This window comes from Psychrobacter sp. D2, assembly GCF_013608135.1.
Classification (GTDB): domain Bacteria; phylum Pseudomonadota; class Gammaproteobacteria; order Pseudomonadales; family Moraxellaceae; genus Psychrobacter; species Psychrobacter cryohalolentis.
In genome coordinates, this window is the sequence record NZ_JACDXZ010000005.1 from 115343 (window position 1) to 214920 (window position 99578).

General features: G+C 42.5%; 73 protein-coding genes, 1 tRNA gene and 3 pseudogenes (1 of these 77 cut by a window edge). 41 read left to right on the plus strand and 36 right to left on the minus strand.

The genetic code is table 11. The features are described 5' to 3' along the window. From prpF to H0262_RS08375, 5 genes are all read left to right on the plus strand, one after another. A protein-coding gene (gene prpF / locus H0262_RS08355; protein ID WP_181210430.1) for a 2-methylaconitate cis-trans isomerase PrpF crosses the window boundary here: on the plus strand, positions 1-302 show its final stretch. 940 nt of this gene lie to the left of the window's left edge; the window shows 302 of its 1242 coding nt (coding positions 941-1242); its start codon lies beyond the left edge, outside the window; it ends in the stop codon at positions 300-302. A gap of 14 nt (positions 303-316) precedes the next feature. Beyond that, entirely contained in the window at positions 317-1255 is a 939-nt protein-coding gene (locus tag H0262_RS08360) for a 5'-nucleotidase (protein WP_181210431.1), read from the plus strand. 22 nt (positions 1256-1277) lie between these two features. After that, the gene (locus tag H0262_RS08365; protein ID WP_181210432.1) at positions 1278-3131 is read left to right on the plus strand and encodes an ABC transporter ATP-binding protein; all 1854 of its coding nucleotides are present in this window, start codon (positions 1278-1280) and stop codon (positions 3129-3131) included. A gap of 83 nt (positions 3132-3214) precedes the next feature. Next, a complete protein-coding gene (locus H0262_RS08370; RefSeq protein ID WP_011513636.1) occupies positions 3215-3805 on the plus strand; it encodes a GNAT family N-acetyltransferase in 591 nt (196 codons plus the stop codon). A 141-nt stretch (positions 3806-3946) separates the two neighbouring features. Continuing rightward, the gene (locus H0262_RS08375) at positions 3947-5449 is read left to right on the plus strand and encodes a bifunctional 2-methylcitrate dehydratase/aconitate hydratase (RefSeq protein WP_181210433.1); all 1503 of its coding nucleotides are present in this window, start codon (positions 3947-3949) and stop codon (positions 5447-5449) included. 47 nt (positions 5450-5496) lie between these two features. Here the strand turns inward: H0262_RS08375 and H0262_RS08380 are convergent, their stop codons facing one another. Next, the gene (locus H0262_RS08380) at positions 5497-6288 is read right to left on the minus strand and encodes an SDR family oxidoreductase (protein WP_181210434.1); all 792 of its coding nucleotides are present in this window, start codon (positions 6286-6288) and stop codon (positions 5497-5499) included. A 256-nt stretch (positions 6289-6544) separates the two neighbouring features. Next, a complete protein-coding gene (locus tag H0262_RS08385) occupies positions 6545-8026 on the minus strand; it encodes a nucleobase:cation symporter-2 family protein (protein WP_181210435.1) in 1482 nt (493 codons plus the stop codon). A gap of 482 nt (positions 8027-8508) precedes the next feature. Here H0262_RS08385 and H0262_RS08390 point away from each other — a divergent pair, with 482 nt between their 5' ends. Next, positions 8509-9915, plus strand: a complete 1407-nt coding sequence (locus H0262_RS08390; protein WP_181210436.1) for a DUF2868 domain-containing protein — start codon at positions 8509-8511, stop codon at positions 9913-9915. Between the two features lie 114 nt (positions 9916-10029). After that, the gene (locus H0262_RS08395; RefSeq protein ID WP_181210437.1) at positions 10030-11646 is read left to right on the plus strand and encodes a DUF3482 domain-containing protein; all 1617 of its coding nucleotides are present in this window, start codon (positions 10030-10032) and stop codon (positions 11644-11646) included. Between the two features lie 41 nt (positions 11647-11687). Here H0262_RS08395 and H0262_RS08400 read toward each other — a convergent pair whose 3' ends face one another. The 3 genes from H0262_RS08400 to H0262_RS08410 all read right to left on the minus strand — a co-directional run bounded on the left by H0262_RS08400 (position 11688) and on the right by H0262_RS08410 (position 14846). Continuing rightward, a complete protein-coding gene (locus tag H0262_RS08400) occupies positions 11688-12716 on the minus strand; it encodes an ArsA family ATPase (protein WP_181210438.1) in 1029 nt (342 codons plus the stop codon). A gap of 33 nt (positions 12717-12749) precedes the next feature. Continuing rightward, a complete protein-coding gene (locus tag H0262_RS08405; protein ID WP_011513629.1) occupies positions 12750-13043 on the minus strand; it encodes a cory-CC-star protein in 294 nt (97 codons plus the stop codon). A 123-nt stretch (positions 13044-13166) separates the two neighbouring features. Further along, positions 13167-14846: a carbon starvation protein A gene (locus H0262_RS08410; RefSeq protein WP_181210439.1), complete on the minus strand. Its 1680-nt coding sequence runs from the start codon at positions 14844-14846 to the stop codon at positions 13167-13169. A gap of 308 nt (positions 14847-15154) precedes the next feature. Between H0262_RS08410 and H0262_RS08415 the strand changes: the two genes are divergently transcribed. Together H0262_RS08415 and H0262_RS08420 are read left to right on the plus strand one after the other, a co-directional pair. Further along, positions 15155-15823: a hypothetical protein gene (locus tag H0262_RS08415; protein WP_133104339.1), complete on the plus strand. Its 669-nt coding sequence runs from the start codon at positions 15155-15157 to the stop codon at positions 15821-15823. Between the two features lie 102 nt (positions 15824-15925). After that, positions 15926-16489 (plus strand): hypoxanthine-guanine phosphoribosyltransferase, encoded by a 564-nt coding sequence (locus H0262_RS08420; RefSeq protein WP_011513626.1) that lies wholly within the window; start codon positions 15926-15928, stop codon positions 16487-16489. A gap of 118 nt (positions 16490-16607) precedes the next feature. Here the strand turns inward: H0262_RS08420 and recD are convergent, their stop codons facing one another. The 3 genes from recD to H0262_RS08435 form a co-directional block, all read right to left on the minus strand. Then, a complete protein-coding gene (gene recD / locus H0262_RS08425) occupies positions 16608-18803 on the minus strand; it encodes an exodeoxyribonuclease V subunit alpha (RefSeq protein ID WP_181210440.1) in 2196 nt (731 codons plus the stop codon). Between the two features lie 76 nt (positions 18804-18879). Beyond that, on the minus strand, positions 18880-23325 hold the full coding sequence (locus H0262_RS08430; protein ID WP_181210441.1) for a UvrD-helicase domain-containing protein: 4446 nt from the start codon (positions 23323-23325) through the stop codon (positions 18880-18882). A gap of 76 nt (positions 23326-23401) precedes the next feature. Then, on the minus strand, positions 23402-27895 hold the full coding sequence (locus H0262_RS08435; RefSeq protein WP_181210442.1) for an exodeoxyribonuclease V subunit gamma: 4494 nt from the start codon (positions 27893-27895) through the stop codon (positions 23402-23404). A gap of 377 nt (positions 27896-28272) precedes the next feature. Here H0262_RS08435 and H0262_RS08440 point away from each other — a divergent pair, with 377 nt between their 5' ends. The 3 genes from H0262_RS08440 (at position 28273) to H0262_RS08450 (ending at position 29798) form a co-directional block, all read left to right on the plus strand. Continuing rightward, positions 28273-28803 (plus strand): hypothetical protein, encoded by a 531-nt coding sequence (locus tag H0262_RS08440; protein WP_181210443.1) that lies wholly within the window; start codon positions 28273-28275, stop codon positions 28801-28803. A gap of 37 nt (positions 28804-28840) precedes the next feature. Then, the gene (locus H0262_RS08445) at positions 28841-29650 is read left to right on the plus strand and encodes a hypothetical protein (protein WP_181210444.1); all 810 of its coding nucleotides are present in this window, start codon (positions 28841-28843) and stop codon (positions 29648-29650) included. Between the two features lie 72 nt (positions 29651-29722). After that, a tRNA-Arg gene (locus H0262_RS08450) sits at positions 29723-29798 on the plus strand. Between the two features lie 257 nt (positions 29799-30055). On the opposite strand, the pseudogene H0262_RS08455 reads toward H0262_RS08450, so the two are convergent. Beyond that, a pseudogene (locus H0262_RS08455) lies at positions 30056-30219 on the minus strand (indolepyruvate ferredoxin oxidoreductase subunit alpha); the annotation flags it as partial. 155 nt (positions 30220-30374) lie between these two features. Here H0262_RS08455 and H0262_RS08460 point away from each other — a divergent pair. Continuing rightward, positions 30375-31991, plus strand: a complete 1617-nt coding sequence (locus H0262_RS08460) for an NAD(P)/FAD-dependent oxidoreductase (RefSeq protein WP_181210445.1) — start codon at positions 30375-30377, stop codon at positions 31989-31991. Positions 31992-32315: 324 nt separating this feature from the next. Here the strand turns inward: H0262_RS08460 and fecE are convergent, their stop codons facing one another. From fecE to H0262_RS08485, 5 genes are all read right to left on the minus strand, one after another. Next, positions 32316-33083 carry a Fe(3+) dicitrate ABC transporter ATP-binding protein FecE gene (gene fecE / locus H0262_RS08465; RefSeq protein WP_011513618.1) on the minus strand — a complete coding sequence of 256 codons (768 nt, stop codon included), beginning with the start codon at positions 33081-33083 and terminating at the stop codon, positions 32316-32318. Beyond that, positions 33083-34114: an iron ABC transporter permease gene (locus H0262_RS08470; RefSeq protein ID WP_201531764.1), complete on the minus strand. Its 1032-nt coding sequence runs from the start codon at positions 34112-34114 to the stop codon at positions 33083-33085. The genes fecE and H0262_RS08470 overlap by 1 nt, the downstream gene beginning before the upstream one ends. Before the next feature lie 189 nt (positions 34115-34303). Continuing rightward, positions 34304-35380, minus strand: a complete 1077-nt coding sequence (locus H0262_RS08475) for an iron ABC transporter permease (protein WP_181210446.1) — start codon at positions 35378-35380, stop codon at positions 34304-34306. 42 nt (positions 35381-35422) lie between these two features. Continuing rightward, positions 35423-36493: a Fe(3+) dicitrate ABC transporter substrate-binding protein gene (locus tag H0262_RS08480; protein WP_181210447.1), complete on the minus strand. Its 1071-nt coding sequence runs from the start codon at positions 36491-36493 to the stop codon at positions 35423-35425. A gap of 103 nt (positions 36494-36596) precedes the next feature. After that, positions 36597-38684: a TonB-dependent siderophore receptor gene (locus tag H0262_RS08485; RefSeq protein ID WP_259275436.1), complete on the minus strand. Its 2088-nt coding sequence runs from the start codon at positions 38682-38684 to the stop codon at positions 36597-36599. A 205-nt stretch (positions 38685-38889) separates the two neighbouring features. Here H0262_RS08485 and H0262_RS08490 point away from each other — a divergent pair, with 205 nt between their 5' ends. The 6 genes from H0262_RS08490 to H0262_RS08515 all read left to right on the plus strand — a co-directional run bounded on the left by H0262_RS08490 (position 38890) and on the right by H0262_RS08515 (position 49122). Beyond that, a complete protein-coding gene (locus H0262_RS08490) occupies positions 38890-41085 on the plus strand; it encodes a TonB-dependent siderophore receptor (RefSeq protein ID WP_181210449.1) in 2196 nt (731 codons plus the stop codon). A gap of 294 nt (positions 41086-41379) precedes the next feature. Beyond that, positions 41380-42615, plus strand: a complete 1236-nt coding sequence (locus H0262_RS08495; protein ID WP_181210450.1) for an acetyl-CoA carboxylase biotin carboxylase subunit family protein — start codon at positions 41380-41382, stop codon at positions 42613-42615. A gap of 67 nt (positions 42616-42682) precedes the next feature. Then, positions 42683-44476: an IucA/IucC family protein gene (locus tag H0262_RS08500; RefSeq protein WP_181210451.1), complete on the plus strand. Its 1794-nt coding sequence runs from the start codon at positions 42683-42685 to the stop codon at positions 44474-44476. Next, positions 44476-45753: an MFS transporter gene (locus tag H0262_RS08505; RefSeq protein ID WP_181210452.1), complete on the plus strand. Its 1278-nt coding sequence runs from the start codon at positions 44476-44478 to the stop codon at positions 45751-45753. Before H0262_RS08500 ends, H0262_RS08505 begins: the two co-directional genes overlap by 1 nt. A gap of 71 nt (positions 45754-45824) precedes the next feature. Further along, a complete protein-coding gene (locus tag H0262_RS08510) occupies positions 45825-47855 on the plus strand; it encodes an IucA/IucC family siderophore biosynthesis protein (RefSeq protein ID WP_181210453.1) in 2031 nt (676 codons plus the stop codon). A gap of 1 nt (position 47856) precedes the next feature. Next, the gene (locus H0262_RS08515) at positions 47857-49122 is read left to right on the plus strand and encodes a type III PLP-dependent enzyme (RefSeq protein ID WP_181210454.1); all 1266 of its coding nucleotides are present in this window, start codon (positions 47857-47859) and stop codon (positions 49120-49122) included. Positions 49123-49819: 697 nt separating this feature from the next. Here H0262_RS08515 and H0262_RS08520 read toward each other — a convergent pair. Continuing rightward, a complete protein-coding gene (locus tag H0262_RS08520) occupies positions 49820-50638 on the minus strand; it encodes a class III extradiol ring-cleavage dioxygenase (protein WP_181210455.1) in 819 nt (272 codons plus the stop codon). Positions 50639-50872: 234 nt separating this feature from the next. After that, entirely contained in the window at positions 50873-51325 is a 453-nt protein-coding gene (locus tag H0262_RS08525) for a DoxX family protein (protein ID WP_181210456.1), read from the minus strand. Between the two features lie 173 nt (positions 51326-51498). On the opposite strand from H0262_RS08525, the gene H0262_RS08530 reads away from it, so the two are divergent. Further along, the gene (locus H0262_RS08530; RefSeq protein ID WP_149408307.1) at positions 51499-52410 is read left to right on the plus strand and encodes a LysR family transcriptional regulator; all 912 of its coding nucleotides are present in this window, start codon (positions 51499-51501) and stop codon (positions 52408-52410) included. Between the two features lie 96 nt (positions 52411-52506). Here the strand turns inward: H0262_RS08530 and H0262_RS08535 are convergent, their stop codons facing one another. After that, the gene (locus tag H0262_RS08535) at positions 52507-52908 is read right to left on the minus strand and encodes a LysR substrate-binding domain-containing protein (RefSeq protein WP_310502986.1); all 402 of its coding nucleotides are present in this window, start codon (positions 52906-52908) and stop codon (positions 52507-52509) included. 13 nt (positions 52909-52921) lie between these two features. On the opposite strand from H0262_RS08535, the pseudogene H0262_RS08540 reads away from it, so the two are divergent. The 6 genes and pseudogenes from H0262_RS08540 to mtnP all read left to right on the plus strand — a co-directional run. Next, positions 52922-53484, plus strand: a pseudogene (locus tag H0262_RS08540) (IS1595 family transposase); the annotation flags it as partial. 454 nt (positions 53485-53938) lie between these two features. Further along, positions 53939-54475 carry a peroxiredoxin-like family protein gene (locus tag H0262_RS08545; protein ID WP_181210458.1) on the plus strand — a complete coding sequence of 179 codons (537 nt, stop codon included), beginning with the start codon at positions 53939-53941 and terminating at the stop codon, positions 54473-54475. 112 nt (positions 54476-54587) lie between these two features. Further along, positions 54588-55277 (plus strand): glutathione S-transferase family protein, encoded by a 690-nt coding sequence (locus tag H0262_RS08550; RefSeq protein ID WP_181210459.1) that lies wholly within the window; start codon positions 54588-54590, stop codon positions 55275-55277. Positions 55278-55467: 190 nt separating this feature from the next. Next, entirely contained in the window at positions 55468-56379 is a 912-nt protein-coding gene (locus H0262_RS08555; RefSeq protein ID WP_181210460.1) for a haloalkane dehalogenase, read from the plus strand. Between the two features lie 245 nt (positions 56380-56624). After that, on the plus strand, positions 56625-57098 hold the full coding sequence (locus H0262_RS08560; RefSeq protein WP_181210461.1) for a GFA family protein: 474 nt from the start codon (positions 56625-56627) through the stop codon (positions 57096-57098). Between the two features lie 47 nt (positions 57099-57145). After that, complete coding sequence (mtnP, locus tag H0262_RS08565) at positions 57146-58039, plus strand: S-methyl-5'-thioadenosine phosphorylase (RefSeq protein ID WP_181210462.1); 894 nt, start codon at positions 57146-57148, stop codon at positions 58037-58039. Positions 58040-58169: 130 nt separating this feature from the next. Here mtnP and H0262_RS08570 read toward each other — a convergent pair whose 3' ends face one another. The 5 genes from H0262_RS08570 to arsS all read right to left on the minus strand — a co-directional run bounded on the left by H0262_RS08570 (position 58170) and on the right by arsS (position 62680). After that, positions 58170-59225 carry a methyltransferase domain-containing protein gene (locus H0262_RS08570; RefSeq protein ID WP_149408327.1) on the minus strand — a complete coding sequence of 352 codons (1056 nt, stop codon included), beginning with the start codon at positions 59223-59225 and terminating at the stop codon, positions 58170-58172. A 109-nt stretch (positions 59226-59334) separates the two neighbouring features. After that, a complete protein-coding gene (locus H0262_RS08575) occupies positions 59335-59958 on the minus strand; it encodes a TIGR04282 family arsenosugar biosynthesis glycosyltransferase (RefSeq protein ID WP_181210463.1) in 624 nt (207 codons plus the stop codon). A 102-nt stretch (positions 59959-60060) separates the two neighbouring features. Further along, complete coding sequence (locus tag H0262_RS08580) at positions 60061-60801, minus strand: TIGR04283 family arsenosugar biosynthesis glycosyltransferase (RefSeq protein WP_181210464.1); 741 nt, start codon at positions 60799-60801, stop codon at positions 60061-60063. 17 nt (positions 60802-60818) lie between these two features. After that, entirely contained in the window at positions 60819-61628 is an 810-nt protein-coding gene (locus H0262_RS08585) for a DUF547 domain-containing protein (protein ID WP_181210465.1), read from the minus strand. Positions 61629-61711: 83 nt separating this feature from the next. Further along, positions 61712-62680 carry an arsenosugar biosynthesis radical SAM (seleno)protein ArsS gene (gene arsS / locus H0262_RS08590; protein WP_181210466.1) on the minus strand — a complete coding sequence of 323 codons (969 nt, stop codon included), beginning with the start codon at positions 62678-62680 and terminating at the stop codon, positions 61712-61714. Between the two features lie 670 nt (positions 62681-63350). Here arsS and H0262_RS08595 point away from each other — a divergent pair. The 4 genes from H0262_RS08595 (at position 63351) to H0262_RS08610 (ending at position 67556) form a co-directional block, all read left to right on the plus strand. Continuing rightward, positions 63351-64850: a DUF4331 domain-containing protein gene (locus H0262_RS08595; protein WP_181210467.1), complete on the plus strand. Its 1500-nt coding sequence runs from the start codon at positions 63351-63353 to the stop codon at positions 64848-64850. Positions 64851-64877: 27 nt separating this feature from the next. Continuing rightward, positions 64878-65159, plus strand: coding sequence for a hypothetical protein (locus H0262_RS08600; protein WP_181210468.1), 282 nt, complete (start codon positions 64878-64880; stop codon positions 65157-65159). A 76-nt stretch (positions 65160-65235) separates the two neighbouring features. Continuing rightward, positions 65236-66414, plus strand: coding sequence for a lipopolysaccharide assembly protein LapB (locus H0262_RS08605; RefSeq protein ID WP_181210469.1), 1179 nt, complete (start codon positions 65236-65238; stop codon positions 66412-66414). Further along, positions 66411-67556, plus strand: a complete 1146-nt coding sequence (locus tag H0262_RS08610) for a HupE/UreJ family protein (protein ID WP_181210470.1) — start codon at positions 66411-66413, stop codon at positions 67554-67556. Before H0262_RS08605 ends, H0262_RS08610 begins: the two co-directional genes overlap by 4 nt. Positions 67557-67754: 198 nt before the next feature. Here the strand turns inward: H0262_RS08610 and H0262_RS08615 are convergent, their stop codons facing one another. The 4 genes from H0262_RS08615 to H0262_RS08630 form a co-directional block, all read right to left on the minus strand. Further along, positions 67755-68156 (minus strand): biopolymer transporter ExbD, encoded by a 402-nt coding sequence (locus tag H0262_RS08615; protein WP_181210471.1) that lies wholly within the window; start codon positions 68154-68156, stop codon positions 67755-67757. A 54-nt stretch (positions 68157-68210) separates the two neighbouring features. Next, on the minus strand, positions 68211-68852 hold the full coding sequence (locus tag H0262_RS08620; protein ID WP_181210472.1) for a MotA/TolQ/ExbB proton channel family protein: 642 nt from the start codon (positions 68850-68852) through the stop codon (positions 68211-68213). A gap of 112 nt (positions 68853-68964) precedes the next feature. Beyond that, entirely contained in the window at positions 68965-69981 is a 1017-nt protein-coding gene (locus H0262_RS08625) for an energy transducer TonB (RefSeq protein WP_259275437.1), read from the minus strand. A 531-nt stretch (positions 69982-70512) separates the two neighbouring features. Beyond that, positions 70513-71508 (minus strand): phosphatase PAP2 family protein, encoded by a 996-nt coding sequence (locus tag H0262_RS08630; protein WP_181210474.1) that lies wholly within the window; start codon positions 71506-71508, stop codon positions 70513-70515. 181 nt (positions 71509-71689) lie between these two features. Between H0262_RS08630 and H0262_RS08635 the strand changes: the two genes are divergently transcribed. The 5 genes from H0262_RS08635 to H0262_RS08655 all read left to right on the plus strand — a co-directional run bounded on the left by H0262_RS08635 (position 71690) and on the right by H0262_RS08655 (position 76946). Beyond that, positions 71690-73408, plus strand: coding sequence for a phosphoethanolamine transferase (locus H0262_RS08635; protein ID WP_181210475.1), 1719 nt, complete (start codon positions 71690-71692; stop codon positions 73406-73408). A gap of 42 nt (positions 73409-73450) precedes the next feature. After that, positions 73451-74137 carry a response regulator transcription factor gene (locus H0262_RS08640; protein WP_133104297.1) on the plus strand — a complete coding sequence of 229 codons (687 nt, stop codon included), beginning with the start codon at positions 73451-73453 and terminating at the stop codon, positions 74135-74137. Positions 74138-74230: 93 nt separating this feature from the next. Next, positions 74231-75562, plus strand: a complete 1332-nt coding sequence (locus H0262_RS08645) for a cell wall metabolism sensor histidine kinase WalK (RefSeq protein WP_181210476.1) — start codon at positions 74231-74233, stop codon at positions 75560-75562. 173 nt (positions 75563-75735) lie between these two features. Then, positions 75736-76179, plus strand: a complete 444-nt coding sequence (locus H0262_RS08650; protein ID WP_181210477.1) for a diacylglycerol kinase — start codon at positions 75736-75738, stop codon at positions 76177-76179. Positions 76180-76226: 47 nt separating this feature from the next. Next, complete coding sequence (locus H0262_RS08655) at positions 76227-76946, plus strand: PAP2 family lipid A phosphatase (RefSeq protein WP_181210478.1); 720 nt, start codon at positions 76227-76229, stop codon at positions 76944-76946. Positions 76947-77203: 257 nt separating this feature from the next. On the opposite strand, the gene H0262_RS08660 is transcribed toward H0262_RS08655, so the two are convergent. The 7 genes from H0262_RS08660 to H0262_RS08690 all read right to left on the minus strand — a co-directional run bounded on the left by H0262_RS08660 (position 77204) and on the right by H0262_RS08690 (position 85898). Beyond that, on the minus strand, positions 77204-78343 hold the full coding sequence (locus H0262_RS08660) for a carboxypeptidase family protein (protein WP_181210479.1): 1140 nt from the start codon (positions 78341-78343) through the stop codon (positions 77204-77206). Positions 78344-78678: 335 nt separating this feature from the next. Continuing rightward, complete coding sequence (locus H0262_RS08665) at positions 78679-79710, minus strand: porin (protein WP_181210480.1); 1032 nt, start codon at positions 79708-79710, stop codon at positions 78679-78681. A gap of 116 nt (positions 79711-79826) precedes the next feature. Further along, positions 79827-80297 (minus strand): thioesterase family protein, encoded by a 471-nt coding sequence (locus H0262_RS08670; protein WP_181210481.1) that lies wholly within the window; start codon positions 80295-80297, stop codon positions 79827-79829. Between the two features lie 97 nt (positions 80298-80394). Continuing rightward, positions 80395-82089: a fatty acid--CoA ligase gene (locus tag H0262_RS08675; protein WP_181210482.1), complete on the minus strand. Its 1695-nt coding sequence runs from the start codon at positions 82087-82089 to the stop codon at positions 80395-80397. 48 nt (positions 82090-82137) lie between these two features. Continuing rightward, entirely contained in the window at positions 82138-83340 is a 1203-nt protein-coding gene (locus H0262_RS08680; protein WP_181210483.1) for a 3-oxoadipyl-CoA thiolase, read from the minus strand. Between the two features lie 81 nt (positions 83341-83421). Further along, positions 83422-85032 carry a 3-hydroxyacyl-CoA dehydrogenase gene (locus tag H0262_RS08685; protein ID WP_181210492.1) on the minus strand — a complete coding sequence of 537 codons (1611 nt, stop codon included), beginning with the start codon at positions 85030-85032 and terminating at the stop codon, positions 83422-83424. An 89-nt stretch (positions 85033-85121) separates the two neighbouring features. Continuing rightward, positions 85122-85898 (minus strand): enoyl-CoA hydratase, encoded by a 777-nt coding sequence (locus tag H0262_RS08690; protein ID WP_181210484.1) that lies wholly within the window; start codon positions 85896-85898, stop codon positions 85122-85124. Positions 85899-86211: 313 nt separating this feature from the next. On the opposite strand from H0262_RS08690, the gene H0262_RS08695 reads away from it, so the two are divergent. The 4 genes from H0262_RS08695 (at position 86212) to H0262_RS08710 (ending at position 91909) form a co-directional block, all read left to right on the plus strand. Beyond that, the gene (locus H0262_RS08695; protein WP_133104286.1) at positions 86212-87366 is read left to right on the plus strand and encodes an acyl-CoA dehydrogenase family protein; all 1155 of its coding nucleotides are present in this window, start codon (positions 86212-86214) and stop codon (positions 87364-87366) included. A gap of 109 nt (positions 87367-87475) precedes the next feature. Beyond that, positions 87476-88741 (plus strand): MFS transporter, encoded by a 1266-nt coding sequence (locus H0262_RS08700; protein ID WP_181210485.1) that lies wholly within the window; start codon positions 87476-87478, stop codon positions 88739-88741. 197 nt (positions 88742-88938) lie between these two features. Then, a complete protein-coding gene (locus H0262_RS08705; RefSeq protein ID WP_011513564.1) occupies positions 88939-89784 on the plus strand; it encodes an IclR family transcriptional regulator in 846 nt (281 codons plus the stop codon). A 448-nt stretch (positions 89785-90232) separates the two neighbouring features. After that, a complete protein-coding gene (locus tag H0262_RS08710) occupies positions 90233-91909 on the plus strand; it encodes a chromosome condensation regulator RCC1 (RefSeq protein WP_181210486.1) in 1677 nt (558 codons plus the stop codon). A gap of 171 nt (positions 91910-92080) precedes the next feature. Here H0262_RS08710 and H0262_RS08715 read toward each other — a convergent pair whose 3' ends face one another. Next, a complete protein-coding gene (locus tag H0262_RS08715; protein ID WP_133104284.1) occupies positions 92081-93007 on the minus strand; it encodes a bestrophin family protein in 927 nt (308 codons plus the stop codon). 281 nt (positions 93008-93288) lie between these two features. Here H0262_RS08715 and H0262_RS08720 point away from each other — a divergent pair, with 281 nt between their 5' ends. Next, the gene (locus H0262_RS08720) at positions 93289-93993 is read left to right on the plus strand and encodes a hypothetical protein (protein WP_181210487.1); all 705 of its coding nucleotides are present in this window, start codon (positions 93289-93291) and stop codon (positions 93991-93993) included. A gap of 106 nt (positions 93994-94099) precedes the next feature. On the opposite strand, the gene H0262_RS08725 is transcribed toward H0262_RS08720, so the two are convergent. Beyond that, the gene (locus tag H0262_RS08725; protein ID WP_133104282.1) at positions 94100-95650 is read right to left on the minus strand and encodes an acetyl-CoA hydrolase/transferase family protein; all 1551 of its coding nucleotides are present in this window, start codon (positions 95648-95650) and stop codon (positions 94100-94102) included. 615 nt (positions 95651-96265) lie between these two features. On the opposite strand from H0262_RS08725, the gene H0262_RS08730 reads away from it, so the two are divergent. Beyond that, the gene (locus H0262_RS08730) at positions 96266-97129 is read left to right on the plus strand and encodes a universal stress protein (RefSeq protein ID WP_149408356.1); all 864 of its coding nucleotides are present in this window, start codon (positions 96266-96268) and stop codon (positions 97127-97129) included. A 221-nt stretch (positions 97130-97350) separates the two neighbouring features. Here H0262_RS08730 and H0262_RS08735 read toward each other — a convergent pair. Further along, positions 97351-99578: pseudogene (locus H0262_RS08735) on the minus strand (YadA family autotransporter adhesin); the annotation flags it as partial.

Here is a 99578-nt window from a genome sequence, read left to right on the forward strand (position 1 = left end):
ATGCAGCAGATATTGATCTCGTTGTGCGCGCCATGAGTATGGGTCAATTGCATCATGCCATGATGGGCACAGCAGCAGTAGCGATTGCTGCAGCTGCGACTACTCAGGGAACGCTAGTTAACGAAGCAGCAGGTGCAGGCGAGCTTAGTGAAGTGCGTTTTGGTCATCCATCAGGTACGTTACTCGTAGGTGGAAAAACCGAACAAGTCGATGGACGCTGGCAAGCCAAAAAAGTCTCGATGAGCCGCTCTGCTCGTCGTATCATGGTTGGTGAAGTGTTTGTACCCGCGGATATTTTTTAATTAAGGAAGCTATAATGGCATACGACCTTACAGAAAGGTTAGTAATTGGATTGTCTTCGAGTGCTTTGTTTGACTTAGATGATTCAGACAAGGTATTTAGGGTGCAAGGCGAGCAAGCATATAGGGATCATCAACGTGAAAACCAAGATATTCCTCTTGTTACAGGCGTTGCCTATCCATTCATTAGAAGACTATTAAAGTTAAATGAAATTTCAGATGAACCTCTAGTTGAAGTAATACTGTTATCTCGTAACGATCCTGACACAGGATTGAGAGTTATGAACTCTATCGAGCACTATGAGCTGTCAATTACACGAGCTGTTTTCTTGCAAGGTCAATCAGCTCATAAATATATCCCAGCATTTGATATTGAGTTATTTTTATCTGCCAATGAAGGAGATGTCAAGCAAGCAGTAGATGCAGGGTTTCCAGCAGGTCAAATCTTGCATGGTAATATTTCTGATGATATTGAGGACATGCAATTAAGGATTGCTTTCGACTTTGACGGTGTGCTTATAGACGATGAAGCAGAAACCGTTTATAAGAAGTCTAATGAATTAGGTGATTTTCACTCTCACGAGTGCTCTAAAGTAGATATAGCTCATAATCCAGGCCCTTTAAAAAATTTTCTCGATCGCATTTCTTATATTCAAAAACTTGAGACTACTTACAAACTTAAAAACCCTAATTATGAACCAGTTTTGAGAGTTTCTATCGTCACAGCAAGAAACGCGCCTTCACATAAGCGTGCAATTAATACTATGAGAGAATGGGATATTCTTGCTAATGAGGCATTTTTTATGGGAGGAGTTGAAAAATCTAAGGTGCTTGAGATATTAAAACCACATATTTTCTTTGATGATCAAAAACTGCATTTGAAATCTGCTAGTATTTTACCTTCAGTCCATATTCCTTTTGGAGTCGCTAATAAAGTAGTACATAATGAAAACTAATTATTAATATTTATAAAAATACATGCCAACATCTCCCCAACCCCGCCGCGTACAGTTAGACAAGAAACCTCCAGTCGAAAAAAAAGAGCGGCGGGCGTTGCTGTGGGATATTCTAAAAAAGCTTGCCGTATTTGCCGCACCTTACAAAACACTGATTATCGCCACGCTAATCTTAACGGTGCTTGGCTCCTTTACCGCGCAAGTTAATGCCTTTGTGTTGCGCTATGCCGTTGATACCTTGACCGAAATCGCTACCCTTGCCGAGCCATGGGAAGCTGGCGTGCGCATGCTGACCATTATCAGTGCGGTGCTCTTGACCAAAGAGATATTGTCGATATTTATCTCTTTTGGACAGCGCTTCTTTGGTGAAAAAATTCGTATCAACTTGTCTCGTGACTTGTCCCAAAAAATCATTGAGCGCATCTTGACCTATCGTATGGCATTTTATACCAGTAGTGAAAACGACAGCGGAAAATTGCAAACTCGTATTGATTATGGCGTTAGTAGTCTTACAAGCTTGGTGCAAAACTTCTTTATCGATATGCTACCGCTGTTTGCCAGTGCGATCGTCTCACTCATTATCATGTTTTCGACCAATTTTTGGATAGGCTTGGTTGGTCTGATTATCATCCCGATTTACTTTTTTATCAGCCAAAAACAAGCGAGGCGGTTGCAAGGTTTTCGTCGTCAAATGCGCGGCTTTAGAGAAGCCAAAAGCGGGATGGTTATCTCGCTGATTAATTCTATCAGCGTGGTAAAATCGTTTGTCCGCGAGTCTATCGAGGCGGAGAAGCATTTACAGATTCAAAAAGACATGACCGATAATCAGCTGCGTATTCGTAGCATTGGTTTTATTTATGATGCAGTAAAGACCTTTATTGAGCAAATCGGCGTGGTGGTGATTATTTTACTGACCGCCTACTTTGTATTAAAAGGCCAAATGACCATCGGCATGATTTTATTCCATGTCATGCTGTTTCAAAACGTCGCCGCTCCTATCCGTCAATTACATCGTATTTATGACCAAATCAACAATGCCTTGACCTATGCCGAAGGATTTTTTGAGATTTTAGAAGATGAAAGCCAAGTTGAAAACATCACTGGCAGGAGCAGTAAAGATTTAAAAGGTCTCATTGAACTTAAAAACGTTTATTTTACTTATCCCAATGGCACACAAGCGCTAAAAGATGTCAGCTTTACCATCAAACCCAATCGAATTACTGCGCTGGTGGGCTTAAGCGGTGCTGGCAAGAGTACGATTATTAGCCTATTGGTAAAATTTTACGCGCCAGATAGCGGCACAATATATTTAGATGGGCATAATTTAGCCGACTGTGATACTCATGAGTTGCGTCAAAATATCGGGTTGGTACTACAAAGCAATCATATATTTTCGGGTACGATTGGCGAAAATATCCGTTATGGTGATATGAGTGCTAGTGACGATGATATTGTGATTGCAGCAAAAAAAGCCTCTATTCATGAGCAAATCATGTCGTTATCCAAAGGCTATGAGAGTACCGCAAAATCTCTATCAGGTGGACAGCAGCAACGTATTGCGCTGGCAAGGATGTTCTTAAAGGATCCGCCTATTGTGTTTTTGGATGAGCCTACTGCTAGCTTAGACGCGATAGCCAGTCAGCAAGTAAAGAAAAGCCTGGACCTGATAAAAAAAGACCGAACCGTGATTATGGTCTCACACAATATTGCCCAAATCATTGATGCCGATGACTTGGTAGTGATAGAAGATGGGCGCGTGGTCGAGACCGGCACCCATGAAGATCTCTACCATAAAGGCGGCAAGTATTTTGAAATATTCAGTGCCATGTCAGATAGCCTGAACTTAGATAAAATCAGTCAAACCTTGAATAGTTAATGCGGTACGAAATCGTTATAATGCTCACTCTTTGCTGCATCCTATTTTTGATTATCCTTTAAATCGTTAGAAGCTGTGTGATTATGACTTGTGAAATTTCGATAAAAACCTTTGATGAATTAACCTCCGTTGATCTGTATCATATTTTAAAAGCGCGCTCGCAAGTGTTTGTGGTTGAGCAAAATTGCCCTTATCAAGACATGGATGAGGTCGATTTTGATTGCTTACATCTGGTCGCGCACCAAAACGAGCAGCTGATTGGCTATTGCCGTATCATCCCGCCTGTTTTTAATACCAAAAAATCTGCCGTAACCCCATCAGGTCCTATCCCATCGATTGGTAGAGTGTTGGTTTTAGCAGCACATCGCGGTGATGGTGTCGCCCGTCAAATGATGCTAGAGGCTATCAAATATTGTCGTAAAAAATACGGTAAAAAACCTATCATCATCTCAGCCCAGACTTATCTACTAAACTTTTACCAATCTCTTGGGTTTATCCCTGAAGGCGAGCATTATCTTGAAGACGGTATTGAGCATGTCATTATGGTGCTACCTATTATTAAAAAGGTAAAAGTAAAAAGAGAAAGCTCAGGTACGACAAGCAGTATTCTTAGCTTTTTGCTATTGATATTAGCAGTGTTGTTTATTATTGGTTTGCTGTATTTGATGGTCTAAAGATTTTTCCACTCAAGGCAGGTCTTACACTACTTCACTGTGGTTCGATTGTGAGTATGCTATTTTTGATAGCAGGTTTATTGATTCGCAATAGGATTGATAAGTCACTTATATATCTGACTCAAGGAAGAGGTAACGATTATGTCTACTGTGGAAAGCAATGTACGACCGGAGTATGATAGCGAGATTGAAAAAATCGCCGATTATGTACTCAATTACTCTATAGATAACGACTCACCCAATAGCGCTGATGCTTGGAATACCGCTCGCTACTGCCTGATGGATACGCTTGGCTGCGGACTACTGGCATTACGTTTCCCTGAATGTACCAAGCATTTAGGTCCTGATTGCGCCGATCAAATTACTCCTAATGGCGCGCGTGTCCCCGGCACCTCCTATCGCTTAGACCCTATTAAAGCTGCCTTTGACATTGGTTGTATCGTGCGCTGGCTTGATTATAATGATACATGGCTCGCTGCCGAATGGGGTCACCCCTCTGACAATTTAGGGGCGATTTTGGCAGTAGCAGATTATATCAGCCAGCAAAACGTCAGTCAGGGGCATGCACCTCTTATTATGAAAGAAGTGCTAGAAGCCATGATTATGGCGCACGAGATTCAAGGGGTGTTAGCATTAGACAATTCCTTTAATCGTGTGGGTCTTGATCATGTATTTTTAGTGAAGTTAGCATCGACCGCTGTTGTTGCCAAACTTTATAAACTGCCACATGAGCGTATCATGGCTGCCATCTCTCAAGCTATCGTCGATGGTCAAGCGCTACGTACCTATCGTCATGCACCTAATGCTGGTAGTCGCAAATCATGGGCGGCGGGGGATGCGACCAGTCGCGCCGTACGTTTGGTCGATATCACGCGCCGCGGCGAGATGGGCATTCCCTCTGCATTGACAGCGCCGCAATGGGGCTTTTATGATGTGCTCTTTAGTCATACTAATAAGGATTTGGCGCTTAAGCCTGAAAACGAGCGGTGCTTTACCTTCCAGCGCGAGTTTGGCAGCTATGTGATGGAGAATGTCTTATTTAAGATAAGCTTCCCTGCCGAGTTCCATGCGCAAACTGCTTGTGAGGCGGCCGTTATCTTGCATCCACGTATCGATGACCGCATGGAAGAGATTGAAAAAATCATCTTAACGACTCATGAGTCTGCTATTCGGATCATCTCAAAGGAAGGGACGCTGGCCAATCCTGCTGATCGCGATCATTGTTTGCAATATATGGTTGCAGTGGCTTTACTCACCGGTGATTTGATGGCTGAAAACTATGAAGATGATTATCATGCCGAGCATCATATTTTGATTGATGGTCTGCGTCATAAGATGGTCGTTGAAGAAGATGCTGGTTATTCAAAAGACTATCATGATCCAAGCAAGCGCTCGATTGCCAATGCCATTCAGGTGTTTTTTAAAGATGGCAGTAGTACCGATAAGGTAGCGATTGAATACCCTATCGGTCATAAACGCCGCCGTACTGAAGGTTTGCCGATATTGGAGGCAAAGTTCCGTGCCAGTCTTGCGACACGGTTTATCGACAGTCGCTGTACAGAGATTTTTGCATTGTGTAGCGACCAACAGCGTTTAGAGCAGACACCAGTAAACGAATTTATGGATTTATTTGTCGCCTATTGATCGCCTTAACTCGTCAATTTCTAATGAAATAAGGCTCATTCTAAAACCTACCACGGTATAGATTCCCCTGCCCAATCCACAAAACTCCCTGATTGGGCAGCACCCATCTTACTGAGTACCTCAAGCAAGCATTCAGCACTATAGGCTGGCGAAAATAGCTGCCCGTCAGCTACGTTGCCTTGAAACGGAGCTGATAGCTGGGTGTTGACAGTGCCTGGCTGCATTACTACCACGCAGACGTCTTTAAGAGAGCGACTCCATTCAATACTCAGGTTTTTCATACCCATATTAAGCGCCGCCTTACTCATGCGGTAGCTGTACCACCCGCCGAGTTGATTGTCACTGATACTACCTACCCTTGCCGATATCGTCGCAAAAATCGCCGGTTTGTCTGCGCTTCGTTCAGCTTTCGCCAATAGCGGTTTGATGTGCTTGGCAATGAGCAAGCTTGCCAAAGCATTAACCTGCATATTCTGTAAAAAAAACTCACTTTCAATCTGTTGTAGTGATTTTTCTGGCTGATGCATTTTGGTATGCAGCAATCCAGCACAGTTAATCACCCAATCTATATGTGTGGTTTGCTGCTTGATCGTATCAGCTGCTTGTTTGATACTTTGCTCGTCACAGATATCCATTGCTACCCAATACAGATTTTCTGCTTCAAAATTAGGCACGCTTTTATGGTATGTGGCAAAAACACGGATGTCAGTATCGGTGTGCATATCGTTATTCGTAAGGGTGCTGGCGTGTTCATTGGCGGCAGTTTGTACCAATTGTTCAACCATGGCTTTACCGATACCGCCTGTACCACCGATGATAAAATAATTTTTAGTATTCATAAGGCGTTCATCCTTGTGAGTATTTATAGGGGTTATAACGCAATATTAAAACTACTTCTACTATATTGATTCAATGTAAACCTATTTACCATAGGGGGAATGTGTCACTTATCTTGAACGCTGATCATTTAATAAATTTTTGCAGCCTTATTATTTTGATAAAATAGGATATACACAAAAAAAGCTGCCATAACAGGCAGCTTTTTATACGTTTGCTTTCAATTGTCTAGCTTTTTCTAGCCTCTGATTTTAGCTTCTAGTGATGCGCTGGTTCTTTTGATATAGGTATCTCTTTACCGTCGCAATCAAACAATTTACCTTCAGTAAAATAATCACCTTCATATAGATCAATCATCACTACAGGACGTACCGAACGGTCTTCTGTACCAGCAACAAATACGGACTGTTGGTCTGAATTACCTATTTTTAAGTGGTTAAACAACAAGTTTAGGGCAATGGCCATGATGGCAGCAGAGCTGATACCTGAATGGAAAATCGTGGCAAACCAGTTTGGAAATTGATCATAAAACGCTGGCGCTGCAATCGGTAGCATACCAAAACCGATGGAGGTCGCAACGATGATTAGATTCATATTATTGGTATAGCTGACCTGCGCAAGCGTGCGAATACCACTGGCTGCAACCGTACCAAACAATACGATACCGGCGCCGCCAAGTACGGCGGTAGGAACGGTAGCGATAACACGACCCATAATCGGCATCAAGCCCAAAACAACCAAAATAATACCGGCGTAAGCGACTACAAAACGGCTTTTAACACCCGTTACGGCAACTAGACCTACGTTTTGTGCGAAAGCACTTTGAGTAAATGAGCCAAATATAGGGGCAATCATACTGGCTGCCATATCAGCTCGTAGTCCATTACCCAAACGTTTTGAATCGATATCTGTCTCAATGATATCACCAACCGCCAAAATATCTGCTGACGTTTCAACCAAAATAACCAATACCACGATAAACATAGAGATAATTGCAGCAATCTCAAAAGTCGGCATACCAAAATGGAACGGTGATGGGAAAGCAAAAATAGAGCCTGTCGTAATACCAGAGAAATCAACCAAGCCTAATGCCCAAGCAGCAAAAGTACCAATGACCATCGCTAATAGAATCGATAGGCGACTGATCGCAGCATTACCAAGCTTGCTTAGTAATAACACCATCGCTAGCGTGAAGCCAGCAAGACCAATATTGGTCATACTACCAAAGGTAGGTAAGTTGCTGTTGCCGCCCATTGCCCAGCGGGCAGCGACTGGCATCAAGGTCAAACCAATAGTAGTAATGACGGTGCCAGTCACTAATGGCGGGAAGAATTTGATAATTTGGGAGAAAATAGGCGTGATCAAAAAGCCCAAAGCAGAGGCGGCAATGACAGCACCAAACACAGAAGGTAGTCCGCCCCCCGTTGTCACAATCGCAACCACGGTTGCCACACTCGCAAACGATACACCTTGTACGAGTGGCAGCTGACAGCCAAAGAATGGCACACCAATCGTTTGTAATAAAGTCGCAAGACCACCGATAAATAATGAGGCGGCAATTAACAAGCCAATTTCAGCGGGTAATAATCCAGCTGCCTGTCCCACAATTAATGGAACCGCAATAATACCACCGTACATGGTCAGTACGTGTTGAAAACCATAAGCAATATTGGCACCAATACCCAAGTTTTCATCTTCTGGGCGGGCAACTGCCGATTGAGAAGTAGATTTAATATCCATATTAAATAGCCGTCCTTCGTGTTCTGTTGTTGATATGTTCTAGGCTTGTTCTTCGACAACTCCTAGAATGGGACTCAAGATTGTTATAAAACCAAATACTCTACCTATCATTGCTAAAAAGGCGAATCGCCCTTTTATTCATCAATCTTTATTATTGGTCAGCTATAACGCCACTTTTGTTTATAGCGGCAGATATCGCTGTGTATAATCTGAATTTGACATTAGAATAGGGATGAATATTTGATAAAACATTTAAATCAGGATTCTAATGTGTTTTTAGCATACCGCTTATTTATAATAACTGCCAGTTATTATTGACCATATGGTCAGGTTTTTTGTTAGCAACATAAATATCGTTAAAATTGACATCTATAACCTTCAGAAATAAAGTAATAATTGCATCAACACATACGCTTTTATGATTATAATTTTCAACACATTTTGATATTTCATTTCACCATTGATTATACGGACATCAGACCATGCTATCGCCCCAAGACCAATTGACTGAGCTGGTACGTACTCTTGAGACGCAGCAGCATGTCTTTGCCACTGACCCGCTACTCATTACTGAAAAGCTGCAAAATGAAGAAGGTTCGCCACTGCAAAAACTGCATCGACGAGCGTCACGAATAGACAGCAATGCCGCGCTGGCAGGCGTGCTTGGTAAGATTGATGGTCGCATCAAAGGCATCATGGTTGTCATGAGCGTGATTTGGTGTCTCTCAGGATTTTTGGGATTATTTACCTTATTGCAGACCAATGTGGTGAACTTCTTTTACGTCTTGGTATGCTTATTGGGTTTTCATAGTCTTATGCTTCTGGGCTGGCTAGTCATGACGCTTATTAGTCAAGGCAAGCAGTCTTCAAATTGGTTTGCCAGCTTTGTCAGTCCCAGTTATTTGATACGTGGTAAAGATGATGTAACTCAGGCAGCGGTGAATTTATATGAGCGGCAGCTGCAACACAGCGGTATGCGTTGGTATTTAGGCAGATTTAGTCATCAGTTATGGCTTGCCACACTGACTGGTATGCTGCTTGCGATTATTTTTCTGTTGATTGTGCGTCAATACAGCTTTAGCTGGGAGTCAACGCTGCTGTCAGATCAGGCGCTAATTACCTTGACGCAAGTACTTGGATGGTTACCAAGTATGGTTGGATTCGATGTTCCGGACAGTACGGCTATCGTACAGAGCCGATTAGTGACTGATGCTATGCCTTTGTCTGTCGCACGGCAATGGGCAGGCTTGTTGGTTGGTAGTTTACTGATGTATGGGATTGTCCCACGCGCGATTGCTTGGGCATTTTGTGCCTTGATGTTCCGTCGTAAAAAGATGCGTTTGGATATCAAGCTGCCTTATTATCAAAAGATTTTGAATTTTTGGCAGCGTCATGTGGTGGATGCTGATGACTTTAAAGAAGCCCCCGCGCCTATCGTCCCAAAAGCCCAAGTCAGTGCGGGCAAAAAACTGGTTGCGCTATTAGAGTATCCAGCGGAGCAAAACCAATGGTGGCAGTCGGGTTTCGATACAAGCATTACTGATACGACTGATATTGAGAATTTTGGTATTCTTGATGACCGTGAAGATATGGCACGGCTAAAGGCTTACCTAGATGCAAATCCGGTACAGGTATTGCTTGGTATTCATTTTAAAGCGCTGCCTGACCGTGGTACCTTGCGTAAACTTGATCAGATCGCCAATCACGCCAAATATGGACTGATTGTACAACTGTTAGAGGACAATAGCCTGAGTCTGACAGAGCACCATAATACGGGCAATGATGTTTTAAATACTGGTTCAGACTCGAATTTAGAAAAACAACATGTTCGTTATCAGCAATGGCAAACTGCCCTATCTGCTCGAAAAATCGGTTTGATTAATAACTGAAAATCTTTTTTTAGACGATGGATTATTGAACTCATACCGAAATATAGAACAATTTGTTCTACAAAAAATGGCTATGATGTTTTTGGATACCACCAATCAATATAAGATTCTATTATGAATAATGACAATAATAATCAGGGAAATAATACGCAGAACAGTCTGCAAAAAACTGATAAGCCTGCAGGGCTTTTTGCTGATAAAGCGTATGAGGTAAATCCTCAAGCATCATCGTCTGGATTAGCCCCACAGTCATCAATTGAACCAGAAACTAGCTACAGGGAAGCTAAAAAAACCATCGCTAGTGGTGAGGCATTAAAGCTTGCGGTCGTTGGTCATACCAATACGGGTAAGACTTCTATATTACGTACTCTATTGCGTGACGTTTACTTCGGTGAAGTAAAAAATGAAGCCGCAACTACCCGTCATGTAGAGCGCGCCCAACTGACGGATAGTCAAACGGGTGAAATATTGGTGGCTCTATATGACACGCCAGGTTTGGAGGACGCATCAGGGCTGATGGATTGGCTTGAGGATAATACCGCCAGTCGCCGTGATGGTATTGAGCGCCTGCAACAGTTTTTGGCATCTGATATTGCTCAAAGTAGTGATGCGCTAAGTAGCAATGAGGACTATAGCCAAGAAGCCAAAGTGATTCGTCAGCTGTTAGCAAGTGATATGGCCATCTATGTCGTCGATGCACGTGAGCCGGTACTCGGTAAATATAGAGATGAGCTGGCTATTTTATCTTGGGCCGCGATTCCTGTTATGCCGGTATTTAATTTCACTGATGCTCAGGTTGCCAATATTGATGATTGGCAGACTATGCTGGCAAGACGTAACTTACATATCTCGACGCGCTTTGATTCAGTTGCATTTAAATTTAACGATGAGATGCGTTTATGGCAGAATCTTGCGACTATGCTTACCCATTCTGAAATGCTTGAGCAGTTAATGGCGCGCCGCACTGAAAACTGGGCACAGTTATATGATGAAGCCAATATTATCATTGCAGATTTCTTGTTAAACGTCGCAGCATTTGTACGAGAGATTGGCGAAGATGATGATCCCATGCCAGTATTACAGCAAATGCAAGAAGCGGTTAGACAGAGCGAACGCGCAATGCAGCATAATTTGCTGAGTTTATATAAATTTTATGACAATGATGTAGCGGCAACGCCACTTGAGCTACAGGCCTATCAGCAAGACCCGTTCGACCCCGAGCTTCTCAAAAGTTATGGCATTCGCACCACATCAGGCGCTGCGGCTGGCGCGTTACTAGGATTGGGTATTGATGCGGCTGCTCTTGGTACAACCTTGGGGTTGGGTGCTGCCATCGGTGGCATCGCAGGTGGATTGCTATCCAATACTGGCAGTATCGCCGATAAAATATCAGGGGTTAAGCGGTTATATATCGACCCTGCAACATTGACCCTGCTAGCTACTCGGGCGATAGATTTGCTCACTGCGCTACGTCACCGTGGGCATGCAGCAACAGATGCTACGCAGCTGATATATAAGGGTGAGGCGTCAATTGGCGATACTGACGCTGGGAATAATAATGCTATAACGCCATGGGCAACGCACAAACTGCCCAGTGAGCTAAAAAAATCTCGTGGCAAACCGCAGTGGTCATCACTCAGTAGTGGCAAGTCTGAGCAGGCGCAGTTATTACGCGCAGATATGGCATGGTCGCTGGCAAGTAAGCTGTCGTCGTATCAGGGTCAGCCATAATGCATAAACATGTTAAAGATAATATCTCTTACTGACGGGCTTTATGATGCTGGGCTTACTAATGCACTTAAGGCATCAGTACCGCGTACGTCCGTTTGTTGCAGATATATTGGGTATAGCGGATATTTGGAAAAATTCTTTTCAATATCCTGCATTAATTGTTGCTGGCGCTCAGCACGACGACGCCAAAACGTATCGGACTGGGTCGGTGCTATCAACTGATTAATAACGATTGCGGCTGGCATAAGCTTACTGTCTTCTAACTGCTCTATCGCTCGCTTTGTTTCAGCCAGTGGTAATACGTCAGCCGTCATCACTAATACAATGGCGGTTTGTGTACGGTCATGAAGCAGCAACCCTGCCCGACGAAACAGCTGTTTGCGTTTTTCCAGTATGGATACCGCTTGCTCCCAGCGGTCAGATTTTTTTGCAGCAAATGGATTTGGCACATCATTATCGACGTCTTTTTGATTGCTCTTTTGATTGTGACTGCCTAAATGATTTGCCACTGAGCGCAGTTTTGCCTGCCTTCGCTGCTGCGCGAGCAATCCATCCGTCCATGCCCCCATCATCTCAGGCAGCACTAATAAACGCAGTGTATGTCCCGTCGGTGCGGTATCAAAAATGACGTGCTCATAGCCAGCATCTGCTGCTTCGACTAGATGGTGACACATAGATTCGAGCATCGCGGCTTCTTGTGCACCAGGTGCTGATTTTGATAGCCGTAGATGCTCGCGAATTTTTGGCATCATATCTGGATTGGCATAAGAGGTAATGGTGCGTTCAACTTGGGCAAAATGCTCATCGACGATGATATCAGGGTTTAGTTCAATAGCATCCAAATAAGGGGTTACGACTGTTTTTTGATTTTTTAGCGGGACGTTTAACACATCGCCCAAGCTATGTGCCGGATCAGTTGAGACAATCAGCGTCTTTTTACCTTGATTGGCATAATAGCTGGCAAGTGCAGCGGCAGTGGTAGTCTTACCTACTCCGCCCTTGCCGCCGATAAATATAATCGGCTGTGTCATTAATTGCTCTACCAATGCAGGCAATGGATGTAATGCCATACTTTTATCTCGTTTTAATTAATTCAAAGGAAACTAACAACAACCAACATGATCAAAGGGACATCTATCCATGCCCATGCGTGTATGCCATTCATGGAAATTTTCTAAAAACAATGGCTGCAACTCTAATGTATAAAAGCTAGCAGGATTATCGATGCCTAAGCTTTCCGCAAACATGAGTAGCATGAAAAAATCTTCTTCATCACGCGCGGCGCGTGCCATTGTCTGGCGATACGGCGCATGATAAAACTCATTTAACCCAGCCGCAAACCGTTGCCACCATGGCTCAATATTTTTTATAGGTTTTGTGATATCTGCCTTTTCCATAATGACCCTTATTTTGCGTATGCTTATTATCTATCATGCCTATATGAGACAAAAAACGCCAGCAATTGCTGCTAGCGTTTTTATCGTAATTCAGTAAGTATTTAACTAGGGATTCAACATGGCTTAGAGATTACTTTTGCCTCTGTGTATCGACCATTCTTTACGGAGTACTGATAAACTCTCAAACGTCACTAAGATTGTGGCTATCAAGATAATGATATCCATAATAATAAGTAACCAGTTACCGTCATTGAAAAAGGTTTTTAGCTGAATCAATAACGCAAATACCGTCATGACCAGTAAGAACGACAATGGTCCTAAGGTATACCATACTGGTCTGCCTTTACGTAACAAGATAACGGTTACAATCATCAAGGTTAATGCTGCCATGAGCTGATTTGTCGTGCCAAATAACGGCCAAATAATCATACCGCCAGCACCATCGATGCCACCAGCACCGAATGCTAATAACAAGCAGCTACCAACGGCAAGCAATGTGGCCACCACACTTTTATTTAGGACAGGTAGTTTATAAATCTCACCAAATTCTTGGAAGATATAACGTTGCAGACGTACCCCAGTATCCATCGTGGTACCAGCGAACAAGGCTGCCATTACCGTTAGCATCGTCTGCGATAAAACCATATCAATGCCGACGCCAGCATTCAAGATAGTCGCACCGCCATCAATAAAGGCACCAATAGAGCCATCGCCAAATTTTTGATAAACGGCTTGCCAGTCGCCAAGGGTTGCAAAGCCTGCTGTTGCCGCGAGTATCGCACCAAGTGCTAGCATGCCCTCACCCATGGCGCCGAAGTAACCGACGAATCGTACATCTTCTTCTTTATCAATTTGCTTAGACGTCGTACCCGTCGCTACCAAACCATGAAAGCCTGAGATTGCACCACAAGCAATGGTCACAAATAATAAAGGCAACATAGATGGTGTACCGATTGGCAATGCTGTGTTGATCGCTGGCGCGACAATATTAGGAGTCGCAATAAAGATGGCGGCATATAATAAAATCAGACCGACAAATAACTGCAAGCCATTGATGTAATCGCGCGGCTGCAACAGCATCCAGACTGGTAACAAAGACGCGATTGCCGCATAGACAAACAAAATAATAATCCAAACAGCATTGTCAGGTAAGCCTAAGAATGTCTCAGGTAACACAATGGGGAACATAGGACCAAGATAGATAAGCCCATATAAAGCCGTAACCCCAATGATTGATACCCAAACCAGATTCATCTTATAGCGATAAATACACTGACCGATGATAAAGGCGACTATCAAAGCGCCCCAAACTGGCAGCACAGCGGATGGGGTTTTTATCATCATATTAGCAATAGCGACACCAAATACCGCATTTACCATGAGTAATAATAAGAAGATAACGATCATCATCAAGCTACGTACACGTGTACCCATGACGGTACCGGCAATCGAGCCAATCGATTGACCTCGATTGCGCATACTAGCCCAAATGGCAGACATGTCGTGGACACCCGCCATAAAAATAGTACCTAATACCACCCAAATGATAGCAGGTACCCAGCCCCAAATAACCGCAATGGCAGGACCAATAATCGGTGCTGCCCCTGCGACTGAAGTAAAATGGTGTCCCCACAACACATATTTATTAGTGGGAATATAATCTACCCCATCCTTCATGGCATGCGCTGGCGTGGGGATACTATTATCCAATGCCAAAATTTTAGTGGCGATAAATTTTGAGTAAAACAGATAGCCGCAAAGCATAGCGGCAACAGCAAACAATAGCACGATTGCACTATTCATCTTATCTCTCCTTAGACAAGTAATGGGTAGCCTTATAAGTTCAAGCTTTTTAATTTAGAATATAAAAAATATGTTAAATTAGTCTTCGGCAGGTGACTCAGAGCACCTGACCATACGCAATTAAGCAGTTGATAGAAATTTTGTCATATCATTATCCATTAATACGGCTGAACTTTATAGTTAGCAGACGTCATCAGTCAGTATATGATATGGTGAATCTTTGGTTGGCAACCCATTTAAATACTAACCGATTTAACAAAGAATGTAACGCTAGTTAAACCTCGAAAACAACAAATAAAGGAAGCACAATGGCGCATTATTTTGGATTTGTACCTTCAGATAAATTAAAAGCATTAATCGTTGAAGCTGAGCAAATCGTTGCATCGAATGAGGAAGTACCATACTACCCATATCGCGATGCTTTAACACATCAGACTGCGCGTGATCTTATTGATAATTTATTGGTTGGTCTGGTTGACATTATCCCAAATCCTGAACGCCAAGCTTCCATGCGTAAAGTGGTTGTCACTGTTGAACGTGCGACCGATACCTTGCTTAATATTTTGCTGGGTAAAGAAAATAACGAAGAAGTATTGCCAAGCTTCCATTTTCTAAGAGATCGAGCAACCTTTATCGATAATGACGGTCTAAAACGGGTGGGTTTTAAGCTCACAGAACAACATACTGCCATCATTCAAAAAGGTTTTGCAGCCATTACTCCTGAACATGTGGATACCAAGACATTTAAAACCGCACTTGAAACCATGAACGAAGAAACTTTAACTCACTTTATTAGCCGTTTTGCTGAAACCTTAAAATTGGGTATGATTAAACGCAAATCTGTACCTGTTGCCAAAGCAGCTATCGATAAAGGCATGAATATGGCACTTAATAAGTTGTTACCTGATTTGCCAGACAGCTCATTGAATCGCTTGGCGAACTATTACCGCCCTTTTATCGTAGAAAAGCCAGAATAAGTGTCAATATTTGATTAATTTTGCCTCAAAAGCCAGTTGGCATTGGGCATATTCACTAAAATTTGCTAAAATAAGCGGCACTTTTTACCAAAGGCACGTCCGATGACCCAAATCAGCAATCAAGAAATTGAAAAAACATTACGTAACTCAGAATGCCTAATCAGCAGTATAGAAGTTGCTGCCGCTTATGAGCGTTTAGCTGCACAGCTTAATCTGCACTATGCTGGTCTAAATCCGATTGTTATGGTCGTTATGAATGGCGGGCTTATCCCAGCCGGTCAATTACTGACTCACCTTACTTTTTATCATCGTATGCATTATATCCATGCATCGCGTTATCGTGATAACGAAGGAACCAATGAGCTTGATTGGAAATTTAAGCCTGATGTTAACATTGAAGGCGAGCATGTCTTATTGATCGATGATATTTTTGATGAAGGCATCACCTTAAAAGCAGTGGTTGAAGAATTGAGCAAGGAAAAACCTTTATCGATTGAATCATGTGTTCTCCTTAATAAAGAGCATGATCGTAAAGTTAAAGGTTTCGATGTTGATTTCGTTGGTATTAATGTTGCAGATCGCTATGTCTATGGCTGTGGTATGGACTTCCATGGTTACTTACGTCATCTGCCTGGTATCTACGCTATTAAAGAAGACAAGATTTAATCAGTTTTTGATTGACTTGATAGCATAGTAAAAAAGCATCCAATGGGTGCTTTTTTATTGCTTATTGATAAGTATATGTATTTGAGTGTTTTTTGATAATACATGCGATAAATACTAACTAAAACTGCAATGCTAAACCCGTATGGCGCTCAGTCGGTGTCTGAACTGCTTTTTCGAAAGCATGTTTTGTACTATGTATAGACACCTGTTTTTTAGCGCGGGTTACCGCCGTATAAATAAGCTCCTTGCTCAAAAGCCTTGCATGACTATTATCAAAAGTAATGGCCACATGATCAAACTCAGACCCCTGCGATTTATGAATGGTCATTGCATATGCTGTGGCTATAACGTCTTCATTTAGCAGATTGACAGCAATTCCCTGTGCTTTATTCTCAAAGAACACCTCAAGTCGGCTTCTTTCATCTCCTGTTTGCAAGCAAAAACCGATATCACCATTAAACAGTCCCAGCTCATAGTTGTTTTGTAAAACCATAACGGGACGACCATGAAACCATGTATTTTGACCTAGCGGTAGCTTTAGTTCAGTAAGATGCCATTGAGTGATATGGTTATTAATGTAGTGATCACCCCACTCGCCATTATGACCAGCACTCAAGACTCTAAATTGATTAAACGTTTGCATTAATGAGGTAATTGTACTTTTTACTGATTCTGGCATGGATTTTTCTATCGGATTTTTTAGCAGTGATTCAACTTTATTCAGGTATTGATGATAATTTAGAGTGAGGTTTGAAATAATTTTATAATTGCTTAGGCTATTTTGTATCTTATTATCTATAACTGTCTCTGTTTGCAACGTATTTACATATTGAAAACTCAGTGCCTTGTCCTGTCTTAACAACTGCCAAATAGCTTGAGTATCTGCCTCTGTCTTATTAATTTGATTGGCAAGCTTGCCAATCCCTGAGTCTGCGCTAAATCGGCGACTCTCTGTTAGCTTTGCATGTATAGGTTGTAGCAATGGAATGCGGCATAAGTCAGCCAATACTGCCCCAGCATCTACTGCGGCTAACTGGTTCGCATCTCCTAACAATATAAGCCTTGCGCCTGGTTTCACCGCACTCACAAGGTAATTAGCCAGTTCCACCCCCAACATAGACGCCTCATCGACAATGATAATATCTTCGCCGAGTGGATTATTTGCATTGTAACGAGGTCTACCTGTTCGACCAATGCCTAATAAGCGATGAATGGTCTTGGCTTCTTGCAGTTGTAGCCCCACATTCGCTCCATCTAGAGCCGCTTGCAAAGACTCTTGCATTCGCTGGGCAGCCTTACCAGTCGGTGCTGCTAAGGCTAGGCTGGCACTGTCCGTACTGAACCGAATTTTTCCATGCTCATCACCCCCACTCTCTGCAGCTTGTTGCAGAGCAATTACTAACTGAGCAACCGTATAGGTCTTCCCTGTACCGGGACCACCAGTAATAATGCTAAAGGCATTGTTATTAGCGACATTAATAGCCATTACCTGCTGCTCATGTAGGTTTTCCGGTATCGCTATCTCTAAAGGGGTTATCTGTTGGTTCAAAATAGTATTGATGTGCTGTGCTAAGTTGAATTCTGCTTGCCAAGCTCGATGTAACCAAAAAGTGATCTTAATATTTTGTGTATCAGCTTCTGGTTTATTAATATGCTGATACACAATAGGTTGATTATTCTTGCTTAGGCTATTTTTATTATTCACGTTAGAATTAGCGTCAGCGAACAAAGTATGCTCATGAATGGGCTGAATGAAGGAATTTAGATTCGTGTTTTTCACTATCTGATAAAGTGCAGCAACCGCATCAAAGCGTTTGCTGAGTATCTCTTTTTCACGATTGGTGAGTGCCAGCTGCGCCCATAGCTGAGCTCGCTTACCAAACATGATGCCTAGCAGGATAAATAATGATAACTCAGCTGTAGAATCATCCTCTTGCTGAGTAACTGTTTGAATGTCAATCAGTGCTAGAATTGGCGTTGCTAGCATCTCTAATAGTTGCTGCTGCCAGGCATATAGGGTGATTAGCTCGCCATTGATTTGACCGCTAAGCGGCACTTCATGCTCAGTTTCCTCAATGGTGAGTACAGTATGTCCCTCTTCTAAATGAGTGGCCAACATAACGAATAAAGCAGTAAATAAGCCATTTTGTTCCGTCTTATCGATTTGCTTACTATCAGCATTAGCCTTTGCCTCAGTGACGTTATACGCTAAGTGCGTTTGCTGACGGCGCAGCAATATATAATCACTGATGTTACTAGCCCAGCTTTCTTGTAAGCTAACGCCCGCTCTGCTCTTATTGTTATTATTACTCATAGTATGCTTGTCTCTATTTTTATCCAGTTAATCGCTATCATGGTTGTTTCTTATTTAATTCGCTATTTACGGCCCACTAATCTGGCAGGCCAAACAACGCATCTAGGGCCTTAATGAACTCAATTGGAATATCCCACGTGACTAATCCATAGCGGTCGTTGGGCATTGAGTGTCTATTATCAGCCTCTTTAACATCTTGCAATAGATCAGCAGTTATTTGAGAATTTGAATCATACACGCCCCGTAGAAAGACATACTCAACAGCGCCAAGATACTTATCTTCATTACCTGCATAATCACTAATTCTCATTGCAAGGAAACGATGTAACGCGACTTGATAAATCGCGGCCTGTAACCAATATCCTGCCTTTGACATTGCTTGTTTGAGTGTGCTTTCGTCATAATCGCTTAGGCTATTTCCTAAAAAATTACTTTTGTAATCGACAACGTAATACTTGCCAGCATGCTCATATACCAAGTCGATTTCACCCCGCAGATAACGATACAAATGCGCTTTGTTTTGTGGAATAAGATTGACATGCTTGTCCGCCTCATTCGGGAGATACTGCTGAAATAAGCTATTAATATCTTGCGCCTTAAAACGCTCTGACAGCCCCATATTAAACTCTAATTCAGCAAACCGTTGACTTGCATCAATAGAGCATAACGGTTGATTGGACGCTAATAACGGCGCCTGTAGCACCTCTTCAATCCAGTTAAGTAATGCCTCATGCTGTGTAGCATCTATTGAATCTAAGTCAGGTATACGACCATTTTCTTTATTCTTTGCTTGTAATAGTCGACTTTGCTGTTCAGCACTACTATAAACCAAAGGCAGCTGATAACTACTAACGGCCCTATCAATCACCTGAGACCACTGTGATTTATTATTGAAATCGATTTTTTCAAATATTTCATGCAAAAACGTACCAGCATTGGCGCCTTTGACAAAAGTAAAACGGATATCATCCTCTGATTTGAGGCTCAACTCACTGACTGGTTTAAAAAAATCACTATTACTCGACGATACTCCCGACTCTGTCATATCAATGACTATTGCATCATCCATACGTTCATCTACCACAGCCAGCGCCTGCGTAGATTCATCTAGCTGACGGGCTAAAGCCGTAAAACTGGTCTTGGCCCAACCATAAAAATAATTGGTTTTTATAACTTCTGCAAAAGGCGCGTACTCAATAGTCTCAGTTGTAGATTTAGCAGTGGCAAGCGTTGCGTTACCTGCTAAGCCCAATGCATTAGCACCATTACTGTCATTGTTATAGAAATCATTGACATTATGCCCTCTAATTATGCCTATGTTGCCTTTGAGCCTATCAGGTAGTTCAAATTTAGCCTCCTCGGAGTCAAACCAATAGCAAACTGGTCTTAAGTCACAATCGGTATTTCTATAGGCCTGTTTCAACACTATATAAAGCTGCTCGCTGGCACGCGTAAATGCCACATAGCCAAGCCGTCGCAGCTCATCAAAGCCTTCTTTCGTCTCGATTTCGGTATAACAATCTTCTGTGGTGGCAGAGCCTCTTACGGGTGAGAAGCGGCGCTGGTTGCCTGTTGATTGATTCTCTGCCGATTGCTGCATTAAAATCGACGGAGCTTGCTGGGCGTTGTATAGATACAGCCCAAAATTTTCATTATTGCCCGCCTTCCGACTAGCATCGCCCATACCCAATACATAGACAATGGGAAACTCAAGCCCTTTGGACTTGTGGATGGTCATAAGCTGCACGCCAGACTCTGTCGGTAGCGGGTATTGCTTAGCCCAATCACTGCTAGGAGCAGCATCTATATTTTGTCTAAACCACGCCAATAGTTCGTGCTCACCCATGCCGATACCATACTGCGCCAAGACATCCATCATATGACGCAAATCCATGATGTGACGATCGCCTTCTGGATGAGTTGCCAGAGCTTGCCAAACGCCTTGCGGCTGCACAGGGTTTTTATCTAATAAGTAATGTAATGCTGACAAAACACCAAAGTGCTGCCAGTTTTGAGCCGCTTGTTTTAGGTAGGTAATAAAATCTTGATAGCTTTTTTTATTATTAACTGCTTTCGTACTAGCGCTACTTAAATAACTACCCTCTGTCACTCCTGACTCATGGTCAGTCATCATAGCTTTGACTTCTTTGATACTCAGGCCATACAGATGGCTAGTCAGCACCCGATTGATCATGTCATGACGATATGGGTATAGCATGGCACTCAGCAGCGCCGCCACATCTTCTGCCATGATGGTTTCAAAGATACTGACATCACTAGTAGTCAAGGTCGGTACATTAAGCTTAACCAGCTCATCCTCAACCCGTTTTAAGTCTTTTTTGGTACGTGCCAGCACACCGATATCACTAGGCTGAATCGGTTTGCCTTTTAAGGTCTGATTACTACTGAGCAAGGTCGCAATATGACGCGCGGTGATTTCAAACTCATCATACTCAAGCTCTTTATCTTTATCATAAGGTAGATGCAACAAGCTCACTGGTTGAGCAGAAAGCACTTCTGTCACTAAAGCACTGTTTTGAGTAGTTGGCTCATTAAACCAAGACAGCTGGTTTTCTGGTTTAGAAGCTTTGATATGCTGATAATAAATACTGCTACCTAGCTGTGCTAATTTATTCTCAGCAGCCGTTTCCGTTGGCATGCCAAACCAGCAATTTAGTGCATCAATCACACCAGCATTTGATCGACGGTTAATATCGAGCGTCCAAAGGCTACTTTTCTCAAACTGGGCTTTCATATAGTTGTAGTTGGCCACATCACCGCCACGAAACCCGTAAATAGCCTGCTTTGGATCACCCACTAATAACAGAAACTCATGACTGGTTTTATTAGTGGTTGATTGCTTGTCACTGTCCGACTGCTTACGTTTATTCTTTGGCAAATAGATGCTTTCAATCATAATGGCTTGCTCGCCATTAATATCTTGCGACTCGTCAATCAATGCCACAGGATAATGATGACGAATATAACGCGCCAGCTTATCTCCTTGGCGGCCAGTCAATGCTTGGTTTAAGCGTACCATTTGCAAACTAAAGGTCGTCTCGCCACGCTCTTCCAAAATGACTGGCAGCCTATTACGCACAGCAAGCACGATATAGCGATTAAGGTTGGCTAAGATAGCCGTGACATACTCATCTAGCTTTCTACTTTCTTCGATATACCGTTTAAAATCACGAACGACCTGCAACTCGTTAAATATTAAATTAACTCTTTCACCATCTTTTGGCTTATAGAACTGCTTGCCTATATCATCCGTTTTCTGAAAAGCCTCAATCAACTTTCCTGTATAAGTTTTGGAGTCTGATATAGACTTATAAGCAGTTGGGCCAGAATCTTCTAATGTTTGGATGATTTTTGGCCAAGAGTCTCTGTTGTTTAATAATTGACCTTTCGGAACTTCATAATACTCGCCATCAGGCTTAAAAAAAACATCAAGCTCATCGCTGCGCTCAATGATAGTATTTATAAGCCGCTCATAGCCCTCAAAAGAAAAACTCTTTACTACAACGTCATCAATCGGCGCTGAAATAAAGTTAAGCGAACGAGTCACATATTTTTTATGATCGCTAACCGCAGTCAGCTTGCCTTGCTGATCCATCAGCGCATATAGCTTAGGCTGCTCGTGATACAGTCTGCTTTGGAACTGCCGCAGCTCATCATGAATAATACTGTCAGTAACCTGCTCAATACTACTGTCTTCAATAATGGCCATACCTTGCTGATGACCGGTCTCACTACTGTATTCAATCAACCACTTTTGCGCCAAACTGTCGAGTGTACCTACAAACAGCTTATCCAACGTGGTTAGTACTAGCGCAGTACGTCGAATGGCCTCCGCCATTGGATAGCTGTGGACATGATCAAGTAAAAACCCAGTCAAATGCAGATTAATGGGATCGTCCATAACGGCGTCTAAGCGTGCATATTTAGCCTGATTAACTAGCCAGTTTTCACGATCTTTTTTTACTTGTTTACGTTTCTCAGCCGCTGCTTGCTTATCAGCAGCAATGTCTTGATTGAACTCATCCGTCCCTGTCCCAGCATTTGAATCAACGCTTGAACCTTTACCTGCTTGTTTATCCTTATTACTTTCAGGCATTACCTGTAGTACATCAGGATATAAAGCATCCTTGTTATTGGGTTCAGCACTCAGGCTATTGACCCACTGCAATAATTGATAAAAATCTACCAAACGATCATGAATGCGCTGACGCATCTCAGCGGCAGCGGCTCGAGTAAAGGTAGTGGCAATGATCTGCTCTGGCGCACGGCGCGCTTCAATGAGCAGTCGTAGCATAATGCCTGTGAGTGTCCAAGTCTTGCCTGTACCAGCTGAAGCTTCAATTAGGTGCTTGCCCGTTAGGTCAACATCGACTGCTGGTATGACATCGGCTTTACGTTCAGGTATAGCAGACAAACAAGGCAGCTCATCTGAGTATTCATCGAATAAATTCGGTTGTGTAGACAAGTCAATGGTATTAGCTGGGTCGGTAAAGTCTGTCATATGGGCGCATACTTTTAATTATTATTTATTAGAACAAAATAGCAAAAATTAATTAGGGGCTGCTTTAGATAATGAGCTAACCATCTAAGTTAGTTAACGCATTAAACATCGGCTCATACAGTGGCTGAGCTAATGTAGTCAACGCTGCTGACAAAGCCTTAAACGCATCTTGGTCACGCAGTACGTATTGCCAAATGGCATGCTGCGAACAAGTATCATATATCGTATCTGTGTGATAGCTAGGTCTTAACCAATCCGAGAAGTCTGCTCGTTTTGGCCAATAGCTACCGTTCTCACTCTCTTCAGATTTTAGGCACTTATCAAGATAACTGAGTGCATATTCTGGCAAGAGTGTAATAGGTACTTGACCTGATAGCTTGGCAAAAATTGCCCATTTTATCAGCTCGGCCGCCGCATCTTCATACACAATCGGGCTTAGTTTAAATGCCATTACTTTGTCATATTTTTTGACTTGCGAATTAGGCTTATTAAAGCGCCAAATGCTCACACCATCATCTAATACCACTTGTTCGGTAGTGGTGCGTCTGGCTACTTGCCAATACAAATGCGACAACCAAAATTTGAGTAAATGCCTAGGACTGGCAGAATTGGGCAATATATTTAACCACTGTTTGGGAGATTGCTCGGCGTAGGACTTACCTGTCTGTAGATAAGAGCGACTATTATGAGCACCTATCGGCACTGATATTGATGCTAATATTGGCACTAATATTGGTACTGAGCCTTTTATTTTAATAATTTTAGGTAGCAACTTAAGCAGTGACTCATTATCAGCGCAATTTAATACAGCTGCTAGCTCTATCTGAATGGGGTGCTCAGAGGTTTGAGTCAGTAACTCTAAACCACCTGCGCTATCCTCTCCAACCTCATCAAAGCCATTAGCAACTAACTGCTCTTTGAACTCTAGACATTGCTGTTGCAGTTTTTGTTGTTGATTGGGCAACGTGGTTTGACGAGCCACACCTGCTGGCATGATTTTTTGATACATCAAGATTTGACTGTCTTGTTTAGCCTTCCCATCACTATTCTTATTGGTGGCATTATTGGTCAATTCATTTATCAAATGATCTTTGATTTGATAGGTAGTCAGACTGTCCAAGAATAGCGGCTCTTGTTGCGACAGTGCTTCTTCACCTTGCACTACATGCACTTTTTGAGTACGCAAAAAAGCCTTGGCAGGATGACGCACTTGATAGACCAATATTCCCTCAACGTCTATCTCTCCAATGTTAAATATAGTATCAAATAGGGTCTTGATGAGTGCCTCATTCATATCACTACTATCACTGGCATCAGCAGTATTATCTAGCGCTAGCATCTCAATTAATGCAGAGAATGTTTGATTATCTACTTGTCCCATCTGACCCAAACCTTGACCGAGAATCTGAGCAATAGATTCATATTGCCCTTTTGTAGGTAATCCTACTAGCTGTGGATGCTCGCTAGATACTCGACCCTTCAAGGTATCAAACACAGCTTGCCAAAGCGGCGCAGGTGGAAACTGTTTTTTTTGCGCTAATTTGGTTTTGCGCATGGCTTTATTTAAGATAGCGTCTAATTCATCAGTCATATCAACAGGGATGTTATTTTGAATACTGATATCTGCATTCTGATTGGGTTTAGAAGTATGATTTGAAATATCAGCATCTTCAATTGCAGTCTCAAACAGACTCTCATGAAAAGGCAGTGCGGGATGCTCAGTCAGCAGCCACTGCTTAATTAATTTAGGCAAATAGCGCTTGAGGCTCTCGGTAGTGGGATCAATATTCTCAGGCAATGTTTCAAGCGAGTTCACCTGCCATTGCACTTCGCCTTGCAAAAACTGCAATAGCTCACTCACTGGGTTGGCTGGCAGATGCTCATGGGTGTCCGTCAAGCTTTGACCGTTATAAAATATCCAGCAAGCACTGCGCGCGCAAAGCAGCGCATCCAAAAACGCCCCATTATCATCATCTTCACTGACTCTGTCACCGCGACGTGCATTGGTCGCTTTCATCAAATCATAGCGGTTATCACGGTCACGCCCAGGAAACTCAGAGAGGTTCATATTAAGCATCACCACCAACTCAAAGGGCACGTTTCTTAGTGCACCAAACCGACCAAAGGTAATTACACCCGTTGGCTCCGCACTGACCTGCTGACTTTCAAGCTCCGCTTCGATACTGTCTAGCATAAAGCTTAGTTTGAGCGGCAACTGCTCCACACCTGACAGCCTCTGCTCCACTTCTCTGTTGTCGATATCACCACTAGCGTACTGCCTATAGTGACGATTGGCTCGCAGGCTTGATTTAAAGCCATTCATTGCGTTGTAGATGGCGCGCATGGTACGCGTTTGGTCCACATCGCCAAAGTAGCGATGGATAACTTGTGTCTCAATCTGATCGAGCCAATCTTCCGCTTTCATTTTTTGTGTATGATCATCACGTCGTGCGACCAAGCCAGTGTAAATACGGCAAAGCGCTTCAACAATCAGCGCATCATTTAGGCTGACTTGTGGTAGTGGCAAGGTCATTTCTGGTAACGCAGTGCTTGGCCATTCATCCTCATCTAAAGGATACAAGCAGTCGCTCAACTCAGCCTCTGGCATGACCAGACCTAGGGTCAATCTGTCTAGTGCTTGTGCAAAGCTAAAGCGATAGTCATAGTCATTACTGTCCAAAGTTTGTTTAAGATGCAGCTCGTCAAAACCGCGAATAAAGCCCGCCTCTACCAACAAGTCACAACCACGGCTCATTTGTTCATGGGTCAAACTAAAACTTTCAAACAAAGGCGGTAGCATCAGCCAGTCCAAGACCTCAGCCGCCTCAAAACGGGCGCTTTGACTGCCTAACAGCTTATAAAAACCAATAATGGCTTCCCATAACTGGCGAATGTCTGCATCGACAACACCAGTCACCTTAGCAGGCAAGGTCAAACCATCCTGACCTTTGCCATTAACAAAAATAGAGCTGATCAGCGCATGATGGCGCTCAACATCAGGTAGCAGAACAACAATGTCGGATATATGGCGCTTTTTCTCACCAGTTTTAATAGGTTCATTCAGCCAGCGCCCAATCATGATACGTAGTACTTCAAGCTGGCGCTGTAAACTGTGGCACGAATGGATGCTTAGGCTATTATCTTGCGCAGACATTGCCCAAAAGCGGTCTTTTTCAAAGCGCTTATTCTCTAATGCCTCATCTTCATACCATGGTGTTTGATGCAGCTCTTGATCAAAGCCTAGCTCTATTTGCTTACTCATCTCCTGCGAAACTTTTGCAGCCGACGCTTGCTGGGTAGATTGCTCATCAAGCATCAACACATCGTTTTGCAAACGTCTAAGTAAGCTTGGACTGTTTTGCGCAGTTTGAGAATTGCCGCTTACATCAGCATCATAGACGCTATCATCAAAGCCGAATTCATCATACAAGTCATCATCGCCGTTTTCGCCAATACCAAAGCTATCTTGCCATTCTACAAGCGCATCTTGGTATTGCTCATTACCTGACAAGTTGGCAAGCATGGCAAAGGTATCACGCGATTGTTTACCCAAACGAGACAGCAGACTGTGTCCATAGTCACGTAAAAATACACTTTCAGGATTAATAATCTGTTGGCGCTGCAACCAAGATTTATCAACAATGTCCGCCCAAAACAGCTTTGATGGATTGTAATGCAACAGTGTGATATCCATGTATTGCGATAAGCGCTGCAAAAAGTCCAGCTCAGTCTGTGGCAACTGCTGGATGGTAAAAATACGCAGCACTTTGGGTAACTGTCTCTGCTCGCCAGCCTTATTTGACTTTAGTGCTTGCCAAAACACCTTTTCCAATACAACACGGTGCTGATGCACATCCGCAAATAAATGCGACCATAAGAAGCGTTGAGCAACTTCTAACTCAACATAATGCTCTACTAACCACTCAGGCGTGCCACGCGCATACTTATCAAAGCGCAGTGACAAGGCATCTTTATCTGCAATTAGCTCATCCACATTCAGCGGTTTATTATGCGACCATAGCGCCAACCAATCCTCACGATGGGTCAAATAGCGATTAAACACCCTCGCCAGATCATTTGACAGCTGCCAAATACGCGCATCTTGCTGCGACTTATCTTGTCGTACATTGTCTTGCTCAACCCCTTCTTGTGGCTCATCAATCAAAGACGCCAGCAGCGGATTCACCGGATGTTTTTCATCTTTAATAATCGACTCTTGGTAGTAAGTCAGATACCCAAACAATCGCCACTGCATGACTGTTGGTGACAATACCGCCACTTCAGGAACATTCAAGGTTGCTGTATCAGGGTCCCGCTCTAACAGATATGAATTATGGCGAGTCAATACATCTTGCATCAGCGTCCATTGATACTGTCCCCAAAACTTAGTACGCACCAAGGTACTAATACCAGCACGGCTAGCAATGGTTTTATCCAACCAATCACCCAATACCATTGAAGGCACAATGACAATAAAAGGCTCAAAAACAGGCTGATTTTTGGACTGATATTGCACAAGAAGCTGATCAACAAGATTTTCGGTACGATGGGATTGTATGATGGTAAACATAGAGGATAGTCTGATTGAAGTAGCAGGAGAATAATAGGATTGATAAAGAATACATGCTCGAGATAGCACGCAAACATTCATAGTAAAATTTTGAGTGTAATAACAACGCTGTAGGCGGCAATACTTGTCAATCCATCTTTAGGAGTCGTCAATGGATGACATTTCTGCTAGCATGACGCTGTTAAATCAAACTGCATTGGTAAACACTCATGTATATCCGCTTACAGACTCTCTTGTAAGGGGAATAGTAATCTGGCTATTAGTTTGCCATTGTTCGTCAACGTTTACTAGCATATAAACCATCGATAAAAACACACTGCGACAATAGATGTCGCTGTGTTTTACCTCAATTCTTAGTGATGAGACAATTTAATACTATGCCCTTGCGTCCCATTGATGCCATTTTCATTCATCCTAAACGACGTTTATATGTCGTATACTACCGCGGTGAGCTTTGGCAATTGCCACGTATGAAAATAGATGATCAATCTTGGCAAAATAGACAGCCATATAAGGATGACAGTCGTGGACTCTATCTAAGTATTCATCAAGCCATAAGCGATCCTATTTTGGCACAAAAACTACGAACGCTAAACCTACCTATAGCAGTACGTGGAAGCACCTTATCACGCTTCGAGGCATGGTGGGGAACTCACGGCTTTGAATGGCTTAAAGATAAACTAAGTGCAGGACAATCACCATTGGCGGCGCATCAAGCCTCCACAAAAATGATTGACAATCAACCCTCTTCCCCTTCAAACTACCTCTCTGCTCTGGCAAGTAGCAATAATACCACTGCTCATAAAAACCCAGAACAAGAAGCCATAGCTATTACACAAGAGATAACTGATATTTTTTCGGATATGCTGGCGGATTTAGCAGATGAAGTGCTGCATCAACCGCTCTAAACCACATTTAAACCAACAATAAGAAGATCGGTACTATATGAAAGACTACAAGCTGCTACTGGCTGGGCTCATTTTACTGCTGCTGATTATTTTTATCGCCATCTTTACTTGGTTATGGACCAGCAATCGTAAAAACATGGATCCATTGCCTATTATGTCAAATGATAGTGGATCAACTGCTTCAGCAGAAGAAGATGGAGAGACGGTTGCCAAGAGCACTTTGCACATACAAGCAGAAGAAAAGCTACAAGCGCCTTTAGACGCTGTGATTTCAAGTTTTCAATCTCGTTATCCCAATGTAGAAATCATGACAAGTTATGTCGCCTCTGTTGCACTTTTGACGCTATCGGATAATAAAGCAGCCGATCATGAGCCGTCTTTATTTATTGTTGATACCGATATCATTATTGCTGATGGCAATTTATCGGCAGCGCGCTTAGCACCATTACAAGAAAAATTAAAAATAGCACAAGATAAACAAAACCAGAGCAAGGCAAAAAATGGCATGGTAGAAGATACTATCGATGCAGATAGTAATGCTGATGAAATCGCTGCTAAAGGTGAAGCTGATAATACAAACACTCGAAGTCTTGTATCGTTTAGTTATGCCTTAAAAGACAAGAAAAAAGTAGACGGTGTCATCTTAACTCAAAATCCTATTGCACTTAACTTTCGAAACTTTTTACTCTCAAGTACAGGGCAAGATATATTAAGTAGACACGATTATGAAAATATCGATGGCTATCAAAATGATATGGCAAACCTTTTTAAGTCAAATACGCAAGGCAAAAAAGCAACAGGTGAGTTGACAGTAGATGTCGCTGACGCTATCAGTATTGCTAAATAAATACAAAACCCTCTACTTACTCGGTATTAATTGATTTTATAAGTGCTTTTTTCTACAATAGCACTCTATTATGCGCCTATAGCTCAACAGGATAGAGCAGTTGCCTCCTAAGCGATCGATCCAAGTTCGAGTCTTGGTGGGCGCACCAACAAACATAACGATATAACACGATAAGCCCTTGTAAGCCATGCGCTGCAAAGGTTTTTTTTAATACACGGTATCACCGATTAATAACGGTATCATAGACGGTATTAACCGATACCGAAAAATACTCAAGATCCAACAAAGTTACACGCTATGGTGATGGCAAAAATCTATATCTTATATAACGTCTGAATGGATATTTATTTTAGCAGATGGCTTTTCGATAGGTCTTTTCTAAAATCTTGGTTTCGATACTGGTGTAATAGCATTGGCTGGGCATTCAGGCTCACACAAGCTGCAATCTATGCAACTATTAGGATCTATCGCTAAAAAGTTAGGACCTTCAAAAATGCATTCACGGGACACACTGCAACACAGTCCATGTATTTGCATTTAATACAGTTATCACCAACGATGAACGCCATAAAAATTATCATTTATGATTCAAGATAGCGGATCATTTTCAAACTACAACACAAATCCGTAAATCTACCCTGCGTAAGTAAAATATTTATTCGCTTATTTGTATCAGTACCAGTAAAATGCGCGAATGTTTTCTACACTAGTTTATGAGTAACCAATGATACGTTTAACTGAAATTAAATTGCCATTAAATCATGCACCTGAAGATCTAACGACTGCTATAACGACAAAACTTAAAATTTCTGCTGAGCAAATGGCTTCATTTGTGATGTTTAAACGTGGTTATGATGCTCGTAATAAAAGAAATATCCAATTAATTTATACGCTAGACATCACACTTACCGACTTGGATTTAACCAATGATTTACTGGTTCAATTTGAGTCAGACAACCATGTTAAAGCAACACCAGATACCAGCTACAAATATGTAGGTGAAGCGCCAGAGAATTTAACTGAGCGTCCTGTTGTTATTGGTTTTGGTCCTTGTGGTTTATTAGCAGGACTCACCCTTGCTCAAATGGGTTTCAAACCTATCATTATTGAACGCGGTAATGAAGTAAGACAACGCACCAAAGATACCTTTGGCTTTTGGCGTCAGCGTAAATTAAACACTGAATCAAACGTACAGTTCGGTGAAGGTGGAGCCGGTACCTTTTCCGATGGTAAATTATATAGCCAAGTGAAAGATCCAAATCATTATGGCCGTAAAGTCATGACTGAATTTGTAAAAGCTGGCGCACCAGATGAGATTTTATTTGTCAGTAAACCGCACATAGGTACTTATAAGTTAGTCACTATGGTAGAAAAAATGCGTGCCGAGATCATAGAACTTGGTGGTGAAGTCCGTTTTGCTACTCGCGTAGATGACTTGCATATAACTGACTCAAAAGTAACTGGCGTGACACTTAATAGTGGCGAAACCTTAAAAACTAACCATGTTGTTTTAGCTGTTGGTCATAGCGCCCGTGATACCTTCCAAATGATCTATGATAAAGGCGTGTATGTTGAAGCAAAACCTTTCTCGATTGGTTTTAGGATTGAACATAAACAGTCAACCATAGACCAAGCACGCTTTGGTGACAATGCTGGAAACGAAATACTTGGCGCTGCGGATTATAAACTGGTTCATCATTGTAAAAATGGTCGTTCTGTTTATAGCTTCTGTATGTGTCCAGGTGGAACTGTTGTTGCCGCAGCATCAGAAGAAGGCCGTGTTGTCACTAACGGCATGAGCCAATATTCAAGGAACGAGCGTAACGCCAACAGTGCTATTGTTGTCGGCATCGACCCAGAGCGAGATTACCCAAACCACCCTCTTGCTGGTATCGACTTACAAAGACAACTAGAAACCTTAGCGTTTGAATTAGGCGGTAAAGACTACAGTGCCCCAGCGCAAACCATTGGCGATTTCTTAAAAGGTAAGCCAGACTCAGAATTGGGCGATGTTAACCCGTCTTATACACCGGGCATTACCTTAACCGACTTAAGCAAAGCTTTACCTGACTTTGCCGTGGATGCCATACGCGAAGCCATTCCAGCGTTTAATAAAAAAATCCAAGGGTTTTCATCTGACGACGGTTTACTCACTGGCGTAGAAACCAGAACATCGTCACCAATCAGTATTAAACGCAATAAAGAATTCCAAAGCATTAATACCAAAGGCTTATTCCCTGCAGGCGAAGGCGCTGGCTACGCAGGTGGCATATTATCAGCAGGGATTGATGGCATTAAAGTGGCCGAAGCTGTGGCGAAATCGATGTTGAAGATAGATTAAGAGCGGCTTTAGGCAATTATTAAAGCAGGTTAAGTTTCAGTCAAACATTATACTAATTCTGATAAACAATATTGCTGATCGTTTATCAGAATTTTTAATGATCAATTTGTGTATGTGAAATAAGCAAGAACTATAGTTAACTACAACCTAAACGATTTGCACGCTCCTACATATAATCGTCAGGATACTATTCGACATCGATTTGTGAGGCTTCATTAGGTATTTTGGTCGGTGCTTTGTGTCTGGTTGTTTTAGGCTCTAAGTCCTGCTGCCAGCTGTAAATGTACTGGTGCTCAGCTGATAAAAGATAGCGGCGCAGGCATGCTATAAATACACACACATGGGTGAACCTGCTACAGGGTCTGTAATCACTTTGGCTTGCACGTCAAATATATCAGCAAGCATTCCCTCCGTCACCACCTCACAAGGGGTGCCCATTATTTGCAGTTCGCCCGACTTTAGCACCACCAATAAATCACAATATCTCGCTGCTTGGTTGAGGTCATGGAGCACAACTATAATGCTTTTGCCGTTGTCTTTTAATTCTCGTATGAGTCGCATCAGCTCTATTTGGTAAGAGATATCTAGATAGGTAGTTGGTTCATCCAGCATGATAATATCCGTATCCTGCGCTAAAACCATCGCGAGCCAAGCGCGCTGCTGTTGACCGCCAGATAAGGCTTCAAGTGATGTCTCAGCTAGAGATTGAATAGACATCTCATTTATAACGCTATCTACTATCTGGTTGTCTGTCGCGCTCAACTTACCCCAATGTGAGACATAGGGCGTTCTGCCATACTCAACCAACTGTCTGACAGTCAAGCCTTCAGGATTGGTCTGTACTTGTGGCAATACCGATATCTGACGAGCAATCTGCCGATTATTCAATTGCGCCATATCTTGTTGTCTAAGTAAGATTCTGCCCGATTGAGGTTGAATCAGCCGGCACAAGCCTTTTAATAGCGTAGATTTTCCGCAACCATTTGGACCAATGAGTCCAATGACTTTATTTTCTGGCAACTCAAGGGACAAGTTTTTGATAACTGTCTGTCCGCCATGATAGCCAAGCTGTAGTTCATTCACTGATAGCATCACCACCCCTTATAGCGCGATAGCAAAAAGATAAAATAAGGCGCACCGATCACTGAGGTTAAGACGCCAGCTGGTAGCTCAATTGGCGCAAATAGACTGCGTGCCAATACATCTGCGGTGACTAAAATGATCGCGCCTATCAGCGCTGACGCTGGCAACAAGATGCGGTGCTGATGCCCAAAGAGCAATCGTGCGATATGCGGCGCGAGTAAACCAATAAAACTGACTGTCCCTGCCACCGACACCGCCAAACTCGCAATCACCACTGCGATAAATAATGTAGTAAATTCTAATGGCTTGACTGACACACCAAGATGATATGCCGTTTCCTCGCCAAGTCCCAATACATCTAAACGCCATGCTAAATACATACTGATGACCATTAATACGGCAAATATTATCGTTAACATGGGAATATGTTGCCAGCTGCGACCCCACAAGCTACCAGTTAACCAAATCATTGCGGTGTTAATTTCAACTGGATAAATGACCAGTAAAAAATTAATCCCACTGGCTAAAAAGGCACTAATGGCGACGCCAATCAATGCCAAACGTGCTGGCGTTGGCTGAGATATCTGTGCCAACAGCATGATAAAACAAAAGGCCAATAATCCGCCAAGTAAAGCTGCGACAGATAGCCACCACGTTGGTGCCGCAGGAAGCATAACCAGCAACAAAGTCGCGCAAAACCCTGCGCCAGCACTGATACCCATCAAGTCAGGTGATGCTAACGGGTTACGAATGACCCCTTGAACCAATGAGCCTGATAAACCGAGACTTGCCCCGACTAAAATTGATAATATCGTGCGTGGCAATCGATGTTGCCAAACAATAAAGTCTTCGTCGCCGCCAAAACCTTGCTGTAAATGCTGCCAGATTTGCACTAGCGTTAATTCACTGGCACCAAAAAAGATGCTGCTAATACTGAGTATCAATAGCAGCACAATAATCAGTACCACCGCCCTACTTGCCGATTTACGAGCAAATAGTGAGTTTGAGCGCGATGAAGAAGCTTTAGTTTGTATCGTCATTCGTTGTTTACTTTTGTTGCTGGATAGGATTTTGAATCGCTTTTAGTTATAGTTAAAATATCTCAAAAACGCTAAAGTACTGCTGGTATAAATTTTTTGCAGCCTCTGTCTGCGTAGGTACAGCAAGCAAGAAAAATTAATATCAGCAGTACTTGATGTATCGATATTACTTTTCCCTGACTATATCGATCAGCTATCGAGTCGTCTTCTACATGCCAGCGCAATAAAAACGGGTGTCCCAATAAGTGCCGTTAGCAAGCCCACTGGTGTCTCTGCCGGATAAGCAACTGCTCGTGACAAGACATCCGCCCACACCATCAATATACTGCCAACCAGCATAGACAATGGCAAAATCTGCTCATAAGCCATATTCGATACCTGCTTTAACAGGCGCTTGGCAACATGGGGGATAATCAAACCGACAAAGGCAACAGGACCGGTGACCGCCACACTGATAGCCGTCAATATCGTAATCAATGCCCCACATGACCACTGTAATGCCCGCAGGTTCACCCCAAGGCTACTTGCCACATCATCGCCCAGCACCAAGACATTTAATTTAGGTGATAGCCACCAGCCATAACCCAAGGTCAGCAGCGATATAGCCGCTAGCATGGGAATGGACTCCCAGCGCGTATTGGCAATAGAACCTGCCAGCCAATACAGTACCCCATAAGCTTGCTCATCCGTAGTAATCAGCGCCGCTCGTGTCATGCCGACCAGCAGCGCATTGATAGCAACGCCCGATAAGATTAGACGAACAGGATGCACCGGACGCCCAGAAAAATAACCCGCCAATCCTGCAACGAGGGCACAAGAGAGCACTGCCCCAACCATTGCTTGCAAAAAGGTAGAGGTTAAAAAGGTAAATCCTAAACCAATAGAGGATAAAGCAACCACGCACGCTGCCCCTGCATTGATACCCAATACCGCAGGAGATGCCAGTGAGTTACGGGTCATCACCTGCATTAGCAGTCCAGCCACCGCCAAATTGGCACCGACTATAATCGCCACGAGCACGCGCGGCAGGCGAATCTCTATTAATAATTGTGCAGTTAGCGACGCTTGACCATTTTGCTGCGTCAATAAGGAAAGTAAATCCGTCAGCGACAGGGCAAATTTTGAATATGCCGTTAACCCTTGCCAGCAGCCAATCAGTAAAATGACTAATAACCCACACCACAATAGCGCCCGTGTTATCGGGCGCTTTGCAATAGCGGGTTTTGGCAAGACGGAAGATGAGCGGCTAAGTTGCTTATCAACCATAAAAGTCGCCTTGCTTTAAAAAGACAGTAGTGCAAAGTCTCATTAATTTGACTCTTTTACAGAAGGACTTGAACCTTCTGTGCCTTGGCTCGATGCAATCGCAAGCAGCTCAGCTGTCATATATTCAGCGGATTGCATACTGCGATTGAGCGCCCAGTAATTGGGATCGACTTCGATGACCTGATTGTTTTTAACCGCCGTTAGCTGATTAAATAATGGTGAGGACTTCCATTTATCATAGATGGTGTGATCGTTATAACGTCCAATTAATAGCCAATCAGGATTAGCCGCTAATAATTGCTCCAAACTGGTTGCGATATACGCCTCACCTGTTTGCTCAGGAATCGGACTTTTGATATTCAGATGATTGAGTAAACTACCGGCGTACGAGCTTGGACCATGCAGCCACATGCCTTTATCACTGATAATAGCAAACTGCACGCTGTGGTTAGCAAGTGGAGTTGTCGCCAATTGCGACTTTAAATCTGCCATTTTTTTTAGATGCGTATTGATAACTTGAGACATTTTTTGATCTTGGTGTACGATATGCCCGACCAATTGCGCTGTCTGTATATTCTCTACATAACTTTCACCGCGACTTTTAAGCACGACCGACGGTGCAATGCGATTAAGCTCATCGGCGATGACCGTATGACGCTCGTCATCGGCAATGATCAGATCAGGTTTTAAATCAGCAATGGCCTCAAGGCTTGGCTGATAGCGTGAACCGACAGAAGTGTAATCCGAGAGTTGCTTGGTAAATTCAGCAATAATGCTGTCAGGCTTATTGTCATCTGCAATACCAACCGGATTAAGACCTAACGCTAACGCATCCCCTAAAAATGAGTATTCCAAAACTACGATACGCTTTGGATCCCGCGGATAGTCGCTCAAATTGGGCAAACGCGCTTTAATTTCTTCATCGGTTAGCAGAAGAACGTTATTTTTGTCATTTGACTTAACTGCTGCTGCCGATACGCCATTATCAGCATTCAATGATGGCGTTGCCGTAACATTGTTTTTTTGATTCATAATAAAAACAATACCGCCAACCACAATCAATACGATGACCAGTAAGGGTAAAATAAGCGTGAGCTTTGGACGTTGATTCATAAATAACTTTTCTTAATATCATTAAATTGATTGAACATTAACGGATAGAGTATTGAATATAAAACTATGACGTCAATTAAAGACCATGAAATGCTTCAAGTCTTTAAAACGCATAGTTATACGTCAACAACCATGTTCTAGGCGCACCAAGACCAATTTGGTTTTTGCCCGAGGTGCCATTGGTAGCCCCAAGCGCATATTCTTTATCCAGAGCGTTATTTAGATTCAATTGCAGATTATGTTTGCCTATGCTGTAGGCAGTCATTAAATCTACGGTCGTATAGCCAGCGAGCTCGACTGCCTCTGCGTCTCCAGCGTAGCGGTCACTGATATAATTCACCCCGCCACCAATTCGCCATTGATCAGCGGGTTGATAAGCGGTCCATAACGAGAACGTTTGGTTCGGTACGTCGTTTGGCGTCAGACCCGTTTTTTTATCTTCAGCATCAAGATAACTATAGCCTGCCGACACATCCCAATTATCACTTAGCTTACCTCGAGCTTCTAACTCTAGACCTTGATGACGAAACTCATCTTTATCCGTCACTTCGCGATTGTCATTGGTTTTTGGGTCTTCTTTATCAATGCGATAGAGAGAAGCATTCAGCATAATATCGTCATTATTTAAATACGTTTTCACCCCAATCTCTTTTAGGTCGGTCTGATAAAGTGCACCCAATTTTGGATTGATAAACGTTCCTGAATAAGGCAGCTGCCATGAACGCGCTACGGTGGCATAAGCGGAGGTGGCGTCATTAAACTTATAGACGACGCCTGTTCGGTAACTGAATTTGTCGTCGTTAAGCTCACTGTCCTTACCATTAGCGTTTTGACTCAGGCGCATATTGTCATAGCGAACGTTGCCGACAAGTGACCAGTCGCCAATGTGATAGACATCTTGGGCAAAGACACCGATGCTTTGGGTGCTATTTTTACGAAATGCGGGGAAACCTGGGTTAGGCGTTGGACCAGCGCTCGGGTTAGTTGCAGATGTGGGTGGTACATTTTTGTCAGTCGCAAGAGTTAAATCAATGTCAATATCATTATAATCGGCACCAAATAGCAGCTCATGATTGCCCTTATTCCAAGCAAGCTCAGACTGCAATGTCTTAGTCGTGCGTGGATCATAACCAAAATTATTGACAGTACGTTCAACCTTATCATTGACCACATCAGCAGATGATTGACGAGTGCCTTTTTGCTCTAAAGTAATATGGCTGTATGAAGCTCGATTGGTCCATTTAACGTTTTCGTTAATATCAAACTCATGATTGACATTGGCATGCCAAGTGTCTGAATCTTGGTAATCATTGGTGCCGCCATAAAAAGTATTAGGAGGTACATCAACAGGCTTACCATTTTTGGACGGAACACCGCGATAAGGCACTAGGTGCTGACGCATAAAATCAAGCGAGAAATCAAGCGTTTGTTGGTCAGTCGGCTGCCAGCGAACTGTCGGTGCGATAAAGACATCATTTGAATCGACATGATCGACATAGGAGTCACTACGGCGATACTCGGCATTGATACGGGCATTGACGGTATCTGATAATTTATGCGAGCTATCGACGCGCGCCACGGCTAAGCCATCGCTACCCACTTGCGCTTGCACCTTATCGAAGTTTTTACCTTCTGCTTTTTTGCTAACGAGGTTGATAATGCCGCCCGCACTACCACGCCCATACAGCGCGCCCGCTGGACCTTTTACCACCTCTACGCGCTCTACATTGGCGAGGCTGCGATAGGACTGCAATTTGCCATCATCACGCATACCATCGCTATAGACATCGTTTAAACCATTGAATCCACGCAGCACAAACTCGTCTCGGCTACCTTCGCCAAGCGTGTTATTCAAACCGGCGACGCCTTTCATAGCATCCATCACGCGCACCGCGCCCCTATCCTCTAGCTCCGTTTTAGTCACTACCGATACTGACTGCGGCACATCTAACCACTCGGTCTGCGTTTTGGTCCCTGATGTTGGGGCATAAGCAGCATAGCCTTCATAGGTTTTAGCCATGACCACAATCGGCGCTAGCGTCGTTGATGGTAGTGTTGTTAATGGCTGTATAGCTGTCTCTTGAGCAGCAACCTGTTGACTCACCACCATGGTTAGACCAGTCATCATCATGGTTAGGAATAATTGAGCACGGACCGCAGTCACTAAGGGTTTAGGTTGATGGTGAGACATAATTAGATCCATAGATATGTTAAGGAATGAGCGAGGTTGTCAGTGGCTTAGTATCAATAATTATTGAGCAGGATTTATTGATACTTAATTATATGAATGATAATAATTTTGCAAATGATAACTATTACTGTTTATAATTGCAACGTTTTAGTAACACTATTCACCTTTAACTGACATAAACACTTGCTAAATAATTGGAATGGTTATGGTTATTATTTTTAAACGTTCTGCGCTTTGTCTTGCTATGTTTTGCATTCATCAACAAAGTAGCGCTGAGATGACGCCCATTAGTAAGAAAACGAGTGTTGAGGCTCGCTCAGACACTTCCATTACAACTAGCTCCATTAATAATAAAGCAGAAACAAAAGTACTTTCTTTTACTGCCGCGCCAATCATTGTCACTGCAGAGACGTTAGGTGATTCTAGTGCTAATCAGGTAAAAGCATTTGCCGGTAATCGTACGGTGATTGACAACGATTTCATTAAGAAAACCGTGAGTAACTCAATTGACAGTGCATTACAGTTTATTCCAGGTGTCAAAATTGACGATGAAACAGGGACTGGTGTATTACCTAACATCTCTATCCGCGGTCTACATGCCAGCCGTAGTGGACAAGCGCAGTTTTTGATGGATGGTATTCCTTTAACCTTGGCACCTTATGGTCATACCGGTCAGTCTATCTTTCCAGCAACCCTCGATAATCTTGAGCGCATCGATGTCGTACGCGGCGGGGCTGCGACCCAATATGGTCCAAATAATGTTGGTGGCGTGATTAACCTCATTACCAAACCTATCGCGAAAGAAACTCAAACTGAGATTGGTACCAATTTAACGATCTTTGAACAGAACGGTAAGCCATTAACCAGTTTATATGCCCGTCACAGCCGCTGGTTAAATGATGATTTCGGAGTACAGCTAGAAGCCAACGGTATTAAGGGCGACAGCTTTAGAGATCACTCAGACACTGAAGTCACTAACCTACAAGCAAAAGCCCTTTGGTATATTGATGACAATCAGGAACTAGAAGGGTTCCTACAATACTATGATGCCGATACAGAAATGCCGGGTGCGCTCTCGCCTGCTGCCTATGAGCAAGATGTTGGACAGAGTCAACGCCCACTTGAAGCTTATCAAGGTAAATCAACGCGCTGGCATGCTAAGTACAAAAACTACTTGGATATCGGTGATGAAGCAGTATTAGACGTCACTACTTTTGGTCATCATGCCACACGTAATTTTGAGTGGGGATTTAACTCACAAGCGAACAAACAAGGCGTACATTGGGCAGACCCTACTATTGCAGCAGACAGCCTGCGTACCTCCCCTCGTGAGTTTACTGTTTATGGCGTAGAGCCGAAGTTTTCTATGAAGATTGGTGATAGCAAAAATATCAAGCACCACCTCATCAGTGGCGTGCGCTACGTCAATGAAGACATCGATTATAAACTGACGCAAACCAAACTTGCTGATGGTACGACGACCATGCCCCGTGATTGGAACCTACAAACGGATGCATGGGCCGCTTATGTGAGCGATGAGATGAGCTTTCTGGATGAGCGTCTAAAAGTTAACCCCGGTATTCGTTATGAAAATGCAAAAATGACGTTTAATGATGCTGGTAATAACACGCAAGCAGACAATACCATCACAGAGTGGCTACCTGGATTAACCACATCTTATGCATTAACCAAGTCTGATGACAAGCTTTGGCTGATTTATGCCAATGCGCAGAAATCCCTAAGAACGCCGCAAATTGCCAATATTCGCGGTAACGGTGAAGAAGGCAGTGAGCTTGCATGGAATTATGAAATAGGTACACGCTATACCACCGATAATCTGCAAGCTAATTTGGGATTGTATCGCATAGATTTTAAAGATCAGCTGCAATGGAACAGCGCAGAGCAAAGCTTTGATAATGTGGGTCGTACCTTGCATCAAGGTTTAGAAACTGCGATTACTTATGCCCCAAAAACATTCAAAAACCTAGATGTAGGTCTTAGTTACAACTATCTTGATGCCACGCTAAAAGAAGGGGTAGATGAAGGCAATCAACTGCCGTACAGCTCGCCACATCAGTTGGGCTGGCATGCCAGTTATAAGCATCAAGATTACAACGCCACTTTATCTGGCGTTTACTATGACAAAGCTTATGCTGATAATGCTAACACGGTAGCAGAAAACAAAGACGGCGGCATTGGTGAGACACCTGCGTATCAAGTTTGGAATTTGAGCCTACAAAAAACATTGCAAGATACCAAAAACGAAAAACTATCTGTTCAGTTCGGTATTAATAACTTATTTGATGAACAGTATTATTTCCGCGGTGTCGATACCAGTCCTGTTGGTCGCTATCCTGCACCCGGACGTTCATACAAACTGGGGCTTAACTATCAATTTTAAGGGTTAATAAATCCTAATCCTTGAATACTTCGCAACGATAAAAGCAAATCTGAAATGGATTTGCTTTTGTTTCAAAATACATTGCAACCTGTTTGTCTCTCTTATCAATTTTCACTGCTTACCTTCGCACTTAAACCCCTCTCTTAAAAATTTTAGTAGATTTCAGCCATTAATAGCACAATATTTTCATAACTTACTTGTAAATGATTATCATTATCATTATCATTATCATTACGGTCACGAAATATTGTCATGCTTGTTTTTATTGATAGTTCATTATAAGAGGAAAGCTTTATGTCCTATGCAACGGTTCTTATCACTCATGTGGTCAATGATGCAGTTATTGAAGGTTTTATCCCCGCCTTATTGAAATTGAGGCACGCACCTGACAGTCAATTGATTATCATAACCGATGATAAAGACGCTCACATGGATGCGTTAATAGCGACGCCTTTAGGAGCACAAATCAGCATCCTTGAGTGCGATGTATTTAACCCGCTAGCGATCATTGACACCTTAAATAGTCATCATATCCTGCCCAATCTGGTCTTTAGTAATAGCGACCATCTACAAGCCGCAACCGCTGTCGTCGCTGAATTTTTCCATTTGCCTAGTAAAGACTGGCGTCACTGTTTGGTTTTTAAAGACAAGTACTTAATGAGAAAACAGCTGCATTCTGCTTACTTATATCAAGCCGGCTATCAGCTGCTAAGCGCTAAAGATTTACATCTTGAGAACCTCAGCATCAACTTTCCTCTGGTCGCTAAACCCAAGCAAGGCGTCGCGAGCATGGACGTTCAGCTTTGTATGAATAAAAACGAGCTGCTAAGTTATTGCCAAATTTTTTGGCAATCAAAGACCCTGCCTATTTTGGTTGAGTCCTATGTGGCTGGGCGCTTAATTACGTTAGAGACACTCGGAGATGGTGAGAGTTTGGTGGCGGTAGGCGGCTTTGAGGTGACATTGACCGAACCGCCACATTTTGTAGAGCTTGATGCGGTTTGGAATACGCCTTTATGTGTACAGTACCGTGAGCGCTGTTTGTCAATTCTGCAAGATATCGGTGTGGGGCTTGGCGTCTGTCACAGTGAGTTTATTATTGCCCCAACGGGCGAGGTGCATTTGGTTGAAATCAATTATCGCAGCATCGGCGATGGTAGAGAGTTTTTATTACATGATATGGCGCACTACCCTTGGTTTGATACCATTGTTAGATTGCATCAAGGGGTCAGCATTGCTGAGTTAGAGGCCGAGTTCGGGTCACTCGCCATCAGTACGCATGCACGCATTCATTACATTGTTGCACCTCAATCTGGCACCATTTGCATAGCACCTAGCCCATTTAATAAGCAAATGCAGCAGACGACCATTATCCATCAGCCCCTAAAAAAACAACATCAAACTATTCACATTACCCACTCTAATAAAGACTATTTAAGCCGACTACTGGCTTATTCCGATTGCGTAAACACCATGAATGACGTACTAAGCGATGCTATAGAAAATTTGCAATGGCAGTTTGACGCATAAAACTTTAGACCTACCTTTTACCGATTTAACTTTTAGTTTTTAAATTGTTATATTTTGAGAGTTTATAATGGATAAGCAGTATATTACCGAACGCTTTATTAACACCTGCATCCGCGAAGATGTCTATGGTTTGCTATCAGATCATGCTGTTATCGAAACAGAATTTGATCTTCCCAACCTTCCGGAAGGATTAAAACAGCAAAAGTTGTGGTTGAAAATAAACTCATCCAATCAAACCAATTGGTTGCCGATTGTAGCCAGTGATTATATGCAATATTGGCAACTTGCCAGCCCAATGTGGCTTCAAAAAAACTCAGACGGTTACCTCATCAAGCATGACTATCAGGATTTTGTCGCCATTCTCAAACAGTTGCCAGATGCCTGTGAGACTGCGCTCGACAGCTATCTGCTTGAGCTTGATTGTGCCATCGAACACCGAGCGTTAGCGCGCCAAGGGTTTGAGTCTCAACGTCGCCATCTTGAGCGCAATATTAATGGATACCCAAGCTGGTCTGAGCGTTTGCTATACGCCGATCAAGTCGCCTCGTATTTGGATCACCCTTATTATCCGACTGCCCGAGCCAAGCTTGGTCTGGACGCGTCTGATATCGCAGCCTATAGTCCAGAGTTTGCACCAACCTTTAGTCTATATTGGGTTGCTATCTCTAAAGCACTAAGCACTGTCAGCGCCAAGCTGCCTAATATTTGGCCAAGCTTTGCAGACGTCGGTCTCAGTCCGGACCTCCAACAGACGCATCACCTATTTCCAGTACATCCGTTAACGCTGTCGCTGCTGCAACATGCTTTCAAGGATGATACGCGGCAACTTATATTGGCACCCAAGTCTGCGCTCAGCGTACAACCAACCTTATCTGTGCGCACGGTAGTGTGCTGTGCTGAGCCAAATATTCATATCAAAATACCGCTCATCGTCCGCACCTTGGGCAATAAAAACGTGCGCTTAATTAAACCCTCAACCATTTATGATGGTCACTGGTTTCAACGCACCTTGCAGTTGATTGAAAAAAATGATGCTGCGCTGCAAGGGTGTTACGCCCATTGCGATGAAAGCCTAGGTGGTCATATGGGCGATGATAAAACTCTTGCCTTTATAGTCAGGCACTATGACGATATCAATTTAACGGACAAAACCCCTGTCCCAGTGGCAGCATTTGGCAGCGTCATGCCTGATGGTCGCCCCTTTATCAGCCACTTAATTGCACAGTTTTATGACGGTGATAGTAAGCTTTGGTTAAAAGAGTACATCCATCTGTTATGCCATGTTCATTTAAATTTATGGATCAAATATGGCATTGCGCTAGAAGCCAATCAGCAAAATGCCGTCATTGTATTTGATCACCATAGCCGCACGATGACCTTGCTCATGAAAGACAATGATTCTGCACGCCTTTATTCACCGCGATTTAACGCTGGCATGGCACAATTTGGTTTAGGCAATGTGATAAATAGCAGTGCTATTAATGATATTAAAGACCAACGTATCCTCGTTGAAGATGAGTTGGCATTAGCGCAGATGTTTTTGACCATCACGCTCCAGCTAGACATCGTTGCCATTATTGAGATGATGAGCGCCCATAACATCATCAACCGTCATGACGCCTATCAAACCTTAATAGACTGTATTGATACGACCTTACACAGCCTCTCTAAACAAGGTTACGACATCCATCTTGCCAAGCAAGTCTTATTAGAGAGCCAGCACTGGTATATCAAATACTTATTGTCTGCTGGCAGTCTGTTGTCAAAAGAGCAGTCTGGCGCGAGCGATATCAATAAGTTCTATGGCAAATCAGCACCCAATACCTTAAAACTTATGCAGCAACACAAGCAGGACTCCTAATGAGCTATCGAATGATGGTGGCAATCGTCCTATGTTGTCACTACCTGTCCGCGTTTTCTGCGTTAGGTATGCCACTGTTTTTACCAATCATGCTCCAAGAGCTAAATGCGCCATTGCAATCAGGCTGGGTTGGTTTGCTGTTTATATTACCGACCCTCATGACTGCCATCGCTGCCAGATACTGGGGAAGTTTTGCCGATACATATGGTCGCAAAACATCCTTGTTGCGGGCGGAGTTGGGTTTGGCGGTGGGGTTTTTGATATGCGGATTTTCTCAGTCTTTATGGCAGCTCGTCATAGGGCTGAGCGTTCAGGGGCTGTTTGGTGGGACAATGGCTGCCTCAAACGCCTATTTAGCCACCAGTATCACTGATAAAAACGCCTTAAAACAGGTGTTGAATTTCACTCAATTCTCAGCACGACTTGCCCTGATTACGGCCCCGATTGGGCTAGGGTTTTTGGTACACTATTACGAGGTGTTAAGTTTGTATCGCGTACTTGCCATTCTGCCGCTCTTAGCATTACTACTCAGCTTTTTGTTAAAAAAAGACGTTATCAAAGCAGACAATGTCAGCACAAGCACCAAGACTACCCAATTGCCAAAAGCATCTACAAAAACCAAAACCAAAACCAAAACCAAAACCAACAACAGTAACAGCAACACAGCTAAAAGCGATAAAAAGGAGACTCAGCACTCAGCACAAAGTCTAACGAGCACAGCTTTTTTCGCCAATCCTTATCTGTTTATATCGGTGCTGCAGTTTTTCTTAGCCTTTTGTATGGTAGCGACTTTCCCCTATTTTTTGCCATTTGCCAAAACTTTTGGGCTTAGCACCTCTCAAATAGGACAGTTATATGCCATGCCTCATGTCATGTATCTGATCTGCCAGCTGCTCTATGGGCGCATCAGCCAACGCCTGCCAGCAACATCCTTAAGCCTTGGTTTTACGGTATTAGCGAGTGCGGTTTTACTGCATTTGACGGATTATCTTCCCCTGATTTGGTTGGCTAGGATGCTATTTGGCGTTGGCATGTTTATGTGTTACCAAAGCCTGCATGCGCAAATGGCGGATACCAATCAGTCTAAGCATAGCGGCAAAATATTCTCTCGCTATGATGCGCTAGCAAAATGGGGCGGCGTGCTAGCAGGATTGTCGGTCACTTTATTTGTACCGATGTTTGGTTTGATCTCTCCTTTTGTTCTCTCAGCAATGATGGCAGTTATCGCGATAATAACTATCAAAATGTATCAAGAAAAATATAGCAATATTGTGTAGAGGGCACTACAAACAACAATTACTCTAAAAACATCTAAAACATTTAAAACATTAAAAAAAAGACTTCACTTATGAAACCAAACTATTCACTATCAAACAACACGATACCAAATTTTCTACCACCCAGTAAAACAGTTGAAAATATCCCAGTGCCAAGCCTGCTTTCGCAGTACCATCAGTATAAGTCTGAGCAGCATGCACTGACGAATATCATCAATTGTTATCTTCGTGAGTTTGCCATCCCCAATCAAGACCTAAGCATTGATGAGTCTGATGACGATTTACCACTGTGTCTACGTGATAACCGCGCCTGCCTAAGCACGCGCCTATTAACGATTCGATTTCCTGTCGCTAATGAGGCTGCTTCTGCAAAAATCGTATTGCCAGTGGCGTATTTTAGTCATCTAGGCAAGAGCCATCCAAGCGGAGCGCCTTGGCTAAAAGCTCGCGGTCAATCATGGGCGTGCCTCAACATTTATCAATTGGTCGATTATCTGCACAGTTATATTGCTACGCGTTATCAAATCGATATCAACCAAGAGCTAAAATACCAGATTGATAATAGCATCAGCGTGACAACCGCTTTTTTGCAGGCCTCTAGCAACCACGCTACTAACTACCATCACGATTTACAGCAAGATAAATCCACCGTTAATGGCTATATAGATAGCGAGCAAGCATTGCTGTGGGGTCATGCGTATCATCCGTCGCCAAAAAGCCGGCAAGGGGTCGACATGACGTCTTTATTGGCGCACTCGCCCGAAACCCAAAGCCAGTTTGCTCTGTTTTGGTTTAAGGTTGACTTCTCCCTTGTCAGCTATATTGGCAAAGACACCAAAACCATACTGCGCAATATCGCTCGCACGTTACTTGCTGACGCTGGCGACTTACTAGAGTCTATTAATTCAGATACTGATAGCGACACCGATTGGGTTTACTACCCTTGTCATCCGTGGGAAGCCGATGACATCTTGGCAAATACCACCATCAAGCGAGCAGTCACATCAGGATATATGATACCGCTTGGTCTGACAGGTAAGGCGGTATCCCCAACCTCATCGGTGCGCACCTTATATCATCACCAGCTATCACATTTTATCAAATGCTCTATCCATGTTCGTCTGACCAATTGCATTCGCAAAAACTCTTGGTATGAGCTCCACAGTGCCGTTTATCTAAATAGCATTTTAGATAAAATTGATCACAGCAAGCGTCTGACTGCGCCAGCTTTTAAGCTGATGTTAGAGCCGGGGGCTGCCACCCTTGATATGAGCGCCAAATTCCCCGATGACGATTCCAGCTCGACTCAGTTTATTACCGAGTCCTTTGGCATGTTATTTCGAGAGTCATTTACGATGGATGAAATTAAATATCTTAAGCCACAAGTTGCTGCGGCCTTATTTACAGAGGATAGATTCGGAGACAGCGTCATCGAGCGCCAGCTACAAAAACATTGCGTACACACTGGTCAACGTGATAACGAGCATTCATCTTATGACACTCTAGCCTGCTTATGGTTCAGCCGTTATGCAAATACTTTAATTGACGGCACGTTTGATTACTTTTTTAATCATGGCGTTGTTTTCGAGCCGCATTTACAAAACACGGTAATTGGCTTTCATCAAGGTCTGCCGACATGCGTCTGGATTCGAGATTTGGAAGGCACCAAGCTGGTTGATAGCCTGTGGTCACTTGCTGACGCGACTGGTTTATCCGAGCGCTGTAAACAATCCATCCGCTATTCTAAAGCAGCAGGATGGTCACGTATTGCCTATTGCGTTTTTGTGAACAATCTTAGTGAGGCCATCTTTTATTTATGCCGAGGTGCGCAATCAGCAGAGATTTTAGAGGCGCGACTTTGGCAGCATGTCAAAGATATATTGATGAACTGGCAGCTGGTATATGGTACTCAGCCTGAAATTCAGGATTTGTTAGACGGCGGTAGCTTACCCAGCAAGACCAATTATAAAACTCGATTACTCACGCTTGCTGATAAACATTCCGCCTACGTGATGCTCCCTTGCCCGTGGCAGTCCTCTATGCTCAACGCCAATAAAGACAATATAAAAACTCATAAATTATCTGAATCAAAGGTTGCCTAAAATGATGACAAACGTGACAACAACACACTTAGTCGAAACCTCAGATAAGCATTCGCTTCCTCAAAAAATAATTGACTGTATCCATAATTATGATGCGCAGCCGTCACCGCTCTGTGCTTACATTTATGACTTGGAAGCTCTAGAAGAGCGTATAACAGCTATGAAGCGCTGCCTGCCTGATAACACGCAGCTGTTTTATGCCATAAAGGCCAATGCTGAGCCTCAAATACTATCAACCTTAGCAGAGCATGTAGATGGGTTTGAGGCCGCTTCTGCAGGCGAGCTCAATTGGCTACAAACCCACCAGCCGAACCATCCTATTATTTTTGGTGGACCGGGCAAGCTTACCTCAGATCTACAGCAAGCCATACAACAGCAAATCGATACCATTCATGTGGAGAGTCTGGTCGAGCTGGCTCGAATCCAAACATTAAGTCAATCCTTGCAGCTTACCGTCCGTATATTTTTGCGGATGAATATTGATATTGGTGATATCGGCAGTAGTAAGCTGGTCATGGGCGGCAAGCCTACCCCCTTTGGGCTGGATGAAACCCATCTCAAGCAAGCGCTAGCTATCATCGAATCAAGCCCATTTATTGAATTTTGTGGGTTTCATTTTCACTTGATGTCGCATCAATTGTCAGTAGATCGCCATCTACTATTAATGCAGCGCTATATGGAGATGGTCAAGAAATGGCAACAGAATTATTCGTCGTTGCCCTCAAAACTGACCATCAATGTGGGTGGCGGCATTGGTATTCACTATGATCAGCAGCCGCAGCATTTTGAGTGGGAAGTATTCTGTCAACAGCTTGCCATCATTTTAACTGCAAATCCGGAGTTTACGGTCAGGTTTGAGATTGGACGTTTTATCACTGCGCCCTGTGGTTATTACGTCATGGGGGTACTGGATATCAAAAAAAATCTTGGCGAGACATTTGTGATTGGTCATGGCGGCACGCATCACTTTAGAACGCCCGCCGCGCAGCAACACAATCATCCTTTTTGTATCGTGCCGCGCCGCACGAGCCACGCAATGGAAAACCAGTTGCTAGAAAATCTGATAGAGCAAGCCGCCATCACTGGCACCAAGGCAACCCTTGTCGGTCAGCTTTGTACGCCCAAAGACATACTGGCAAAAGACCAATGGATTGACGCGCTGCATATCGGCGACTACCTTGTTTTTACCTTAGCAGGCGCTTATGCTTGGAATATCTCTCACCAAAACTTCTTAATGCATCAGCCACCGAAAATGATTTTTTTATAAAAGGATAAGGCTAATTTAATATATAAAGAAAAATATGCGTTTTTGCTAGGCACCGTCAATAATTAAGAAAGAATGAAGCTGATTTCAGTGTGACAGTTCGGCAGGTAAGGTTGTGGCAAAAATAGAACCTCAAAGTCGTTGAATAAAAACTTATAAATACAAGAAAGCTGATGATGGGCATAAGACCCATGAAAACCTATTAAACCGTAACTTTAGCCCATCTGCGCTTAAACAATTCTAGACAGGTGATGTCACCTATATTCGTATCAAAGGCGGCTAGTGTTATCTAGCCGTCTTTGGATTTGTATGCCTGTCGTGTGATGGGATTTTTCGTGTCAGACTCGCCTGATAGTATGCTGACCACTATAGACTGACTGTTGATTTTCGTGTGCTCAGAACCTCCTAACCATGACACTCATTTGCATTGATTTATGATCGATGCGCTATACAGGTATCGAACTATTCATTTTAGATATGGATTGCATGATTACGAAATCGATAGCATAGGTTATGATTAAGTAGTATGCCTAAAATCTCCCAATTGAGTTCCTACCTGACTTACAGCGTAGACCACATAGCTGCGTTATGTATAAAAAACCCACTAAGCATCTACTGAGGCATTTTAGCGGGCTCTTATTAATTTTAGAAATATTCAGATAGCTTGATTGATATTAAGGTTTGATAGAAGGGTCTGAGCTTAGCCAAACTGAAAGGCTGATATCTGAGTGTTCATTACTTGCTGAGAATAGACCTTTTGCCCTTGATCTGTTCCTGCTGCGCCCGCGATAACCATCAGCGGGATCAAATGCTCTTCGCTTCCTAATAGATGAGACTCAATAGCATGGGGCGCTTTAGACCAATCACTAAGAGCTGCAAATCGCGCATCTTCATCGGCTGCAACCGTCTTAGTTAACCAATCATCAAATGCCACTGATGGAGCCGTGAATTTTTTATCGCCATAACCGCGCATATTATGAAAACTCATACCGCTGCCCACAATTAGTACCCCTTCATCACGTAATGTCGCAATTGCTTTACCTGCCATTAAATGGGCTTCAGGATCGAGATCCTGACGTAGCGATAACTGCACTACTGGAATATCCGCATTAGGGAACATGAGTTTTAACGGGATGAATACTCCATGATCAAAGCCTCTTGTAGCATCTTGTGTATTGTTTAAACCTGCATCAGTGAGCATATTACCTATCCGTTCAGCCAATACTGGCGCGCCCGCTGCTGGATAAGTCAGCTGATAAGTATGCTCAGGGAACCCATAATAATCATAAATTAGATCAGGTTGTGTGCTAGTGGTAATACTAAACTCGGAGGTTTGCCAATGTGCGCTGACGATCAAAACAGCTTTGGGACGCCGTGGCAAGCGACTTGAGATATCTTTTAAAAATTCAGCCATTTGATCCCAAGTATCAGCTGGCTGCCACTCCATAAAAAAACAAGGACCTGCACCGTGAGGTATAAATAATACTGGCTGCGTGGCTGAAATAGACTCATTATTCATTAGCTTCACTCCATTATCTTTACTAAATACTGCTAGGATGAACAGGGACAGTTCTACTGGGATTCAATGCTTTTAAATAATAATAAGCCACATGGAAGCATACTAAAGTCACAAGCCAGCGAACATAGCCTTCTTTATCTTATATAGGTTGCCAGTTTTTAGTCCAATTGTTGCCATTACTTAAGATGGACACTTACTATTAGCGAGTAAATGTGGATTTATTACTGATGATTATTAAACATTATCTAATTTTTCTGATAAAGCATTATCCATACTGAGATAACCGCCACCTTGTATTGCCAAAGCAATCAAAGCGACCATCAATACTAAGGCATACTCATAGCCACCATCAGCGACGAACAGCCCATTATTTATATGAACAGAAAAAATAGCAACGAGCATAGTGAATGCAGCGACTAATGCAGCTGGTCGTGTCAATAATCCTAATACTAAGGCAAGACCACCAAAGAACTCAGCACCCCCTGCCAATATTGCCATTAGGAAACCAGGTTCCATACCCATACTGCTTAACCACCCAGCCGTGCCAGCCAGCCCATTGCCACCAAACCAGCCAAATAACTTTTGTGAGCCATGAGCCATCAAAATCAAACCTACGGGTACACGAAGGATTAAAGCGGCAGCGCCCGCTTTAGATAGCAAAATTCTATTCAGTACTGACATTTTCATTGTTATTACTCCATTAGGTTTATTTTAGGAAGGGTATTTAATTCCTGGAATAACCATACTTTACTATCAACACAGTAAAAGAGTAAGATAGATAATATTGAATAATTAACAACATATCATTGATAATTGTTTTGGCGTTGAATTTTGATGATTAAATAGAAATAGGGCAAAATATGGATAGAATCGATGCAATGCGCGCCTTTGTGGCAGTGGTGACCGAAGGCAGTTTTAGTAATGCGGCAAATACCTTGCAGCTGTCACCGCAGTTGGTGAGCAAATATGTCTCTAAGTTGGAGGAGCAGCTAAATACACGCCTGCTTAATCGCACCACTCGTAAAGTCAGCCTTACCGAAGCTGGCAGTCATTACTTCGGACATGCACAACAGATTTTACTTAGCATTGATGATATGGAATCAAAATTAGGTGGTTTACAACAGAATCCCAAAGGCGTTTTAAGAATCAGTGCACCAGTATCGTTTGCCTTAAAACATATGGCTAAGTTAATCACTGACTTTCAGATCCATTATCCATTGGTCAAGGTCGACCTACAATTAACTGATCGCAAAGTCGATATTGTCGAGGAGGGTTTCGATGTGGCCTTGCGTATCGGGCAGCTAAAAAGCTCGTCACTGATTGCTAAGAAGGTCGCACCCATTCGTGTGATGTTATGCGCTGCACCTGATTACCTGAACAAACATGGCACGCCTACTCAACCTGAAGATATTGCCGAACACCGCTATTTGCATTACAGCTATATGAATATGGATGGTAAGGACGATATCTACCAATTATTAAAAGCAAAATACCTCAAGCAAGGTAGCGAGCTTCGTAGTAATAATGGTGATGTATTGGTGGACGCGGCTATTGCAGGCGCAGGTTTGGTATTACAGCCGACGTTTATTATCAGTGAATCAATTAGCAGTGGCAAACTAGTCGTCGTGTTACCAGAAATTGAGCCTGAGGCTTTGGGCTTATATGCAGTGTATGCCCATAGAAAATTACTGCCACATAAAGTGAGGTGTTTTATTGATTTTATGGAAGGCTATTATGGCACGCCACCGTACTGGGACGAGTCCATACCTTAGCTTTTATTGGGCTTAACGGTAATGACTCGTTTATTAAACTAGCACTCGTAAATTCTCACGCATAGGTTTATATTCTATATTAACACTATGATGTATTCATATTTTCTCACGCTTATAATCAAACCCTTCTTCATCATAAATCTGATAAGTCACGTCTAACAATGTTTTTAACAATTCTGATTTGTCAAAATGTCTGACACTCATCACAATCGGTGAGGTTAAATGACCATCCTCAAATGGAATATAAGTCACTTCTTGACTACGCAGATGCTCAAGCGTCTTTGGCACAATAGTCAGGCCTTCACCTGCTGCTACTAACCCTAATGCAACATGTAACTCACGTACTTCAGTCAGATAATTGGCTTTTAAGTTACGGGCTTCAAACAATTCCAACACATAATCAATAAAGCTGGGACGCGGCGCTGTTGGATATAACAATAGATTTTCATTGGTTAAATCCATTAGATTGATGCTAGTACGATTCTCCTTTATAAGCACGTGACTGACAGGAACTGCAGCAAGCTTAGTGGATGTTAATAAAACAACAGCCAGCTATTACTTTCACAGGCTAAGACTACTGATTTATGAAAATAGTCAGGAGCCTGACCTTCTAGAAGGCGAAATAGAAGTTAATGAGAGCCACTTTGACGGCAGACGCAAAGGCAAACGTGGTCGGGGTGCTGGTAACAAAGTTCCTGTTTTTGGACTACTGAAGCGCAATGGTAGCGTCTATGCTTGTATCATCCCTAATGCCAAAGCGATACCTTAATCCCTATTATAAGAGAGAAAGTAAAGCCTGATAGTCTCGTTTATACTGACTCATTCAGAAGTTATAATGCCCTTGATATCAGTAAGTTTACCCATTATCGTATCAATCATTCAAAAGAGTTTGCACAAGACAATAATGATATTAACGGAATAGAGAACTTTTGGAGTCAAGCAAAGCGTCATATGCGTAAATATAATGGCATTCCAAAAGAACATTTCCATCTGTTTCTAAAAGAATGTGAGTGGCGTTTTAACTACAGTAATCCAAAACGTCAATTACATCAGCTAAAACAATGGGTTAAATAGGAACTGAACTGGTTATCTAGGACAGCCCCTAGCTTTATATTCAATAGTAGCCATCATTCTAACTATGTGTTGCAAACTGGGCTGCAAGTGGTACAGTAAAGAGATGTAGGCAATAGCTTTAAGGTAATTTTTAGGATAGAAATTTTAATTCTATTCAAAGGGATTTTATTCAAAGGAGCTGAACACCAATGAGTATAACTAAATAGGCATCCATTCATATTCGTTGTGATGGTGAATCTACCACATTACTTTCTATTTTAAATATTGCCTGTCCTATGCGCCCATATTCTTTTACTACACGCTTAGTAAACTGGACATTAGCATCTGTAGATTGGAATGATCAATTAACTTGAGTGATTGCTCAAATATATCTTGAACATTTATTTTAGTCCAGTTAAGATGATCATTGCTACATAAATTACTCCTACTTATAAACACTTCTAAAGGATAAATCATGCCATCAAACTACGGACAAAAAATTCAAGCCGGTGTTAAATTCCCCGATATAAACGTACAAATACTAAATGGTGATATAAAGTCACTAGGTACACCTGATAATGGTCATGACTGGAAATTGGTCGTGGTGTATCGAGGTCAACATTGTCCCATATGTACTAAATACCTCAACCAGTTAGAAACCGTAAAATCGTCATTTGCTGATGCGGGTGTCGATATCATTGCAGTATCAGGTGATAGTAAAGAGCAATTAGAGAGTCATTTAGAAAAATTAGATATCGACTTCCCTATTGCCTATGGTCTGACTGTTGAGCAGATGAATACGCTAGGACTTTATATCTCAGAGCCACGTTCAGAGAAAGAGACCGATCATCCCTTTGCAGAGCCTGGTGTATTTGTGATTAATGCTGATGGAGAAATTCAAATCGTTGATATCTCCAACGCACCTTTTGCTAGACCTGAACTTGAAGCCCTTGCGAATGGTTTAGCCTTTATTCGAAAGAATGACTACCCTATTCGCGGTACGCATCGTTAGGCTCACTGTAAAAAATAATCCTTAATGACTGCATGAGTCTTTAAGGATTATTTGTATTTTTCATTGCTTTTATGATTGTCAAACTAAGAGCTCAACATGATAGGATCAGGTTATGCTCAAATTTTATTTTCATCAAACCCCAAACCCGATGAAAGTAGCTGTCTATCTCGAAGAGACTGGCTTGCCATATGAGTTGATCGCTATAGATACCTTAAAAGGCGAACAACATACCTCTGAGTATCGCGCTATTAACCCCAATGGTAAAACCCCGGCAATCGAAGATGATGGCAAACTCGTGTTTGATTCTACTGCTATCTTGATGTATCTCTCCGAAAAAACAGGGAAATTAGCCGGTAAACCAGAAGATCGTGGCGAGATGCTGTCATGGTTGATGTTTATAGCGACAGGTTTAGGACCGTTTTCTGGTCAATCCGTGCATTTTAGACATAAGGCACCAGAGAAAACGCCTTATGCTATCAATCGCTATCTTCGTGAAGCCGAACGTCATTACGAAGTGTTAGAGACCCACATGGAAGGTCGCGAGTATCTGGTTGGCGATGAGTATTCCATTGCTGATATTTCAGCTTGGGGGTGGATTGATAAAGCAACCGTAGTGTTAGGTGAAGAAGGTTTAGACAACTATCCTAATCTAAAGCGCTGGTTTGCAAATATAAGTGCTCGTCCTGCGGTCCAAAAAGCCCGAAATATTCCTAAAGGCATCGAGTTTAAGACCGAGTTTGATGATGTGGCAGCACGCGCGCTATATCCTCAAAACTTTGCTAAACCCGATAAGAATACCTAACAGCCAAAGAACAACGATCAAGTTAGAGGAATAATTGGCATAGGGTAAGAGTACGGAACATGATACTCACATGATTAAGATTGGTGACGGCGATCCATTCTCATCGGGTTTTGTGGCGATCCACCCTAACTCTAAGATTCCATCAGCTGTGTAAGAATACGCGCTCATTTACCCAACTCAAGGACGAGACATGAAAATACTCAGAACTCCCGATTCGCGTTTTGCAAACCTACCAGATTACAACTTTGACCCGCACTATCTAATGGTCGACGACAGCGAAGACAGTGAGCTGCGCGTGCATTATTTAGACGAAGGACCAAGAGACGCTGATCCAGTGTTACTGCTGCATGGGGAGCCTTCATGGTGTTATCTATATCGTAAAATGATTCCGATACTGACTGTAGCGGGACACCGCGTTATTGCGCCAGACCTCCCCGGTTTTGGGCGCTCAGACAAACCCACGTCTCGTACTGACTATACCTACCAACGTCATGTCAACTGGATGCAATCCGTACTCGACCAATTAGATCTGAATAACATCACTCTGTTTTGTCAAGATTGGGGTGGACTGATTGGTTTGCGTTTGGTTGCAGAAAATCCAGACCGATTTGCTCGGGTAGCAGCTGGCAACACCATGCTCCCCACCGGCGACCACGATCTAGGTGAAGGTTTTCGTAAATGGCAGCAATTCTCGCAGGAAACACCTCAATTTCATGTCGGAGGGACCATCAAGAGCGGTACCGTTACTGAGCTGTCACAGGCGGTGATCGACGCCTATAATGCGCCATTTCCTGATGAATCCTATAAGGAGGGCGCTAGACAGTTTCCACTGCTTGTACCCTCGACGCCGGATGATCCTGCTTCAGAAAATAATCGCGCCGCATGGATTGAGCTGAGTAAATGGACAAAGCCCTTTATCACACTATTCAGCGATTCTGACCCAGTGACTGCTGGTGGCGATCGCATTATGCAAAAAATCATTCCCGGAACCAAAGGTCAAGCACATACGACTATTGCCAACGGCGGACATTTTCTTCAAGAAGACCAAGGTGAAAAAGTGGCTAAGCTTTTGGTCCAATTTATTCATGATAACCCGAGATAATTCATCATCACCCTAAGTGACTTAAAGTAAAAAATATAAAGAACTTTGCGCTATTTTCTATAATTTTTTGACAGCTTTTTGTTAGTCATGTTAAATGCTTCATTAAACCACTAGTTTATCTCTGCATCTTCTTTAGCATAGATCCTATTCGATCATGATACTGAAAGCGACTACACTAATACGCTAGGATAGTGCTATATTTCAAAATACTAAATATCCACGCCCCTACTATTAAGGACTGACCAATGAGCAGAGAATTTACCCCACAAGAAGGCTCTTGCTCCTGTTATAGCAATACTTATACGATCAACAATCAACCCATTGGACGCTTTATCTGCCACTGCACTATTTGCCAAGAATTCACTGGCCAAGCTTATAATGATGTGACGATTTTACTTAAACCCGATGTGAGTTCATTAAACCTTATCAGAACCAAATTTCGCCGCTGGAAACTCCCACCAAATATTAGCCGCGGACTTTGTACCCGTTGCAATAAACCCAGTATAGAAATGGCGTTGGGCGGCAATCTAATATTAATACCCACAACAAATTATCCTGATGTGGCGGCACTACCCAAGCCAACTATGCATCTATTTTATAATCGCCGCACCAGCGATATAAAGGATGATTTGCCCAAGTACAACGGCTTTGTGCAAAGTCAGGCGATGATCTTGAAGGCGCTTGCTCAAGGTATGTATAAGAGAGTCAGTAAACGCTAGTAGTATTAACTTTGACAGACTCTACCAATTATCATTTGGAACCCAATATGACTTCAACCGCAGTAGAAATTACGGTAAAAAACGCTGCCGATATCGCTATTATCGGCGGTAGCGGTCTGTATCAAATGCAAGCTTTGACCAATAAGCGTAGCGTTAAAATTGAGACACCCTATGGTGAGCCATCTGATGACATCGTGCTCGGTGAACTTAATGGCGTCACAGTTACATTCTTAACGCGACATGGTCAAGGACACAGGTTAACCCCCTCTGAGGTGCCTTATCGTGCCAACATCTATGCCTTAAAGACTTTAGGCGTACGCTATATCGTCTCAGTATCAGCGGTTGGCTCATTGCAAGAAACGCTGAAACCACTAGATATGGTCATCCCCGATCAAATGATTGATATGACCAAGCAGAGAGTAAGCACGTTCTTTGGAGATGGTGCGGTCGCCCATGTGTCAATGGCTGACCCTTTATGCCCTGAAGTAGCAGACATCTTGATTCGAGCTTATGACAACGCGGATATTGCCGATGGGCAGTGCCACGCAAAAGCCACCTATGTCTGTATCGAAGGACCTCAGTTTTCAACTCGCGCAGAATCACATTGGTATCGGCAGATGCAAGCGGATATTATCGGTATGACCAATATGCCAGAAGCTAAGCTGGCACGCGAAGCCAGTATCGCCTATGCAACGTTAGCGCTAGTGACAGATTTTGATTGTTGGCATCCAAATGAGCAAGCCGTCAGTGCAGATTATGCTATACAAAATCTAATGAAAAATGCAGACAACGCGCAGCAAGTCATTAAGCAAGCTGTGGCATTAATTGCATCCGAACAGCCTAAATCAATCGCTCATACTGCTTTGACCCAAGCATTAGTCACGCCTGTTGAAGCGATGAGCGAAGAGACTAAGACAAGGCTTGCGGCATTGCTTCCGTAGAGGTTAAAACCTTAGACATTTATAATGTTCTTTCATATAAAAGAGGCCTTCAAACTATTTGAGGGCCTCTTTTATATGAAAGATAGCTTTTTGGAGAGATAGCTTTTTCAACATCATACAGGTCTTACTTTTAGCAACAGCTTCCTGAATTAACAAACGGCCCAGACACTATATCCGCTTGATGACCAAACGGTAAGATATTACCACAACCTGCAAAAATACCATAGTGGCGACTATCATCGCCAATAAAATCAAAATGCTTAGCAAAGCGTGACTCTTTTAGCATACGAAAAGTATTACCACAGACAGGGAAAACGCGGCCTGTCTCAATCGTATGATGTTTATCTAAATTAAAATGATGCGGTAGCTGGTCAATGGTTCCGTGATAAATGACTGCTTGACCATGGTCTTCACAAGCATCTTCCAGCGTGGCAATCTTGAATAATCGATAAGTAGCGGAAAAAAACTGAATATCGCCAATCTTAGCAGCAAGTAGCGGATCGGTGATTTCAAGCGGACGATCTTCAACCAAACGCGGGTCTAAAAAATCAGCATGTCGTGCTAAGCGCTCAAAATCCTTCCAGTATAAGGCACCACTTAAACACTCTCCATAAAGGACAGGATCATTGACTAAATGCTGCGGTATACGGCGGTCTGCATAGACATCAGAGAAATAAAACTCACCGCCAGGCTTGAGCAAACGCTGCACACTGGCCATCACCGCTGCTTTATCAGGCGATAGGTTAATAACACAATTTGAGACAATGATATCGAAGCTATTGGGGTCTAAATTGAGCTCATCTAGCTTTTCGATGTAGCCCTTGAGAAAAGTCACATTGTCGTAGCCAAATTTATCCACATGATAATTTTGATGCTGCTTTGCAATGGCTAGTTGTTCATCTGTCATATCGACACCGACCACATGACCTGTACGTCCAACCAATTGTGCTAATGCATAGACATCACGGCCCGAACCGCAGCCCAAATCTAGGATACGGCAGCCTTCAAGTAGCGCTGGGCAGACCAAGCCACAACCATAATATCGACTTAGAACCTCATCATGAATATTCGCTAACAAAGGCTTTAACCAACTTGGCATATTGCTAATATCACAGCATGCTGACGTTTTCAAATCCTCAGTACTTTGTAGCTGCTTGCCATAATAATCTTGAACGACCTCATGCATAATAACTTCCTTGTTAATAATAAAACGGCTTAAGCAACCTTATTCAGCCCCCTATATCAGGGTCATCCTAAAGATAAGAAATATGAACCATATTTAAAGAACCAGCTAATCAAGAGCCTATTTTTTCAAGCCAACCTACGGGCAAATGTTTTAAATCTGTAGGCTCATCAATGTCGTGCAGTGGGTCTAATAACGCCAATGTCCAACTCAATGCTGCAATACGTTGTCGAGTCACTGCTGTCACGCTGGCAGTGCTCCACTCAATATCCGAAAATAAACTGTCATCAACTTGCTTAAACCCTAAGAGCACGTAACCGCCATCTGAGGCAGGAATCATGACCGTATCAGACTGTTCTAATTGCTGCACTGCATCTTGAATACGCACTGGCGTTAAGCTTGGGCAATCCGTGCCAATCAATACCACCTGTTTAAAAGTATTTAACGCTTGCCTGCTAGCAGCTAACATACGTAACCCTAAGTCATCATTTGCTTGCGCTGACCACTGCAATGACTCAGGTAAACCAAGCGTCTGCCAACATAAATCATTTGGCGCTGGACTCACACACAGCTCGACGCTAAATCCGGTTGCTAGTGCCTGCTCAACGCTATGCAATAACAGCTGTTTTGCTATAAGTGATGCACCCTCAAGACCAAGCGCAGGCTGCAAACGTGTCTTTGCCATACCACGAGCGGGGAACTTGGCGAAGATAATAATAAGCGCGTCTGTTTGCATAGCATCTCTTGGCATAAGTATTTGAATTTTTATTATTACAAGTTTAAACGGTTTGAGCGCACTTTAGGATTCTTCACGGCTAATAAGGACAATTATTAGCTACTAAGTCTTATAATAACGCTGCTTAATATTATCAGCAGAGACACCGCGCCAGTAATCAAAACGCAGATGCCACATCAAACCTATCGTGCGCCAAGTGCCATACTGTTGCCAGCGCCGTGCCGAAGTCATCACCTTGCTTCGTAGACAAGCCGGCTTACCAACAGCTTTAAGACGTTTGCAAAGTTCAATATCTTCCATAAGTGGCTGCTGAGGGTAACCACCCAGCTGCTCAAAAAGTGATTTTTTGATAAATATCGCTTGATCACCCGTTGCAATCCCACTAAATCTGGAACGCCAATTAATCATCTGACTGACTACCTTGAGCATCCATGTAGAACTTTCCAAACGTACATCAAAACGCCCCCACGCGGCTTGCCTGACGGCTGATGTAATATCGGCAATAGCGTGGTTCGGCAGCTGCGTATCCGCATGCAAAAACAACAACACATAACCCGTTGCTAGCTCAGCACCTGCATTCATTTGCAGCGCACGTCCAGCGGTGGACTCTATTATTTGCCAATCAATAACCTGTTCGCTAATAACGGATGGACTGCTATCTATCAAACCTTCAATCAGTTCCTTGGCAATGGCAACTGAGTTATCTGTTGAACCGCCATCCACTAGTATGACCTGATAAGGTGCTGGATTCAGATGAGCAAGATGACCCATCAATTTAGGCAAATTATCCGCTTCGTTTAATAACGGTATTACGATAGAGAGTGTGATTGGCACAGCAGTCATTTTTATTAACGCCCAGTTTATTTCTTATTCAACCGCCAATCATAATTGGTATAACTGACTTTTATTTTACCCTGCTCTAAGGCCTTCACTTGAGTGCTATTCATTCCTAATGCTTGACTATAACGTCCTAAAAATCCTGCAACGTCATTAGTACCGCGCCAACCCATCGTAAAATCTTCTTTATACCATTTAAAAATTGGTGATACCTCAAGCGTATTGCCCTTCAAGCGATTACGGCTGCTGTCTGCCAAAAACTTACTGGTGACTTGCTCTAACTGCTTCTCTAAGCGCTTTCCAGTAAACGCATCGTCTAGGAGCGCAGGACAGCCAATGCTGGCACAATTAACCGCAAAGTGAATGCGTGGGTCGTTGTAACGCTTGGAGCCGCGAATCAGATTGTGTTCAATATCATCTAGCGAGCGTGTTTTACCCAACAGTGAAATGAAATTCTGCTTCCAAGGTGAGCTTAATACGGATCCAATATCTTTAATTGATTTGATATTTGGATACTTGGTGAGCACCAACTCCACCGTACCTGCATTATAGACATTGATTAAAAAGGCTAATTGCTCATCTTTATTCCAACCGTTAAATTCCGATTGACTGACCTTACTAGTGGCAGCCATATAGCTATCTAATTTACTTTTATCCGACTGCATGCCAGCATAATCAACTACCGACGCTTTACCAGCATTGGTCATGGTTACATGTTTATCTAGCAACGTATCCCAACTGCTGTGATTAAAATCCGCATAGGCGGCTGCGCTTGATAACAAAATAGCGGTGGCAATAGTCGTTTTGACCATTAAGTTATTGAATAATGACATGGTAGTAACTCCGCTTAGATAGATAGGTTTCTGCCTATTCTAATCTCACTTATTCCAGGTTTATCTAATCTACTCTAATAAAGCTACATAGCTAACTCTTCTAAAATACCGCCGCAGCTACTGCCCTGTCCTGCCGTACAACCATAGCAATGGTCCGCAATGGCAATATCATCACCTGCAGGATTTTGTGTTAATAAATCTCGTAGATGACGGCGGGCTTTGTTTGGTACCGGAATCTCAAGCTGCTGGTTGAAATCGCAATCAAATAATTCTCCCAGCCAATTTACACTGATAGTCGAGCGACACATCACTTCGGTTAAATTGGAGGCCACATAATTGGCTTTGAGTAAATCCATATAAGGATGGAACTGTTTTTTAGCCAATAGAACCGCACCAAAGCGCTGAATAGGCATATTGGTTAACGCAAATAGCTGATTAAATTCAATATCGAAGTGCACTTTTAACTCACGCTTATAATCCGCTTCTAGCTGCTGCTGATTGGGTGGTAGTGTCGCCCCTTGTGGGTTATACACAAGATTCAATGTCAAATTCGAACCAGATTTACCATAACCTAAAGCATTAAGCTTGTGTAGTCCTAAGATACTGTCATCAAACGCCCCTTTGCCGCGCTGCTTGTCTACGTTTTCTAATGAGTAACAAGGAAGCGAAGCAACAACCTCGACCTCATTGTCCGCCAAGAACTGCGCCATATCCTCATAACCTTCTACCATCAGAATCGTCAGATTGCAGCGGTCAATCACTTTGACACCCAGCGCTCGTGCTGCTTTAACCAAGTACTTAAAGTCTTCATGCATCTCAGGTGCACCACCAGTCAAATCCAGTGTATCGATATTTTGCGCTTGTAAAATTTGTGGAATCAGCTCAACCAGCTCACGTGACATCATCTCTGTACGGTACGGACTGGCGGCAACATGACAATGCACACAGGACATATTGCACAAGTAGCCCATATTCACTTGCAAGATTTTAAGTTCTCGCCTTTTAATAGTAGGAAAATCAGTATCTTCGAGTAACTCAATGGTAGATTTCATAGTGGTATAGAATCCAGGTGTCAGTCTTCTTGATTATAAATGGACATCATTAAATCTTTGGTATAGATAGTGTTTGTCTTATAAATCTACTGCTTATATAAAGCTAATCTAATTAATAATACCTTATTTTTTCTGATGTATTGCCATTAATCTTAGATTATTGAACACTTATAATGTTAGCTATATAGAAGGACAAAATAAAGCTGCGATATTTTCACAACTTTGAACGACTTAAAAACTTGTGCCATTCTCTCCTGAATAATGAGCGTTTTTTGTCAGCTCATTATTCCGTTATTCTTGCTTTTCTTACGCTAATATTCCATTTATTTCCCTCATGTTTTTGAGTAAATACCTTTATAGGTGATTTAAAAACGCTTTTGTAACAGAAAAACAACACTTATCCCAATAAATCCGATGAACGTTACGATAAACCCGATGAGTGCCATAATAAAATTCTTGCTTAAGCATATAGTTTCGTTTAACTTATTCAGAGGATAGTTTAGATATATTTATATATGGATTATATATAATAAAAATTTAAATTGTCTCAGGAACCTCTCGGAAATATTTCAAAATCAACCATTTAGTAATGCAATATCCAAGTATATACCGTCTATATGTTTATGATTTAAATACCCCTTAGCCCTCAAGTTTTTCTACAAGGATTCGTATGAAATACACTATACACGCTCTATTAGCAGCGATGGCTTTATGCGCAAGTGCAAGCGCTGTAGCCTCTAGTCACCGTGAAGCGCCTTCCATCACCAAAACGCCTAAAGTCGATGCCACTGACCTCTATATGTTTAACAGTTATGAGAGTGGTCGAGCAGATTACGTCACCATCATTGCTAACTATTTACCGCTGCAAGACGCCTACGGCGGACCTAACTATTTTTCGTTAGATGATGATGCTTTATATGAGATCCACATTGATAACAACGGTGATGCGGTCGAAGATGTCACCTTCCAATTTGACTTCAAACAAACACTAAATAGCATCGAAATTGACTCAGATGGTAATGCCTCGACGCCAAATGTTGCGATACCATTATCTAACGCGGGTGATGCCTCAAACCCAGCTAACGTACAAACCAGTGAAAGCTATGGTGTGACGATGGTTAAAGGTGATCGCCGTAGCGGCGCGCGTACACCACTGGGGAATTTTAATAAGCCATTTGATTACATCGGCACCAAGTCTTTTGCAGACTATCCAGGCTATGCAAGAGGCTTTATTAAACCGTTAAATTTAGGTAGTTGTGGGGCTGGCAAGGTCTTTGTCGGTCAACGTGCTGAAAGCTTTGCTATTGATTTAGGCAAAGTATTCGATTTGATTAATTTAAATCCATTAGGTCCACGTGACGGCGGTACAAACGTGTTAGCAGATAAGAATATTACCTCTATTGCAATGGAGATACCTAAAGCTTGTCTCGTTAATGCAGCCCAAGTAGATTTAGGCAATAATAAGAGAGGGGTTGATCCTGTGATTGGCGCTTGGACGACTGCCAGTGTTCGTCAGGCTACCTTAGTCAATCCTTCACCTGCTTCTGGTATCAGTACCACCGCTAAGAAAGGTGGTGCATGGACTCAAGTTTCAAGATTGGGTATGCCGCTGGTCAATGAGGTCGTCATTGGTCTTAAAGACAAAGACAAATTTAACGCCTCAGAGCCAAAAGATGACGTGGCCAATTTCAAGAATTATGTGTTCTATCCTACGTTACCTGCCTTGATTCAAAAACTATATCCAAGTGCGCCAGCACCTACTAACTTCCCGCGTAACGATCTAGTCACTGCCTTTTTGACTGGTGTCCCAGGTGTCAACAAACCAGCTAATGCAAATGTAGTTCCAGGGGATATGCTGCGCTTGAATACTAATATTGCTGCAGTAGGTGCTGGTGCTCAAAACGATTTAGGTGTGATTGCTGGCGATAATGCAGGATTCCCGAATGGTAGACGACCTGGTGATGATGTCACTGATGTATCGTTAAGAGTAGCGATGGGCGCCCTATGTCATACTGGACTACCTGCAGAGACTGTTGGTTGCGTTCCTGATGATGCTAAAGCCGGTACAGCGCCACTTACTGATGGCGTGCGTAAAACCGCTGATAAATTTGATTCAGCCTTCCCTTATCTAAAAACCCCTAACCCTGGCGCAACCTCCCAGCCCCAGTAAGCTAAATCCACCCTAAGGAGAAACAAGATGCGTTATATATGTTTAGTCCTATTGATTACCGGGTCGGCAGCTCTTACTGGTTGCTTCGGTGATAATGATAACAAGAACTTTGAGACAGGAAATCAGGGCAATCCCGATGTAGCAGCAGATCAAGTGAAGGCAAATCTAGCAGTCGAGAGAGTCTCTACCGTGATCAACGCCAGTAAGGATGTAAATACCGACGAACCGCAAGATATTGATCGGATTATCCTTCCCGAAGCCAATCTAGCAGAGCCTGTTGCGGTAACAGGTGCCAACGCCTCGTTGTAATCTGACGTGATATAAACCTGACACCTGATCAAACTCTTGATCAGGTGTTTCTTTATGTTTTGAGCTGAGAGATCTTATGAACTGGATTAAGCCCTTTATTGGACTACTACCGTTATTACTTATCGGCAGCCCCCTTCTTCATGCTGCACCCTTTATTCCAAAAAGCGACCAACAAATTCTTGAGACCTTACCCACCGATTCACCGCCGCCGCGCTACTCAAACTCAGACAGCTTTTTATCTAGTGCGAGCACAGCCAGTCCTGAGCAAACTAGTAAGCTTTTAGAGCGCGCTTACTTACAGGGTGATCCACGTGCGCTGGGTCAAGCCCGAGCGCAGCTGGATCAAATAAAGGATCCGGATGTAGAAACCCTCATGTTACGAGCACGAGCATTACAGGCAGATCACAAGTTCTCCGAAGCAAAAGCACAACTAAAGCAGATATTAAGTAAAGATCCTGCTCACGCAGATGCGCTGTTGACACTCTCTTCTCTGCTTGTCGTACAAGGTCAGTTTGAGGAGGCAATAAGCTACTGTACAAAGCTCGTTGATGCTTCTCTACGTGTCTATCAATTGGCATGTATGGCTCAAGTGCAGAGCATGACCGGTCAACTGACGCAAGCAAAGCAAACCCTGAATGGGCTCGCCAATCTTGCGCCCGGACTCGATGCATCGACCGCACGCTGGATTTACCTTATTCAGGCAGACGCTGCACTGCGTAGCAAGGATGTTGCGCTTGCTACTCAAGTCTTTAGTGTGATGGACACTCAAACTGTACCCGCACTCATGGCACGCGCTGATTGGCTATTAAAACAAGGAGACTATGAAAAAACGCGGCTATTGCTTCAGGATCATACTGATAAAGACGCGCTGTTGCTAAAGCTCATCACGGCTCAAATTCAACTGGGGGATCCTAACGCTCAGCAAAACTTAGGACTTATGAAAGAACGCATCGATGTATGGAAGATACGTGAGGAAAATGCCCACATGCGTGAACAGGCTACTTATGCCCTACTTGCTAACCAAATTAACCCAGCGCTGCAATTGGCTCGCGAAAACTGGCAACAACAGCGCGAAACGGCTGACATCGTGATCTATGCGACAGCAGCCATCAAAGCCGGTAGCAAAAAAGATATTGAGCTATTGCGCCAGTTTATGACAGACACACAATTTGAATATCCGGCACTCGAGCGCGACCTACGCTTAGGTAAAATCAGCAGTTCAAGCAAGCAAGTAAGTAAGGAGGCATCTTCATGAGCGCATTTATCAGGCTCATTTGGAGTCACACTTATCGTTATCTGACTTTATTCTTATTGGTGCTGACGTCTACGGCACTACAGGCACATGAATCTAGTACGGCTTACTTAAACTTAGAGCCCCTGAGCTCGTCGAGTACAGCAGATACTGCTTATAAGGCTAAGTACGAGCTATCGCTTCGAGACTTAGCTTTGCTGATAGATATAGACTCAAACCAAGACAGTCAAGTAAGTTGGGCAGAGGTCAAATCACAGACGACGCTTATAGAACAGCTTATTGCTGCTCAGGTGACATTAGCAGCGGGCGATCAATCCTGTCAAACCACAAACTTTGCGCCACTAGCGATTAATACGCGTGGTGGCTTTAATTACTTACATACCGAATTTGAATTGGGCTGCGCTGCTCCTATATCAGGGCTCAACTATCAAGTTCTGGCAGGTATCGATGCTAACCACCGCTTGATACTGACGCAAGCTGGTAGCGAATTACCGGTTCAAGTATTGACCGTTGGACAAACTTCATTAGGTGCCGGGACAGACTCTGGCTGGCTCTCTACGGCGACAAACTTTTTAAAAAGTGGGATACACCACTTGCTGATCGGCTGGGATCATCTATTGTTTTTGTTTGTCCTTTTAATACCAGCAGTTTACGTGCGTAAGCAAAAACAATTGGTTGCCGTTGCCAAGCCGCAAGCTGCATTACTTGAGGTATTTTGGATTGCAACGTCCTTTACGCTTGCGCACTCAATTACCTTGAGCCTAGCTGCCCTTGGTATCGTCAGTATACCTGCCCGCTTTATCGAATCTTTAATTGCTCTGTCCATCGCATTCGCCGCGTTAAACAATCTGGTACCAATGTTACGAGTGCGAGCCGTCTATCTAGCCTTTGTTTTTGGTCTGATTCACGGGTTTGGCTTTGCCAATGTGCTCGTAGATCTGCCACTAGCAACAAGTGAGCGCGTATTGGCATTATTAAGCTTCAATGTAGGGATTGAGCTAGGACAACTAGTATTCATTGCCATAGTATTTCCGATCGCGCTGTTATTACGTCATACGCGTTTTTATAAATCGGTTATATTCTATGCTGGCTCTTTTGTCAGTATCGCCATTGCATTGTGGTGGTTTTTTGAACGAATAACGTGATTAAAAAGTTAAAATACATATAGGTTGTTCAACATAACATCGATACGTTATTGAATAATTTCGACTAGTTTTACAGCGATTCCACTATGTTTACTTTTATCATAAACACGGTTTAAGACATTAAAGAAGGGGCTAAGATTAATAATCTTAGCCCCTTCTTAATTTCAATAGGAAATTTTGTATTCTATAAATGGCTATTTATTCAGTGACAAAAGCAACCTTAGTCAAACCCGCACTATTGGCGGCAGCCAGCACTTGCGCCACCATATCATAACGGGTGTCTTGATCTGCCCGCAGATGAATATTCGGATTAGCACCGTCTTTTGACGCTTCTTCAAGCCGCAATCGCAATTGCGCTAACGTCAGCGCTTCCTCATCCAAAAATAGACCATTGTTTTTATCAATGCTTATTTGCAATATCTCATCAGGCAAGCCGCTTACTGTGGCATTGGTATCGGGCAGATCTAGTGGTACGGTTGGATTCATCACTGTGGCTGTGACCAAAAAGATAATCATCAGCACCAGCATAATATCAATGAGCGGAATGAGATTCATCTCGCTCATACCTTGGGTCTCTTCATCACCTAGATGGAATGCCATACCTGCCTCCTTATTTTTCTTTATTCGTCAATTTATCGAATGAATAGCCACTGTCTATACTTTGCCATCAGCAACTTGACTATCAGTCACTTTGGCACCAGTCACTTTGGCACCAGTTGCTTTGCTATTTGCTAGCATACTCGGTCGCATTGACTCGCCTAATAGACCATGCGCAATGTCATTCGCTCTATACAAGATTCGGCGATTCATACGCGTAATGACGTTATAGAAAATCACCGCAGGAATCGCGACCGCAAGACCTAGACCAGTCATAATAAGCGCTTCACCTACTGGGCCCGCTACTTGGGCAAGTCCTGCCTGCCCACTATCACCAATACTACGTAGCGCATGGAATATGCCCCACACTGTCCCAAATAGCCCAATAAAGGGTGCAATAGCAGCAGTCGTACCGAGCAGTGGTAACCCTTGCTCGCTTTGATAACGATATCGACCAATCTGCTGTAATAACATCTGTTCGGTGAGAAGCCTGCGCTCTTCTGGGCTAGCTTGCAAAGTGGGCGGTATCTGATTGTGTATTTGCTGAGCTAAGTCAACGACGACGGTTTTAGCCAACTGATGGCTATAGTACAATCGTAAAATCCCTGTCACCCAAGACACAATCGACAAAGCAAATAATGCGAAAAACAAACTCTTAGTAATGATATCCGTATATTGCCAATAATCTGTAAAATCCATATAGGCTCCTAAAAGCAGTTAAATAGCTAGTGAGGCTGACAATACATTTTTTATGAACATATTCTTCATATAGTCGGTTTAATCAAAAAAGGAAAACGAGCTATTACTTAGATTAAGGTCGCTCATATATTAATGACATCGGTACCACACCATTAACAGATCGCTCATTTTGTTGGAACGGTTTAAGTTGTCCTGCTCTGACTTGAGTCATCGCTGCAATATCAACAATCTTATTACCCGATGATTCGAGCAATTGCACATCCGTAATGTAGCCGTTTTTATCGACATGAAGCTCCAATAATACAGTGAAGATATCGCCTGATTGACTAGTCACTTCACGCCAAATCGCCGACGGTAGGTCTGTGTCAGGTTTCTTCTGATCAAGCCAGCTGGCTTGCTCCTCCAAAAAGTCAACTGCCTCATCATTGAGGTTAAGCTGTTTTCGTTTCTCATTACTCTTGCCAGCCTGCGCTTGCAGCAGCTCTTGTCCCGCACGTTTTCTACCTTCTTGCCACTGACGTGCTTGATCACGATTGAATTGTGCTGTCACCGATCGGATTAACGACGCTATATCTATTTCTTCTTCAGCCTTAACCTTGACTGTTTTTCTCGTCTCTTTTATGACCAGCCCTTGCGTTGACATATCTGTTGATTCAGGGCTGACCTGTTCTGTCATCGCTTGAACCAAGGCTACAAGATCCTGTTCTTCTTCCGTCATTTTTTTGGCAGTTTCTTCCGATTCTTTGGTCGTATTTTTCTGTACCAAGACTGGCAATTGAGTTTCTTTTGTTATTTTAGTCTTTTCTGGGTTTGACTGATTTTTTATTGGATCAGATGTTTGTTTTTTTGGTTCAGAACTTAAAGGTTTGATAGAATTTAGCGGTTTACTAAAAGTCGGCTCTGACACAGCATTTACTGACTTAGCTTCTACCTGTTTAGTATCTGATAGTTCAGCGGATTTTTTCTCTGATTGCGGCAGTCGTTGAGGAACAGAGTTAGAGTTTGTAAGGATATTTTCGGCACGACGTTCTTCAGTAGCCGCTGCGGATGATTTCGGCAATGTCACTAGCTCTAATTGGATTGCCTGAGGCTTAGCCGCTTTAGCCTCTAAAATTTCAGGGCTATCCATAGATATCACAGCCCATACAGTAAGACCGTGTAATATAATCACAAAGATAGTTATCCAAGCACTGATAGAGCCGCTGAGACGGGTAAATGGATTTAGTATCATGATGATTTATTAGGCAGCCTATTAGAAATAGCAGTTGAATAATTGTCCATCAACGATAGCAAATATTTGCCTATAAGCGTCAGATTATATAGTAATTTTTATGGAGTGCTGAAGTAGCTTATTGTGCTTACAGTGATGAATGTATCTATTGCAAGAGCAGGACTGATATTACAGCTGGCTTTCATTATTAGTGAGGCGCTTATGAGTGGCAAACTGGTCATAGTGTTGCTAAAAATTGCACTAAGGCTTTGGGCTTATATGTAGTTTATGCCCACATTCAACTGCTACTAGAGAAGGTGAATTAATTTTATGAACGGGTATTATGGTACACCACCGTACTGGGACAAGCCTATGACTAAAAACTAGCCATCATTATTAATGTTAAATATGAACGATAATATTTTTTTGGCATTAATACCTTGAATTTACTTAGATTAACAATGGCAACTGATAAAATTCAGCATATATCGAGGTGCCGATCAGTACACATACAATATTGAGCCAGACCAGACGAACCTGAGTAACTGACCAACTTATCTGCCAATCAATTTTGTCACGCGTCCTTAGCCACTCTGTCACACTAATCGCTACTGTTAGCCATAATGCGCCTACTAAATAACCTCCCAGTACATCGCTCAAATAATGCTCATTCAGCAAAATCCTGCTTAATCCTATCAATAGTGAGAAAAAAACAGTAATCACAGCTATCCGAACTTGCGTGGCAAAGTTGCGACTAAAACGAATGGCCATGTAAGCCAGAAAACCATATAACGCAACCGTAACTGTCGCATGTCCACTGGGAAAAGAATCTGTCTGCTCAAACAATAAAATATCTACTGGTCGCGTGCGATGAAATAATAGCTTGCTGAGGAAAGTAAATATCGTACTTCCTAAAGTGGCTATTAAGAACCCTACTAATATATAGGGTTGGCGAATCACCCAGCATAGGATACAGACTAGTAATACGATTAAACAGGTCGTTGCAGTAGAGGCAAAGCTAGTAATAAAAATAAAAAACGTCACTACAGGCGACTCACTCAGCATACTCATTTGCTGTGACACAAAAAAATCCGTTGCCACAATAGTATCTGAAGTAACAACATCTTCAACCAAACCAAAAAACAAAGCTAAGATATAACCCATGACTAAAAATAAAACCGTCAGAGGCAATCCATAAAAGTGCTGTACAGTGAGCCTTTGCAACGAAGCATGATACAGTTTTGGATAGTTATTTTTTAAGCGAGTGAGTCGTTTGCTTTTTCCAAGATATTGTTCGAGCACCGTCCAATATGTCGGCACCTGATTCAGTACCTTCTGACCATAGCGAATTATCACATACTGTAAAACCCATAAAACAACCATCACTAATAGAATAAAGACTCCTAAAAGGAACAACTGCTGATTTTTTTGGATGAGCGTAATCATGAATGAGAAGTCTCTTTTACAGCCGTTTTTGTGAGTATTTTATGAGTTTTTAGAGTATCAGATACAATCTGTATCTTCGTTATCTATTATGCATCTAATATAGGCTTCTTAACATCTTCTTAACAGGGTAATTGCTACCTTAGAGAATAAAATTTATCTCACTCTATTAAGAAGTCTGTGTATGTCAAAACACTTAATTACCGATCTAGCCATTGCAGAAACCCATAATATAAGTCTTGCTAAAAATAATAATGCAACCTTCGATAAAAATAAATTTTATCATCGTGAAGTCAATCTTACTTATCTGATTATAGTGGTTACGCTCTATCTCGTTGCTACTGCAAATATTGGCTTCTTTAAACAAGTATTAACGATCTATCCGTTTGCTGATAACATTGGTTTTATTGTTTCTCTGACTGGCTTACTGTTTGGGCTGATGTGGTTATTGTTTCAGCTATTATGTTATCGACCGACAGCAAAAGTAGTGCTCATTGCTATGGTGTTGATTGCGGCAGTATGTGGTTACTTCACCGATGCTTATGGAACGATATTTGACACTGGCATGTTGGTTAACAGCTTGCAGACAGACCAAGCAGAAGCGATGGGTTTGATAGCACCAAGCTTTATTGTTCGACTGCTACTATTGGGTCTGCTACCTGCTTTCTTAATTAGTAAGATTCGTATAAAGCGTTTGTCTATAGTTCGCTCAATCGTGCAAAAGGCAATCACCTTGATAACGTCTATTGCGATAATAGCGGTTTGCCTATTACCATTTGGAGATCAATACGCCAGCTTTTTCCGCCAGCATAAAATAGTACGTAGTTATACCAATCCCGTTACCCCTGTTTATTCTGTTATCAAACTCGGTACCGATTACGTCGATGAGCTACGCCGCCCTGATACCTTGATACTGCATGCGCCAGATGCAAAGCGTACCGCAGCCGTCAGTAGCACAACCAAACCTAAGCTGATGGTTTTCGTAGTCGGTGAAACGGTTCGCGCTGACCATATTGGCTTGAATGGCTATAAACGCGATACGATGCCGTTACTTGCCAGCCAGCCGGATATCTATAGCTACAAGCATGCGACCTCTTGTGGTACGTCAACTGCTTATTCAGTACCTTGCATGTTCAGTTATGCAAACCGAAGCGATTACGACGTTGACACTGCTGAATATAATGAAAACGTGCTTGATACCCTCAACAAACAAGGCGTTAATGTGATCTGGCGGGACAATAACTCTAGCTCTAAAGGCGTGGCAGATCGAGTCACCGTTGAGGACTATAAAACGCCTAAGCTAAATCCTAATTGTGATATTGAATGTCGTGATATTGGCATGTTGGACGGTTTTGATACTTTAGTTAAGTCGGACATAGGGGTCAAGACTGCTGCGAAGCCACAAGATACACTGATTTTATTACATCAAATGGGCAATCACGGTCCTGCTTATTACCAACGTTATCCCAAGGAATTTGAAGAATACAAGCCAGTCTGTATGACCAACGAGTTATCTAAGTGTGATGCTCAATCCGTTATAAATGGTTATGACAATGCGATTCGCTATACCGATTACTTTTTAAATGCCGTTATAGATACGCTAAAACCCTATGAGCAAGACTATGATGTGGTGATGGTATATATTAGTGACCATGGGGAAAGTCTGGGTGAAAACAATGTATATTTACATGGTCTGCCGTACGGTATTGCGCCGAATGCGCAAAAACAGGTGCCAGTCATTATTTGGTCACCTAAAAACAATGGCATTAATACTAAGAGTCTGTCTAATATGACCAATCAGCCAGTGTCACATGATTTTATTACGCCAACCTTATTGCATTTTTTTGGTATCACTACTCAAGAAGTAGCGTCAGAACCAACCTTTTTTAAGACTACCCATTAAACTTTTTTATTCAATTCACGCTTTTTGTAGATAGTAGCCATTATGTATAAGATACTTATTATTGAAGACAACCCTGATATCGTAGCCAATATCTATGCTTTTTTTGAGCCAAAAGGTTTCGAGTTGGACAATGCCCATAATGGTCTGAGTGGCTTAGCACTGGCTTCAAGCAATCGCTACGATGTTATATTGCTCGACGTGATGCTTCCCGGTATGGATGGTACTAAGCTGTGCAAAACGCTTAGAGAAGAGCTGCATGATAAGACGCCCGTATTGATGCTGACCGCGCGTGATACTGTTTTGGATAAGGTTGCAGGGTTTGATAGTGGTGCGGATGATTATTTGGTCAAACCTTTCTCATTGGTTGAATTAGAAGCTCGCATCAAAGCATTAATACGCCGCCATCAAGATGAACATTTTCAGCACAATATAGAAGTTGGCAAGCTGTCTCTAAATACTGAGGAACACAGTATCAAACGAGAAGACAAACCATTAAAACTAACCCCAACAGGATTCAAAATCTTACACACTCTGATGATTGCCTCGCCTCGGGTAGTCAGTAAAACTGAGCTTGAGGAAAAAGTATGGGGACAAGATGTGCCAAGTAGTGATGCGCTTCGCACCCATTTGCATAGTGTACGTGCGCAAGTTGATAAACCGTTTGATAAAGTCATGATAGTAACAATGGCTGGTGTTGGTTACCAAATTATTGACCCAGACAAAGTTTGAAAATTCATAATACAATTTAAAGATTGAAGTTTACTATAAGTAGTTACGCCTGTACCTCCCTATATATTACCTGACTCTAAATAAGCACCTGCCATGTTCACTATAGAATCCATCGCTAATAAGTTTCGAATCTCCTATTTGTTATTTGCCTTACTGCTTTGCACAACGTTCGTCAGTATTTTTATGTACGCTGAGATGCGAATTGAACAGGACTTAGTGAAAGGACGTCTTTTACAACAGCTGCAACTTAGTCAAGAAAAAGAAGGTGAACAGGCGGCTTATACAGCAAATCCTGGTATCAAAATTTATCGTTATGACAGTGCGCCTGAAAATTTAAAAGCGATAGCAAACGAAACCGTTCAAGAGATGCAGGTAACCGTGAACAATCAAACGGGCGACACTGAAACGGGTAACACTGAAACGAATCTTCATTTTTTTGCCCACCAACAAAATGAGCAAAAATATATTTTGACCTACTTAGAAGGGTCCGAGATGGTGATGGAAAACTATCCTGTTTTAGCCATCTTCGAAGAGTTAGAGGATATATTTGCAGATGCACTAAAAATTGCGGTTGTTTTGAGCTTGCTTATTGCAGCGCTATTCTCTTACTTATCCTCTAAGCAAATCATTAAGCCTTTACTAGATTTAAAGCAAGCCGTAGAAACCGATCATCAAAACCTCACTGACTTAACCCATCTACCCTCAGAAGTTGGGGTATTAGCACGCGCTATCGATGAAAAAAATCATAAACTAGAGCAATATCTAAAACGTGAGCAGCTATTTACTGGCGATGTCAGTCATGAATTACGCACACCATTGACTATTATCATGGGTGCATCGGAGGTACTAGCCTCACAACTTGAAGACCATAGTCGCCTGAGCGAATTCGCCAACCGTATTAGTACGACCGCCAAAGAAACCTCTGAAATCATCAGCGCTTTATTACTATTATCGCGCGCGCCTGAACAGCTGGACACACCGCAAACCTCTATCAACACCATCGCCCTTAATGAAGTGACACGCTTAACATATTTGCTCCGCCATAAACCGGTAACTTGTAAAGTAGTCGCTGAGCAAGATTACATAGCAAATGTCCGCCCTGAGCTGCTAAAAATGGCATTGGGTAATTTAATAAAAAATGCGTTTCAGTATACTGACAATGGTGAAGTCATCGTGATGATTGATGCTGAGAAAATTACAGTCTCTGATACTGGTCTTGGTATTCCCGAAATTATGATGCCTTTACTCTATGAGAGATTTGAGCGTCTGAATGACATAAATACCAGCGATCAGGTAGAAGGTAGCGGTTTGGGTCTTAGCATTGTGCAACGTATCATGACTCATATGGACTGGGAGCTTATGCACCAAGACAATGCTACAGGTGGTAGTACGTTTAGCATTTATTATAATAAATGCCGTATATAAGTCTTCACTGTATTTCATGAATCAACCAATCAATATTGTCTTAACGTTTTCTTAATATCCCCTGTTTTATACTGTTTTCATAAGAACAGTATGCTAATTTTTTGTTTGATTATTTTTTTAATTACTCAAAACATCTAGCGTAACTCAATATTAATGCGTATTAAGAATTCAATATGAATACAATCAACTCCGAATCAAAAAACCAAACGACGGCTACTCAACTGCTTGCACCTAATAGTTATGCCAGTCTTGCCAAAGGTAACAAAGGTCTTTCTCGTATTGTTAAAGCCGCCGGTTATTCTTTAGATGGTTTTAAAGCCGCTTATAAATATGAGGCGGCTTTTAGACAAGTATTCTGGCTTAATAGCGTCTTATTAATAGCAATCATACTTATCCCTTTTGATATCAGCATAAAAATGATGCTGACAATCATCTCTTTTTTATCCCTTATCGTTGAGCTGTTCAATACCGGTATTGAAGCCAGTGTTGATCATACCTCAACGAACCAACATCCACTCGCTAAAATAGCTAAAGACGTAGGTTCTGCGGCGCAATTTTTGGCGTTATTGCTTTTGTTTGTCTTATGGGTAATGGCGTTATGGAACCTTTTATATTAAGTAAGATTCAAAAATTTTCGACTTAATATAATTTAAAAGGAGACTCAATGACGCTAGTAAAAAACACAACTGATTGGACGTGGCTCAAGCTGCTGTGCTTAACGATTATTGCGACATTGACGTTTGAGCACAGCCAATTTGACGTTCGTATTAGTGAGCTTTTCTATACGAATGGACATTGGCTTCTTGAAAAAGGCGCGCAGCCTTATAGATTTATCTTTTATGATTCTCCAAAATTATTATTAATATTATTTGGCGGCTATTTAATAATGATATTAATTTGGCACTATTGGCAACGTCGATACGCTAATACTGTGAATGCTAAAGTGTTTTTTATTAGACCAATCGCAGCATTGTCTAGCCGAGAAGTAGGTTATTTATTAATCACTATCATCATAGTACCTACGGTTATCGCAACCCTCAAGAGCTTTACCCATGTTAGCTGCCCAAATAGTTTATTTCTTTTCAATGGTGATTTACCATATCTCAATCTTTGGCAAAACATACTTTCTAAAACGCCTGCGAAGTGCTTTCCAGCGGCGCATGCCAGTGCAGGATTTTCTTTATATGGATTGGCATTTTTACCGACAGTACAAAAATATCGCTATAAAATCTTTGCAATAGTCACAGCTTTAGGATGGACGATGGGGCTATATAAAATGGCATTTGGCGACCATTTTTTTAGCCATACTTTAGTTTCGATGTTGTTGTCACTGACGCTTGCCTGCGCGCTTGCCAGCCTATTTTTCAGAAGGTCTTTAAAATAATAAACCTTGATAATTTATTAGTTGCATGGTGATAATGCCATTGGAAGTTTGTTTTGGGGCTGGCTTGTAATATCTTAGATGATGATTGCTTTATCAATACAGTAATATCAATTTTATAAACGAACGCCATTTGTGACTCAGCATCAATAAATAAGAAAAAGGTTGCGATCGCTATTTGTAATATAGCGATCGCAACCTTTTTTATTGATGGTTTTTCTTATGTGGTGTTATAAAATTAAGATTATAGAAGCTATTAATTAGCGTAAATCATCAATGACTGCTAACATGGCAACTAGCGACGCTTCTCCCAATTTAATAGAACGCTCTGGTGACCAACCCGTATCTGCATCAGGTAGATTATTGTTATCTATGAACGGCATCTCTAAAGTATTGGCTAGGCAGTCAAAACGTTCGGCCACCCAGTGAGTTGCGAGCGTCATATTCGCTGTACCCGGTGCATCAACGTCATAGCCTTCTTCAGTCTGAAAGTCAGCACTGGCCAGCTTTAACACTTCTGCAAATCTATCACGGAGTCGCGCGAGTCGGTCGTTATAATTAGGCGTCCCTTGAGAGCCGGCAAGGAAGACAAAAGGTATCTCTTCGTCACCATGTACATCATAAAATAGATCAACGCCAGTCGCTTCCATTTTCTTAATAACATGAAACACTTCAGGGCTTTTTTCTAAACTCGGATTTGACCAGGCGCGGTTTAGGTTCGTTCCGACTGCATTGGTACGTAGGTGACCACGTACACTGCCATCGGGGTTCATATTCGGCACAATATAAAAGTTTGCTTTATCTAATAATAATTTTCCAGTCGCATTATCACCGTCTAATAAGCTATACATGAGACCTTCGACCAGCCATTCAGCCATAGTCTCACCAGGATGCTGACGCGCTGTGATCCAAATGTTGCGCTTACTCTCGTCACTACTGCTATCGCCATCACTAATTTTAACTAAGGTTAAGTCGCGCTTATCAAGCGTTTCACCTAAATACTCTAACGTCACAAATGGGTGCATTTGTACAGCGGCTAATAAATCTTGATGACGCTCATAACTGTAAGGGGCAAAAAAAGCAATTTGAATGGTTTCACATTCCATGTCTACGTTTATGGTCAGCTTGCCGTCTTTATAAGAGGTGGGCAGGCGGAACCAATACTCACGATCATAGGAAGCAACTGCTTGATAACTCTCCCACCCTCCAGGGAATGCCGCTTCCCCTGCATTTAGGATATTGAGCACATATTGCTCGCCAATCTGACCGGTTATACGAAAGTTAAACCATTGAAAAAACTCGCCACCGACGTCCGGACGAATAGCCAATTGGATATCTTTTTTATCTTCTAAACTAATAACCTCAATATTGCCCGCATCAAAATTCGCCGTGATATGCATAACCTGTCCTTAATCAGTTTTTATGGTAATGCTTTAAAGAATATGTCGGAGTGCCAGATAGCGTAATAGTGTAGCAGTCAACGCAAAAATGAGCTATGCCGAAAAACGCTAAAGCTTAAATTTGGCATAGCCGTATATAAAAATTCCATTGCACCTGCTTGCAGTCACGCTAATAACCTTTTATCCTTTCGCTCTTTACTACCATAAGTGACAAGCTTTATGCGCCTTTCTCCTAACTTGCGATACAAGCAATAACTGCATAATCATGAGTTAGACAATGACATATAACTTTAAACGAAATACTATTCAGCTATTCCGCTTAAAAATTATTTAGCTTAGAAGCTATATTTGGCCATGATTTCGACTTGCTGACCTTTCTTTACTTGCGATAACGTCTTATCGCTTCGATCTCGCCATTCAATACCAAAATCGAGATCTGGTAAATAATTATAGACAAGGTTTATACTTTTTACATTGACAGAAGTATCAGCCGCATCATCTACATTAATCTCACCATAACGCATGTTACTAAGAAGTTTTTCTGAAAATTTATGTCTATATCCTACCGTAAAGCCTGTTTGCGACACAAGTTCGCCGTTTTCAGCATCACAATCTGAAGCTCCAGTTGCCCCAAGCGCTTTTCCGACACATACCGTCGAATAGACACCCATCCCTTTACCATTGAATACGCTCGCATGTAATGAGTCATTACCCAGTTTGAGTTTACCGGCCAAAGAAGCACCGACACCGACATCTGAATCGTTTCCATTTTTAGCCTCACGCGCAGTGACCGCTAAGTTATAGCTAAGATCAGATATATTATTTTTATAGCTGACCACCATATCGGGCAGGTTAGCGTCCTCATAAACAGGTTGTTGAGCGGTAAAGCGAAGCCCTTTATGGGTATAATGCACCGTCAAATCTGGACGGATATCAGCGCCCCCACCCGAGATGGTTCCTAATCCCGTACCTCGAAAGTCGAGCTGTTCAGTCAAAAGTGGGTAGACCGCCAAGAACTGCCCGTTCCATGTCTTACCTACGGTCAAATCATTGACCTGAACATAAGCATGGCGAAGTCGCAAGTCTGAACCGCCATTTGCGGCATTGCCATAAAAATCCCCTTCAATAAAACCCGTTAATTTTTTATCATCTACCTTCTTAGTGGTTTTCAGATTAATCCGAGATTGCCGTGCATTGCCTTTGAACTCTGACTCGCCTTCATCTGGAGAATAAAATATACCCTCGGCTTTAACATAACCACCGATACTTAGAGTAGTATCTGCATTTGTGACAAGATCTATGGCTTGTGCTTGTGCACATACCCCAAGAACCACCAAACCAAAAGACAATTTTTTGATATAAAGCATGATCTATACATTCCTTGTATTGTTTGAAAATTCCTTTAAATGCCTATCGCTACTGTATTCTGTTACTTCATAAATACCAGTACTATCTCCTTGTACAAAAACACATGTTTCCTACTTTATTGAACCCTTTCAAAATCGCTAATAGCGGCTTTTTTTGTCTCGTCGATATTTTTCTTTTGTCCAGTGGCTTTATCAAGATATACCAGTACTGACTCACCGCTAGCAACGATAGTATTCATAGCAGTACTATAATAGGTGTACTCGTGAATCAAGCTGGCATTGCCAATTTTCTTAATTCGAACCCCAATCCATAAAGTATCGGGGTAAATTACTGGTTTGAAGTATTGGCAGGATGATGCTGCCATGACTGAAAAAGTCTTTTCATTGAATAGATTTAATTGACTGTTATAGTGGATACGAGCATTTTGGGCATAAGTGTAATAGACCACATTATTGACATGACCAAAAGAATCCATATCGCCCCACTCTACTTGTTGAGAGTAAATGACCGCAAAACCATGCATAGGATGGTTATTATCTTTATTAAGCGTCTCTTGTATTTCTGGTAATTTTGCTAAAGCTTTCATAGTTATCTCGTCTAGTCGCGCCAATGAACATACCTATTCAAATTATCAGTAAGCTGCATTAACTGTTTTCTTGCAGTCACTAATAAAGATGTTTGGATTAGATTAATTTTTCTGCGTACATTATCCGCATCTTTTTCTTATCAAGCTTACCCACACTGGTCTTCGGCATTTCTACTAAGAATTTTATTTCACTGGGGACGCCATACTTTGGTAAATAGCCTTTTTCAACCGCTTGATGACCCAATGCTAAAATCTCCTCCGCTTTAATATCGGTATGATCAGGTTTCAGGACCACTAACGCTAGAGGACGTTCGCCCCATTTTTCATCCGCTACGCCAATAACGGCCACTTCAGCAACGCAAGGATGGAATGATAAAATATTTTCGACTTCAAGCGAGGATACCCATTCGCCACCTGACTTGATGACATCTTTGAGCCTATCCGTAATTTTGAGAGTACCATCAGCGGTAATGCAGGCAATATCTTGGGTATGCATCCAGCCACCGCGCCATAACTCATCGCCAGCATCTGGATTCTTAAAATAGCTTTGGGTCAGCCAAGGCGCTCGAACGACGAGTTCGCCGGTCGACTCACCATCCATCGGTAAAGATTTGCCGTTCGCATCCCAAAGCTCCATCGATACCAGCATAATTGGTGAGCCAGAAAGACAACGATAGTTGATCTGCTCTGTCGTTGTCATAGTACTTGTCTGATCACCAAATGCCATTCTGGCAAGGACAGGACAGGACTCTGACATTCCAAACCCCGAGATAAACTCTATGCCACTTTCAATAGCGGCTTCAGCTAGAGCTTCGTTTAATTTGGAGCCACCTACTGACAATTTAAGACCGTTAAACTTGCGTCCTCGGGTGGCCATTTCTTTGATTAACATTTGTAAAATGGTTGGGACACCATGTGATAGCGTTACCTTATGCTGTTCAATCAAGTCAACCAATACTTCAGATACATAGCGCCCTGGATACACTTGTTTTAGCCCTATCATGGTTGCCCCATACGGCCAGCACCAAGCATGCACATGAAATAATGGCGTCATCGGCATGTAGACATCATTGTAGCGAGCACCTTGACCTTCGGCGCTGAGTGCAGAGGCCAGCGTACTCGATAGCGTCTGCAATACGATCTGTCGATGGGTAAAGAAAACCCCTTTTGGGTCACCCGTCGTACCACTGGTATAAAATGTGGTAGCGATGGTATTTTCATCAAAATCTGGAAAATCAAACTCATCACTGGCCGCGGCTAGCATTGCCTCATACTCACCTTCAACATAATCTGGCATATTGGCTTGCTCAGTTTTTGTATCGTTTTCACCATATTGAACGTCATCCAGCCAAATAATTTTCTCAATAGAAGGGGCTTCATGACGATAGTTTTTAGCCATTGGCTCAAACTCAGCATTAAGTAACAAGGCTTTTGGTTTGGAATGGTTGATGGTATACAGCACTTTATCTTCAGCCAAACGTACATTGACCGTTTGCAAAATCATTCCAGACATAGGCACAGCAAAGTACGCTTCAAGGTAACGATGACTGTCCCAATCCATAACAGCAACCACATCACCTGCTTGCAAACCCATATCTTTAAGTACGTTTGCCAAGCGATTAACACGCTTAAAAAATTCAGCGTACGTATAAGTAACCTTATCCGCATAACTAATGGTTTGATCTTTAGAGGCAATTTTTGCACGGTTTAGTAGCTGTTTGATAATCAAAGGAAAACCATAGGCTTCTTGAGCTTGCTGGTAATCCTCATGTTGGTTAAGTATCGTAGTCATTATGGTCATCCTTGAAATTAAAAATATATGGCAAAAGTATTGAAAGGGTTAGACTCGTTCAATCACCATGGCAAGCCCTTGCCCAATGCCAATGCATAAACTGACCACCGCGTATTTTTCGCCCGTACGCTGAAGCTCGCGAGCGGTACTTAATGCCAGTCTGGCGCCTGATGCACCCAGCGGATGACCGACGGCAATTGCTCCGCCGTTAGGATTGACGCGTTTGTCATCAAAATCAATATCCAAACCTTTTAAGCAGGCGAGTACTTGCGAGGCAAACGCTTCATTAATTTCAATGATGGACATATCATCAAGGGTCAGATCAGCACGTTTCAACGCCAGTTTAATGGCTTCCACAGGGCCTACGCCCATAATATTTGGCTCAACACCCATAGCACCGGATGAAAGAATCTTGGCAATAGGCTTAAAGCCTAACGTTTCCTCTGCTTGCTTTGAGCCAATAATCAGCGCCGCTGCGCCATCATTGATACCTGAAGCATTACCTGCTGTGACGACACCTTCGTTGTTTAAAGGCTTAAGTTTTTGTAACGCTTCAACAGTAGAGCTGGCACGAGGATGCTCATCTTCCGCTATCGCTTTTTCGGGTAATTTTTTACCTTGCGATACCATAATTGGTGTTATTTCATCATTGAAGAACCCAGCTTGTTTTGCCGCTTGGTATTTAGCTTGCGAAGCCGCTGCGAATTTATCTGCTTCTTCACGAGTGATACCATATTTGCGAGCGACGTTATCGCCTGTTTGCGGCATGCTATCGCTGCCAAACTGTTTTTCGATAATAGGATTGGGGAACCGGCTGCCAATAGTCGTATCAAATACCTTAAATTCACGACTAAAAGGCTGCTCAGTCTTAGCAAAGACAAAAGGTGCGCGGGTCATGGACTCAACGCCACCTGCTAAAAATATATCCCCCTCATGACAAGTAATACTACGAGCGGCATCGATAATGGTCGATAGTCCTGAAGCGCATAAGCGATTGACGGTTTGACCGGGTGTTTTGACATCTAATCCTGCTAATAACGCGGCATTACGGGCGATATTACGTGAGTCCTCACCAGCTTGATTGGTATTACCGATCAGCACTTCATCAAAGATATCATTAGGTAATTGATGCTTTTCGACCAAAGCTTTCATTACTGTCGCAATCATGTCATCAGGACGAACGGTGGCTAATGCGCCTCCATGGCGACCAAAAGGGCTTCTTAATCCGTCATAAATATAGGCATCTAACATAACTTTTCCTTGTTGTGTTTTGAGAGTTTGCATTATTGAAATATATGGTTTAGCAAGATTGCTAGGTTGTTGGTATTAATATTAATAATTAGTTTGCTGAGTAAATAGTGAAATACCTAACGTGGCGCGGCGTTGTAACCACGGGCTTGGGCGATAACGCGGATCACCTGTTAACCCATAAATACGCTCTAAGATAAGTAAGATCCTCTGAGCCCCAAGCTCGTCTCCCCATGATATAGGACCATATGGATACCCTAATCCAAGCTTCACGGCATTGTCGATATCTTCAGGAGACGCAATACCTTGCATCGCAATATCACAGCCTAAATTAATTACCATAGCCATGACTCGCTGCGCCACAAACCCAGTGCTTTCAGTGATCAGTGTGGCATCAACAGCAACCTGTGTAATGGCTTTGTCCTCAACCAAACGGTTATCTGTTTTTCTACCAAATAAAGCATAAGCTTGTGCAATAAAGTTATCTTGGGTGACAATACTTGGCATCAAGGTACGATGCTTAGATAAGTCAGTCAGCATATCAATAGCGACCGCTTGGTTAGGATTGACTTGATAGCGGATAGCCGCATTGGTGGTATCCTCGCCATAGATTGCCAGCAATACTAAACTGTCAGAATTTGGCTTATCATTATCGTCGATAGTAATACCATTAGTGTTTAAATGATCAATCAGCTGTTGTCTATCTTCTGCTAAATCTGCGCCAATCCAAACTGAGATATTTGAGGTATCAGACCCTGTTTTAAGAACTAATGATTCAAACAATGATTGTTCAGACGTATCTGCTGACACTTTTTGACCGTCTTGTTTTTTATTTTCTGTGTAGTTATAAAAGCCTTCACCAACTTTACGCCCAAGCTTGTTACCCGTTAGCATTTGACGAGTTAAAGGATGGGGACGATAGCGAGGCTCAAAGTAATATTGGTTATAAATCGATTCCATGACCGGATGCGACACATCGATACCAGTAAGATCAAGCAGCTCGAATGGCCCCATGCGAAAGCCCGCGCCGTCACGTAAAATACGGTCGATGTCCTCAAAACCAGCGATCCCCTCGCCTAATATTTTCAACGCTTCTGTACCGTAAGCTCTACCGCCATGATTGACGATAAATCCTGGGGTATCTTTTGCCACTACCCCTAAATGTCCCATGCGTTTGGCTAAAGACGTCAGCGTCTCAACCACTGAAGATTTGGTAGAGATACCCGGAATAACTTCAACGATTTTCATTAAGGGTACTGGATTAAAAAAGTGAAATCCTGCCACACGCTCTGGGTGCTCGCAATTAGAAGCAATCGCGGTCACCGCTAGCGAGGAGGTATTGGTTGCCAAAATCGTCTCGGCAGGAACAATGCTTTCTAACTGTTTAAAAAGCTGTTGTTTTATTTCTAAATTCTCGATAATTGCTTCAATAACGACATCAGCCTCGGCAATTTTGGCTATATCTTCAATCACGGTCAGATTTTTCAAAGTAGATTGCAGCTGCTCATCGGTGAGTTTACCTTTGGCGGCTAGTTTTTCGAGGGTAGCTTGAAGGGATTGGCGTCCTTGCTCGGCAGCGCCTGCTTTGGCATCAAATAACAACACTTGAATGCCTGCTTGGGCGGCGATTTGGGCGATACCCATACCCATAATACCGGTGCCAATAATGGCCAATGATTTAACAGTCATAATAATCCTTTATATGGTCTTGTTACTTTATGCGCTCTTGTTAAATAGTCTCGTTTTCAGGGTTGCTTAGCTATGTCTCTCTATGATTCAACAAGCTACTGCCCTTTGTATTCAGCACGACGCTTTTCTAAGAAGGCTTTTGCCCCTTCTTTTTGATCTTCGGTATCAAACAAAATCTGAAAGGCTTTACGCTCTAAAGCCAACGCGGCTTGTAATGGCATGTCCACCCCGAGATTGGCAACTTCTTTGATTTGGGTTAAGGCAATAGGCGAATAACTCGCTAGTTGCTCTGCAATTTCGATAGCACGTTTGATAGTTGCCTCATCTTCAACTACTTCAGAGACTAGCCCCATTTGATCTGCTTTATCAGCGCTTATCATGTCGCCCGTTAATATCAGCTTCATGGCTTTATGTTTGCCAATTACTCGAAATAGCCGCTGCGTACCCCCTGCCCCTGGCATCAGCCCTATTTTGATTTCTGGTTGGCCAAACTTAGCAGACTTGCCAGCGACAATGATGTCGGCATGCATAGCAAGCTCACAGCCGCCGCCAAGGGCATAGCCATTGACTGCTGCAATAATCGGCTTGCGACAATTGGTGATGGCATCCCAGTAGCGTTCGCTATGACGCAAATACACATCGACTGTTTTCGCGGTTAAAAAATCATTGATATCAGCACCGGCTGCGAACACCTTATCGCCACCTGTCAGCACAATAGCCTTGGTATTCACATCGTCGTTTAATTTGATGAAAATCTCTGCCATTTGTTCGCGTAGTTCAGTGTTTAAAGCATTGCGAACTTTAGGACGATTAAGTCTTATCACACTAACGCCATTTTCTAATGTTTCACAAATAATGATTGGCTCTTCCATGATGCTATCCCTTAAACAGTGTCCTTAGGTAAAGTACATCAACCCTTAAAAAACACTAGTAATTATGATAATTAATACCGCATAGCGATATTTAAGACCAATATATACTGTTTATTTTCCTTTGTGAAGGGTAAATCTTAGTTAAATTGAGAAATAAACCAACCATTTAAACTTTAATTTTTTAATAAATACCGCATTGCGGTTATTTAAACCAAAACTATTGTAATTTCATAAACTATCAATTATGCTGTTTATTCAAGGCCATTATGAAGCCGCTCTCAATTTGAATATCAATTAAACAAGGAAGAATCACATGATCAGAGATAAGGACGTTCTTAACCAAATCACCGACACTATCCGCCAATTTGTGAATAACCAATTAATACCGATGGAACACTGGGTAGCGGAAAACGACCGTCTGCCAGACGATATCATCAATCAAATGCGCGAGTTAGGGCTGTTTGGACTGACTATTCCCGAAGAGTATGGCGGGCTTGGCGTTACGATGGAAGAAGAGGTCACACTTGCATTTGAACTAGGGCGCACCTCTCCTGCTTTTCGCTCATTGATAGGCACAAACAACGGTATCGGCTCATCTGGTTTAGTCATCGATGGTACTGAAGCGCAAAAACAGAAATATCTACCAAGGCTCGCCAGCGGTGAAATCATCGGCTCATTTTGTTTGACCGAGCCGGATTCTGGCTCAGATGCCGCTTCATTAAAGACCACTGCTATCAAAGACGGTGATACCTATATTATCAACGGTACTAAGCGCTATATTACAAATGCCCCTGAAGCTGGCGTGTTTACTGTGATGGCACGTACTGATCCGCAAAATAAAAGATCGGGTGGTATTTCAGCCTTTATCGTTGAGAGTGATACCCCTGGTATTACTTTGGGTAAAATTGACAAAAAAATGGGGCAAAAAGGTGCTCATACCTGTGACGTCATCTTTGATAATTGTGTCGTGCCTGCTGATGCTTTGATTGGTGGTGTCGAAGGTGTAGGTTTCAAAACCGCGATGAAAGTACTTGATAAAGGACGCCTACATATTGCTGCAGCGAGTACCGGAGCCGCGACTCGCATGTTGGATGATGCATTACATTATGCCGTTGAGCGTAAGCAGTTTGGGCAGCCCATTGCCAATTTTCAACTTATTCAAGCGATGCTCGCTGATTCAAAAGCGGAAATTTATGCGGCTAAATCTATGGTATTAGACGCCTCACGCCTGCGTGATGAAGGTAAAGATGTCGTCACTGAGTCCTCCTGTGCCAAGATGTTTGCTACTGAAATGTGTGGCCGCGTTGCTGATAGAGCCGTACAAATTCATGGCGGTGCGGGTTACATTGCCGATTATGGCATTGAGCGTTTTTATCGTGATGTGCGCTTGTATCGTTTATATGAAGGTACGACTCAGATTCAGCAGATTATTATCGCCCGCAATATGATTAAAGAAGTAAGTGAATAGTAGTTTGTTTGATGAGCAAGGCGATACCGGTATTTGCTAGGACGTAAATACCATCATAAAGACACTATTAAAATAGTTTTTTATTCTCACAACGATAAGGATATGTATTGTGAAAAGTGCGGCTATAACTTCGAATCCAAGCTTAAATTCTACCCAGAAGCAACCTTGGAAACTGGCCTTTGTATTTTGTTTTTTAGTCTTGTTATGTGATGGGGCTGATATCGGTATTCTTGCCTTTACGCTTTCAAGTTTAAAACAAGAATTTGGATTGACCAATGTACAAGCAGGTGCTTTGGGCAGTTGGTCATTATTTGGCATGGCAATCGGTGGGTTCTTTGGCGGCTGGGCCTGTGATCGTTTTGGACGGGTACGGGTTATCGTGATTGCGACCGCACTCTTCTCTGTATTATCAGGTTTTAGTGGGTTTGCGCAGAGCTACGAACATTTTGTAGCATTACGGTTCACTGCATGTTTGGGTCTTGGTAGCTTATACATTGCGACCAATACGTTGATGTCTGAGATGGTCCCTACCAAACATCGAACGACGGTGCTTGCGATGTTGATGACAGGGTTTACTTTAGGCTCTCTCGTTATTACGAGCCTGTCTGCTTGGATTATTCCTAGCTATGGTTGGCGCACCCTATACCTCTTAACCTTTATACCTATTATTCTTGCAGTATTGATGTATTTTCTAGTGTCTGAGCCGCAGTCTTGGAAAGAGTCACGTGCCCTTAAACTTAGTGGCGCAAAGAACTCACTTCAAAAACCTGAAAACCCTTATAAAGCCATATTTGAGAATCCAAAGCATCGCATCATGTTTATTTTATGGTCTATGAGTTCAGGGCTTTTATTATTTGGTTATTTTGGCGTAAGCAACTGGTTACCGTCTTATCTAGAAACTGAATTAGGTATCAAGTTTAAAGAGATGGCTATCTATATGGCAGGTACTTATCTGACTATGATGTTTGCCAAATTAGTCGCAGGTATCGTGGCTGATAAGATAGGTCGCAAAATAGTATTTGCTTTCGGTACGATGGGTACGGCACTATTTATACCAGTATTGGTCTACATGCATACGCCAGAAAACATCGGTTGGTTAATGATAGCCTTTGGCTTCTTATATGGTATTCCTTATGCGATTAACGCCACCTATTTGACCGAAAGCTTTCCGACTGCTATTCGAGGTACTGCTATCGGTGGTGCATTCAATATCGGACGACTGGGCTCAGTCATTGCACCCGTCGCTATTGGTTATATGGCGATGCAAAATTCTATCGGTGCAGGTTTATTGCTGATGGCAGGTGCGTACTTCTTATGTGGTCTTATTCCGACGTTGTTTATTAAAGAACAACAGTATGACCCACAAAAAGCGTAACATTATTCAATATATATACCGCATAGCGAAATAGCTTATAATAGCTATGCCAAGTATTTTAAATGCACCTTTAAGATAGTATGGTTAAAGGTGCATACTATTATTAGCCCAAAGTAATTTATTCTGATAATAAAATACGATAAGCAGTATGTTGACCATTACATTTGTATTAACTTAATTGAGAATAAAAATAATATATGACAACTAAAAACCTTATTACTGAAGGCTCAGCTAACACAACACATATCGAACTGCTAGAGCCGATTGCAGAGATGCGCGATAAGAATGATCGGCAGTTCGTCACCGCTTTGGCGCGAGGGCTAGAGCTACTTCGTTGTTTTACCCCGCAGCGTCCTTACCTTGGTAATCAAGACTTAAGTCAATTAACAGGACTGCCTAAAGGCACGATCACGCGTCTTACATATACCTTGGTTAAGCTCGGCTATTTAAAGCAATCAATAAATAGTAGTAAATATCAATTGTCTGCTGGTGTCTTAGGGTTTGGCTATACGATGATGGCGAACATCTCTATCAACAATCTAGTAACGCCATACATGGAAGAATTAGCAGAGTATGCAAATAGTGCGGTTGCCATGGCCACTCGCGATCGACTAACGATGGTATATTTGAATGTGGTGCAAGGTGATGGTACTACGACTATGCGCCGTAATGTCGGCTCATATTTGCCTATTCATTTAAGTTCGATGGGCAGAGCCTGTCTAGCAAGTATGCCGCAGGCTGAGCAAGAATTTATCCTTGATGCCATTCGCACTAAGTACAAAGAGGATTGGATAAAGATTAGAAGAGGACTGGATAAAGCTTTTAAAGATTATGAAGATTATGGATACTGCTTTTCAATTAGCGAATGGCAAAAAGATGTCAATGCGGTTGCCACTGCCTTAATGCACCCTACTGAGGGCTTACTGACTTTTAATTGTGGCGCGCCAAATTTCGTTTTGAGCCGTACAAAACTAGAGGAAGATGTTGCCCCTCGTCTACTTCATATGAAAAATAGTATTGAGAGCAATCTTTACATTAGCTAGATCATGTCATTAATGATAGAGATCGCATAATTATTAACACTTTAAGTGAGTATGCGATTTTATTATTAACTCAGTATCATGGAAACATACATATAACGCAGTGGCATGATCTGCGCTTTTACCATACTTCCAGATAGGCGCCTAGTCGCTATCTTTACCACCATATCATAAAGTCTTATTAAAGCTCTCCTCGCTACAGCCCTATAAAAATACTGATAACAAATCCCTATAGGTACCACCTCATCTGTACGCCGCCATTATCATATTTGCTGCTCTGATCCGTAACATAACATATCTAATATACTGCCCTCCTAATTTACATATTGATAATAGTTATCGTTTGTAATATTATTCGCTTAAATTATTACAGTCACTTTACTAAGTGCCCCTATCTTAGGATTGGCACCGCTACCCCTTTTATTTTTATTGATCACTGATTGAGACATTTATGCGTTTATCCACTCTGACCCAAGCAGTCGCTTTGATTACCGCTACTTTGATGTTGACTGCTTGCGGCGATGATTCTGATGTCAGCACAGAAATCATTGATGGGACACCGCCACTTTTGACAACGGATAGCAACTTTTCGAGTGGTTATAGCGCAGTTGCGGCTGTATTTGTCTCAGGTCAAGTGCAAGATAGCGGTGGCATAAAGTCTGTAACCTATACATTGAACAGTAGAGCACCTCAATCGCTAACTATTGACACAAATGGTTATTTTAACGATCGCATCTTGTTAGATTTAGGCGAAAACAGCATTGCCTTAGCCGCCACTGACAATGCAGGTAATATCATGCGCTCAACCAAAAATATGTATCTGGGCGATACGGTGGCAGCTGGTGGCTCACATACCGCAGCCCTTCATGATGGGCAGCTCTATGGTTGGGGTCGTAATAACTATGGGCAAACAGGCACCGCATATACCTCGACATTCGCTGATACTATGGGACATCCAGAGTTACCGACACTCATGAATAATGCCCCAAAAAACCTAATATCTATTAAATTTAATCAAAACCACTCACTTGCTATCGATGATAAAGGTCAAGTTTATAGCTGGGGTAATGATGCTTATGGACAATTAGGACGTGGTCAGTCAAATCGTCATTCTTGTGTTAAATCCGCTGATTGCCGTCTTGATATCAGCGCGATTGCCGGTATTAATAATGCGGTCATGCTAGCGGCTGGTTATAATCATAATTTGGTGTTGACCAAAGACGGCAGCATTTGGGCATTTGGCGCTAATGCTCAAGGGCAGCTCGGTAATAACACTGCTATAAACAGCAGCATACCAGTCAAAGTGGACTTTTCGGCGTCAGAGGGCGTCGGTCATATCATACAAGTCGTAGCCAGTAGCAGTAGCTCATATGCCTTAGATGATAAAGGTCAGGTATGGGGTTGGGGCAGCGACGCGAGCGCCAATCTTGGGCGCGGTCAAGCATGTGATAAAGCCAACAATTGCATCAATGTTAATAGTAAACCGGTACGTATCAATGTCATTGCACAGGATTTGGCTGATAGTACTGCTCAAGGGGTAGAAAAAGAAATAGTCACTCAGCTTGCTGCTGGTAAAGCTCATGTTTTAGCACTGACCAACAAAGACTCTGTCTATGGTTGGGGGCTAAATGCTAGCAGCCAAATAGGCTACAACGGAATTGGCTTTAAAAATACCGCAAACGCATGGGCAAGCACCATAACTGCGCCAACCAAATTGCCTTGGTTTGCAGGTCAAGAGGTTCGCCGTGTCTACGCCAATGGCAATGCCAGCTATGTGCTGTTGGACAATGTTGCAGCAAATAATAGTAACACTCGAGCATCAGATGGCATCCTTTATGCTTGGGGCATGTTTGGTGAAACAGACGGCAAAGGCAAAACAAGTTATGAAAACTTAAATGAACCAACAAACAAGCTTCCCAACCTAAAAAACATCGATAATATGGCGATGGGTACAATGCATCTGATTGCACATGAAAAACCACGCAATCAAAACAATGGCATACCTTTTAAAAATGGCAATCTGTTTACGTGGGGCTGGAGCTTTGAGGGTTCATTAGGCAATGAAAACACCTCACATACTTGGATGTATAACTACCCTATCCCTGTAAAATTTCTCAGTCAGCTATAAGCAATTGTCCCTTAGCGGCGCTCATAAAAGCGATACACAATGACCTAGTACGTAAAAAAGGATCTTACTGAGCTTTTTAAAAGGTATTTAAGGCTAATAAGTAATCAAAGTGACATACAAACATAGAAAGACCGCTCCAATCGAGCGGTCTTTTTTTATATTACCCATTGTTTATGGCAAGTAGCCCTTTATAGGACTGATATCAGCTGGCAGATCAGTTTCACCCAGTGCTTCTAACAAATTGATTTCAATCGTGCGCGATAAAGCCGTTAATGGCAATTGATTGTCCGCCACGCCAAATGGTGATTCTAGCTCCTCACTCAGGGCATCTAGCCCAAAAAAGGTATAGGCAATAACCCCGCAGATGAAGGGCGTCACCCAGCCCAAAGAAGACACCAGACCAAACGGCAGCATAAAGCAATAAAGATAAGTCGTACGATGCACAAGCAAGGTATAAGCAAATGGCAGCGGCGTATTATGAATACGCTCACACGCTGCTAGCACCACCGTCATAGAGTTCAGGCGCTCATCCATATTTTGCACCATCTGCTCTGATAGTAGATGCTGCTGTCGACAATAGCCAAGCTCCTTACCCATCAAGCGCATCAGATAATCGGGCAGATTTTTCGCTTGCCGCATTTTGCTATGATATTTCGGATCAACAAAGCGCTCAATATCCTCCCAAGGCGAGGTGTTTCGCAGTCGATGACGCACCGCATGAGTAAAAGCAATACTCAGATGAATCAGACGGCGCTGAGTATCTCGCCCTATTGGATTGTCTTCGTCGATATAAGAGAGCGCTTGACGGCACAGGCTGCGCGCATCATAAACCAATTGTCCCCATAGCCCCCTTGCTTCCCACCAACGCTGATAGCTGGCATTATTACGAAAGCCCAAAAACAACGATAAGGCAATCCCAAGTAAGGTAAAAGGCGCGACGCTATAAGAAGAAAAAGAGCTTGGAAAGCCGTGCTGAATATTGGTAATAAGCGCACTGATAAGACCAATCAGCAAAATTTGAGGATATACTTTTGGAAGAATTGAGCCACGCAAGGTAAAGAATAGTTTGATGGCGCTTGGGTTTTGCTTGACGATCATATTGACTTCCTAACGCTGATACTTTTGCAGAGCGAAATGATAACAGACTCGCCATAATGAGGTACAAAAAGATGCTTATCATTGAACTGTGAATAAGTATTTATCGTAAAAATACACCACTATTTTTATCACCTTGTTGTGCAATAGATGTCTAACAAATCATTGGTTGTTATAGTGATGTAATGATAGCAAAGACAAAGGTAGATAGCAGATGCCATCGCACAAAAATTCGATTATAGTAGACATAGATATGCTCATATAAACAAAATAAGGAATAAATGATGAAAAAATTAGGATTATGCGCCGCAGTGGCACTGAGCTTGAGCGCATGTGCTGGCGGGATAAACGGTGGCACCATTGGCAATAACAACCAAAATACTATCGTCACTCAATATCCTGTTGAAGCAGCGATGCTCAACATTTATACCAAAGCTCGCAGTCAAAGCTTGGTAGCGACCGTCGGCAATCAAACTGCCTCAGCTGATATTACAATTACCCCAAAAGGTAGTATGGTATTCAATAATAAACAAGTACAAGCTGCCGAAGTAAATACTATTAATAAAGTAAATAATCAAATCACTGACCAATCTGTTGCCATCAATTACTTTACGTTAAATCCATTGGTCTTCCATGGTTATACTGATAGCTCAGGCAAATACTCATTAGCGACCCAGAGCACGACGCTTCCTAAACTGGCAACCGTTGGCTCCTCTAGTCAATTGATTGCAGAGGACGTATACGCCGATAGAAGTATGCGCAAAAAGATAGGTAGCTACAGACAAGGCTGGTCATTGACCAGAGACACCAACAACACTGCATGGTTTTGTGTCGACACCTCAGCCAATCTACTCGTCGCAAATGATCCCAATGGTGTCTCATCAGAATGCTATAAAATCAATGCGCGCGGTGATATCTTAGATAGCAAAGTGACGATTAGCCAACCGACAAACAACGGTACGAAAGCGATTGTATTTACCAGCCGTTAAATAATCGTCACTAAATCACTTAACGTTGCACAAAAAAGCGCCCCTTATTCATAAAATAAGGGGCGTTTTTTTGGAATTTATTTATGCTGTTATAATATCTATTATATTAAACGGCAATTTTATAAGCAGCTTTTTTGATACGCATATCACCCGTTTCAACATAACGCTGATGCCATGATAATGCTTCGTCCAAGATATGCGGCGTTTGCATACCAGCCGTATCTGAAGCACGATCAAAATAATCTTGCAGCATTGGGCGATAGTCAGGATGGGCACAGTTATCGATAATTGCTTTTGCACGTTGACGCGGCGATAAACCACGCAAATCTGCCAACCCTTGTTCGGTGACAATGACCATCACATCATGCTCAGTATGGTCGTGATGCGAGACCATCGGCGTGATACAAGAGATTGCGCCATCTTTTGCCACTGATGGCGATACAAAGAATGACGTATAAGCGTTACGAGCGAAATCACCTGAGCCGCCCAAGCCATTCATCATATTGGTGCCCATGACGTGGGTTGAGTTGACGTTACCATACAGGTCACATTCAATCATGGCATTAATGGCCAATACACCTAAGCGACGCGCAACTTCAGGATGGTTGGTGATTTCTTGTGGACGCAATACAATACGCGCACGCAGCTCTTCGATATTGGCATTAAAACGTTCTAGCGCATCTGGGCTTAATGACAGTGCAGTTGCAGATGCCATGGTCATTTTGCCAGACATGATTAGGTCTAACATACCGTCCTGCAATACTTCTGTGTAGCCGGTCAAATTCTCAAACGGGCTGTTTTGTAGTCCTGCCAATACGGCATTGGCTACGTTACCTACACCAGACTGGATCGGTAATAAATTTTCTGGCATGCGACCTTTTTTGACTTCATCATGGAAGAAATCAATGATATGACTGGCTATTTTGTTTGAACATTCATCAGGATCAGCAAACTTGCTGTTGCGATCAGGCGAGTTCGTTAGGACAACGCCAACCACTTTATCCAAGTCACAATGTAGATACGGCACACCAATGCGTCCGCCTGGGGTCACAAGTGGAATCGGCTTACGATTTGGCGGCATACCGATATCATTATAGACATCGTGCATACCTTCTAACATCAAGCTTTGCTGCGCGTTCACTTCTAAGATGATTTTGTCTGCATTTTCTAACCAGGCATTGTTGTTACCGATAGAAGTCGATGGAATCAGGCGACCATCTGGCAAAATACCCGACACTTCAACGACCGCTATATGCATCTTGCCATAGAAACCGATGGTGCTCTGCTGCGCTACATGCGATAAATGCATATCGAAATAATGCGCTTCACCTGCGTTGATTTGTTTACGTAAAGCAGGCTCTGATTGATATGGCGTGCGCCACTTGATGCCGTTCGCTTCTGCCAATACGCCATCACATTCGGTTGCGGTAGAGGCACCTGTCAATAAACCAATTTGAAAGTCTTCACCGCGAGCATGAGCCGCTTCCATATGTTTGGCAAGCGCAGCGGGTATCGCTTTTGGGTAACCGGCTCCGGTAAAGCCACTCATACCGACATTCATATCGTTTTTGATGAACGCTGCTGCTTGATCAGCAGACATGATTTTTTTGCTTAGACCGTCGTGAAGCACGCGACCTTCATGATTTAATGATGTCATACCTTTTTTCCTAGTAACTTCCATATTAAAATCAAACCACTTCGCGATGAAGCGTTTGATACGAAACCAACAATAAAATGCATTGCTGCATATTAGCAACTTTCCCGCAAAAAACAAGTTGAATGACTTAAATTTACCTGTAGAGATTTTATCTGTCTCATATAAACTAACATTAGTTCGTTTTTTAATATCGTTTATATAACGTTCTTTTTCTCTTTAAATTGCAGTCAGATCTATTTTTCTTTATCTCAAAGAGATATGCTTACCGTAAGGTATGATGGTTAAAAATCCTTATTATTTATTTTTCTTAGATAGGTATCAACGCATTTAAAAACTATACTTTGAAATATAGAATGGGGTATTTTTGATTAATAGAAAAACATTAACGATAATATTTCTGGTTTTTTGTCTATAGACCCAAAAAAATTATAGTAAGATTATCAGTGTCATATTTTTAAAAGGACTCTACGCATGTTATATTTTAGAAACTGGCAAAATTTTTTAACTAAAGGTTATACTGATAAAAACTGGTGCTAAATTTGATATGAAAGCAGTTCATTATTAGCTGATTGACATAAAGTTGGTAGCGAAAAAATAAGCATTTAAGGATGAATGATGACAACTCAACAGCACGTTTTGGCCTGTATTGACGGCTCAGCAGTGACAGAGTCTGTTTGTGACTATGCAGCATGGTATGCAAGGCGACTCAATATTTCGATAGGACTGTTGCATGTCAGCGATGTGGCAGCGTCTATTAGAAGAGACTTGTCTGGGGCGATTGGCATCAATAGCCGTCAATTCTTGCTAGATGAATTGTCTCAGCTGGACGAGCAAAGAGCCAAGGTAGTCAATAGCTATAGTAACGCCTTGGTGCAAGATGCCAAAAGCCATATCAAAAATCAGTTTGATGACGTAGATGTCTATGTTTATCAGCGCCGTGGCAAGCTATTGCCTGCTATTGAGCATTTTAAAGCGCATAATCGTGCCATCGTTATGGGACGCCGCGGTGAAGACCATAAACATAGTCGCATTAACATCGGCAGCCAAATCGAGACAGTTGCACGAGCGTCAAGCATACCGGTGCTCATTTGCTCAGAGAAATTCAAAGAACCTCAGTCATACATGGTAGCCTTTGACGCTAGTAAAACAGCGATTAAAGCCATAGCTATGCTGTCAGAGAGCAAATTATTAAAAGGCATGCAAGGTCATATTGTGATGGTCGGTAACGATAATGAAACCGCCAAACAAAGCCTTGCCGATGCCAGCGCGCAGATGGCAGCAGCAGGATTTTCAGTAGAGACTCATCAGCTCCAAAAGCTTGACGCGGTCAATGGATTGTTAGCTTTTCAAATGGAGCATGCAATCGATATTATTGTGGTGGGTGCTTATGGCAGCTCAAAATTACAGCATCTGTTTCTTGGCAGTACTACAACAGAGATTATCGCCAGTACGCTGTCACCGGTTATTTTGGTGCGCTAATAGTTAACCAGCGTACTTATATTTTTAATCTGTTCTGTCGGTTTTATATGTTGATAAATATTCATTAAAAAAGCAAGGCATCTGATGCCTTGCTTCTTGTATCTAACTAATGATTATAATTGTCATTTCGCTTAGATGTTCAGTCAAATAGGTGTTTAGTCAAAATGGAAACCTGCACCTATGGCTGCACCTACGTTGCCTTGAGTATCTGCAGTACCATTTAGCTTCATGACCCAACGTCCATCGGCGGACAGTTTCGAAAAGCCGATAGCAACGGCACTCTCACCGTTATACGTTGCGATACCACCACCTATCATAGACTTACCGATGATGTAAGCTTGAGGCAATGAAGACATCGCCATGGCTGCTGAGATACCCGCGTTGGCGTCGTCCTCAACCTCGCCAATTCTATAACCTAGCTCATTGATGCTGTTGCCTAGGTTTCTATTGACTGCATCCAATTGACCGAAGTTCACAGCGTCTCTAGGTTGCATGCCGTCCGCAACATTGGTTATCTTAGTGCCAGCAGCATTAATACCGGCTGCTGTCATACTAGGAGCAGTTTCACCATTACCGGCATATATACCGGCTTTAGTGACACTAGGACCACCTGCAATAACGACTCCGTTTGTGCTGACGGTTGTATCACCAGTCGTCACGCTGTCGACATTGATGTTGCCGTTTAAGTCAAACTTAATGCTACTGCCTGCTGATGTCGTGGTGATATTATTGCCACCTTTAAACGTAAGTGGAGCAGAACCTGCTTTTTTGTTGATAACAGGACCACTATCTGCATCGAAGTTGAGTCCAGCGCCCATCTCAGCTATCACAGCTGTCTGTGTATTGATGCTAGATAAAACTTCAAATAACTGTCCACCATTGACGGCATCCTTACTCGCTACCTCAATGAAGCCATTAGCGACGTTGGTTATCTTGTTACTACCAGCATCAACACTGGTTTTAGTAAATTTAGGGCCGCCTGCGATAGTTAGACCACTGTTATCCATCGTAGTGTTACCCGTTTTTACGCTATCTACTGCGATGTCTTTACTTAAATTAAAGGTAACATTATTACTCTCTGCTGTTTTAGAGACGGTAATATTGTTATCTGAGTTGTTTAAGTCGACTGTATCGCTTGGTTTCACTGTGCTAATATTCGCGCCTTGAGCACTAATATTCCAGCCTTTGTTGGCATCAGTAGCGCTTTGCTTGACTTCATTCAGCTGCTCAACATTAACAGCATCAGTAAGCTCAGCACCTCGTGCAACGTTGGTAATAACTTTACCGCCGTTGTTAAGACCAGTGCTACTTAAACTTACTGTACTGTCACTAAAGCTGACACCGCTGGTATTTACTACGGTAGTCCCTGCTCTTAAGCCAGTAGATGAGATCATAACGTCATTGCCAAAACTTGCACTGTCAAGACCTGTTAAATCTTTAGCTAATTTGACTGTTAGAGTATTGGTAATATTGTTAGCAATAACACCAATATTGTCATCAGATAAATTAGTTAGGTCCGTATTACCACCTGTGGTTTTTAATAATTGACCAGACTTACGATTAATTATAGAGGTGGAGTCAGTATTATCCCCAGTGAAATCCAAGCCTCGGTTTACTGCATTATTGGTAGTTTCTAGCTGACCGAAGTTCACGGCGTCAAATTCGGTAGAACCAGCTTTCACATTGGTTAGTGTGACAGGCGTTGTTGATCCTGTTCCACCTAACGTCACGCTGGTCTGACCGGCATTATCATACTGTACTGAGTTGTCCGCTTTCACTAAGCTGTCTTTAGTAACTTGGCTTAGATCAACTGCGTAGTCTGTGAGATTGGTTGTCGCATTTTTAGAGCCAGCGGTGACCGTTACCGCGGTAGATCCAGAAACAGTAGTTCCATCTGCATTGATCTTGTAAACGTTCTGACCATTAGCACCTGGAATGTTCGTGACAGCAACATTAGTACCAGCTTCCACCTCTGTTCTAGATCCTGCAGCAGAACGGCTAAGCTGACTGACGTTAACTGCGTCTAATGGCTGTGAACCCGCTTTCACATTAGTGATTTTTTTATTGCCTGCATCGATACCAGATCTAAGGACGCTTGGACCATTACTAATGGTTAGACCATCAGTGGCCAAAGCACTGTTGCCAAATATACCATTAACACTCACACCCGAATCAGTAACTACTGTATTACGCAGGATATTGCCTGTTCTCATGCCATTACGATTAACTGTAGTTACAGACCCTAGTCCAAACAAACCACCACTTCCCATTCTGACACTGCCATTAGTGTCTAAATCTAGGTTGTTATTTAGGGCAATTTCAACTTTACCATTAGCAGCTGTAGTTGTGATATTGCTATTAGAGCCAATTACCTCGACTTGTTCTCCTAATGGTTTCATGACAGTGTTACCATCGGCAGCTCTTAAACCAAAGCCTTCGTTGACTTTAG

Coding starts and splice junctions, on each gene's coding strand:
- H0262_RS08360 (WP_181210431.1), top strand. CDS start 317: ATGGCATACGACCTTACAGAAAGGTTAGTAATTGGATTGTCTTCGAGT.
- H0262_RS08365 (WP_181210432.1), top strand. CDS start 1,278: ATGCCAACATCTCCCCAACCCCGCCGCGTACAGTTAGACAAGAAACCT.
- H0262_RS08370 (WP_011513636.1), top strand. CDS start 3,215: ATGACTTGTGAAATTTCGATAAAAACCTTTGATGAATTAACCTCCGTT.
- H0262_RS08375 (WP_181210433.1), top strand. CDS start 3,947: ATGTCTACTGTGGAAAGCAATGTACGACCGGAGTATGATAGCGAGATT.
- H0262_RS08380 (WP_181210434.1), bottom strand. CDS start 6,288: ATGAATACTAAAAATTATTTTATCATCGGTGGTACAGGCGGTATCGGT.
- H0262_RS08385 (WP_181210435.1), bottom strand. CDS start 8,026: ATGGATATTAAATCTACTTCTCAATCGGCAGTTGCCCGCCCAGAAGAT.
- H0262_RS08390 (WP_181210436.1), top strand. CDS start 8,509: ATGCTATCGCCCCAAGACCAATTGACTGAGCTGGTACGTACTCTTGAG.
- H0262_RS08395 (WP_181210437.1), top strand. CDS start 10,030: ATGAATAATGACAATAATAATCAGGGAAATAATACGCAGAACAGTCTG.
- H0262_RS08400 (WP_181210438.1), bottom strand. CDS start 12,716: ATGGCATTACATCCATTGCCTGCATTGGTAGAGCAATTAATGACACAG.
- H0262_RS08405 (WP_011513629.1), bottom strand. CDS start 13,043: ATGGAAAAGGCAGATATCACAAAACCTATAAAAAATATTGAGCCATGG.
- H0262_RS08410 (WP_181210439.1), bottom strand. CDS start 14,846: ATGAATAGTGCAATCGTGCTATTGTTTGCTGTTGCCGCTATGCTTTGC.
- H0262_RS08415 (WP_133104339.1), top strand. CDS start 15,155: ATGGCGCATTATTTTGGATTTGTACCTTCAGATAAATTAAAAGCATTA.
- H0262_RS08420 (WP_011513626.1), top strand. CDS start 15,926: ATGACCCAAATCAGCAATCAAGAAATTGAAAAAACATTACGTAACTCA.
- recD (WP_181210440.1), bottom strand. CDS start 18,803: ATGAGTAATAATAACAATAAGAGCAGAGCGGGCGTTAGCTTACAAGAA.
- H0262_RS08430 (WP_181210441.1), bottom strand. CDS start 23,325: ATGACAGACTTTACCGACCCAGCTAATACCATTGACTTGTCTACACAA.
- H0262_RS08435 (WP_181210442.1), bottom strand. CDS start 27,895: ATGTTTACCATCATACAATCCCATCGTACCGAAAATCTTGTTGATCAG.
- H0262_RS08440 (WP_181210443.1), top strand. CDS start 28,273: ATGCCCTTGCGTCCCATTGATGCCATTTTCATTCATCCTAAACGACGT.
- H0262_RS08445 (WP_181210444.1), top strand. CDS start 28,841: ATGAAAGACTACAAGCTGCTACTGGCTGGGCTCATTTTACTGCTGCTG.
- H0262_RS08460 (WP_181210445.1), top strand. CDS start 30,375: ATGATACGTTTAACTGAAATTAAATTGCCATTAAATCATGCACCTGAA.
- fecE (WP_011513618.1), bottom strand. CDS start 33,083: ATGCTATCAGTGAATGAACTACAGCTTGGCTATCATGGCGGACAGACA.
- H0262_RS08470 (WP_201531764.1), bottom strand. CDS start 34,114: ATGACGATACAAACTAAAGCTTCTTCATCGCGCTCAAACTCACTATTT.
- H0262_RS08475 (WP_181210446.1), bottom strand. CDS start 35,380: ATGGTTGATAAGCAACTTAGCCGCTCATCTTCCGTCTTGCCAAAACCC.
- H0262_RS08480 (WP_181210447.1), bottom strand. CDS start 36,493: ATGAATCAACGTCCAAAGCTCACGCTTATTTTACCCTTACTGGTCATC.
- H0262_RS08485 (WP_259275436.1), bottom strand. CDS start 38,684: ATGTCTCACCATCAACCTAAACCCTTAGTGACTGCGGTCCGTGCTCAA.
- H0262_RS08490 (WP_181210449.1), top strand. CDS start 38,890: ATGGTTATTATTTTTAAACGTTCTGCGCTTTGTCTTGCTATGTTTTGC.
- H0262_RS08495 (WP_181210450.1), top strand. CDS start 41,380: ATGTCCTATGCAACGGTTCTTATCACTCATGTGGTCAATGATGCAGTT.
- H0262_RS08500 (WP_181210451.1), top strand. CDS start 42,683: ATGGATAAGCAGTATATTACCGAACGCTTTATTAACACCTGCATCCGC.
- H0262_RS08505 (WP_181210452.1), top strand. CDS start 44,476: ATGAGCTATCGAATGATGGTGGCAATCGTCCTATGTTGTCACTACCTG.
- H0262_RS08510 (WP_181210453.1), top strand. CDS start 45,825: ATGAAACCAAACTATTCACTATCAAACAACACGATACCAAATTTTCTA.
- H0262_RS08515 (WP_181210454.1), top strand. CDS start 47,857: ATGATGACAAACGTGACAACAACACACTTAGTCGAAACCTCAGATAAG.
- H0262_RS08520 (WP_181210455.1), bottom strand. CDS start 50,638: ATGAATAATGAGTCTATTTCAGCCACGCAGCCAGTATTATTTATACCT.
- H0262_RS08525 (WP_181210456.1), bottom strand. CDS start 51,325: ATGAAAATGTCAGTACTGAATAGAATTTTGCTATCTAAAGCGGGCGCT.
- H0262_RS08530 (WP_149408307.1), top strand. CDS start 51,499: ATGGATAGAATCGATGCAATGCGCGCCTTTGTGGCAGTGGTGACCGAA.
- H0262_RS08545 (WP_181210458.1), top strand. CDS start 53,939: ATGCCATCAAACTACGGACAAAAAATTCAAGCCGGTGTTAAATTCCCC.
- H0262_RS08550 (WP_181210459.1), top strand. CDS start 54,588: ATGCTCAAATTTTATTTTCATCAAACCCCAAACCCGATGAAAGTAGCT.
- H0262_RS08555 (WP_181210460.1), top strand. CDS start 55,468: ATGAAAATACTCAGAACTCCCGATTCGCGTTTTGCAAACCTACCAGAT.
- H0262_RS08560 (WP_181210461.1), top strand. CDS start 56,625: ATGAGCAGAGAATTTACCCCACAAGAAGGCTCTTGCTCCTGTTATAGC.
- mtnP (WP_181210462.1), top strand. CDS start 57,146: ATGACTTCAACCGCAGTAGAAATTACGGTAAAAAACGCTGCCGATATC.
- H0262_RS08570 (WP_149408327.1), bottom strand. CDS start 59,225: ATGCATGAGGTCGTTCAAGATTATTATGGCAAGCAGCTACAAAGTACT.
- H0262_RS08575 (WP_181210463.1), bottom strand. CDS start 59,958: ATGCAAACAGACGCGCTTATTATTATCTTCGCCAAGTTCCCCGCTCGT.
- H0262_RS08580 (WP_181210464.1), bottom strand. CDS start 60,801: ATGACTGCTGTGCCAATCACACTCTCTATCGTAATACCGTTATTAAAC.
- H0262_RS08585 (WP_181210465.1), bottom strand. CDS start 61,628: ATGTCATTATTCAATAACTTAATGGTCAAAACGACTATTGCCACCGCT.
- arsS (WP_181210466.1), bottom strand. CDS start 62,680: ATGAAATCTACCATTGAGTTACTCGAAGATACTGATTTTCCTACTATT.
- H0262_RS08595 (WP_181210467.1), top strand. CDS start 63,351: ATGAAATACACTATACACGCTCTATTAGCAGCGATGGCTTTATGCGCA.
- H0262_RS08600 (WP_181210468.1), top strand. CDS start 64,878: ATGCGTTATATATGTTTAGTCCTATTGATTACCGGGTCGGCAGCTCTT.
- H0262_RS08605 (WP_181210469.1), top strand. CDS start 65,236: ATGAACTGGATTAAGCCCTTTATTGGACTACTACCGTTATTACTTATC.
- H0262_RS08610 (WP_181210470.1), top strand. CDS start 66,411: ATGAGCGCATTTATCAGGCTCATTTGGAGTCACACTTATCGTTATCTG.
- H0262_RS08615 (WP_181210471.1), bottom strand. CDS start 68,156: ATGGCATTCCATCTAGGTGATGAAGAGACCCAAGGTATGAGCGAGATG.
- H0262_RS08620 (WP_181210472.1), bottom strand. CDS start 68,852: ATGGATTTTACAGATTATTGGCAATATACGGATATCATTACTAAGAGT.
- H0262_RS08625 (WP_259275437.1), bottom strand. CDS start 69,981: ATGGATAGCCCTGAAATTTTAGAGGCTAAAGCGGCTAAGCCTCAGGCA.
- H0262_RS08630 (WP_181210474.1), bottom strand. CDS start 71,508: ATGATTACGCTCATCCAAAAAAATCAGCAGTTGTTCCTTTTAGGAGTC.
- H0262_RS08635 (WP_181210475.1), top strand. CDS start 71,690: ATGTCAAAACACTTAATTACCGATCTAGCCATTGCAGAAACCCATAAT.
- H0262_RS08640 (WP_133104297.1), top strand. CDS start 73,451: ATGTATAAGATACTTATTATTGAAGACAACCCTGATATCGTAGCCAAT.
- H0262_RS08645 (WP_181210476.1), top strand. CDS start 74,231: ATGTTCACTATAGAATCCATCGCTAATAAGTTTCGAATCTCCTATTTG.
- H0262_RS08650 (WP_181210477.1), top strand. CDS start 75,736: ATGAATACAATCAACTCCGAATCAAAAAACCAAACGACGGCTACTCAA.
- H0262_RS08655 (WP_181210478.1), top strand. CDS start 76,227: ATGACGCTAGTAAAAAACACAACTGATTGGACGTGGCTCAAGCTGCTG.
- H0262_RS08660 (WP_181210479.1), bottom strand. CDS start 78,343: ATGCATATCACGGCGAATTTTGATGCGGGCAATATTGAGGTTATTAGT.
- H0262_RS08665 (WP_181210480.1), bottom strand. CDS start 79,710: ATGCTTTATATCAAAAAATTGTCTTTTGGTTTGGTGGTTCTTGGGGTA.
- H0262_RS08670 (WP_181210481.1), bottom strand. CDS start 80,297: ATGAAAGCTTTAGCAAAATTACCAGAAATACAAGAGACGCTTAATAAA.
- H0262_RS08675 (WP_181210482.1), bottom strand. CDS start 82,089: ATGACTACGATACTTAACCAACATGAGGATTACCAGCAAGCTCAAGAA.
- H0262_RS08680 (WP_181210483.1), bottom strand. CDS start 83,340: ATGTTAGATGCCTATATTTATGACGGATTAAGAAGCCCTTTTGGTCGC.
- H0262_RS08690 (WP_181210484.1), bottom strand. CDS start 85,898: ATGGAAGAGCCAATCATTATTTGTGAAACATTAGAAAATGGCGTTAGT.
- H0262_RS08695 (WP_133104286.1), top strand. CDS start 86,212: ATGATCAGAGATAAGGACGTTCTTAACCAAATCACCGACACTATCCGC.
- H0262_RS08705 (WP_011513564.1), top strand. CDS start 88,939: ATGACAACTAAAAACCTTATTACTGAAGGCTCAGCTAACACAACACAT.
- H0262_RS08710 (WP_181210486.1), top strand. CDS start 90,233: ATGCGTTTATCCACTCTGACCCAAGCAGTCGCTTTGATTACCGCTACT.
- H0262_RS08715 (WP_133104284.1), bottom strand. CDS start 93,007: ATGATCGTCAAGCAAAACCCAAGCGCCATCAAACTATTCTTTACCTTG.
- H0262_RS08720 (WP_181210487.1), top strand. CDS start 93,289: ATGAAAAAATTAGGATTATGCGCCGCAGTGGCACTGAGCTTGAGCGCA.
- H0262_RS08725 (WP_133104282.1), bottom strand. CDS start 95,650: ATGACATCATTAAATCATGAAGGTCGCGTGCTTCACGACGGTCTAAGC.
- H0262_RS08730 (WP_149408356.1), top strand. CDS start 96,266: ATGACAACTCAACAGCACGTTTTGGCCTGTATTGACGGCTCAGCAGTG.